The organism is Paenibacillus silviterrae, assembly GCF_030167925.1.
GTDB classification, from domain to species: domain Bacteria; phylum Bacillota; class Bacilli; order Paenibacillales; family NBRC-103111; genus Paenibacillus_G; species Paenibacillus_G silviterrae.
Genome location: NZ_JASKUT010000001.1, coordinates 3,171,934 through 3,287,276, shown reverse-complemented (window position 1 = coordinate 3,287,276; position 115,343 = coordinate 3,171,934). Strand labels below are relative to the sequence as shown.

Below are 115,343 nucleotides of genomic sequence, written 5' to 3'. Positions count from 1 at the left end.
GGCGCCGAGACCACATTATCCACGATAGCCAGCTTCGCCTCCGGGTTTTGCTTGGCCACGGTGCCGACGGCGTCGCCCAGCATCAGGCCGATGCCCCAGGTGAGATTGAAGTTGGCTTTCACCAGCTGTGTCAGGTTGGGAACATACTCGGAATCACTTTTACTTTGAATATATTTGACCTTCGCTCCGGTATCCTTCTCCAGCTTCTGATGGCCGGCCCAGGCGCTTTGGTTGAAGGAGTTATCGTTCACGCCGCCGACGTCCGTGACCATCCCGATATTGAAAGCGGCGCCCGGCTTTTCGCCTCCCCCGGCAGCCGTTCCCGCTCCGCCGCCTGCGCCTTGATTCGTATTACCGGTTTGCGGCGCTGCTGTTTTCCCGCAGCCGCTTAAGGTGAAGCCGAGCGCCAGGACAGCGGTCAGACTTAAGGTCATCCATTTGTTCATATCAGCTTATCCCTCCGTTGGTGTTGTTTTCTGGCGTATGTACCATTCATTTGATTCCCATGCGGCAGCCTTCCACTTCATGACACCCGGATCGATGAGCGGTGCAGTTTCCTTCCACAGAAGCGCACGCTCGATCTCGGTGAGAGGCTGGTAGCTCCGGGCCGCCTCCAGATTCCGCTCCAGCTGCTTCATCGTCTCCATGCCTATGATGGCGGTGGAAATCGGAAGCGACCATGTATAGCGTAGCGCCTTCTCGTACCAGGTAGCGAGCTTGCCGAGCCCAAGCACCTTCATGCCGATGACGGCCGTACCGTGCTCGGCCGCTGCCGGCAGAAACTCATGCTCGAAGCTGTAGAGGAACGCATCCACAACCGAAAGCGCAACAAGCGCACTGTCGAAGGGATACCGCTTCAGCGCCGTGATCTGCACATCCGGGTTCGTATGGCCGCTGATGCTCGCCAGCTTCACGAGCCCCTGTTCCTTTGCTTCCCGCATAGCCTGCATGGCCCCGTCCTTGGCGAAGCAGCGATCAAGCTCCTCCATCGACGCCACGTTGTGAAGCCGCCACTCGTCGACGTGGTCCGTCTGCAGCCGCTTCAGGCTCTCTTCGAGCAGCCGCCAGGAGCCGTCGCGCGTCCGGTCGTGGGTCTTCGTGGCAAGATGGATGCGATTGCGGCGGCCGTCCTGCGAGAGCGCCTTGCCGAGCCGCTCCTCCGATTGGCCCTTCGAGTAGCTCGGTGCCGTGTCGAAATAGGTGATGCCCTCATCGATCGCGCGATGCACGATCCGGATCGCCTCCTCCTCGCTGCAGCCGTGAGCATCGACGATCCGCTGGGCGCCGAAGCTCAGGATCGGGAACCGGAGGCCCGTTGTACCGAATTGTCTTGTTTGCAAAAGAGGGCTTCCCCCTGTCGTATGAAAGTCATGGTTTCAGCATGGGTAGTATTCTTCAAGCTTTGGTTTCTTATGTAATGTGTGGAAAACGAGAAAAAGCTATCCGCCGGCTGGGGAGAACCGGAGGATAGCTTATGGGAGGCGGTGCAGGGAAACTACGCACACGGAAGGCTAAGGGTAAAGGTGGTACCCAAGCCAACCTTGCTGCGGACGCGGAGGGTGCCCTGGTGGTCCTGAATGATCTTCTGGCAGATGGATAAGCCGAGGCCGGTTCCCGATTCCTTGGTGCTGAAGAAAGGATGGAAAATTTGCTCCAGCTGATCCTCCGGGATCCCGGTGCCGGTGTCGGTGATTTCCACCACGGCGAACCGTTCCGGGCTCTCATACATCGTAACGCGCAAGGTACCGGACTCCGGCATCGCCTCCAGTCCGTTCTGCATCAGGTTCAGCAGTACCTGCACCAGCTTGTTCGGATCCGCCTGCACGGTGATCGCTGCCGAAGCGCCCTCCCACTGCAATTGATGCCCGAGACGCAGTGCCTGGGATTCCGCTAGCTGCAAAGCTCTGTTGACGCATTCCAGCAAAGCGATGCTCATGACATCGGCGGCATTCGGTCTGGAGAATTGCAGGAACTCTTTGGTCAGCTCATTCATTCGGCCCACCTCCTCCAGGATGATGTCGTAATATTTGCCTACATCGCCCTGCTGCTTCCCGATCTGGAGGAAGCCTTTCACGGAGGTGAGCGGATTGCGAATTTCGTGGGCTAGTCCTGCTGCCAGTTCACCCACGGTTTTGAGCTTCTCATTGTGCAAGAGCCGCTCCTCTTCTTTCTTCCATCGCTCCTTCTTGCTCATGAGCATCTGATCCTCCATGACGGCGACAATCTCTTGCTCGGAAATCCCGGCTCTTAGCTCCAAGGACAAGGTTTCGAACTGCAGACCGCAATACCTCGGCAATTCATGAAGAAGAAAATGACGGGTTCTTTGCTGCTGAAGGCCGTCGATGAGAATGACAAACTTGTCCCCGTTATATCGGGCAATCGAATAAGCCCCGGGCAAATACTCCTGAAGCACCTCTGCCGTAAGGACTAACAGCCGGTTAACTTCCTTGTATCCGAGCTTGACGTTCAAAAGCCGGGTCTCTTTGCCGTCCAGCAGGAAAAGGTGAGGGGAAATCTTCGATGAGGAGGTTCGCTTAAGCAGAGCTTGCAGCTGCGATTGAAGTCCCCGAAAATTGCTTAAGCCGGTCAAGGCATCGGTTCGGCTGCTGCGCTGCAGCTTCTCCCGAGCCTTTTCCGCGTTTTCTAAATAGACGCAAAAATAATAAGCCATGCTTCCGACGGAGGTATTGAAGATGATGAACTCGATGATGATGGTCGTTAAAAGCTCACGGGACGTAAGGAGGAACGTAAAGCCGATAATGGAAGCGGCAAGATAAAAAAACATCAGCAGAACCCAATGACTTAGACGAAGGGACCGGTAGAAATACGCTAAGATAGCGGTTGCGACTCCACCGACGACGGTAAGCAGGGAACTTGTGACCGCGGCCTCGGATAGGGGGAACAGCAGAATCCGGCCCGCGGCGACAATGAGGGAGCTGATCAGAGCGCCTGGAAAGCCGCCTAGTTTCCCCGCGAGCATAATAGAAAGGAAACGAAGGTCAAGAATGCCCCCGTCCTGTAAATGGATCGAGTAATACATGAGAAGATTGCCAACGATGCCGTAAAGGATCCCGTAAACCATCGAACTGTACCGTACATCCTGTCTGTACCTTTGCAATGTATGATTGAGGCGATGAATCAAAAACATGTGGGAAAGCAGCAAAGCTGCATTAAGATACAGGACAGAGAGCATAAGAAATAGTCACCCTTGGTGTAAGTATTCGCTACGTAATCTAGTTTAGCTATGAACGTATCATTAGTAAATATATTTTACTTCTGTTTACCGATCACATGAAAAAAGGTCAGCAAAAAAACGGGCAAAGCCTTGCTGTGCAAGGCCTTGCCCGTTCATTCGGTCTGCAGCTTAGTCTACAAAGGACTGCAGCATCCAGACATGCTTCTCCAGCTTGGATCGAATGTCCACCAGCAGATCGATCGTTCCTTCGTCATGCGCATCCTCCGCCGCTGCCATCGTTTCCGTCAATTCTCCGAGCAATTGGCGGAAATCGTCCGTAAGCTGTATTACCATCCGTTCCGCCGACAGGTCATGGCTATCCTCCCGGATCGAGGCAGCCTCCATAAATTCTCTCATCGTCGAGAACGGGATGCCGCCGAGCGCCAGCACCCGCTCCGCCAGCTCGTCCAGAAAGCGGTCCGCCTCCTGGTACAGCTCCTCGAACTTCGTATGCAGCTGAAAGAAGTAGGCTCCTTTGACAAACCAATGGTATTGGTGAATCTTTATGTAGAGTACAGCCCAATTCGCCACCTGTCGGTTCAGCAATCGATTCAGTTCTACTTGGTTTGCCGCCAATGTTTGATTTGTCATCTTCAGAGTCCTCCTTATCCATTCGAAAAGATGGGCGGACAGCCCGGATCGGCGCAGCAGCACCCGGACCGTCCGTATCACAGCGAACACTTGGTCTCGTGTCCGCTTGTCCATAATTTAACCTCAGAACAGAGGAGCGAAACAGGGGCAAGCCGATGTTTCAATAGGCGGAAATCCGGTTAAGAATAGGAGAATGAGTACATGTGGAGGTGGAGGCAACCAATGACTCCAGACCGTGACTTTCAATTACAAACGGAACGAACGGAGCTTGCGAATATCGTTTCCCTGCAGGGGGAGCTGGACTTGTCCAAGGTGGGCGATTTGCGGCAGGCGCTTGACCCCTTCGTTGCGGATACCGATCGCAGGCTGGTTTTGAACCTGAAGCAGCTCCAATACATTGACAGCACCGGGATCGGTGTGATTGTATCGGTGTTGAAGGCAAGGGATGTGCTGAAGGCCGAATTTCGGGTGGAGGAGATTCCTCCCAAAATTAAACGCCTGTTCGACTTGACCGGCATCACGCCGTTCTTGCATATAAGCGAGACCAACGCCAGCTGAGGCACGGCCCAATTAACGGTTATAGAAAGGATCGAAGCGAGAGTATGAAACCGGAAAAAGTACATTTGACCGTACCCGCACAGGCGGAATATATTGATCTGGTCCGGCTTACGCTGTACGGCATCGCTTCCAAGCTCGGATTCTCCTATGAGGAAATCGAGGACATGAAGGTGGCTGTCGCCGAGGCATGCAATAATGTGGTTGTTCATGCCTATGACCCGGGGATGCCCGGCAGCATGGAAGTATGCTTCGAGCGCGTGGGCTCTGCACTGAGCATTTCCGTGAAGGATCAAGGACCGAGCTTCGATTACGCCGAGAAAGCGAGCAAGGCCGGCTCGCTGCACGACAAGAGCTTGAACGAAATCAATGTAGGCGGGCTCGGTATTTATCTGATGCAGGCTCTGATGGATCACGTCGAAGTAAAAACCGGCAACGGCACCGAGGTGATTCTGACGAAGACGGTCAGCCAAAGTGAGGAAATGGTATGAATATGCACTCGGAGCGATTCGAAGGCCAGCGCGCTGAGGAGTTGATACTCCACTATCAGAAGACGGGCTGCAACGAAACCGCGACCGTCTTGCTGCAGCATTACGAACCAATGGTGAAAATGGCAGCCGGCAAAATGTCGCGCAATCGCCCCGATCTCTTCGAGGACCTCTACCAAGTGGGGCAGATGTCTGTGCTTCGCCTTTTGAAGCAATTTGATTTTTCCTTGGGCGTACAGTTCGAGGCATATATGATGAAGAGTGTCATCGGCCATATGAAAAATTATCTCCGCGATAAATCCTGGTATGTGCAGGTGCCTCGGCGGATCAAGGAAAAAGGAAATCAGATTCAGCAAATTATCGACACGCTGACGGTGCGCCTGGAACGGTCGCCGAATGTCGACGAAATCGCTGCGGAGATGGGGCTGTCGGTGGAGGAGACGATCGAAATTTTGGCCGGCCGCGAATATTATCATTATGTTTCGCTGGACACGCCGCTGTCGTCGGAGGATAACGGATCGACCATCGGCGATGTGATCGGCTCCTTAAGCGACGCTTACCAGCTGGTCGAAACGCGATTGGATCTACAGGAGGCGCTGGTTCATCTTAAGCCGGAGGAGCAGAAGGTACTCCAGCTTGCCTATGTCGAGGGGCAGTCTCAGCGGACGATTGCGGCGCAGCTGAACGTATCGCAGATGAGCGTGTCCCGGATCCAGAAGCGGGCCCTGGATAAGCTGAAGGCGTTCTTCCAGGAGTCTGCCGGAAGGAAGGAATCGTAGAACACGTCCTTACTAGGGGGCGTGTTTTCTTTGTGCCGTTTCGTAACAAAAAAGCGGTTCTCCCCCGGTCTCCAAGAGGAATAACCGCTTATCCATCATCAGGCTCTCCGGTTCGCGGAGCCTCGGGAAATCAGACCGAGCAGAAGGGTAAACAGCGCCGCGCCGAGCACGGAGGGAATAACCGCAAAGCCGGCAATGACCGGTCCCCACGACCCAAGCAGCCAATAGCCGATCCAAGCGCCGACGAAGCCGGCCAGCATAGCGCCGAGAATACCGCCGGGCATGGTGCCCGGTGCAACGGCTGAACCTACGGTTCCGATCACCATCGCCATCAGCAGAGTAATCAGCAAGCTCATCATGGCAAGCAGCTCCTTTCATCACGTAAGATGATTTCGCTTGTCCTGATATTACCCGCTTTGGCCGGCGATGAACCAAATCAGGGAGCCGTTAATAATCAGACCCATCCTGCTCTTTTCTATACATGCCCGAATGAAGCAGGTCGATGTTCCAATGGATCGACTTCAGGCTATAGTCCGCAAGAGGCTTTTTCCCGTAATCGGTAAGCCTGGCCCACGCCTTGAAATCCTGCTTATAAAGGACGTGCTCAAGTCTCAGCACATCCGATTGCTTTTCCTTACCCGCTTGGAAGGCGGAGGTAATCTCCTCTGCGATTTCCTTCTGGGCCTGCTGTTTAAGAAGCTCGTCCGACTCATCCCCGGTCAACTCGTTGATGCGGCAGCCGACATGGCCCTCGATGCGAAAGCTCACCTTATCGCCCGCCAGCTCGGACTTGATGACATGCACCGGTTTTTTGCACACCAACGACGAAGTCGGCAACCCGGCACCGGAGAGGCTCAGGGTCACCCGGTCGGTTCCCCCTTCTACCCACCGCGTACCGATCCCTTGCTCCAGAGGGAAATAGACGGCAGGCTGTTCCTTGTACAGGGCATAGACACCGTCCTTATACAGCAGCGGCTCGTTCTTCTCATCCATCTTCCAGCTTTTGCGGGTGATACCCAAGGAAGGGAGAAGCACGGTGTTACCCGGCTCGCGCAGCTCCGCTATGAACCGCTGATATCGCATAGGAGTGATCGTCGAGCTTTGGCGGTGATTCATCTCGGGCTGATGCAATATGGTGGAGAGGGAGGACAGGTTAAAGAACGATTTGGTGCTGAAAATATCCACGATCGACGATTTCGTCCCATAGACCCATTGGGAGAAGCGGATTTCCCTGAAGCGAATCATACTGTCAAAGTCCTCTGAGCGAAGTCCCTTCCTGAGCAGCTTATCACCGATGACCAAGGCCGATACGTGGCCCCAGAACATCTCCTGCTGTGCAGCTCGATTGATATCGTGAAACGCCTCCGCTAAGCTCTTTCCTTTCCCTATCCCTACGAAGACCGGAGCCTCTTGACCAGGCTTGCCGCCCCCCTGCTGCTTGGCTACATTCGTGAAATCCAGCAGCTGTACGTAAACCACGTACTTCCCGTCTAAATAATCGATCCCGACCGCCGTACTGTAGTTGATATCCTGCATCGTCTTCACGTCCCAACAGCCGGACAGCAGCAGAAGGCAACCGATGAGCGCCGCCGTTCTCCAGTATATGCTGCGCATGAACATCAGCTCCTCCTTACCGGTTGGGTTTCTTGGACCGCAGAAAGGCGGGTATTTTGGGCTGCAGCCGCAAGGGAAGCTGCAGCAAAGCCTGGGGCCATTCCTTCCAGAAGGGAGGAGAGATCGGGGCAAGATAAGAAACGCCGAACGACCGCTGCACGGACAGGTATAAGACCGTGGCGAAGATTCCCAGGAAAAACCCGTACATACCCAGCGCGGAAGCACAGGCCAAAATGAAGAACCGCAGCACCGTAACGGTTCCGTTCAAGGATTGGTTAACCAGGGTAAATGAAGAGACCGCCGTTAGGGCGGAGACGACCAGCGTCGTCGGGGAGGTGACTCCCGCTTGTATGGCTGCATCCCCGACAATTAAGCCTCCTACGACGGCCACCGTTTGCCCTACGGCACGGGGAAGCCTTAGCCCTGCTTCCCGAAATAGCTCGAACAGGCCGAGCATGAAGTACAGATCCAGCGAACCGGACATCGGAAGACCCAGCTTGGAGGAGGTAATGGTAGCCAGCAGCGGGAATGGTAGCTGATCCATATGGAACGACGTAAGAGCAACCCAGAAGCCGGGCAGCAAAATCGCGATCAGCAGGCCGATTAACCGCAGCAGCCTTTCAAGAGATACGAAATAGAAGGGGAGGTACATATCCTCCGGCGATTTCAGAATGGCGGTTAAATTCGTCGGACCGATGAGCACCATCGGGGAGCCGTCAACCAGAATCACAAGGCGCCCCCGCAGCAGGCTTTGAGCCACGAAGTCAGGCCTTCCGATATAATCGAACAGCGGGAACAGCGGATATTTCGTATCCGCAAGCATCTCTTCCAGCTGGGAGCTGCCGAGCAAGGCATCCACATCTACCCGCCGGAGTCTGCTGCGGGCTTCTTCCACAATGGCTGCGTCGGACACATCGGCTATGTACATCAAGGAGACTCGGGTATTGCTCCTTCGGCCGATCTGGAAGGACTCGTTGCACAAGCTGTTGCTTCGAATCCGCTTGCGGATTAGCGCCGTATTGATTGCGAGCTCCTCCGTGAAGGCATCCCTCGGGCCCTTCACCGAAACTTCCGTGCTGGATTCCTCGGGCGTTCGTTGAGGAAGCTTCGCAATGTCGAGCGAGTAGAGCAGCTGCTCCTTCTCGAACAGCAGCAGCAGATGCCCGGAATAGATGCGGATCACCGCATCCTGGAAAGGCGAGAAGGGAAGTGCGGCCAGCTGCAGCTGGTTCTGGGATAAAGTCTCCGCCAATAGTCCAGGCTCCTGCTCGGAGAGCATGATATTCAGGGAAGGAAGAACATGCTCGTTCAGCTGCTCCGTATCCGCCATCCCTTCGCAATACAGCAGTACCACGCTATGCAGTCTGCCGGACTCTCCCAGCTGATGATGATGTATCTGGACATCCGACGATTGGGCAAAAAAGTTCCGCAGCCTTTGTTCGTCCCAACGCTCCATGAGCTTCCCTCCTACTGATGTAATTCCGATTGTGGGTTACGACGTTACTTCCTTTTTCGCTGCCGGAAGAAATGCAAATAGGGCGATAAGCGCCGTGAGCAGTATCCATATAGCGAATAGGGACGGATAATACACCTGCTTCAACAGCTGCATAAACTCCATATCGCTAAGCTCAAGCAGGCTGACGCCCATAATCAGTGCGGCAGCGGCGATAAGGATGCCGTTCCGGTAACGCCTCTGCTTCAAAGGAATGATGTCCGACAATATAAACAGCATAAGCGAGATTCGGATAAAAGCGCCTGAGAGCCATTGGTAGATGGAGAGGAAGTCCAGATGGGAGATGAATTTGCCGATCATCACCATTCTCCATTGCTCGAAGGCCGGGTATCTGAGATGCGCGGATTCGAACGGTCCGAATAAAGAAATGGAGCCCATTAACGGTCCGATCGTAAGGCCCGACAAAATGAGCACCACGGACAGCAGCGGCAGCAGCCGAATCGGGCCTTTGACATGGTGCTGAATAAACAATAAAAGCATCAGCTCGCCGGTCGCCTCTCCGAGATAAGGAAGTGCTTGCATCGTAGGGCCAATGCCATGAGTGAATAGCGGTGTGAGCAGCGAATAGTCCTTGAACTGAAAATTCGTCAACATGACGAAATACCCGAGCAGAACGACACCCGGAAGGAAGATGCCGGAAATAATCGCTATGGATTCGATTCCCGCCATCGCGGCAAGCACACAAAGCAGGAGGAAGGTGGCGCCGATGACGGACAATGGAGTCAGGGGCAGATAAGATACATGCGTCCACATGGCGGTATCTCTCAGGGAAACAAATATTGAAGCGAGCAGCAGAAGAAGAACCGGAAGGGCTACAATCATCGCAGCGAAGGTTCCGTAACGCATCCGAATCCAATGGAGGATCGGCAGCCGGTCGGAACGCTTGATCATGCCGTACCACAGCAGGGCCCATAAGAGGGCGGGGATGATCATAATGACGACAGCCATCCAGGAATCCCGCTTCGCGGTTTCGAGCAGGAAGGGCAGAAGGATCACATGATTGTTCACCCCGATGACAAGAATCAGCATCATGTAGGCCTGCAATGGAGTAATGGTACGCTTGGTCATGGTCGTCCCCCCTGGGTAATATCGCATCAGGGGTAGTATGCGGAACCTTTTGCCATGATTATGCATTCCTTGGCGGCTTGGATGAACTTTTTGCCATGGAAAGGGAACCTTTTCCTTCCTGTACCGTCCAATGTGTTGAGAGGTGAACACCGGTGGCCTTTGAATATTTGAAGTCGCTCTCCTCAGGGATGGATAAGAGCGCCATTCTGCAGGAGTTAATGGCGGCCTATGGCGAGGATGTGTGGAACTATGCCTTCTTCCTCACACGCAAGCCCGAGCTGGCCGACGATATAACGCAAGATGTGTTTGTGAAGGTGTTTGAGCGGATTTACACATTCCGCGGAGAAGCCTCCGTCAAGACGTGGTTGCTCGCGATTACGCGCAATTTGGTACGGGATCACTGGCGTTCGGCCTGGTTTCGCAGAGTCATTCCCTTCGGCGTGCTGCAGCGCGAAGAAACGATGGCTTCGGCGGAAAGCCAGGCGATCGGCAGTCTTGTCACCGAGCAGGTATGGCAGGTGGTGCTGGGCCTGCCTGCCAAGCTGCGGGAGGTGCTGCTGCTGCATGCCCATCATGGCCTGAGCTACGCTGAGATCGCCCGGCTACTGTCCGTCTCGGAGGGAACGGTCAAGTCGAGGCTTTATCGGGCGCGGGCCAAGGTTTCGGAGCAGTTACATCAGGCGGAAGGAGGTGACGGACGATGAAGCGGATGGAGCCGGAGGCATGGGAGAAGCAGCTGACTAGACTGCCGCTGAAGGAAGGGGGCTTCTCCAAGGAGCTAATTCGGAAGGTGAAGGAGCGAACCGAGGTGGAGAAAATCGGAGGTCGTAAACGCAGCAGCTGGCTAAGGCTGAGCCCGGTGCTGGCGGCAGCAGTACTGATGGCCGCGGGGTTGACGCAGCAGGAGGAGATCGGCGCGCTTCTGACCAAGCTTTCCAAGCCGCAAGAACGAATGGCATTGGAAGCCATGGATAAGGAAAAGGAGCAGAAGCTGAAGGTGTATTATTTTCACGAGGACACCTTCATGGCCAATTATGGCAAGGCATTTATCATTCGCTATCCGAATACGGATCTGGAGATCGTCTCTCACCCGAACGGACCGGCAAGCAGCAGCGGACCGAGCCCGGAGCAGCTGATAGAGCAGCGGCAGCCGGATGTCTTGGCCCTAACGCTGGAGCAATACGAACGCATGGCTTCCGAGGGCAAGCTGTATGCGCTGGATGCCGTTATGAAGCAGGACCGCTATGATCTGCAGGGCCTTTACAGCGGCTTGACTGAGGTGCTGCGGGACAAGGGGGGCGGCAGTCTATACGGACTTGCGCCGCAATATAATCAGCGGGCGCTCTTTTATAATAAAGAGCTGTTCGACAAATACGGTATTCCTTATCCTAAGGACCAAATGAGCTGGGAGGAGCTGCTGCAGCTGGCCCAAAGGTTCCCGGCCGCAGCGGAAGGCGATAAGCTGTACGGGCTTACGATAGGCACGGCCTACGATCCCATGCAGCTGGTGCAGGAGGCGGGGAGAGCCAAGGGGCTGCAAATCATCGATGACGCGGGGCAGCAGGTAACGGTGAATACCCCGGAATGGAAACAGCTGTACATGCAAACGATGGAAGCGTACCGCAAAGGGAGCTTACATCTGCCCGAAGTGATCATGGGAAGCATCACGATGGAAGAGCTGTATAAGAAAAATCCCTTTATCATGGGTAAGGCAGCTATGTCGCTTCAGACGTACAGCTATGTGCGAAGCATGGAGGAAGCGCAGAAACATTACAAGCTGTCCGCCTTCCCCTGGGATCTTGCGACCGAGCCCGTGGATCCCTCAAGGCCGAAGGAGACGACATCGTTCACCGTACCGACGGTATACGCGGTGAACGCCAAATCGCCCAATAAGCGGACCGCTTGGGAGCTGGTCAAATTTATTGCCAGCGACGAGATGGCGCGCAAGATGGATTCCGGTTCCGGCTCGTGGGGAGTACCGGCCCGTACGGGTGTATTGAAAACAAACGAGCATCGGCTTGAGGTGTTTACGATGCTGAAGCCGGCTGTTCCATCTTCACCTAAGAATGTGCCGTCTTCCTTCTATCAGTCGTTCAATGAGCTTGCGATGCAGCAATCCCAGGCGGTGCTGGCGGGAAGGAAAGCCGTGGACACAGCGCTGAAGGAGCTGCAGGAGGCCGGTCAGCAGGCACTTGTCAGAGCCAAGGCGGAAGCCAAGTGAGCAAAGGGGATCTCGATGGCATGAAACGGATGACCTATACGAAGTTTTTCCTGATGGGTGCATTCCTGATCAATGTGCTCGGCTGCAGTCAGGAGCAGCCGGCCGTCGCGGAGGCGACTCAGGGCAAGCTGAAGGTTGCGTACTACGACAAGCAGGCATTCGACCTTCAGTACGGCGACTATTATGCAGTCATGTTCCCTAACCTGGAAATAGAAGTAATCGAGACGAAGCCGGCGAGCAGCGCGGGCGGGGATCGGCTTCGGGAGCTGGAGCGACTGCTTGACAGGGAACAGCCGGACCTGCTGCTGCTGGACAAAAACAGCTACGGGAGGCTGGCAGGGTTAGGAAAGCTGATATCCCTGGACCCGATGATCCAGAAGGACCGCTTCGATATTGAAAGTATGCTTCCCGCTTCAGTACAACTTTTACGCAGCAAGGGAAAGGGGCAGCTGTACGGCTTGGCTCCGCAATTCAGCAATTCCGTTCTTTATTACAATAAGGAGCTGTTCGACCGTTACGGCATCCCTTATCCGAACGAGAAGACGACGTGGGAAGATTTTTACCGGGTGGCAGCGAGATTCGGAGGGAAGCAGGAGGAGCCGAAGGTGTACGGATATCACTTTCCCTTCATGTCCAGCGTGTACAATATGGTCTTCCAAGCCGGGAGAATGCAAGGGCTCAGCTTCTGGACGGAGGACGGCAGCAGAGCTACGGTGAACACACCCTCCTGGCGCCGGGTGGTTCAATCGGTGAAGGAAGCCGTACGCAGCGGCAGCACGCCGGCGCCTGCAGATGCGATGAAGCAAAGATGGGAAAAGGAGGATCTGGATAAGACCGACCTATTCGGTCAGGGACGGGCGGCCATGACGATCAATACGACCTGGCAGATCGATCAGCTGAAGCGGAGCGGAAGCAAGGTGTCATGGGACATTGCTCCGCTGCCTGCGGCCGAAGGCGGGAAGCGGTACAGTCCCGATTTTTCCTTGAGCCCGATCTACAGCATTTATGCCGGAGCAGGAAATGTGGAAGCCGCATGGCAGGTCATCCGATATTTTCACAGTACGGAGGCCGCCAAGGTCGAGAGAAAGACGTCGCAGGCTCTGCTGACCCGCCAAGGGTTTGTAGGTCAGGAGGAAGGACGGAGCCTCCGGATCTTCTATGACGTTGCTTATGACGAAGCAGCAGACCAGGCGCTCCATGCGCCTCTGCCCTTCAGCTTCTATGAAGGCTTCGACCGGTTGGCTGAAGAGGAGCTGGACGCTATTATGCAAGGCCATGCGACTGTGGAGCAGGGGCTGCAAAGGCTGGAGCAAAGAGTACAGCGTCTGCTGGAGGAGAGCAAGGCGGCACCTCAATCGAATGAATAACGTATCGACTCCCATTCATGCAAATAGTATGATGGGAGTATTTACTATGTCTACATGCAGTCCAAGGGGGACGGAAGCACATGGCGGAGAGAAGTCAGCCCATCGACCTGCAGCAGGAACATCTGCTTCGCAGCTACTTGGAAAATACGCAAATGAACCTGCACATCGCAACCTATACGAAGGTGTCGCATACCTGGGGATCGCCTCCTCATACACCCGACGTGAATCGCTTGTATTACATTCGTGAGGGAGAAGGCTGGATCAAAATCAAGGGACGCCATTATGAGCCCCGGCCGGGCCAGCTGATTCTTCTCCCGGCAGGAGTGCGGCTGTCCTTCGGTACGCAGGCGTGGGGCAACACGTACGGCAAGTATTGGTGTCATTTTACCTCGACGGTGGGGGATATCAGTTTGTTTCAGATGCTGGATATTCCATATGTACTGGATTTTCCCGATGAGGGATGGCTCGAGCAAAGGTTCCAGGAGCTGATCAAGCACCATAGCCAGCCTACCTTGACCTCGCCCCTGCGCATCAAATCGGTGCTGCACGAAATCGTATCGGCCTACATGGAGACGGCGGCTGAGCAGGAGCGTGGGGTCCGAATGGTGCATTTAAGCGAAACGGGCAAAATCAACAGCGTTCTCGCCTACATCGATGAACGTCTGCACGAGCCGATTACTGTAGAGGAGCTGGCGCAGCTGGTGCATTTTCACCCGAATTACTTCATGCCGTATTTCAAATCGATGCTGGGCGTCTCGCCCATTGCGTATATCAATCGCAAACGGATGGAGAAGGCGCGCGAGCTGCTGGTCACAACGGAGCTTACGGTGACGGACGTCGCGGAGCAGGTAGGCTTCGAGTTGTATTACTTCTCCCGGTTATTCAAGCGAATGAACGGGATGTCCCCGAGCGAATTTCGCAAGCTGATGCAGAGACTGTCTACTGATTAAATGGCTCTGCAGCCGGACTAGGCCTGCGGCGAGCGCTTGAATTGATGAGGGGTCAGACCGACGTGCTTCTTGAACATTTGGCAAAAATACGAGAAGTTGCTCAGCCCCACCAGCTGCCCGATTTCCTGAACGGGGGCGTCGGTCGTCTTGAGCAGCCAGCACGCTTGCCGGATGCGCCGGGCGGTCAAATATTCGGTGATGCTGCTGCCGACCGTCATCTTAAACACGGCGGAAACATGATTGGGCGAGAGATGAATGGCATGCGCCAGCTTCTTGAGCTCGAAGGGCTCCATGTAATGCAGCTCGATCCACTCCATAATCCTCTCCGCGGTATAAGAGGGCTTGGAAGGGGCGGCAGGCAGGTCGGTGAGCGGACCGGCCGTTGCTTTGAGCTGATGAAGGAGAGCGGTTAAGAACAGAAGCTGCTCCTCCAAACGTTCTTCCTGGGAAGCGTTTGCAAGGATGGGCCTATGGACCTGGAACAGCTGCAGCATCGCCTCCTGGGAGAGGTTGGTGAAGCATTGCTCGGTCAGCGCGCCCTTCCACAGCTTGGCGAAGAAGGCCCGCAGGGACGGGAAAGAGGCGAGACTGGCGTCAAGCACTGCCGGTTCGAAGACGAAGAGGGACCGGATGTAGGTTTTGTTCGGCAGGTCATGGACCCGGATGCGATGCAGCTGGAATGGCTTGAAGAAGAACAGTATGCCGGGCCTGAGCTCTATAATTTGTTGCTCCACAATGACGGTTCCATGCCCTTCGTGAACGTACAGCAGCTCCATGCCCTGATGGGCGTGGAAGACCTCCGCAAATTCGCGCGTGCGGTCCAGCTGAAAGGAAAACTGAGCCGGGTGCCGGTTAAGGTTCATATAGTTCATCAGCTTCAAATCGATCACAGCCCTTCGGTCATCGCCTGGCGGCGACCGTAATATAGCAACATTTTATCATAAGAGGACAAAACTTTGGAGTGCCGAATCGTGCTAAGCTGAAAGCAACGAACATAGAGGAGTGTTTATCTTGCAGAAGCAGCGATTGGTTGAGCAGTGGGAGCATTATTGCGGGAGTTTGGGCGGTCCTTGGGAAGTGTGGCGCGGGGATAAGCTGAAAAATCATTATAACGTGCCGTGGCAGCCGGTTTCTCTGCCGCACAGCTACAACGGGCTCGACGTGATGGACCCGGACGGCAAGTACTATCAAGGACAGGGCTGGTACCGGGCCAAGCTGGAAGTGAACAATCCGTATCCGGGGGGCCGGACGCTTTTGCATTTCGAAGGGGCTGGGCAGCGCTCGGAGGTATACGTTTATACATGGAAGATCGGAGAGCACATCGGCGGCTATGACGAGTTTACGATAGATATGACGGAGGCTGCGGAGCAGGCGGCGGCTATCGAACGTTATCGGGGTCTCGTGCCTGTAGCGGTGATGTGCGATAACAGCAGAGATCTGGAGACGATCCCGTCGGATGCGAGCGATTTTCACCTGTATGGGGGTATCTACCGGTATTTGAATCTGGTGTATGTGCCTAAGGTTAGCTTACAGCAGGTGCATGTGGAAGCAAGTGAGGTAAGTGTGGCGGGCGACGGTACGGGATCGTGCCGGGTGAAGGTGCGCGCTTCGTTATATAACCCGGAGAAGTGCTCGGAGGCTGTGAAGCTGGCGATTCGACTGCATGCTCCGAACGGGGACTTGGTGGCGGAATCGACGCTGGAATGCCTGCCGTGGCAAGGGGAGAAGGAGCTTGCGGTGTACGCGCTGAACGGCGCCTCCTTATGGTCGCCGGGGTCGCCCGAATTGTATGCCTGTACGGTGAGTCTGGAGAGTGTGCACGGTAAAACGTCCGTTCAGGAGCGGTTCGGGGTACGGTCGTTTGAGTTCGTGAAGCGGGGACCTTTTATGCTCAATGGCGAGAGGCTGCTGCTTCGGGGGACGCACCGCCATGAGGATCACGCAGGTGTCGGTCCGGCGATGACGGAGGAGCAGATCCGCGAAGAGATGAAGCTGATCAAGGAGATGGGCGCGAATTTTATCCGGCTCGGTCATTATCAGCAATCCCGCATTGTATTGGAGCTATGCGACGAGCTGGGGATCCTGGTGTGGGAGGAAATCCCCTGGTGCCGCGGAGGTCTCGGAGGCGAGGCGTACCGGCAGCAATGCCGCGATATGCTGACGGCGATGATCACGCAGCATTACAATCATCCTTCGGTCATTCTATGGGGATTGGGCAATGAGAATGATTGGGAGTGCGACTTTGATTATTTCGATCAGGAAGAGATCCGCCGGTTTATGAAGGAGCTGCACGAGCTGTCGCATCGTTTGGACGACGGGCGTTTGACGGCGATTCGCCGCTGTGAGTTCTGCAAAGATATTGTGGATGTGTACTCACCGTCCATCTGGGCCGGATGGTACCGGGGCATCTATACTGATTATGAGGAGAGCTGCCGTACGGCGTTCGAGAATGTCGATTCGTTCTTCCATATGGAGTGGGGCGCGGATAATTTGGCCACCCGGCATGTGGAGAAGCCGTTCACGGGCTTCGAGTTCATTCCTAAGGGGGAAGGCGGCTCAACGGATGAGCGCGACGGCGATTATCTGCTGACCGGCGGCGAGCCTAGAGTGTCCCGGGACGGAGATTGGTCGGAGACGTACTTCTGCGACATGATCGACTGGTACTTGAAGTGTCAGGAGACGATGGAGTGGCTGACGGGAGCGGCGCAGTGGTCGTTCAAGGATTTCGCCACGCCGGTGCGGCCGGATTCGCCGATTCCGTTCCTGAACATGAAGGGCATTGTGGAGCGCGACCTGACGAAAAAGGAAGCCTATTACGTGTTCCAATCGTACTGGGCGGCGAAGCCGATGGTGCGTCTGTACGGGCATACGATGCCGGTACGCTGGGGCCAAGAGGGAGAGCGCAAGCTGGTGAAGGTGTACTCCAACTGCGGGGAGGCGGAGCTGTTCCTGAACGGAGTCAGCCTTGGCGTGAAGCGGCGGGATTCGCAGAGCTTCCCGGCTGCCGGCCTGCGCTGGGAGACGGTGTTCGTCCCGGGCGTGAATCGTTTGCGCGTCGTAGCGACGCAGGATGGGGTCACGGTGGAGGATGAGCTGACGTTCGAGTACCAGACGGAGGCATGGGGAGCCCCGGCGCAGCTGCAGCTGACGGCCGAGACGTGCGAGGACGGCCGGGTGTACGTCGAGGCGCGGGCGTATGACGCCGATGGCGTGTTCTGCCCAGACGCGGCGCAGTTCGTGCGCTTCGGGCTCAGCGGCGACGGCCGACTGCTCGACGGGCTCGGCACGATCCGCGGCTCGCGGCTCGTGCAGCTGGCGAGCGGCCGTGCCGGCATCTACGTCGACCCGGTCGGCGGCCTTCCGGCAGCCATCGGGGAGTCGGGCTTCGTCTCGGCCGGCGGCCCGGCGTCGGCGCTGGCCGGAGCAGGAGGCGCGCGGACCGCGCCGGTGTCGGTGGTCAGCGTGCGATGCGAGGGCCTGCCGACGGCGCTGATCACGCTGGGGTAGGTTGGCCGTTCGGGTGCGCTCGGGTGCGTGGAGTGTTGTTGGCTGGTGCGCTCAGTAAGCTGCTATGGCTGGGTAGGTTATAAGGTGCAGTGAGGGAAGTCCCGGCGGTAAAGTGGCTAGGGTGCGTGGAGTAACTGAAAACACTAAGAGTGCCATCGGTCGGCAAGCTCAGGCGATATGGTCGGATAGTTTGCAGGGTGCAGTGAGGAGAGTCCCGGCGGTAACATTGCTAGGGTGCGTGGAGTAACTTTTCTTGTGCCGCCGAGCTTCATCTCACATTAGAGCTGAGCCATAGCGGACTTTCAGGGACTTATTTGTGCGAAATGGATGGTTAGAAGCAGATTAGCGGATTTTCAGGGACTTATTTGGCGGAAATGAGCTTCTACGAGCAGATCGGAGCCCATTATCGCCTAAATAGGTCCCTCAAAAGGACTTATTCCTTCCGGGAAGCCTGTTTTCCTAAGAATAAGTCCCTGAAAGTCCTTTATTACCAAATACAGGGGAGATGGACACGAATGAGCACAATCGATTCAAGCAAATGGCAGAACGCCGTTACGATGCAGGAGGCTCTTCCGGACGTATGGGAGGCGCTACAAACCAAGGTCGACCGCATGATCGGACAGCTTGGGGGCAAATCGCCGCATGTCGCCAAAGCGGACGGGATCTATGACGATATGCGGCACGACTGGTGGACCTCCGGGTTCTGGCCGGGGATCCTGTGGATCCTGCACGAGCAAACGGGCAAGGAGCATTACAAGGAAGCCGCGTGGGGCTGGGATGAGCGCTTCGAGCGCAAAATGATTGAGGACAACAACTTCCACCACGATGTTGGATTCCAATTCTCGCCTACGGCCGTAATCAAATATATGCTGACCGGCGACAAGGACGCCAGAAGACGCGGACTTCAAGCGGCTAATTTCCTGGCAGGCCGCTTCAACCTGGCGGGTCAGTTCCTGCGGGCGTGGAACCAGGAGAAGATCGGCTGGGCCATCGTCGATTCCTCGATGAACCTGTCGATCCTGTTCTGGGCGGCGGCGGAGATCGGCGATCCGCGCTTCGAGCAGATCGCAAGGGCCCACGCCGACACGGTCATCACCAAGTTCATCCGAGAGGACGGCTCGGTGAACCACATTCTCAGCTTCGACCCGAAGACGGGCGAGCTGGTCGAACCGCTCGGCGGACAGGGCGCCGGGCCGAACTCCTCGTGGAGCCGCGGGCAAGCCTGGGCGCTCCACGGCATGGCCAACACGTACCGGTATACCGGTGACGTGAAATACTTGCACGCGGCTCAGCGCGTCGCGCATTATTTCCTCGCGTGCCTGCCGGACGACTACGTCGCGCACTGGGACTTCCGCGCGGCGGACGACCTCACCGGCCTGCCGCGCGACACCTCGGCGGCTTCCTGCGCCGCCTCGGGCCTGCTCGAGCTGGCCGCTGCGCTGCCGGGCGTCGAGGGCTCGCTGTACCGCCGCGCCGCCGACCGCATCCTGCTCTCGCTCACGAAGCATTACGCCACGTGGGATCAGCCGGAGCACGAGGCGATTCTTGTGGCCGGCACGGGCAACCTGCCTGCAGGCCAGAACATCGACGTCTCCCTGATCTATGGGGACTACTACTACGTCGAAGCGCTCGCCAAACTGCTGGGCTGGAAGCATCGGATTTTCTAAACATACGAACAAGCCGCAGGCCTCATCTGGAGAACCTGCGGCTTTCTTTATTCCGGCGCCTTCGCCTCGCCGCGCATGCGCTGCTTGAATTCCTTCGGCGAGCATCGATTGAACCGCTTGAACATTTTATAAAACTGGGCCATATTCGGAATGCCCGCCTCGCAGCCGACCTCCATAATGCTGAGATCCCGCGTCAGCAGCAGCCGCTCCGCCTTCTTGATCCGTTTGTAGTTGACGTAGTCGACGAACGAGAGGCCCATGACCTTTTTGAAATACTTGATAAAATAATGATAGCTCAAATTCAGCACACTGCAGACGTCCTCGACGGCAATCTTCTCCGCCAAATGTTGATCCACATAATCGAGCGCCGGCCGGATGCGCATAAGCTCCTCACTCTCGGTTCCCTGCAGAAGGCCGCGAGAGTCGTATCTCAAGAGAAGCAGAAGCAGCCGTTTGATCGAAGCGCTGATCGCCATCTCGTAGCCGCGCCGTCCTGATTGCGATTCCTCGAAAATGTCCATAATATGCAAGTAAGCTTCCTTGCGGGCCTCGGGATGCTCCTGGAAAATATAGTTCATCACCCCAAGCGGCCGCGTCAGCTCAGAGAAGCAGTGCAGGTACGGCATCGTGCTCTGGTCAAAATGCTGCGCCAAATCCACCTGGAACACCACATAGCGGAGCTCGCCCGGATGCTGCTTATGCGTGCGGTGCAGCTGAGAGGAGCCGAGCAGGTAAACATCGCCGGGTCCCAGCACATGGTACTCATGCTTGGTTTGGATCCCGAGCTCCCCCTCGACGATCACAAGGAATTCCACCTGTTTATGATAATGCCAGCGCCAGAAGCCACCCGGCTTACCGTGGTGCGGTCTGGACTCGTGGATTTGCCATATTTTGAGAAAAAGCAGCGGATTCTGATAAATTACCTCTTCGTTGACGATATCGGGACCGGTCTCGACTACAGCAGGCACGGCGGCAGCACCTCGGATTGTAAAAGGTTGGATACAACAGGATTGCATAACGTTATGAAAGATTAACACCACTAAGTATACCATGATTGCCAGGGGGAAGACAGTTTTGGATATAGATCAAACAAGATCGAGAATATCTTTTTGCCTGTCCGAAGACTATACTCAAGGTACATAAGAAACCACTATGGGAGGTTGACTGCGCAATGAGCCAGAAGCTGCGAGTTGTTGTGTGGAACGAATTCCGCCATGAAAAAGAAAACGAAAAGGTCCGTTCGGTATACCCTGACGGGATTCATACCGCGATCGGAGAAGGATTAGGCACCGAGGTGGAAGTAAGCTACGCTACACTGGACGATCCGGAGCATGGGCTGAGCCAGGAGCGTTTGGACAATACGGATGTGCTCGTATGGTGGGGGCACAAGGCGCATGGCGAGGTGCAGGATGAGATCGTGAACCGTGTGCACCAGCGCGTGCTGAAGGGCATGGGACTTGTCGTGCTCCACTCGGGTCATTTCTCGAAGGTGTTCAAGAAGCTGATGGGCACAACGTGTGACCTCAAATGGCGCGAAGCCGACGAAAAGGAACGTCTCTGGGTTGTAGCTCCGGGACATCCGATTGCGGAAGGCATCGGCGAGTACATCGAGCTTCCTCAGGAAGAAATGTACGGCGAGCATTTCGATATTCCGGCGCCGGATGAGCTGATCTTCGTGAGCTGGTTTGAAGGCGGCGAAGTGTTCCGCAGCGGCTGCACATTCCATCGCGGATCGGGCAAAATCTTCTACTTCCGTCCGGGCCACGAGACGTACCCGACATATTACAATGAGCAGATCCGTACGGTCATCCGCAACGGCGTCCATTGGGCCGCTCCGACGACGCGCGAATATCCGAAGTACGGCAATCATAAGCCGCTGGAAGAAATCAAAGCGAAGTAAATTATGGTTAAAAAAGAAGGCTATTCCCCCGCTGATCCATAAGTGGTGCGGGCGGAATAGCCTTCTTTTTCTGTTACCAGCCGCGCTGGTACTGCTTGGGCGCGGTTAGCTGCACGCCAAGAGCTTGTGCAGCGGTTCGCGGCCAGTACGGGTCGCGCAGCAGCTCGCGGCCGAGCAGCACGAGATCGGCGCGGCCGTTCTGCAGGATCTCCTCCGCCTGCTGCGGCGAGGTGATCAGGCCGACCGCCCCGGTGGCGATCTCCGCACCGCGGCGGATGGCTTCCGAGAAGGGCACCTGGTAGCCGGGATACGCTGCAGGTGCCGCAGGTACGACCGCGCCGGAGCTGACGTCGATAAGGTCGACGCCCTGCTCCTTCATGCGCGCGGCGTAGTACACGTAATCCTCCGGCGTGTTCCCGGCCGGATCGTACTCGTGGGCCGATACGCGGACGAAGAGCGGGCCGTCCCAGACGGTTCGCACACCGTTGATGACGTCCTGCAGGAAGCGGTACCGCCGGTCGCGGTCACCGCCATAGGCATCGTCGCGCTTGTTGGCGAGCGGCGACAGGAATTCGTTGATCAGGTAGCCGTGCGCTCCGTGGATCTCGATGACGTCGAAGCCGGCTTCCTTGGCGCGCCGCGCTCCCTGCACGAAGGCGTCGATCGTTTCGCGGATCTGCTGCTCGCTCATGGACTCCGGCGTTTTCGACTGTTCGTTGAACGCGATCGCGGATGGCGCAATGATCGGGCCGTCGATCATCGCCTTACGCCCGGCATGGGCGAGCTGGATGCCGATGTGCGCGCCTTGCTCGTGGACGAGCTCCGTGAGCTCCTTCAGCCCGGCGATGTGCTCATCGCTCCAGATGCCGAGGTCCTGCGGCGAGATGCGTCCCTGCGGGGTTACCGCCGTCGCCTCCACGATAAGGAGGCCGACGCCTCCGACCGCGCGGGTAGGGTAATGCACCTTGTGCCAGTGGTTCACCTTGCCCGATTCGTCGTGGCAGGAGTACATGCACATCGGGGACATCACGATGCGGTTTTTGAAGGTTACTTGCTTGATCGTATAAGGGGTAAACAGCATAGTATGTAAACACTCCTTTGCAGTGGATGGTTTGTTGAGAGTCGGGGTGTAATTTTATTATACATAAGCTGCTAACAAAAAAGAAGCACGGGTACCTGCTCCCATGCTCCTTCCCTTATTTCTTTCCACAATCTGCCCTCTTCATCCGGCTTAGCATCCTAGCGCATATAGCATGCGATAGCCCTTATAAAGCTTACCGTCTGCGCCGGCGTCCCCGCACCGGACCGGTTCCGCGGCGCTTCCGTCTGCGGCGCCGCCGGCCGGTCGGCGCCAGACCGTCCAAGTCGTAGTCGGTAGACTCCGATTTCACGCTGCCCCCCTTGGCGATCGAGCCGAAGAGCAGCTTCGCCATCGGCGCCATCTGCTGGAACATCGAGATCATCTTCTGCGCCTGCTGCATGCGGGTCATGATGCCCTCAATGCCGCCCATTTTATCGACAAATTGCTTAATCTGGTTTATATTGAGGCCGCTGCCGCCCCCGGACCCGCCGCCGAGCAAATTGCCCAGCGCCCCGCCGAGTCCTCCGCCCCCGCCGGCTCCTCCTTCCATGCCTCCTGAATAAGGAGCGGGAAACTGCGCTCCTCCAAGCCCCGGATAATCCCCATACGGATTCCCGGAGGCAAAACTGCGTGTATGCACATCCTTGCCTTGGTTACCGATGATCGGTTTTTGATAACTCATAGCTTCACAGTCCTTTTATACATAGATTTGTTGCAAGGCTGTCTGCCCTGCGGGCTTTTGACTATAGACGAATTCCTAGTATACTGTATGAGATAGGCGAATGGTTGGATTGGACTCCTGTCACGGTTTTCCGGAAATTCGGAGATTTTACCCCATTACCGCATAAAAATAGTAACGTTTCGCTAATCTAAAGGGAGGAATTCATCCCCAGATGTCGAATACACTCTTAACAGAGTCTTACCATAGAAAAGCGACGGCGGATCAGGCGGAAACGGTAATCCCTACCCTATCGCAGAAGTAATGATGACCATCAAGGGGTTGAACGAAACCATGCAATTAAAGAAGCTTAACGATAAAGCGATTGACCAGCTGTTCGAGGCGATCCTCACACTTAAGGATATTGAAGAATGTTATGTGTTTTTTGACGATCTGTGCACGGTGAACGAGATTCAGTCGCTGTCGCAGCGGCTTGAGGTGGCGAGGATGCTTCGCAAGGGCAATACGTACAACCAGATCGAGGCGGAAACCGGCGCCAGCACGGCGACGATCTCCCGCGTGAAGCGGTGTCTGAACTACGGCAACGACGGGTACAAAATGACCCTCGAGCGCCTCGGACGCTAACGAATAGACAGTCCGCCCAAATCCTTCTCGCCTAGGGGTGAGCGGGATTTTTCGTGTTCCGGTTCCATAAGCTGGGCTTGCAGGAGGGATAACACATGGCAAAACACGGTATATTAGTCATAAGTCACGGCTCGCGCAGCGAAGCGTGGGTCAGGCTCGTGGATGAGGCGGTTGCGGGAGCAAGGCTGCCTGCTGACGTGCCGGTGTTTTCCTCGTACCTGGAGCTGGTGGAAGGGCGATTGATCCAGGACGGAATTACCTATCTGGAGGAACTTGGGGTCACGGACATCATCGTGGTGCCCTTATTCGTGTCTTCGGGAAGCACGCACATCGATGAGATCAGCTACGCACTCGGCGTGAAGCCGGAGCCGCTGCTGCCGACGGATATGTCGCCGTTCCGGATTCGGGCGCGCATTCATATGAGATCGCCGATCGATGACGATCCGGTTATTGCCGGGATTTTGCATGAAAAAATCAAGCCGTTATCCGTTGAACCTTCTAAGGAGCTCCTGCTCTTAGTGGCTCACGGCAGTGTGGAGCGGGGCTTTCACGCCCTCTGGCGGCAAGGAATGGAGCAATTGGCTAAGCGCTTGCAGGCGCTGGGCGGGTACGCGGATGCGCAGACGGCAATGCTGCTGCCCGATCAAATCCAGGTTCGCATGAAGCTGTGGCGGAAGCGGTACGATCCGAAGGACTATTCGGTGATTGTGGCTCCGCTTTTTCTAAGCGAAGGATATTTTACAAAGCAAGTCATACCGGAGCGGTTAGCCGGATATGATTATCGATATAACGGACGGGCTTTGCTGCCGCATGAGGGCATTTCGCGGTGGATCGAGCAGCAGGCGGCGCCGATACTAGTGAACGGGTGAGGACGAAGATGGCGGTAAGAGTGAAGCGGGCAAGACTGATTTATAACCCCTCCTCCGGCAGAGAGGAGATTAAGAAGCGGCTGCCGGATATTCTCCAGCGGCTGGAGCGGGGCGGCATTGAGACGAGCACGCATGCGACCATAGGGGAAGGTGATGCGACGCTGGCGGCGGCCGAGGCGGTGGAACGCGGCTTTGACTTGATCATTGCGGCCGGCGGGGACGGGACGCTGTATGAAGTGATCAACGGCATGGCCGAGAAGGAGAACCGTCCGCCGCTCGGCATTCTGCCGCTCGGGACGACGAACGATTTCGCCCGGGCGCTGGGCATTCCGCGAAGCTGGGAATTCGCGATCGACGTGATCCTGCAGCAGCATACGCGGGTTATCGATGTGGGGAAGATGAATCAGCGCTATTTTATCAACATTGCCGGCGGGGGCTCGCTTACGGAATTGACCTACGAGGTGCCGAGCAAGCTGAAGACGATGATCGGCCAGATGGCCTATTATATGAAGGGGCTCGAGAAGCTGCCGCGGCTGCGCCCGATCGAGCTGCTCCTGCGAACGCCGGAGCGGGAGTTCCATGAGGAGGTCATGCTGTTCCTGATCTCCAACAGCAACTCCGTGGGCGGGTTTGAGCGTTTGGCGCCGGATGCGTCGCTCAGTGACGGGCTGTTCGACGTGCTGATCCTGAAAAAGTGCAACTTGGCGGAATTCATCCGCGTCGTCTCCCTGGCGCTGCGCGGCGAGCATTTGGATGATCCGAACATCATCTATTTGCAGACCAACTATATTGAGGTAACGTCGCCGGATTACGTGCAGATCAACCTGGACGGGGAGTTCGGGGGCACCCTGCCGTGCGTGTTTACGAATTTGCCGCAGCACTTGCGTATTTTTGTCGATGAATCGGGGCAATCCACCTATAAGCAGCAAAGCATGAACCTGGCGTTGAAATTTCCTTGGAAAACGAAATCCGGAGTGGACGAAGATGAAACAGAAGAATAAAGAGATGATCGGGGTACCCGTCGAGAAAAATGGAGAGTACATCGCCGATATCATCGGAATCGGGCATGAAGGGGAAGGGGTAGGCCGGGTGAACGGCTTTACCCTTTTTATTGTGGGAGCGCTGCCGGGTGAGCGGGTGCGGGTCAAGGTGCTCAAGGTCAAGAAGCAGTATGGCTACGCCAAGCTGCTTGAGATCCTTGAGGCCAGCCCGGACCGCATCGGGGCGCCGTGCCCGATCTATAAGCAGTGCGGCGGCTGCCAGCTGCAGCACATGAGCTATGAGGCGCAGCTTCGGTGGAAGTGGCAGCTGGTGGTGGACAACCTCGAGCGGATCGGGAAGCTGAAGGTAGCCGGTGGCGGCGGTGCGAGTGAGGGGGCTGGCATCGTAGTGCATCCGACGCTGGGTATGAGCGAGCCTTGGCGTTACCGCAACAAGGCTCAGGTGCCGATCGGCTTTGGCGAGGAGGGCGGCCTTGTTGCCGGCTTCTACGCGCAGGGCAGCCATCGCATCATCGACATGGAGGCTTGCCTCATCCAGCATGAGAACAACGACGCCGTTGTCGCGGCGGTGAAACGCATTGCGCGGGAGCTCGGCATCCGGCCGTACAACGAAGAGACGCAGCAGGGACTGCTTCGCCATGTGGTGGCCCGGTACGGGTTTAACACCAGCGAGATCATGGTCGTGCTGGTGACGAACGGTGAGGACATTCCGCGCAAGGCGGAGCTTGTCGGTTTGATTCGCGAGGACATCCCAGGTGTCCGAAGCATTGTGCAGAACGTGAATCCACGTGCCACGAATGTGATCTTCGGCGAGCGGACCAAGGTGCTGTGGGGCTCGGAGGTCATCTATGATACGATCGGCGAAGTAAGGTTCGCCATCTCGGCGCGGTCGTTCTACCAGGTGAATCCGGTGCAAACGGAAGTGCTTTATCGTAAGGCGCTGGAGTACGCCGAGCTGCGCGGGGAAGAGACCGTCATCGATGCGTATTGCGGCATCGGGACGATCTCGCTGTTCCTCGCCCAGAAGGCGGGCGAGGTGTACGGCGTCGAGATCGTGCCGGAGGCCATCGAGGACGCCCGCCGCAACGCGCTGCTGAACGACATCCGCAACGTGCGGTTCGAGGTCGGCCCGGCGGAGGTCGTCATCCCCGCGTTGCGCGAGAAGGGCATCGCCCCCGACGTCATCGTCGTCGACCCGCCGCGCAAGGGCTGCGACAACGCGCTGCTGGAGACGATCCTCGCGATGTGCCCGGAGCGCGTCGTGTACGTCTCGTGCAATCCGTCGACGCTTGCCCGCGATCTGCGCGTGTTGGAGGACGGCGGCTACCGCACGGTGCAGGTGCAGCCGGTGGATATGTTCCCGCATACGGTGCATGTGGAGACGGTAGTTTCACTACAACGTCAAGATACTTAGAAATCCTTGTATTTAGGCACTTTGTGAAGCATATGGTGTTTAATAATGACGGTGAAAAAAGCCGAAATAAGCTACTCAAAAACTTCATCACTGTTAAAGTTGTAATTGATATGGAGTGTGGGAACACAAGAAAATAGAGTCGGTCATATTGATGGTTCATAAACGTGATGTGGCAAGTTCGCTTAACTTATCGATGTGTGTTTGATAATGAGTAAATCTGAAGAGGGGTGCAAGGTGCACTACCTCTTTTTTTCGACATCAAATCCCATATATTCTCATTTTTCATAACAAAATATCCAAATCTAGCTCTCATTGTAGTACAATAGTCGTATTATAGAGAGGTTATGTCTTAATTTAATTACTCCCAATATATTTGGTCAGAAACGAGTTTCTTAGATACGGGGGAATTAGAATATGAGATTAATAGATTTGTTTGCTGGGCTTGATGGCTTTTAATTTAGCCTTAAGTAGCCTAGGACATACATGCGTTTTTGCACTCTCGAAACATTGATATCGAGCAACATGGGGATATAAGAAAAATAAATGTGGGGGGTTCTTGTCAACCGTTTTCAAAGGATGGTGAACAAAACGGTTGACAAGATGAAAAGTCAGGAAACTTGGTTTACCGCATATTAAAAGTTTTGAGATATCATAAACCAAACTCCCTAATTGTGGATAATGTCCCCAACTTTACAAAACATGAGGGGATAGCGATAGAGCATAACACTATTATTCCTTATTCGAAAATTTTGTTGCCGCGGTGAAGAATTCAGGAAAAATCTTAATTACGGAGGATTAAGCAAATGAACCACGAAGCCCAAACAGAAAAGAGTTTCATTGAAATCTTAACTCAACGGGAAAACCAATGGACATATCGTGATGATATAAAGACCGAAGCTGCTCTGTGGGATAATTTGCGTAGGCATATCAATCGTATTAACTTGGCGCGACTGGACGGTGTGCCGCTTACAGACAAAGAGTTCGAACAGCTAAAAGTCGAATTTATGAGACTGACAGCTACACCTTTTAACGCTTCTCAATGGCTACGAGGCGAAAATGGTGTTGCCGCCATTCATGTTGAGCGGGAAGATGTGAAGCGTGGCAGGGTGTCGGTTGTTCTATTCAGTAATAAGGATATAGCTGGGGGCATTTCAAGCTATGAAGTTGTAAACCAAATTAAGCCAGATACAAATACTGATATGCGTGGCGATGTAACCCTATTGATAAATGGCTTGCCGATTATTCATGTTGAATTAAAAGCTGAATCTGCCAAAGATGGTTATATGCAAGCTTTCGAGCAGATACAACGGTATGCAGAAGCAGGATTTTTTGATGGCATTCTTGCGACCACCCAAATTTTCGTAGTTAGTAACAAAGTATCTACAAAATACTTTGCACGTCCTGGAGCGAACACTTCTAAAGCCTTTGAAGCGGCAAAGAAATTCCTGTTCAACTGGAGAACGTCGGATAATGAGCCTGTTGAAAATCTTTACGATTTCACAAGGCAGGTTTTGAGTATCCCTTCTGCCCACGAATTGATTAGCAAATTCACTATTTTAGTGGACGATCAGAAAAACCAAAAGTTTTTAATGGTTCTAAGACCGTACCAAGTCCACGCTATTCAAAAGATTATCGGTAAAGCGGCGAAGCATGAGGGAGGTTTTGTTTGGCACGCCACCGGCTCAGGGAAAACAATAACAAGTTTTGTGGCAACCAAACTTTTAGCACAGATATCCATTGGCGTAGACCGCACCGTTATGGTTGTTGATAGAACAGATTTAGACAGCCAAACCAAAGATGAGTTTAGTAAATTTGCATCTGAGTTCCACACAGGGTTGGCAACGGGCAATGTTAAAGATAATGCGCTTATTGTCGGCGTTGATAATCAACGTCAACTTAGCAATAGCCTATTGAGCAATAAAAATAACAACACCATTATCGTCACAACCATTCAAAAATTGAGTGCCGCTGTCAGAGGTGCTAAAGAAACGGAAAACAATAAATTCGAGAAGCTGAAAAGCGAACATATTGTTTTTGTGGTGGATGAGTGCCATCGTGCAGTCAGCGATGAGCAGATGAAAGAAATTAAAAAGCTCCTGCCTAACTCAACATGGTTCGGCTTAACTGGCACGCCAATTTTTGAGGAAAACCAAAAACAAGAAAACGGAACATTCGCAAGAACAACACAACAACAGTATGGAAACTTACTCCATGCCTACACAACGAAAAATGCTATGGACGATAACTCCGTTTTGAACTTCCAAGTGGAGTACCATTGCCTATTAGATGAGGATAGCAAAGCAGAATTTTTGTATAGAACGGTAAAAGGAAAATACCCGAAGCTTGATCCTATCAAAAAACTTGCCGACATGACAGAAAATGATAAAGAGGAACTGCAAGACAAAGAGTTATTTGAGCGTGATGAATATATCGAAGCGATGCTTAAAAAAATATTCAAGCGCCAATCCGTGATAGAGCGTTTCAAGGTGATAAACGGATACCCGACTATGAGTGCTGTTTTAACAACACACTCTATCGCTCAAGCTAAGCGTATTTATCACAAGTTACAAGAAATGAGAAGTAGTGGAATTTTGTTAAACGGGCGAGAGTTAGATGAACGCCACACGCTTCGTGACCCTGATTTTCCGAGAGTGACAATCACTTATTCCACTAGCGAAACTCAAGGTGAGATGAACGAAGCGCAAGCAGAAGTCAATGCCATTATGCAGGAATACAACACTGTTTTTGGTACGAATTACACAGATACCGATCAGTTTAACAAAAATATTAATAGCCGTTTAGCACGAAAAGACGCTCAATATCAAAAGGACGGAAAATGGCTTGATATGGTTATTGTAGTTGACCGTCTGCTGACAGGATTTGACGCGCCTACGATACAGACTTTGTATGTTGACCGAGAACTGAAATATCAAAAGCTGCTACAGGCTTTTTCACGCACAAATCGTATTGCACCTGGCAAAGAGCATGGCATCGTGGTATCGTTCCGAAAACCTGCTACTATGCGAAAAAATGTAGAGGATGCCATTCGACTTTTTACGAACCAACAGCAGAATTGGGAAGCCTTAGTGCCACAAGAATATGCTGAGGTGAAAGCCGCATTTTTAACGGCACATGAGCAACTTCAACAAGCAAAAGAGGATCTGCAAGACGACCCAAATAATATAAAAAACAAGATTGCACAAGTAAGAGCCTATCAAAAACTTGAAAAAATCCAAAGAGCCATGAAAAGCTATGAGAATTATCAAGAAGATTTTGAGGAATTTGAACATATTGTGAAGGTACTTCCCGAAGAAAAGGGACATTGTGAAAATCTGAAAGCTGAAATTCGAGCCGAGTTAGAGGATCAAACTGGGGATGAGATGGAAAACTTGCTCCAAGACATCGAATTTACGAGCGAACAAAGGGCTGTGCATGAGGAACGCATTGATAGCTTCTACATAAATCAGCTTCTGAACAGATATCAGAAGTCTTCGGACAAAAGAGATAAATATGATTTGCGTGAAAAAATTATGAAAGAGATTAATACAAAGCCCGCATCCGTTCAGGCAATATATAATGCCATCTTAGACGTCATTGACAACAATCGACCGACAAAGGATTGGACGGCTTATTTTGCTGATGAGATTGATTATATACTACAGAATACTGCTGAGTTATTGAAAGTGCCTGTCGCTAACCTGCAAACCAGCTTTAACGAATATCGCCCGAATAGCGGGGTTGTGCCTTTCATCAATGTAATAAGCGAAGCATCAGGGTTAAGCAAAGAAGATTTTGAAGCTATGTTTAACGAAAAATACCGAAAGCGTCTTCTCGTTATAGAACAGTATTGGAAAACTGTTTTAGATGAAAAATTAATACCGCTAAAAGATGAGTGTTAGGGTGGCGATGATATGGATTTGAGTAAATTATTGAGAAAACCGCCAGCGGAGGATTACCAACAAGTTGACACGTTCTGGGTTCCAGAAGAAAGGGAAGACTATGAATATAGTGATGAAAATGAGGATGATACCTCTCTGCTAATTGGGCAACATATAATATTAGAGGCTGGACAAGTATCTTTGAACTACTACTGCACAGAATGTGAGGACTTACGCACTTTTAACTCTAATAAAGAGCAAGGGCTTCGAGGAATTATTGTGAATAAACAAGTAATTAGCATAGATTGCATTTTGCGATGCAATTGTGGTTCAGTTGTCCATACTTGGTATTTAGTCGAAGCCGAAGAGGATATTCGGTATCAGTCACCTAAAGTACGCATATTGCATTTTAGAGAAAAATTAACCGAACGTGTAAAATTACAATCTGAGAAATACGGTGAGTTTAGCGAATGGCTCGAAAAAGCAAACCGAGCACACAGAGATGGACTTGGTTCAGGCGCTGTTATTTATCTAAGAAAGGTATATGAATCTATAACCTACAGCATTGCAAATGCCAATAACATTCCTCTTATTAGGGGGAATGGAAACAGACGCCCTTTTTCTGAAATACTGAAAGAGGTGGATGAGCAGCACTCAATTATCCCAGTGTCTTTCTCGGCAAATAGATATAAACTCTTTAGCCAACTCAGTGAAATAATACATGGCGATGGAAGTGAGGAAGATGCACTTGAATATTTCGGGGCACTGTATACATTAGTCACAAGCGTGTTAGATAATGTAACCCAGAAAGAAGAGTTAAAAAGTGCCGCACAGAAATTCAACTGGTCTACGAATAATGTAAGTACAATTTAGTGTCTTTCAAATAATCTGTCTATTGGAAGGAAGTAAATATATGAGTCGTTTAGAGCAACAACTATGGGCAAGCGCCGATATTCTTAGAGGGAAAATGGATGCAAGCGAATATAAAAACTATTTGCTCGGTCTTGTCTTCTATAAGTATCTTTCCGATTTAGAGTTGCGCGCTGTGTACGAAGAAGCAAACGGAAAGCCCGATGAATACCCATCTCGTGATATCCAATTTGCCGAACTTACTGATTGGTATAATGATGATGCCGAAGAACTAAAGAACACCATGCGCCGCAAAATCGGATATTTTATAGAGCCGCGATATCTGTTTTACATGCTCCGCAATAATGCATCACAATATGAATTTCAAATTGATGACTTGCAGACTGCCTTTATCGAGCTTTCTCGTCAAGGAGAAAGTTTTATCAGCTTGTTCGATGATGTTGACTTAAACTCAACTAAGCTCGGATCACACGCACAGCAAAAAAGTACAACCATTATGGAAGTTATAAAAACTTTAGATGAGATAGATTTGTTTGGGCATGATGGTGACGTTATTGGCGATGCTTATGAATACCTCATCGCCCAATTTGCCGCAGGCGCAGGCAAGAAAGCCGGAGAGTTTTATACCCCGCAAGCTGTTTCAAAAATCATTTCTGAGATTGTTAGTATCGGGCAAGAGGAACTAGCACCATTCCATATTTACGACCCCGCTATGGGTTCGGGTTCGCTGATGTTGAATATCCGTCAGTTTCTAAGCAATCCCGATAAGGTGTATTTTCACGGACAGGAGCTAAACACCACCACTTACAACCTTGCTCGAATGAACCTGATTCTACACAACGTTGACCGTGAACAAATGAGGCTCAATAATGGCGATACTTTAGATGCAGACTGGCCGACAGACGAGCCTTTCCTTTTCAACGCTGTTGTTATAAATCCTCCATACTCTGCGAATTGGAGTGCTTCCGATAAGTTTTTGAGTGACCCACGTTTTGAACGCTATGGAAAACTCGCACCAAAATCTAAGGCCGACTTTGCTTTCTTGTTACATGGCTATTACCACCTAAAAGACAGTGGTACGATGGGAATTGTACTGCCGCATGGTGTTCTGTTCCGTGGTGCTGCCGAGGGTGTCATTCGCAAGGTGCTTCTTGAAATGGGAGCAATAGAAGCTGTAATTGGCTTGCCCTCTAACATTTTCTATGGAACAAGCATACCAACGGTTGTGCTTATCTTGAAGAAAAACCGTGTAGGTCGTGATGTGCTTTTCATTGATGCTTCTAACGATTATGAAAAACAGAAGAATCAAAACACCTTACGTCAGCAAGATATTCTGAAAATTGTTGATACCTATAAAAAGCGTGAAAACATTGTGAAATACGCACATTTAGCAAATTATGATGAGATCGTGGCGAATGACTACAATCTCAACATTCCTCGCTATATAGATACCTTCGAGGAGCAAGAACAAATCGACATTGTAGCAATTGGGCGCGAAATATCTGACTTAAATTTGCAAATAAAGAAAAAAGAAACGGATTTCTTAGACTTGCTTGATGAGCTTGCTGTGACTGACGAAACGAAAGAGCTAATCGAAGCTACAAAGCGGATTTTTGTGTGAGGTGGTGGCGATCATGACGAAAAACAATCAGCATTTAGTACCCGAAATCCGATTTAAAGGCTTCACTAACGCTTGGGAACAGCGTGAGTTAAAAGATGTGGCAAATTATATAAGGGGGTCATTCCCTCAACCTTATACAAATCCAGACTTTTATGATGAAGAAAATGGAAAACCATTTGTTCAAGTTGCAGATATTGGATTTGATTTGAGATTAAATCATGATACAAAAGCACATATCAGTAAATTAGCCGAACCTAAAAGTCGATTTGTTGAAGCTGGAAAGGTAGTAGTTGCTTTACAAGGAAGTATTGAGAAAAGTATCGGCAGAACGGCTATTACACAATATGACGCTTATTTTGATCGCACAATATTGATTTTTGAAGAGTACAAATTCCCCATGGATAAACAGTATTTTGCACAATCAATTAAAAAAATATTTGAAAAAGAAAAGGAAAGAGCGTGGGGTGCAACTATTAGCACAATTACAAAAGAACATGTAAATGATTTTATAATTGATATACCAAAAATTGAAGAGCAACAGAAAATCGGTTCTTTTTTCACCCAACTCGACCACCTCATCACCCTTCATCAGCGTAAGCTGGATGGGCTCGTAACGCTGAAGGACGGCTTTCTACAGCAAATGTTCCCGGCAGCCAATGAAGTCGTGCCAAGAGTAAGATTCGCAGGATTTACAGGTAATTGGGAAGAGCGGCGACTGGACGAAATGCTTACTGAAAGAAATGAGCAATTTGAGGAATCGGAAGATTACCCATTGATGTCGTTCGTTGGGAATGTTGGTGTTGTACCCAAGGGGGAACAGTATGACAGAAGTTTTTTGGTAAAAGATGATGGGAAAAAATATAAAAAAACCGAACTGAATGACTTTATATACAGTTCAAACAACTTAGAAACTGGGTCTATTGGTTTAAATAGAACAGGCAAGGCAGTAATATCGCCCGTATATAGCATTTTTTATTCAAGCAACGATTCAGAGAGTCTATTTGTTGGATTACTATCCAAACGGAAAGACTTCATTAATAAAATGATTCATTATCGACAAGGTGTAATGTACGGACAGTGGCGCATACACGAAAGGGATTTTTTAAAGATAATCGTTTTAGCACCCACAATTTCTGAACAAAACAGAATCATTGACTTTTTCAAGAACTTTGACGAGCAAATCGCCGCCCAAACTGCTAAACTTGAGCAGCTACGACAGTTAAAGGCAGCGTATTTACAAAGGATGTTTATATGAGCTCGGATAAATGCCGTACGATTTTATCGTTATCTTGATTCTCTAACTCTTGAATGATGAGAATAAGAGTAGTTAGAAATTGGTTCGCGCTATGACTCGTAAGCTGATCGATGATGATACGTTTCAGATGAGCAATACCGCTTTAAAGGATGAACAACATGCTATGAAGACAAGAGCGGCCATCTAGGAGGCGATTCTGAGTTAGTGTGAAGCCAATGAACGTATTGTGCAAGGATGATGGAATCGTTATCCACAATAATTTTGGTAACCCGTTGTCCGCGGCGGTGTAATTCGCCCCCTGTAATTACGTCAATATTAAGCACTTCATACATGTGGAGTGCTGTTTGTCGCTTATAAGGATTTAGCATTAAAACGCTTCGCGGTAGGGAGGTTAATTATCAGCAGATCGTTTTCCAAAAAATCCTTGCCTTTGTAGATAAGTTTAAAGGTGTAGGTGGAAGGATTTAATAAATCTAAAATTGCGGTTAAACACCAGAATATTTTAGTCTTATTCTAAAGGAACAAAATTGCATTGGTGGTGTTGTAGAATTATTTCATTCTACATCATCACCTTTTTATTTACCGCTAAAATTGTATTTGTTAATTACCTCAAGCTCTATCGACTGCACTCTTTTTAATTCTGTAATGTACGACAGGGAAGATTCCACCAACAGTTTAAACGTATATTCATCTAATGTCCATGGCTCACCTTTCATTTCTTTAGCTATCAAAGTCCCAAATTTCTTATAATCAGAAATAATTATATTGCGAGCCCTTAATCCCAAGGAATCTTCGTTCGGAACATATTTCAGAAGAAGCCTAGTTAAAAGTGAAACAAAATTATCTAATTTCTTATCTAGTTTCTTCAAGGAATCCCCTTCTTGCATTATGAAATCTACAAACAAAATATGAAAATGTTTTCCGCACTTATAGTAAAGAAATTCAATTGCATTTTTTTGTATGGATTCATACTTCTCGGAAACATCATCCTCTTTAAGATTATAAAAATGAGAAGAAATACTTAATTGGCTATTGGGGAAATTAGGCATTTCTATCTCTCCAATCACAAACATTTGCCAATAGGAGTGATATTCAGCATATGGAACATAGTCAAATAGGACATTATTATAAGTTTCTTTTATTTTGTCATCATCCCCATATAAAACATCAATAAGAAGTTTCTCAAATAAGACTTTCGATAGGTCGCTATTTTCAAAGCCACCCCATAGTAATTCAAGTTTATTTTTAAATCCCAACTTCTCTGTTAAATGAACCAGTAGCGATTCAGATATTAAATTCGGATTTTTCCTAGGATAGGCTTTCCCGCCTGCAATATTTTTGATAATTGAAAGGTCGTATTTCGCGGATCTTTGTTTTTTTTCTGTATTATATCCATCATAGTCATCCTTATTTTCATACCCTGCTAATTGGTAATACGACAAATTCAACTCATCTTTTTTTACATGTACTCTTTTCCCAATCTCAGAGAAAATGTACTTTTTGGTTTCTGTATAAATCATATTAGCTCCCAAGGGTGGTGGAATATATGATTGATTATACGAATTTTTTTACATATATGCAACCATCCTTAACTGCAATAAAATGATGTCAAAGGAATCGCGAGTCCTGAGATAAATAAATCTATGCAATATGTACTAGTCATATTTGCGAAAAGGAGAAAATCATGAAAACGAAAAATTCTCAAAACGCATACAACGAAGATACGGCACGTCATTATATTTCTGACAACAAACCTATTATTAATGTCTCGTCAGCTCTCGAAACACAATACAATTGGATTGATGGAAAACGCACTGACGAAGTAACAGGCTACAAACTTTTCTTCTCTCAAGAGGGCGTAAATCCTTTTGCTGTAAAATTTGAAAAGAAGCCGATACTGCCACCCTTCCTTGCTGAGGTTACGCTCGCTAAGCTAGAAGCCATTGAAATCCGATCAAATGTGTATTTCCGATCAGAAGGGATACGGGTTGTTAATGAAAAAATCAGAACTTGAAGGCTACTTGCTCCAGGCTCTGAACATGGCTCTGCAGATTAACGGAGAGACCTCTTACACAAATTCGTTTGATGTTCGAGTGGCGGATGAAGGCATTTTCTTCATCCCCCGCCTCCCTGCAAGCTATGTCGTCGATAACGACCTTTATCAAAAAATCTATCTTATTAGTAACGCAGCTCTATACCCCGATTTTACGTTAATAAAACAAGCGGGAGCTTATTTTGTCCCATTGAAAACGGATGATATCCATATGAAACGTGCTCTTTTCTTCCCGTGGATAAATGGTATTTCTAAGCGATTGGTTATTCGGGACATTGACGAATATGTTGCGAAATTACCAGCGAACAAAGTGCCTGTCATGGAAAATTTCGAGTTCAACCTAAATAAGGTTACAAGTATTGCTATCGCAGGAAATTCAGGGTCAGGTAAATCTTATTTCCTCACCTACCTTCTATGCGTATTGAAGAAGAGCTCGAAGCTAGTAATTGTAGACCCTAAATTTGATATGCCAAGTAGATGGGGCAGGGAGAACAACGTTAAGGTTATTGCCCCAAGCGATAATCGTAACAAAAGCGATTATGTTTCAAGTGTGAATGCCGAACTTAGCAAGAGCTTGGAGCTAATTCACCAGCGGCAACAGGTGCTTTACAATAACCCTCAAGCCGACTTTGAACACTACACGCTGGTCATTGACGAGGTTCTGGCTCTATCAGATGGGACTGCCAAGCCGATTAAAGAGGCGTTCTTTAGTCTACTATCACAAATTGCATTGTTAGGCAGGGCTACAAAAGTTCATTTGCTACTGGTATCGCAGAGATTTGATAGTAATGCCATTCCTATTTCTTGCAGAGAACAACTTAATGTACTAATCCAAGTGGGCAATATAAATAGCAAAACGACACAGTTTTTGTTCCCAGATTTGTCACTTGAAGGAATAGTTATACCGCAAGGAATCGGGACGGGATTGATACAGGTTATTGACTCAGAGCATCCGTTTCAAATTGTTCCATTACTAACGCCAACATTTAATGATTTGAAAGGAATAATGTAGATGGGGAAACTAGGTAAATCATACTTCATACGCACGTTTCACATTAACGAATTTCTGTTAATGAGCTCGATACTACTACTTTTAGTTCTAGTCATATTCAAGATAAAAGGCGCTTTTCTGCAAGCCGAAAGACCACTGTTTGAATATACAAAATTCTTGTACAAAGTTGTGGATGTAGTTTCCAAACTCTTAGAAGGCATGACTGCGGTATCTTTCCTGCTGCTTATTATGTTGGTGATTCCTGAAATTATAACAAGGGTATCTAAAGATTCACTAGGGAATTGGTTCAAGTCAATCTGGGTGAGCCACCGTTTAAGAAGGTTTCTAGTCAGGCAAACCGACCATGAAGGAGAAGGTGTTCTCAAGATTCAACAGCATAATAAATCAATTCGAAAATCCGTCATTGATATTAGGAATAAGAAAATCACCTATCTCGTTAAATTGCCAAATGACATGCAAGCCCAAAAACTAATCTTAGACGCAAAAGAAGTTCTTCGAGAAGAAATATCAAGTCGTTTTCCAGATTACACTTTCTCGAATTTTGAAAGGTACAAGCACTGGCTGACAGTTGAGGGAACAAAAATGAGGTGACGAATAGCGGAGCTTTTGCCTGCCTTGGGCAGAAGCAAAGGAGCTCCGCTATTCTTAATAGATGGCAGAAAAAGATATTCCACGGGGTTACTACGACCCCCGTGGGATCAATAATCAATAATCGAGGGGAATGGACTATGGAAAAGAAAAAAGAGCAGCGAAGCAACAAATGGGCGTTCATTTTCTATCAAGAGAGTGCTCCAGAGAACTATTTGGATATTTTAGAAGAAATGCAGATACCCTTTGTGTTGAGCCCTTGGCACGATAAGGATGTGAATAAAGAGACAGGGGAAATTAAAAAGGCACACAAACACGGTGCACTGTACTTTGATTCTTTGAAAAGTTATTCCCAAGTTTCTGAAATAATTAGCAAAAAACTGAATGCCCCGAGTCATGTTGAAGTCGTGATGTCTCCAAAGGGAATGTACGAGTATTTCACTCATGCGGAAAATCCAGATAAGACACATTACCGAACAGAAGATATTGAAGGGGGTTGTGGATTTGAGTTAGAAAAATTTCTTATAGAGAATAGTACAGGGGATTTTTTGAATAGTGTTATTGATGTGATTGAGGAAAATAATTTCAAGGAATTCGATGATTTGGTGATGTTTGCGAGAAAGAATGACTATTTGTTGCTTGAATTAATCGTAGCAAAAACTTATTTTTTCTCAAAGCTATTAGATTCAAGGCGTCATAATCCTACTAATCACATCAGACCAACCAACTTTTTATGATGGGGAAGAAAGAAAAGGTGATAAACGATCATTTGATTGATTTAGAATACGATTTAAAATCTGGTGGTTACTTCCAAAAGAATTCCCCAAAAAATGTATATTTACGAGATACCATAATAAATACAATCAGTCTTGATGATGTGTTAGACAATCTTGGCACTAGATAATAAGTAAAATAGGAGGGGAATTAATTGTCAAATTTAGTGAGCTACAGTATGCAGTTGGCGATGTTAAGTAAACTATTAAAAAAAGGGATAATATCAGAACAGGAATATACTCTCTTTAAATTAACATTAATGAAGGATTACAAAATTTATTCTGATTCTATTACACTAACATAATTGTATTCCTTGTTTAGTTGTTATACACTATGAAAGGAATACAAAAATGAAAAGGTGATTTGATGAAGCAGGTTGAAGTTATAAAGGCAAAAAGTAGCCTGAAAAATAGGTCATTTAACCAAATGGTAGAGCGTTTAAGAGTTGCAGCATATTGCCGTGTTAGTACTGATAATGAAGATCAGCTAAATAGTTATAAATCTCAGGTTCAACATTATACGGATTACATAAATGGGAAACAAGATTGGGCATTAGTAGATATCTATGCAGATGAGGCTGTCACTGGGACACAGACAAAAAAGCGTGAAGACTTTCAAAGGCTGATAAATGACTGCTTGAATTGTAATATTGATATGGTTATTACAAAATCCATATCGAGATTTGCTCGTAACACATTAGATACTTTGAAATATGTAAGAATGCTTAAAGAAAAGAACGTTGCAGTTTTTTTTGAAGAAGAAAATATTAATACTCTCACTATGGATGGTGAGCTACTGCTTGTCATTTTAAGTTCAGTTGCTCAACAGGAAGTTGAAAATATTTCGGCTAATGTGAAAAAGGGCTTAAAGATGAAAATGCAGCGTGGTGAACTCGTTGGTTTTCAAGGTTGCTTAGGGTATGATTATCACTCTGAAAATAAAAGTATCTCAATTAACAATGAAGAAGCAGAAATAGTTAAATATATTTTTAATCGTTATGTTGAAGGTGCAGGATGTCTTCTGATAGGACAAGAATTGGAACGTCTTGGATATAAAACAAAGCGTGGTAATAATAAATGGGCAGAAACAACTGTAATGGGTATTATAAAAAATGAAAAATATAAGGGGGATATAAGACAAGGGAAGACGTTTACTCTTGACCCCATTTCAAAACGTCGGTTAGATAATTTCGGAGAAGAAGACCAATTTTATATAAAAAATCACCATGAACCGATAATTTCAGAGGATGTCTTTGAAATGGCTCAACAGATATTGCTTCGCAGAAGTAAAAACAAAAAATCTATTGACGGTAAAAGAGAAAAATACAGCCGAAAATATCCTTTTAGTTCGATGTTAGAATGTGGTTTTTGCGAGAGTAATTTATCAAGGAGAAGTTGGCACAGCGGAAGTGAGTACCAAAAAATTATATGGCAGTGTATAACAAACACAAAAAAAGGCAAAAAATTCTGCCCAGATGCCAAAGGAATAGCCGAAGATACTATTGAACAAGCTTTTCTTGAAAGTTATCGACTTTTGTGTATTAACAATAAAGATGTGATGGACGATTTGCTTAAACGTATAGAAGATACATTATGTGCAAATAGTGCTACAAGAGATTTAACTCGTATAGAAAAAGAAATTCTGTCACTTGAACAAAAACGTAAAAAACTTGTTGATATGCGGTTAGAAGATATAATTGACAAGGAAACTTATGAGGTTAAATACTACGAATTAGCATCTAAACTAGCACTGCTAAACAATGAAAAGGTGAAATTCAAGGATACAACTAGTCGTGAGCAGAATATAAAAAAACGAATTGTTGACTTTCGTAAAGTATTAGAGCAAAACGATGTCCTTACCGAATTTGACCGTTATGTTTTCGAAAGTATTGTAGATAAAGTTATTGTTGGTGGTTATGATGATGACGGTAATAAAGACCCATCTATGCTCACGTTCATATATAAGACTGGCTTTACAAATAACATTGATGGCAATATCCATAAGCCTGAGCGAAAGAATAGCAAGCAAAAAAAAGTAACTGATGAATTGTGTTCCTATACTGGAAACGAGGATAATGATTTGTGTTCCAATACTAGTAACGACACATGTGGAGTCGGTAGCAGTGCTTGTACGGAATGAAATAGGTGCTGAAAAGTCTTATTAATACTTATTAATACTGGGTTTTTCTGATGAAACAACGGGTTGAAATTAGTGATACAGCGGTGATTTTCACTGATTTTTTAGCCATTGGTGCAAAGTTGGTGTAAAAGTGCAACACAAATGAACCAAAATGAGCGGAAATCATCAGAAAACAGTGTAAAACAGGGCGCATTCTGAATGAACTGTTCTAGTCCTTACGAAAAGAACCCGAACGATTGGTACAGAAATCGTTCGGGTTCTATGCTTCTTTGCGCTTTTTAAATGGATTGATCTGATCGAATGTCCTTCTTTTTTTATGTTATAATTAAAACAAGACGCTGATACTTAGCATATAGGACGGTGAAAAAAAATGAATCAAATCAAAGATCTCCAAAAGCTTATCAAACTAACGGGTGATCGCGCTAAGTTGGATGCTAAGGCTAACGAGACATATATTGTTTATAAAACCGCAGAAGGCCAGATCGTAAAGGAATACAATGACGGTCATATTATTCCAGTTACCGAGCAGGATGCCTCTCATGCATGAATTGTTACCGGTCATGTACATTTTTGCTGGAAACAATGGGAGCGGGAAAAGCACAATACGAAACCTTATTGTCGATCGACTCGGAACAAGTGTTAATATTGATCCCGACGCTTTAGCCCGGGCAATCGATTCGATTCATCCTGAAGGCCGTAAAATATCGGCAGGGAAAGAAGCCATTAAACTAGCCAAAGATTGTATCCTTAACAGGCGCGATTTTTCGGTAGAAACTACATTGGCCGGAGGTAATGTCATCAGGCTTATGCGTGATGCTAAGGCCAATGGGTTCGAAGTTACAATGTTCTATGTCGGTCTAGGCGATTATCATTTGAATCTTGAGAGGGTAGCAGTACGGGTTAAAAATGGTGGACATCATATTCCCTCTGAAGATATCATAAGGCGGCATCAAACATCGATTCAAAATTTACTTTCTCATCTTGATTTAATTGATCATTTAATTGTGATTGACAACAGTTTATCTGAGGGAAGAATTATTCTGGGCGCAGATGATGGTTCAATAACCTATCGATCGGAGGCCGTTCCTTCTTGGATTGAATGCATTGTGCAGAAGCTAGAACCATAGCAAGAACAGCCAAGTAATTAATTAGGGCTGTTCTTTTCTTCTTTTTAAATAGTGAATTTTTCGCTAATTACTAGATTCCGTTACCGTAGGCTCTGCTTCTTGAGGCAGATGCCTTTTCTATTTCAATTGGTCTGATGTTCGGTTTATGAAATCTAATCTTGAATAGGTAAGGACTTCCATTTATCTTTATGATATTATTAGGCATATTGACCTAATCGGAGTTTAAATTTGTTGTAATTATTAGGAGTCGGACATGAGCAGACAATCGCAGAATATTACAAAGTACTTTAGAAGTGCCGTATCGGCTCAGGCGAATACGGGCCTAGATTTTAAGAACGAGCCATTCTTCATTATTGAGGCTTCTCAGTTGTTAGAGGGAAGCATTCATAGTGAGACATGCGATAAGGTATTTACTGAAGCTAATAAAGGTTCAAACAATGAGGATAATAAATTTAAGAAAACGACTATAAACGTCATCGTAAGTGCGAAAACAGTAAAGACGATGTATGAAGCGAATGCTAAAATTCAAGAAGATGTTGATGAATTATCAGGTCTATTTTTTGTACCCGCAAAAATGGATAATAACGGTAAACTGTATTTTGATTCTGAAAATAAAAAGCTGCCCTGGTTCCCTCGAGAATACTTACAACCCATGGTTGAGCCTAAGTTGGCTATTGGTAGTGCAAGTAATGTTGATTCTTTTATTAGTGATCATGTCGATCGAGTAGAGTTAATAGGTACATGGGCACAATATGTGTCATTCTTTAAAGAGTTTTATGAAAACGTAACGAATAGCAAATTTGAAGATAGCCATATTTTTAGTCAAGAAGAAGAATCTACTTCGTCGTTTGCCTTGGAAAGAAATATGTATCTTTTTATAGATAATACAGTAAACTCAACATTTCATATTTTGAAATTGTATAATTACTTACTTCAAGATCTTCAGCTTAAACCGCTATATGATAATTTTACTTCAATACCAAAAGTAATATCAGAGTCACTAATATCCAATTCGACCTCCAATATGCAGCTGCATGCTGGGCAAATGGGAGGAGAGCATCCATTATCTCCTTCTCAGAGGGAGGCTATTAATCATTATAATCATATGAATGTTGGTGAAGTTCTAGCTGTCAATGGACCACCGGGAACGGGGAAAACCACGCTATTGCAATCCATTGTTGCTGATACATACGTGAAAAGGGCGATATTAGAAGAAAAGGCGCCGCTCATTGTTGCGACATCGACCAATAATCAAGCCGTTACGAACATTATTGCTTCATTTGGTAATATTAAAAAAATGAGTGACTCGAACCTTGAAGATCGTTGGATAGAAGGTGTACATAGTTTTGCTACTTATTTTCCTTCTGGATCGAAAGTAAAGGAAGCAACAAATCAAGGCTATCAATGCACTAATAATAAGGGCGAATACTTTTTATCCGATATCGAGACGGAAGCTAATCTAAATAAGTCGAGAACGAGAATAATCGAAAATTGTAGCGAATTTTTTAAATCGAAGTTTAATAATCTGGAAGAATGCCGTATTGCTCTTCATAAAGAGTTATTGTTCTTCGAAGAAAGCAAACGGAGTCTACTCGCACTATGTGACGAGTCCAATCAATTTCAGCACCTTGATATTCCTATCGACGTACAATTAAAATTGCTCGAAGAACAAATGGATCATATTCAAGTAAGAATTCAAAATATTAAAGATAGAGTGTCTGAATGGGAAATCGTTTACAGTAAAATACCTTTCATCATCAGGTTTATCTCGAGGATAACAAAGAAAAACCTTAAAAGAATCCAAACGGATTTCAGGTTGTTTATTTCCACTGAAGAGTTTGCAGTTCTTGATGAATCTATGAGTATCGAGCGAATTAAAGAAATATATAGTCTACAGGTTGCGGAGTTGAGTAGGTCGTTTGTAAAACTAAAAGATGATGCTGAGTTAATTAGGGACTGGATAAAAAGGTATAACAATGAATTAAAGACCTTAGGAGAGCACGGGGTCATTCTCCATAACAGTGAATCGACTAGATATAATATTTCGATAGATACGGTTAACGAACTAATAGATAAAACGATACGTTATCGAGAGTTTTGGATAGCCGTTCATTATTTTGAATGTAGATGGGCAAATGGTGAAGATGAACTTACCGAAAAGCAAAAAGGAAAAACCTTCACTAATGTTCTAACAAAGTTTTATAGCAGGCTTTCAATGATTACTCCTTGCTTAGTAATGACGTTCTACATGCTTCCAAAACAGTTTTTGGCATTTAACGAGCAGAAGAATACGTTTCTATTTAACTTTATTGATTTATTAATCGTAGATGAAGCGGGACAAGTGTCACCTGAAATTGCGGCTGGCGCATTCGCACTCGCTAAAAAAGCTGTTGTCGTCGGAGACATTCATCAGATTGAGCCTGTATGGAGTGTCAACAAATCATTAGACAAGGCATTGGCTCTCGCCAATGGTATGATCAAATCCATTGATCAGTTCAAAAAGTTAGAAGAGGCTGGATTAACAAGCTTCGGTTCAAGTGTAATGATGGTTGCTTCAAAGAGCTGTAAGTATGAAAAACACAATCAAAAAGGTTTGTTTCTTTCGGAGCATCGGCGCTGCTATAACGAAATTATCGATTACTCTAACAAACTGGTGTATAGAGGAAATCTCAATCCCATGCGTGGAAAGGGGAGCGATCGTAAGAACCGCCCTCTAGAACATTGGCCGCAAATGGGGTATAACCACATCGCTACGGAAGGTTCAAAAAAACAAGGAGGCAGCAGGTATAACGAGGTGGAAGCATCTTATATCGCTGAATGGTTGTATCAACATTTCGAGATGATTCGCAGTGCATATCCAGAAGATTCGGAAAACAATCTAATTGGAGTAATTACCCCATTTAAAACACAAGTGTGGTATATCAAAGCGGCATTAAAGAAAAAGATGCCTCATTTATGCAATAAAATAAGCGTGGGCACGGTTCATACATTTCAGGGTGCGGAACGTAACATTATCATACTTTCAACTGTGTATGGCAAGAACGATGGAAGTTACTTTATCGATGCAAATAAGAGTCTCATGAATGTAGCTGTGTCGCGGGCAAAAGACCATTTCTTTGTATTTGGTGATATTCGATGTTTGAAAGATAATCAAAATAGCGCCAGCGGATTAATTAAATCATTAATCCAAAGCAATCCACTATCAAGTGTCGCTTCTATTCACTAACTTTCTTTTCAGTGATTTAAAGATTCACCAATTATGTTAGGTGGAAAAACTGATTATTACCAATGGAATAGGGGTTAACGAGTAATGGCCATTTATGTTTGGCGTGAACCGGATGATCCAGAAGCAGAGAATCAAAATATATTCGTCAATGAATACATTTTATAAACATTTTGGACCCACTAAAGTAGATTGGGAAAATGGTGTATTGGCTGCTTTGTGTGCTTATTGGAAAGAGCAAGGGTATGAATCAGACCCGGAGAAAGATGCCTTCATTTTACCAGTTGATGTGATGTTTCAGAAACAGTATGAATGTTCACAGTGTAAGTCACAGTATTCTAGTGTACATGACGGTGACATTTATTATGATCAAGATACAAATGTACCACAGTTTGTCTGCCATGATTGTCTGATCATGGCTGCACGTCATCGTAGGTGGTTGTTGAAAGAGCATATGAAGCTAAAGATGCAATCATTGGCAAAAAAGGTGCAAGTAACTAACGAAGGATCTTAGAAGTTCTCCCAACATGAAGCATCGCGGCTTTATAGCACCATTTTCCTTTTCAAACATATGCGGTATTTAAGCGCGCTTGCTACGATGAAGAGATTCTTTGGTGTTGATGTGAAATTGATGTAAAGCATCAACAGAAGTCCTCGGATTGAAGCCTTCTAGAGCAAAAATAAATTGACAAAAAGCCCGTAAAACCAAGGTTTCAGCGATTGCTACAGATCACAACCCAAGTTAATATGTTCCCGCATACGGTGCATGTGGAATGCTGTTCACTATTAGTTCTGGAATGACATAACGAGAAGTAACAGTTTGAAATGCAGGCCCTTCTAAGAAAGGGCTTTTTCTTTTGATGCGTATGTAAATGCTCCGACATTGGCGGCTTGATGTAATAAGGGCCGTAAGCCCTTATGCATTATGCTTCCCCGTAAGGGGAAGCCACGATTGACCACGTCTCAATAGATTTGCGGCCTTTCAATAACTTCTGAGAGTTCTATTTTTATGCAATAATGTCAATTTAATGTTATAAAACATAACACTAACAGTGTATTTCTTCACAAACACTCTGTTTTTTTGAATTATAACCTCTAATATGTCATTAAACATTACATAAACGTGTAGACAAATGCGTTTTTTGTAAGTATAATAAGGAAAATTCCACAATTAGAGACATGTATATGTTAGGTTTGAATTGTAATGTCAATTTGAGGGAATTGAATCCGGGAAGACTAATTAAATAATTGTATACAATTATACAATTATACTTTTGGAGACAGGGACGATCAAAATCTTGACTAGGAGATGTATATGAAAACTTCAATCATGCAGACACGCAGGTTATCAAAGGACAATACTTACTTTGCATTGAAACAAAAAATTATAGATAACGAATTAAAGCCGGATGAAATTGTACATGAAGAAAGCTTGGCAGCCATGCTGGGCGTCAGCCGCACTCCTTTAAGGGAAGCGATTCAACGGTTGGAGAATGAGGAATTTCTAGTCCGGCAACCGAATGGAAGGTTGAAAGTGGCGCCAGTAACATTGAAAGAGGTTGAGGAAATCTTTCTAATCCGCAGCATGCTGGAAGGCTACATAGCTAAGAATGCGACCAGAAATGCGTCAGATAAAGATATTCAGCATTTAACGGCTATGATTGACAAAATGAAGCAATCTTTTCAACTGGGCTATAATGATGAATTTGTTTCCTACGGCTTTGAATTTCATGATTATTTATCTGAAATCAGCCGGCTTAAAACATTTGCCAAAATCTTGAATCAGTTAAGGGATCATGCGCTTCGCTACTGCCGGTTTGTATCCCTGCAAGGCGATTGGAACAAGCAGGCAGATGAAGAACATAGCCTGATCTTGCAGAAGATTACCGAAAAGGATGAGGAAGGCGCGGAAAAAGCAATGCAGGATCATATCATGAATAGTCTAGCTACTGCATTAGAGAGAATTAAAGGAATTCAGACAAACGAGGAGGAGTGAGTTGGACATGAAAACAGAATGGAATATGGATACGAAGATTATTCATGAAAAACAGTTTCCCGACCCTCACACCGGCGCCATCTCTCAAAGTATTGTTCCCGCAGTCGCCTATGCCTTCCCTGATACGGAAACAGCAGCGGCTGTTGTGGCCGGAGAGTCGGAAGGCGTCTATTACGGCAGATACGGAAATCCCACCTCCCGCACCCTGGAAAAAAAGATAGCTGCATTAGAGGGTGGAGAAGACGCTTTGGGCGTTTCCAGTGGAATGGCTGCGATCTCCATCGCCTTGCTCGGCTTTTTGAAGAACGGGGATCATGTCCTTGTAACGAAGGATGTTTATGGAGGAACCTATAGCTTCCTGACTTCATTGGCTCCCCGCTTCGGTATCCAATTTGATTTTGTCGATTGCACGGATATCCCGGCAATGATTCAGGCGATAAAACCCAATACGAGAGCGGTATATATCGAAACGCCGTCCAATCCGAGATTGACCATTCTGGATATCGGAAACATCTCGGAAGCCTGCAAAACCTACCGGCTGCCCGTCATTGTCGACAATACCTTTATGAGCCCTTGCTTGCAGAAGCCTTTAGAGCTTGGCGCCGATGTGGTGGTTCACAGCGCTACTAAATATATTAATGGACACGGGGATGTCCTGGCAGGATTCATTGTAGGGAAAAAAGATATGATCCAGTTTATGAGAAAGAAACTAATGGGTGATTTGGGACAACATTTAAACGCGTGGGACGCATTCTTAATTTTAAGAGGAATGAAAACAATGGCCCTGAGGGTAGAGAAACATTGCGGCAACGCCCAGAAAGTTGCCGAGTACCTCGAGTCCCATCCTATGATCGATAAAGTCTATTATCCGGGTTTAGCGTCTCATCCTCAACATATGCTGGCCAAAAAGCAAATGAAGGGAATGGGAGGAATCGTTTCTTTTGAAGTAAAGGGAGGCTTGACTGAGGGGCAAAAATTAATAAACTCGCTAAAATTAGCGATGATTTCATTCAGCTTGGGAGATCCGGAAACTTTGGTGCAGCATCCGGCATCCATGACCCATGCTTCTATACCAAAGGAAGAGAGAATGATATTTGGAATTACCGATGGATTAATTCGCATTTCGGTCGGATTAGAGGATGCGGATGATATTATCCAAGATTTCGATCAAGCGTTAACAGGCCTGCTTTCCGGTTCTGAAATGAAAAGCATAACGAAATAATACGTTTGATCCATAACTGGAAGGGAGGATGTATAAGTTTATGTCTATTAAACAGCTCGATGAGATGGAACAAGCTTTAGGCAGTCAATTAATTGAAGTTCGTAGAAACCTTCATCGGGAGCCTGAATTATCTTACGAAGAGTTTAAAACAACAGGAAAATTGCGGAAATGGCTGACAGACGCCAATATTTCCATATTGGATCTCCCTCTAACAACAGGGCTTATCGCAGAAATCGGACAAGGTAAAGGGCCCATCGTAGCCATTCGCTGCGATATTGACGCACTCCCGATTGAAGAGCAAACCGGATTGCCATTTGCGTCAGAAGTTCCGGGGAAAATGCATGCATGCGGTCATGATTTTCACACGGCCGTAATTTTAGGTGCCGCATACTTGCTGAAAGCCCGTGAAGATGAACTGCCCGGAAGGGTTAGAGTATTATTTCAGCCGGCGGAAGAAACCGGTCACGGGGCTGAAAGCGTGCTGGCATCGGGAGGGCTTGAAGGGGTAGAGGCCATATTCGGACTTCATAACTCGCCCGATTTGCCTGCTGGAGCGTTTGGAACGAGAATCGGAGCTTTAACAGCCGGGGTTGACCGGTTTGAAATTAAGGTAAAAGGGATCGGCGCTCATGCCGCTTATCCGCAAAACGGTGTGGATTCCATTGTAACAGCGGCTCAAATCATTACATCGCTTCAAACGATCGTAAGCCGCCAAAACAGTGCTCTGGAGCCGGTTGTGCTAAGTGTAACCCGAATAAATGGGGGATTCACTTGGAATGTACTGCCGGAGATTGTTGAATTGGAAGGCACGGTTCGGACACATAATGAAGAAATTCGACGCATGATTCCAGAAAAAATGACTCAAATCATAGAAGGAATTGCCGCAGCATCCGGGGCGGAGGCAAAGTTGCATTGGTTTCCAGGTCCGCCTGCAACGATAAATGATGGGTACTGGACTGATTTCACCAAAGAGATCGCCAAACAGACAGGATATGAGGTATATGATATCGCGCCGCAAATGGGAGGTGAAGATTTCTCCTTGTATTTACAGAACATACCGGGTGCTTTTGTCAATATCGGAACAGGCGCTGCCCATGCCCTGGATCATCCGAAATTCGATGTCGATGAGGGGACGTTATTACCGGCTTCCCAATACTTTGCTTTTTTGGCGGAGCAAGCACTGTTGAAACTGAAAGTGAAAGCTTATCACCAAAACTCAAAATGAAATGCGAGGAATGTTTATGATTGAATTAAAAGACATTCATAAAACCTATACCCGGAAAGGGATCTCCAACGATGCTCTAAAAGGGATCAACTTAAAGGTAGAGAAAGGAGATATATTTGGGGTTATCGGGTACAGCGGTGCGGGAAAGAGTACGTTGATCCGTCTGGTCAACTATTTGGAAAGACCGACGAAAGGGCAGGTTTTTGTAGATGGACATGACTTAGGCGCATATAGCGTGAAGGAGCTGCGTGCAGCCAAAAAAAATATTGGCATGATATTCCAACACTTTAACCTGCTGGAATCGAAAAAAGTATTCGATAATGTGGCGATCCCCATGGTGTTATTAAAAAGAAATAAAAATGAAATTCGCGAGCGCGTGATGGAACTGCTGGAGTTTGTCGGGTTAGGCGACAAGGCGGGCAGCTATCCGAGCGAATTATCGGGCGGGCAGAAGCAGCGCGTAGGGATTGCAAGAGCGCTGGCCTCCAATCCTTCCATTCTCCTGTGCGATGAAGCAACATCGGCGTTAGATCCGCAGACGACGCACTCGATTTTACAGCTTTTGAAGAAAATTAATGCGGAATATCATATTACGATTATGATCATCACCCACGAAATGTCGGTGATTCAGGAGATTTGCAACAAGGTCGCGGTGATGGAGAGTGGACGGATCATCGAGCAAGGCAGCGTTTTGGAAGTGTTCGGACATCCGAAGCATCCGACGACGCAAAATTTTGTGAAGACCGTGATTCGGAACAGCATCACCAACAGCGTACAAAAAACGGTGAAACAAGAACCTGGAAGCGGGCTTTACAAGCTGGAATTCATCGGTGAGTGCGCCTCCGAGCCGATTATGTATGAAATGATCAGGTCATATAACGTGAAGGTTAATATTTTATTCGCCAATATGACGGAGATTCAAGATACGACCTTAGGGAACATGATTGTTCAGTTAAAAGGAGAACCGGACGAGGTGAATAACGCCCTGTCCTTCTTTAAAAACAACGGCGTCGGCGTGGAGGAGGTGGAAAAGCATGATGTCAACTACTGTTACAACTGATCAATTTCTGGAGGCAATCATCGATACCTTACATATGGTGGGGATGTCCCTGTTATTGGGGTCTTTGATCGGCATTCCGCTGGGAATTTTATTGGTGGTTACCCGTCCGGGCGGCGTGTTGGAAAGCAAAGTGCTTTATAGCATTTTAAATCCCGTGATTAACATTGTCCGCTCCTTGCCCTTTATTATTTTACTCGTTGCCATCATCCCGTTTACACGCTTAATTGTTCATACTTCGATTGGGACAAGCGCAGCGATCGTACCGCTTATTATCTATATCGCACCTTATATCGGACGCTTGGTAGAGAACTCCCTGCTCGAAGTAAATCCGGGAATACTTGAAGCAGCCGAGTCGATGGGGGCAACACCGCTTCAAGTCATTTGGTACTTTCTGTTGCCGGAGGCCATCGGATCGTTAATCCTTTCCTTGACGACTGCGACAATCGGGTTAATTGGCGCAACGGCGATGGCCGGAACGGTTGGCGGCGGAGGCGTCGGAGATATGGCTATTGTCTATGGATACCAAAGATTTGATCCCGTAGTCGTTCTTGCTACTGTCATTATTCTTATTATTTTCGTACAAGGCATTCAATCTTTAGGAAACACGGTAGCGAGGAAGATTCGCCACTATTAGTGATTAACTTAAGCAGGGAGGACAACAAATGAGTGAATGGAGCAAACAAGACCGATTTAATGCCATATTATCCGGGGAACGGGCGGATCGCCCGATTGTCAGCGGCTGGCGCCATTTCATCGATAAGGAACAAAATGCAGCCGATTTAACGGAAGCGACGATTTCTTTTACAAAGAAATATGATTGGGATTGGGTCAAAATCAATCCCAGAGCAACCTATTTGGCTGAAGCCTGGGGGAATGAGTATGACTTTCAGGACTATCAAACCGTATTTCCCCGCCAGCAAACGACCGTCGTTCCGACAGCCGCTAATCTTTGGGATCTGGATATAAAAAAGGCAATGCATACAGCACCCTTATTGGAGCAGCTAGTTGCGGTAAGAAAGATTCGCCAAGGGTTGCCTGACACCCCTTTAATTCAAACTGTCTTTTCGCCTTTAACTGTTCTTTTGTTTATTGTAGGCCGGTCCGCTTATGTAACCAAAACGGTTTTTGGCATTGAAAATCCTGTCACCTTGGAATCTTTATTTAAAGAACATCGAGCAGCCGCACATCATGCACTGCATGCAATTTCATTAACCATGGCCGATTATGTACAAGAGCTTAAGCAAGCGGGTTCAGATGGTCTGTTTTACGCGGTGACCGGTACGGCTCATCCGGGCTTGTTTAACGAATCGATGTTTAATGAATTTTCCAGACCCTATGATTCCATTGTGCTGGAGGCTGCGAGCTACGGAAAAAATGTCCTTCATACTTGTGGAGCGAATTCACAGCCCGAGAGATTTAACGACTACCCGATCGATGGAATCAGCTGGGATACAAAGGCTGAAGGAAATCCGGGATTGGATGCCGCTTTAAACGCTACAAAGATCGGCGGCGTCGATCATGTATTGTTTGCTTCCAATGACATTCCTCAAATTCAAAAGCAGGCGGAGGAAGCATTGAACTTAATGAAAGAACAACCGTTTATTCTTGCGCCAAATTGCGCAATCCCGCTTAACGTAACGGATGAGGCTCTGGAGCAGTTTAAAAAATCTGTTTTTGCAAAGGAGACAAAAGTATGAAAAAGGCATTATTCGTCATTTTAGTTGGGATTGTCATGCTGTTATCGGCGTGCGGCGGAAGTGAAGCCAAGAGCTCAGTTTCAGGCGCAGGACAGGAAGAGAAGAAAAAAATTACCGTTGGATTTGGCGTCGGAACCTATGAAGAGCAATTCCGCCAATCGATTATGCCGCTTTTAGAGAAGAAAGGCTACAAAGTTGATTTGAAAACCTTCTCTCAAAACATGCAGGTAAACCCTGCCATGAAGGAGGGCTCCATTGACGCAAGTGTATTCCAAAGTACAGCGTATATGGAGGCGATTAACAAAGAAATTAAAGCCGATATGGTTGGAATTGCTTATGTGCCGAGTGCGCCGCAAGGTCTTTATTCTGTCAAGCACACCACGCTCAATGATGTAAAAGACGGCACTACCGTTGCTATTCCCAATGATCCGGTTAACCAGGAGCGCGCTCTTCGAATTCTGGAAGAACTCGGTTGGATCAAAATTAAAAAAGGGGCAGGTGTGGCGGATTTTAACATTAACAGCATGGAGCCGGACAAGTATAAAATTGATTTTAAAATTCTGGACCCTGCTCAAATCCTTGTATCGCTGCAAGATGTCGATTATGGCGTTGTAAACGGAAATTACATTGCAAATGCCGACAAAAAGATTACAGACGCATTGAAAATAGAAAATACGCCTATGCAGCACAGAATCATTATATCGATTAATAAGAAAGATGAAAATACACAATGGGCCAAAGATTTAAAAGCTGCATATGAGTCCAAAGAGTTTGAAGAATATATTAAGGGAATTAAGAAATATGACGGCTTCATTCTGCCTGAAGCGTGGAAAACCAACTAAGTAAGGATGTGGCGGGATGACAAAGAAACGGATTCATTTTATCGGCGGCGGACAAATGGCTGAGGCCATCATTCGCGCTGTTATATCCAATCAAACGGTATCTGCAGATCAAATCAGCGTCACTGACATCAATGAGGCACGTCTTCAATTTCTGAGCAAATCTTACGGAATAAATACGGACCGTTCTCGAGAGAGGGTTCTCCCTGAAGCCGACATGATTGTGCTTGCCGTACGGCCACAGGATCATTTGACTGCACTAGGACAAGCTGTTCATCAATTCGCTGCACCATCCGCCGCAATCGTTTCGATTGTGGCGGGTGTAACGATTGAGAAGCTGGCTGGCTTTTTTGGAGCCGATCGTCCCATATTTCGGGTCATTCCAAATACTTTGACGGATACGGGATACGGCTATAGCGGGGTTGCCTTAAATGCCTACGCAACGCAAGATCAAGTACACGATTTTCTGCTCGGATTCGGAAAAGTACAATATTTGGACGAAGCATTCATAGATATTTTCACCGGATTTGGTGTGGCAGGACCGAATTATATTTATTATTTTATTGAATCTCTTGCGGATGCCGGTGTACTCGCCGGTTTGCCACGGGAGCTAGCGTGGAAGGTTGTGCTGGAAAATCTAACCGGAGCTGTTGCCATGCTTCAACGGTCCGGCTTGCATCCGAGGCAGTTGCTTGACATTAATAACTCGCCCGGCGGTGTAGGCATTCACGGATTATACGAACTGAACAACAGTGATTTCGCTGCCGGCCTACAAAGAAGTGTCTTAGCAGCCGTAAAGCGGACAACGGAGTTAGGAGCGGGGTAGACAATGGCAACAAAACATTGGGATCATCTTGTTCATTATGTCAAAGAACTGGACAAACCGGTTGAAATCTTTGGAGAGCACGGTTTAGTTGCCTTTAAGGGAGGTTCCCATAAGGAATGGGGAACCCTTAATACATTAAGTTACTTTGGTATAACCTATATCGAGTTTCTAGGTATTGAGAATCTTGAATTAGCGAAGGCAACGGAACATAACCGTGTGGTGAAAGATGCGGTTGACGCATTACCGGAGCATGAAATCTTGAGCAGAGTCGTGATTCGGACCGATGATATTGAAGAAATGGCTGCTTCCTTAGGAGCAACTGGCTTAATATTGTCCCCTATTATGGACGGCAAACGTCTGGATAAGAACGGCAGATTAATAGAATGGCGTATGATGACCATTGATGGTGACTTTCAAGGGTTAGTCTATCCGTTTATTATTCAATGGAAAGGGACGGATGCAGAAAGATTGGAGCAATTAACGTCATCCGGCATCATTAAGCCGCATCCTGCGGGTCATGCCGAAATCAAAAGAGCGGTATTCCATGTCTCAGATCCAGCGGCAACCGCTTCGCATTGGGGGGATTTATTTGGATTGTCTGTCGCAGAGTCAGAAGACAAATCCGTCACCCTAAAGATTGGCGAAAAGTATTTTGAGTTCGTAAAAGGGGACGAGAACCAATTCAAACAGGTGATTTTTGAAACGGATTCAACAATGCTAAAAGGGAAAACCCTCCGGATTGGTGAAGGAGAATATGTTTTTAATTAAACAGCGATGTTTTCTCCACACGACAGAGGGACAACCAATTGACCACATTTTGACCACGTACCCAGCGAAAATTGTGAATGGAACACTTGTTGAAACAGGTGTTCTATTTTTTGTGCTATCCGTTAAACCTAGCCCAGCTTGCTGGAATAGGGCCCTAAGATGATTAGGAGCCTGAAGATAACATTTATTAAAAAAAATTTGGTTAGAATTTCCGGCTTCGTAATACTTTCACCCTGTTCGTTTGCATATAAGTAAGCAAAAATACGATCAGTGACCAAGATCATCGAGGCGCATGGATGGGTTACTTCGCCTGGTAAGCGACATGTCGTTGGTTCGAATCCAACTTCCGCTGAAAAGCGGAATAGCTCAGCGGTAGAGCAGTCTGTACCTATCCGACCTATTTCCTCGATGATCTTTCCACATTAAGCGTAATAACAGGTTACCAATTAAGGTATCTCGCAAGGTTCCCAAAAGGTTCCCAATTTGTAATTTAGGAGTAGATTGAGATGGCAATCGTCCAAGTCAGATCCACCAATCCGCAGTTTTCATTTTTGATCAAGAAAAATCCGAATTCCGGCATGATGCTTCGCTCGGTCCGCAAAGGTATGGCGTACGGCTGGTACACCGATCAGCAGACTTTTAATGTGTATTTTAAAGATGCGGATAATGAGATTTCCTATAAGCAGCACGAAAATGAGAACTTCGAGTATCTTAACGTATCGAGATACAACACGCCCTTATTTCCGCTGAATGCGATTAACGAATTCTTCTCTACGCCGCTTAAGGTACAAGATGAGAGGGACGTTGAAGGCTACGAGCATACTTTTTTTATCAATATGATACATATCGAACTGGTTCGGTACATTGAGTTTTTCGAGAAGCATTTAAAGGATTTCTCTTTCGAAATCGCCCATCAAGCTCATAAGAGCTATTCTCTTACCATTACGACACAAAAGAGCCTGTATCAGCTGCTCCATGCCGTAAGTGTGCTGTGCTTGTTCCTCTCGATGTTCGGAAACGAATATATCGATATCTCAGACAGCATCCTGGATAAATACATCAAGAGCATGAATGTGATTGATGCGCCGTTTTATATTCGCAGCCTCTTTGTGCGGAATTTCTTGTCTACTAGAGACCGTTTTCAAAAATACAAAGCGGAACTCGAGAAAACGGATCGCTATGATATTCAATTCGCCTACGGCGGTACGGCACTCCAGCGGAGAAATTATATCGGTAGCGCACTGACCTTCGATAAGTCGATTTTGGATGTAGGTTGCGGAGAAGGGTTTTATGCACTCCCTTTTGCCGGAAAAATCGAGGGAAACTACTATGCGGTCGACATCAATGAAGATCTGTTGGATAAAGTACAGCGTAAAGCGGAGGCAAGAGAGATCGACAACATCGTCACATTTAGTTCGATCGATCAGTTCCTGGAAGGCTACAATGGGGAGCAGGTTGATGTGATTTTGACAGAGGTCATTGAACATATGAGTCAGGACGAGGCCAGGCAGCTGATTCATCAAATCTGTGCACATGTCGATTTTGACAACTTCATCATTACAACGCCCAACGCTGACTTTAACCGGTACTACGAGTTGAGCGATTTCCGGCATGACGACCACAAGTGGGAGATGGGCGAAGAATCTTTTAAACAATGGATGCGCGATGTGATTAAGGAAACGAATCTGCATGCCGAATTTGTCGCTGTCGGAGACGGCGTGAACAATATCCAAACTACGCAGGGCGTTATTCTCAAGAAAAGGGGGGCCTGACATATGGAGATTCAAACGAGGGTTCACACGATTTTCATGCTGGTCGGGTCTACGGAATGCGGCAAAACGACGTTTGCCAAGGAAGTACTGATTCCGGGGCTGCGTTTTGAGGATACCAGCCGTAATGTCAGGGCCAATGTCCAATATTTGTCCTCCGACCAGATCCGCCAAGAGGTACTTGGATATGAATACGACAAGTATGATCAGGTGATGCTCGAATCCAGCGAGCAAGCTTTTCACCTGCTGTTTGAAAGACTGAAGATGGTGACATCTTTCCCGGTCAATGCGGAGTTTGTTGTCGTAGATACAACCGGGTTGTCTGAGGATTTTCGGGCAAAAGTGAAGGAGATTGCATTTCAAAACAACTACAACCTCGAGGTCATCGTCTTTGATTACCGGAAGAGGGAAGATTACTACGCGTCGGAGCGTTCGAAGAAGCTGATCACGAACCACATTAACCGGCTGAAAAAAGAGGTTCTCGGTTCGCTGCCCCGTGAGGGATACGGTAAGATTCATAAAGTGCGTGCTAAAGACTTTTATGTGGCCGAAGAGGGAAGGGCGAATTCGGAGTACCAAATCATCGTTGGGGATTTGGATGCTTACTTGGCAACCATTCTTCCTCAAGATCAGCAGTACATCATCATTGGCGACGTTCATGAATGTGTGGACGATTTGAAGGGGCTGCTGCTCGATCACGGATATAAGATTGAAGCGGGCAAGCTGGTTGTGACCGATAAGCTGAAGCAAACCAAGATCATTTTGGTCGGAGACTGGATAGACAAGGGTAAGCAAACTAACGATATCGTTCAGTTTTTGTATGATAACCGGGAGCATTTTTACTTCGTACTTGGAAATCACGAAAATTTCGTCGACAAGTATATGAAGGGCGAAATTAACGGCGTTGATCAGGAGCTGCTCCATACGTATTTTGACTCGACACAGGTATTATTGAACGATCCGGAACTGCTGGAGAAATTTCAGCACCTGGTCTCGATTTCGAAGCCATTTTTTTGGTATGTGGGGACTAAGGGGCCGTCCTTCTATGTCACTCACGCCCCGTGCCGGAATAAATACATCGGCAAACTGGATACGAATTCGGTCAGGCATCAAAGGAATTTTCGAATCGATCGGGAAGCGCCGCTGGAGGGGCAGCTTGCTTTTCTGCAGGAGGAATCGGTCAAAAATCATCCGTACCACGTGTTCGGGCACGTCGCGGCCAAGCAGTCTTTCCGGATCGGTAATAAGATTCATATCGACACGGGCAGCGTACAAGGCAACCTGTTGACCTCCGTCAGTATTTCGTATAAACCGTTTATGAAGTCCCGGAAGTCCAGCCAAGCGGTGATTACCGAGGAACTGCAAACTTTATTCAAGGTGGAACGAAAGGTTTCCGTTCAAGACCTCGGTGAGGATGACATCCGCAGACTCCACTATTGCTCGCGGAATAGAATCAATTTCATCTCAGGTACGATGTCACCGGCGGACAAGAATGAAGAGACGAATGAACTGGAATCGTTGAAACGCGGTCTCGATTATTTCAGGGAACGCGGCGTTCAGCAAGTCGCCCTGCAGCCCAAATATATGGGCTCGAGATGCAACGTTTATTTGAATAAAGATCTGGAGCAGTGCTTTGCGGTCAGCCGCAACGGCTACAAGATTAATCATGTGGTTTTAACGGAGATTTACGGCAAGCTGCTGCAGAAATTCGGCGGTTTTATGGAAGAGCGGAAAATTGCCATGATGATTCTGGATGGAGAGCTTCTGCCGTGGAAGGCGCTGGGCGAAGGACTGATCGAAAGGCAGTTCAAGCCCATTGAAAAAGCGTTGGAGACAGAGCTTACGTTCCTGCAGCAAAACGGTTTTGAGGAAGCCTTTAGCAATCTCATTGCCGAATATGAGGCGAGCGGTTTTGAAAAAGACCAGCATCATATCGCGAAGTCCGCTTTAAGCGAAAAGTATGGCCCTAGTGTGTACCAAAACTACAAGTACGTCCATGAAATCAGGGATACTTATGTCCCGCTAACTGAGCACGTAGATGCTTATCAGACGTATAGAAGGCAGCTGGAGTTGTATGCGGAAGACGAAGCCATGGAGTATAAGCCGTTTGCCGTTCTGAAGATTGTTTATGAAGACGGTAAGGAAGAAATTCCGGAATGGAAGACCTCCGAGATGTACGGTTTTCTGTCGAAGGACGAGGCGCTCATGTTGGATTTGGCCGAGCCGGACTGCCTGGAGAATGCGGAGCGTTTCTTCTCCAAGCTTACGATGGAGAACCATATGGAGGGTATTGTGATCAAGCCCGAGATATGGAACGGAAAAACGGTACCTTATATGAAGGTGCGGAATCCCGAGTATTTGTCCATCATTTACGGGTATGATTACAGGTTCCCGCATAAATACCGCAAGCTGCTCAAGCAGAAGAATGTGAATCAAAAGCTTCGCACCTCACTTAATGAGTACCAGCTTGGGATGCGAATGCTGGCGGTGCCATTTGAAGGAATTACGCCTGAGCATGAGGCTTATAAAGAGGTAGCGGTTAATCTGCTATTTGAGGTGGCGCAGGAGCGGGAGATCGATCCGCGTTTATAATCATGATAGGGTGTCTGAATCTTTCTGTGGATTCGGGCACTTTTTTCATAGCGTAAATGGTTTACCGAGCAAATTCGTATGGCGCTTGAACTAAACATGCCACTGTTTTTGCATGAGCGGGAGGCATTTTCAGATTTTATTGCGATTCTTAAGGAACATGGGGTCAAAAAGGCGGTTGTCCATTGTTTTACAGGGACTCGGTCTGAGCTTCGGGCATACCTTGAAATGGACTTTTATATCGGGATCACCGGATGGATTTGCGATGAACGAAGAGGTAAACATCTGTGGGACCTTGTCCGAATGATTCCGCCCAACCGGCTTATGATCGAGACGGATGCGCCGTTTTTGACTCCGCGGGACTTAAAGGAAAAGCCCGCGGATGGACGGAACGAGCCTGCTTTCCTACCGCATATCTTGCAAACTGTAGCACGGTGTGTCGGTAGACCTTTTCTCCACTTCTGTTCCCGCGGCGGAATCCTGATTGGATCTTTTGTATTACTCCTGTTCAGCGGCAAACTTTAAGTTGTTTAAAGGGTGAAAGGGTATAGGGGAGTGGGCTGTGGAGCCTTGTGGGGCGTGGGATTTGGGCGTTGTGGGGACGCGGGAGGGGCAAACTTATTTTGTTGGGGACAACAGTGAGGGATTTTTACTGTTTTGCTCTCCGTTCGGGGGCGCTTTCAGCGGATTGGAGTGTAGAAATAAAGAAATGGTGTAAATTGCGTGGAGGCTCTATCCAGTCATGGCGGCAGCGGCTATAATAAAATTCACCAAATGAACGGGAGATCAGCGCATATGAGGCAAAGGCTACCCAATTACTTTTTCAATATGATCGTTAAGATCACGTTCTTCACGACGTTCATTGTTCTCATCTTATCGGTCCTTCTGTACACAAGCTTCAGGAGCTACAATATTAAGGTCGTTAATCAGCTTAATGAATCGTTGATGCAGCAGGTGATTCATAACGCTGAGCAAATTCATAAATACATCCGCAGCTATTCCGTCTCACTGACCGGCAACACCGATGTCAAAAATTTGATGTACGGGGAGGAATTATCCGTATATGAAACGCTGGGCAGCATTCGCGCCTTGGATCTGGCGCTCGAAGCGAACCCTTATATGGAGTCCATGTATGTGTACAACGCGAGAAGCGATACGTATTATGTGATGGGGCCCAATCCGGTCATCCGGAAGGGTGGCTTGTTCGATCCGCAGATCGACGACATATTGAAAGCGGGTTCACCGATTCCGCGCCTGACTCCTATCCCCAGATTCATTGCGCATACGGAAGAGCAGCCGAACAAGGATGCGCAGGTTTTTACTTATGTGCTTCCGGAGTTCTTCCGGGATGGCAGTACCTTGAAGAGCGCTCTTATTATTAATGTCAAAGTGGAGAGCTTCCTTCATAATGTGGCAGCAGACGATTCAGGCATCATGGATATGAAAAGCCTGTGGTTTCTTGGCGGCGAAGGTGAGGTATTTGCCCATACGAATCAGGAGCTATTTTTGCAGCATATCGGCGATACGGATTATGTCAACCAAATCCTTCAATCGCCGCAGTCATCGGGTTATTTCACCGCTCAGCTGGAAGGGGATACCTCTGTGGTGACCTATGTACACAGTGAGCTGCTGGGTTGGAAGCTGGTAGGGGTCACGCCTTTCGACACCGTCGCCCAAACAGCGGAGCGTGTGAAGAGCTTGGCCATCGGTATTGGCGTCATGATGCTGACGCTTTGCCTAATAGCCGCCGTGGTTTTGACGCGTAACCTGTACGCACCTATACGCATGCTGCGCAACAAGTTCAGCCCGCATATTCCGGCTGGGGATAGTGCGGCCGTCCACAACGAGTTCGAGATGATCTCGGAGGTGTTCTCTACGACGCGCCATAAGCTGCTTGATCTTCAGCAGTTCAGAAACAGCAACTGGCTCGCTCTCAAGCAGAAGGCGCTGGAGGACTTCATGCGAACAGGATTACCGCCGGGCAGGAATGAGGACGAATGGCTGCAGGCGTACGGGGTTCGGATGAATCCGAATGGCCACTGGGTCGTTGCCGTTCTGCGCATAGACCGCTATGCAGATTTCTGTGAAAAGTATAATGAATCCGACCGTGCGCTGCTGCGCTATGCACTAACAAATATTATGGGTGAAATTATCCACGCAAGCTTCGCGTGTGAAACGGTGGATATGGGAGAAGACCGGATTGCGGTGATGATGATTGTAGATGAGGATGAGTGGCCTGCTCCGAAGTGGAAAGAAGCGCTGGCGGAGCTGCTGCGGCAAGCCCGGATGAGTTTTGAACATTATTGCGGATCGGCTTTCTCCGCTTTTGTCAGCGAGTCCGCCATAACAATGCGCGAAATACCGTATTTGTACCGGGATGCGGTTGAATTGTCTCATAACAGAATCAAGGCCGGGCACAGATGCCTGTTATTCTGCGAGGAGAGCGGAGCCGCGGAGCCGTTTTTTTTCAACATGAATCATCCGCTGCTCGATCAGCTGCTGGAGGGGATTCAAGAGGGCAAGCCGGACAAGGCGGAGGTAGCCTACAACTCGCTAAGGGAGCTGCTGTATCGGTGTGACCCTGACAACATGATGTTCGCTGTCTCCTACTTATCCTCCTCCGTGTTCAACCTTCTGCATACGATGGAGAGCAAACGTACCGTTTCCTTCGGGCTTAGCTTCACTGAGTTTGACAGGAAGCTGAAGAGGATGGAAACCTTTGCGGAGATGGACGACGAGTTTCGCCGATTATTCGAGGCTATCGCCGCACGTATGAACCGGATCCCCAATGAAAAAACAAACCTGATCGTGTCGGAGGCGCTCCGCTATATTGAGGAGCATTATGCCGATATTGCGCTTTCGCCGCATCAAATCGCCGACCTGTTCAATCTGACGCCCGCTTATCTGAACAAGCTGTGCCGCGAACGAACTTCGCATTCGTTGGGCGATTACATTACACATGTCAGGGTGGAGAAGGCGAAGCAGCTTCTTGGAGAAACGAATTTGACGATCGACCAGATCATCGGACGGATTGGCTGGGAGAACAAGAAATACTTCTTTCGCATCTTCAAGAAGCTGACGGGTGCCACACCGACGGAGTACCGATTGAAGCTCAGTATCGATCAGCTCAATAAATCCTGAGCAGGCTCTTTCTCTCCTCTGAACCCTCCGTTCAGAGGTTTTTTTTCGCAAATTGCTGCTATTTCATACCATTTTTCACCGTGTACACCGCACTTTCACACCAATTCCCCGATTTTGCCCCTTACATCCGAGCGCTTCAATGACATATGATAAGCTCACGACAGGCACAACAATTTCGAGCAAAGGAGGTGTACACGTATGAGCAAGGTCCAGCCTGCCATGAAGCCTCAGACCCGAGCTCAGCAGATAAAGGCAGGCACTCCCGGATGGTGGAAGCAATTCCGCAAAAACCGCTTTTTATTGATGCTGACGCTACCCATGGTTCTCTTCATATTCGTATTTAAATATGTTCCGATGTTCGGTGCCATCGTTGCTTTTAAACGCTTTCAGTTTAATAAGGGCATATGGGGCAGCGAATGGATTGGCTTCAGTAATTTTAAATTTTTGCTGGATTCACCGGATCTATGGCGTATCGTACGGAATACGCTGGCGTACAACTCGGCGTTTATCACCTTGAACCTGGCGGGGGCCCTGCTGATTGCCCTGCTGCTTTATGAGATGTCGAGCAGGAAGCTGCTGAAGGCGTACCAGACGGTGATGTTCTTTCCCCATTTCCTCTCATGGGTCGTTGTGGCGTATATGGCCTACGCGTTCTTGAATCCCCGATCCGGGATGATGAACCAACTGCTGGAATGGATGGGTTATGCGCCGTTGGATTATTACAATCTGGCAGGGCCGTGGGTCTACATTCTTCCGATCGCCCAGTTATGGAAGGAGATTGGGATGGGGGCTATTATTTATTACGCCGCTCTGATGGGCATAGACCCTACCTACTATGAGGCGGCCAAAATAGACGGTGCCAGTAAGTTTCAAATGATGTTCCACGTTTCGCTGCCGTTCGTATACCCGATCATAACGATACTGACGATTCTTGCCGTTGGGCAAATTCTGGAGGCAGACTTCGGCTTGTTCTATCAGCTGCCGATGAACTCAACGACGGTCTATGCGACAACGGACGTTATTGATACTTATATCTTCCGCGCTTTGACCGTGAACGGCGATATCGGCATGTCGGCCGCAACCGGCCTGATCAAGTCCTGCGTGGGCTTCGTGCTCGTCATCGGAACGAATGCCTTAGTGAGAAAAATCAACTCAGACAACGCGCTGTTCTAGGAAAGGAGGCCTCTCATGCGGGCAACGATCGCGGAGCGCTGGTTTACCGGCTGTTCGCACATATTCATGATTTTGCTAAGCGTCGCTTTCATCATTCCGATTATTTCGATTGTCTCCATCTCTTTGTCTAATGACGAGGACATCGCGCAATTCGGTTACCGGCTGCTGCCGGTGAAGCTCGATTTGGAGGCTTACCGATTTATCTTTTCTACCCCTATGACGCTTATAAATGCTTACAAGGTGACCTTCATCATGTCAGCGGCAGGCACCATCATATCTCTGGTTATGATATCGACGTGTGCTTATGCCTTGTCACGCCAAGATTTCGCTTACCGCCGGATCATTACGTTCTATCTGTTTTTTACGATGCTGTTCAGCGGCGGGCTTGTCCCATTCTATATCCTGATGACCAATTATCTGCACCTGCAGAACACGTATGCGGCTCTGATCATTCCGGTACTCGGCAATGTCTGGTACGTGTTCCTGATGCGGACGTTTTTCCAGCAGCTGCCTGAGGCGCTGGCGGAATCGGCCACCATTGATGGAGCGGGCGAGCTGCGCATCTACATGAGTATCATCCTGCCACTATCCAAGCCCGTGCTGGCGACGATCGGACTGATGCAGCTGCTGACGTACTGGAACTCCTGGTACCCGGCCTTACTGTTTATTTCGCAGAAGGATATGTATCCGCTGCAATATTTACTGCAGGTGATGCTGCAGAACATTAACGAGATTACCAAAAATATGCAGGACAATGTGATGGTCGATTTATCCGCGTCGGCGAATTTGCCGACAGAGAATATGCGCATGGCGATGTGTATACTGGCTATCGGTCCGATGCTGTTCGTATTCCCGTTTTTTCAGAAATACTTCGCTAAGGGGCTTACCGTAGGCTCGGTGAAAGGATGAATCCGAATTAAAGCCGGTCCGCCGGTTTTAAGATATACTTATTAAAAATTCCAGTGAATCACAAGCGGAGGGGAACCTTTGAATCTGGAAACGCATAGCGGTCGCCTCTTGAAGACAGATTCCAACCTCGTCATACATTCCAAGGGATATCATGACGGGGGGCACCGCAAAGTAATCGGAATCAACTACAGAGCTTATCGTCACTTTGCGGGGTGGAGCAGCGATTGGAAGATCGAAGGTTCACCCTAACGACCACCACCGATTCACTGGACTTTTAGATCAGGGAGGGTTTATATGCAGAAGATGAAGAAGAGATGGGGGCTATCGCTGGCTGGCTTGATGGTGACAGGGTCCCTGCTGGCGGGGTGCGGAAGTGCAGATACACCGCAGCAATCCCCGGCAGCGACTGCTGCAGAAGCAACAAAGGGACCACCGGAGAAGCTGATCTGGTACGTTCGCTACAGCGAGCCGGCGAATGCCAAGGCTGTGGTAGCCAAGGCTAATGAGCTGATCCAGAGCAAAATCAACGCTACGCTTGATCTGCGCTTTATTAATCCCGGTGATTACGATAACAAGATGCAGCTGATTATGTCCTCGGGAGAGGAGTATGACCTGGCATTTACATCAGCGTGGGCCAATAATTACTTGAACAATGTAGATCGTGGGGCCTATATCCCGCTGGACGACATGCTGGTGAAATATCCGGATCTTCAAACCATCCTGCGCAAGGAAGTCTGGAACGCCGTGAAGGTGAAGGGACATACGTACGGGATTCCAAACAATCAGATCATGGTCAGCCAGGACGGCATTTGGTTCAAGAAGGATATTGCCGAAAAGTACGGGCTAGATGTCCAAAATGTTAAGAGCCTCGAAGATCTTGGTAAATTGTACGCCGCCGTGAAGGAAAAAGAGCCGGCCATTATACCGCTGCGTGCGGGCACCGTTTCTTTTGGTTTCAATAGTTATGTGCCGAATGTGGAGAATCTGTTCTCTATCGATACCGCCACCTGGAAAGTTTATGACAAAACGCAAAATTACGTCGATGAATACAAAGCCTTCCGTGAATGGTATCAGAAGGGGTACTTCCCACAGGACGTCGCAACCTTGAAGGATGAAACGAGTCTGATCAAGGCGGGTAAAATATTCAGCCGCTACGGTCGCCAAAAGCCTGGCGGTGACGCCGAGTTAAGGGCAGCCTATGGCTTTGATGTCGTTCAGACGGCAACCGGCAAGCCCATTATCGGGCGCAGCGCCGCCTTATCGACACTGACAGCAATCAGCGCGACCTCCAAGAAGCCGGAGCTAGCTATGCAGCTTATTCATCTGGTCAACACCGATAAGGATCTGATCAATCTGCTGTCTTTTGGCATCGAAGGGGCAGACTATACCAAAATTGGGGATAAACGCATCGAGAAGAAACCGGGAAGCTATGAGCTGCCGAGCTGGATCGTGGGGAACGTATTTAATTCCTATCTGCTTCCGGGACAGCCGGATGATGTATGGGAGCAAACGAAGAAGGTCAACGAGACGGCACAGATTGATCCGCTGATTTCCTTCAATTTTGACCGTACGAGTGTAGAGAACGAGATGGCTCGCCTGACCGCCATCGAAAAAGAGTTCCAGCCGATCCTCGACAACGGGTTGGACGATACTGACAAGATACTGAAGCTGCGTGAAGAAAAAATGAAAGCGGCGGGCTTCGACAAGGTGCTTGCCGAGGTTCAGCGTCAGTTGGACGAATGGAGAAAAACGCAAAAATAAATACCGGTTAGCCAAGCATGGAAGGTCTGTATCCAATAGGGGAACGGCAGACCTTCCGGCCACTATCCTAAACAAATGAAAGGTGGATGAATGATGATCATGAGCAAAGAGGCGGTTCGTAAGCTGGCAGGTCTGCTAGCTATCATGCTAGTGCTGCAGGGGTGGATGTTTCACGTTCAAATTGTAAGCGCTTCCCCTACGATCTATTACGTATCGGTTAACGGGGATGACAGCTCGGGAGACGGCAGCGAAGCGAATCCATGGAGGACTTTGCAAAAAGCAGCTGACAGCATGATAGCCGGAGATACTTGCATAGTCCGTGAAGGTGTATACCGGGAGACCGTAACACCGGCCCGTTCCGGTACGGCGGAAGCCCCTATTACGTTCAGGAGCTTTCCGGGGGAGACGGTCACTATTAGCGGAGCCGAGCCGCTGACCGGGTGGACGGAGGACCCGGAGGCTTCCGGCACCATCTACAAGGCGCCAATGGCCTGGAGTCTTGGTTCGGGGAATCAGCTTTTTGTGAATGGAGGAATGGCCGAAGAAGCGAGATGGCCCAATAACACCGGAACTCGATTAGAGCCTACGCTTGCTGTAATGAGTGCGGGCAACAACACCAGCTTGACCGATCTTCTGATCCCAGCGGATGTGGATTGGGTTGGAGGAACCGTCTGGTTCGCCGGAGGAGCGGCATGGGTCGGCCAGGATAGCCTCATTACCGGATTCAACCCGGCTGACGGCATCATGACGTATACATCAGTGCGGGCGAGCAACTCCAACTATGACGCGCGCGTCGGTAATTCCTATTACCTGTCCGGTGTGAAGGGCGCTCTGGATGCGGATAATGAATGGTGGTATGACAGCACGAACCAAGAGCTATACCTGCAGCCTTCTAACGGGATGGCAATAATGGGACTACTGGTGGAGGCGAAGAAGCGGCTGTATGGACTTGACTTATCGGGCAAGTCTTACATCCGGATGGAGGGCATCGATTTGTTCGCAGCCAGTATTAAGACCGATGATGAAACCAAATATCTGCTTGTCGACGGAATGAAGGCTTCCTATATTTCCCATAACATACGCAATCCGCAAAGCAACCCGAACGAAAACAATAACGGCATTACGCTGAGAGGCGAACACAACGAAATCCGCAACAGTGAACTGGCTTACAGCTCCGGTAGCCTGCTAAATGTGAAGGGGAAGCATCACAAAATCGTCAACAACTATATTCATGACGGCAACTATGCGGGGACGTGGAATGGACTGATCTCCGCAGCGGGCCAGGAGCACTACATTGGCTACAACACACTGACCCGTTCGGGAAGAGATGTGATGAAGCTGGATAGTCCGAATCAGATGATCGTGGAATACAATGACTTCTCCTATGGAGGGCTGGTGACCTACGACAGTGGTCTGATCTACACAGCCGGGGATGATGCGATGCGCTCCGAGATTCGTTACAACACGCTTCACGATATGTACACGCACTTGGGGATGGGCATCTATACTGACAACCAAAGCAGTAACTTCATCATCCGCCACAATGTCATCTGGAATGTGCCGAATGCGGACCCGATCCGCTTGAATTCCCCGAGCAACTACAATCTGGTGTTCAACAATACGGCTGGCACGAACACCAAGGGGATGGCCACCTGGGCAATCGTATTCCGCGGCGATATGTTCGGTGACCGGGTGTTCAACAATATATTTGCCGGAGGCGATATCAGCTTCGAAGATTCCGCGGGGGTTGTAACGGGGAATAATGTTGTTACCGGCCTCGACCCGCGGTTCGTTGATCCGCTGCAGCATGATTACCGTCTCCAGGCAGGATCACCCGCTATTGATGCGGGACGTGTCATTCCGGCTATTAACGACGGCTATGCAGGCACGGCACCAGATATCGGGGCCTATGAGTATGGACAGCCGTTATTCAGAACGGGACACGACTTCGATACGCCCCCGGTCATCGGCAGCGTGGTCAGGAGCATACCACCTTATGTCAATTTGGTCCGCAACAGCGGATTCGAGACGGGGACCCTGCACGAATGGACGGTTACTTCCGGCATTGCAAAGGCCATCTATGCCTCTGGCGGAGCATGGTCGTCGGAGACCGCGGCGATGCGGACGCAGAGCGGCGGCGTACAGTTGAAGGGCTCTGGCTCGGAAGTGGTGCAAACGGTTGCGGGCTTGGAGCCGGATACACGGTATACGTTCTCGCTATGGACAAAGACGAGCTCACCTTCAGCCCAGGCGGCCTTCGGTGTCAGGGATTACGGCGGTGTGACTGTCGAGCAGCAGGTTTATGGGGCGGATTGGGTACAGCGTACATTCGATTTCACAACAGGACCATCGAGTACGTCAGCGACTGTGTTCCTGGGACAGACAGGGGCCGGCGGCACCGGCAATGAATTAGTCGAGCTGGATACGCTGACGATGCCATCTACAGCTTCGGCTGTACTGGAATACAATGCGACTTCTTATATTCAAGCACAAGTAAGCGGTGACGGGACAGCTAGCCTAAATATGAAAGGAGCTGGCAGCAGAACGACCTTTGCGCTAAGACGAAGCGGAGACAAGCAGCCGAAGCTGATCGTTACGCTGGCGGGATCTTCGACACCCATCGAAATTGCTGCGACGGACAGCGCAGGTGTACGAAACCGCATGGGAACAACAGATGCGGACAGCAGCTTTACGAATCCGACTTCCTTCAACGCGGCCAATTGGAACAGCGGTTATCAGGAAGAGTTTTATTTGAAATTCCCGCTGAGTCAGTTGGAGGGAAGCCAGATTACACATGCCAAGCTGAGATTGTACGCTGCAGGAGCTGCGGCCGCCGGGGCGAAGAGTACCTTGTTCGGCCTCGATGAGGACAATTGGTCGGAATCGACGCTGACTTGGAACAATAAGCCACAGGCTCTTGAGATGACGGTGAGCTATGATGATATTGGCGTTATTTTGCCCCTAGACCACCAGTCGGAGGCAGACGCGCTCAGAGATGTCATTCTCGCCTCGCAAATTATATATGCGAGGGCTTTGGCTGACGAAGAGTTTTCCTCTGACGTGCTGGATGATTTGGCTCTCGCGATCGAACAAGCGAAGCTAGTGGCGAGCAATCCTGCGGCAACACAGACAGAACTGACAGCAGCTCGTGAGGAGCTGAAGGTGAAGCAAGAGACGCTGCAAACACGCAAAGATTTGCTGCTTGCGCTGCAGAAGGCCAACCAACTGCTGGAGTTGTCTACGGAAGGGGCGCTCCCGGGCCAATTCGCGGGAAGCGCAAGGACAGCTTTGCAGGATGAGATCCTGCTTGCGCAAGAGGCCTTTGAGGATGCGGAGCAGGACCGGTCGCAGCTCACGGCCGTGAAGCTGGCTCTGGAGGCGGCGGGGAACGCGTATGAGCTGCGTGTGGTGACAACTCCGGTGTCTCTTTTGCCCAAGATTCAGCTGGATGAACTGCTGGCCCATCCGCAGGGCTGGTCCGAGACTTATACGTCGCTGGGTAACGGCTGGCAGCGCTTCTTCAAGGATTTCACCAGATATACGGCTGAATCATTCGGCAGCGGCGTATTTGCTTGGAACTTGAAGTACAATTTCTTGAATATCGCCTCGGAGTGGCCCGGTATTCTCCTAAGATCCCAGAAGCCGAGCGGCCCGTTGAATCAGGATACGACCTATTTGTTCATCTTCAAAGCCGGGGTATGGGAACTGCAGAAGTGGGTGAACGGCAAGCAGACTGTTTTCAAGAAATTCCCGAATACCCAGTTCGACGGAACGGCATCTCCCGTCTATATGGGCGCGGTCAATGTAGAAGGAGGAGTGCGGCTGCTCTGCTATGTCGAAGGCCAGCCTGTGTTCGATTTGATTGACCGGGTGGACCCGATCTACGAGGATGGCTACTTCGGCTTTGTCTCCTCCGGCCAGTCCGGGGATATTGAAGCCCAGCCACTGAATCTTCCGGAAGCAGCGTTGCAGGGAGATCCCGAGGTTGCCGCCGGAGATGAGCTTGTGTTGAAGCTTCATGTCAGCGGATTAAGCGGGAGTATTCAGCAGTCCGTATACGGGGCTGTGTATGGGGGTTCTTTTATGGTGCAATTTGATGCTGAAGGCTTCGATTACTTAGGCGCTGAAGCGCTGATAGAACAAACCGGGCTGCAAGTGACACAAAGCGGCGGTACGTTGAATGTCGGGTGGTCTAGTGAGTCCGCGGTCCGGCTAGAAGAGGGGGAGACTGTCCTGGAGCTGATCTTTCGAGCCAAGCCCATCCCCGGGTTCAAGTCCTTCAGGCTAAGGGAGACCATGTTGGTGAACGAGGAGCAAACGAACATTTCAGTCATTCCTCTTTCCCATCGGGTTGAGGTGCTGCCGTAATGGGCTTCCGGGCAGCAAATTAGATCAGATTAAGAGGATCGTTATCTAGGTTACACTCCATGCATTTAGCTGGTCATGTTCTCTCTCGTGATAAATACAGATCTAAGCCAACATATGGGCTTGGATCTGTATTTGTGTATAGCGTTACATAGCTGGGATGTAAACAGCTTGATTCCTGAATAGCCAAAGGGTTATCAGAAATTCTCGCAGGAATTAAAGCGATGTAAATAAATAATCAAGGCCTATAAGGAAATCGCGGCTAATCTGCTGCTTGATGTTGCTCAGGGGCGGGAAACTGATCCATACTTATCTGCAAGCTTTAGCTCGGTGTATCGGGAAACGGGAGGAAGGGGTCACCAAGGATTCAAATATGATCAAGAGCATGTTTACAAAATTTAAACTTTGGATAAATATGATCAGTGACCAAGATCATCGAGGCGCATGGACGGGTTACTTCGCCTGATAAGCGACAGGTCGTTGGTTCGAATCCAACTGTTCTGCAGCCCAAATATATGGGTTCGAGATGCAACGTTTATTTGAATAAGGATATAGAGCAGTGCTTTGCAGTCAGCCGCAACGGCTACAAGATCAAGCATGTGGATTTGACGGAGATTTACGGCATGCTGTTGCTCAAATTCGGCGGTTATATGGAAGAACAGAAGATTGCCGTACTGATTATGGATGGTGAGCTTCTCCCATGGAAGGCGCTGGGCGAAGGGCTGATCGAAAGGCAGTTCGAGCCCATTGAAAAAGCGTTGGATACAGAGCTAACGTTTCTAAAGCAAAACGGTTTTGAAGAAACCTATAATAAACTCATTGCCGAATATGAAGCGAGCGGGTTTGAAAAAGACCAGCATCGTACAGCGAAATCCGCTTTAAGCGACAAATACGGATCGAGTGTGTATCAAAACTATAAGTATGTCCATGAGATTCGGGATAGTTATATCCCATTATCCGAGCACGTGGAGGCTTATCAAACGTACAGAAGGCAGTTGGAGTTGTATGCGGAAGACGAGGCTATGGAATATAAGCCGTTTGCCGTTCTGAAGATTGTGTATGAAGACGGGAAGGAACAAGTTCCGGAATGGAAGACATCCGAGATGTACGGTTTTCTGTCGGAGGATGAGGCGCTTGCGCTGGATCTATCCGAACCGGACTGCCTGGAGAAAGCGGAGCGTTACTTTTCCAAGCTTACGATGGAGAACCATATGGAGGGTATCGTAATTAAGCCCGAGCTGTGGAACGGAAAGACAGTACCTTATATGAAGGTGCGAAATCCCGACTATTTGTCCATCATTTACGGATATGATTATAAGTTCCCGAACGGATTAGGATTGACAAGCATTACGGAAGATTCTACTCCTCTTGTATCGGGAACGGATTATACGGTAAATGGGAACACAGTGACGATTAACAGCTCGTACTTGAACCTGCTGCCGATTGGAACAAAGACGCTGACGTTCCATTTTGGCGCCAGTGCGCCTCGGACGCTGACTCTATCGATTACCGACAGTTCCGGTCCGCAAAACAGCAGGATCACACCGGAATCCGGCACATTCGGCAAAAACATTACGCTGCAGTCACCATTGAACGTAACGATGGCTACATATGGAAATACGCTGGACAACATCGCCGACGCTTCGACCGCTCTTGTGCAAGGGGCGCAGTACAGCGTCAATGGCAACACGGTCACGCTGAGCAGCGCGTACTTGGCGTGCTTGCCGGCCGGCCCGAAGACGCTGACGTTCAACTTCAGCGCAGGTGCGCCGCAGACCTATACGATCACGGTGATCGATACGACGCCTGGCCCGCAAAACAGCAGGATCACACCGGAATCCGGCACATTCGACAAAAACATTACGCTGCAGTCACCATTGAACGTAACGATAGATACATATGGAAATACGCTGGACAACATCGCCGACGGTTCGGCCACTCTTCTGCAGGGGTCGCAGTACAGTGTCAATGGCAATACGGTTACACTGAACAGCACGTACTTGGCAAGCTTGCCGATCGGCCCGAAGACGCTGACGTTCAACTTCAGCGCCGGTGCGCCGCAGTCGTACACGATCACGGTGATCGATACGACGGTTAACCCAGTTCCGAATCCTCCGGTGCTGCAGTCGGTAGTACCGGCCAGCGGGCAGACAGTCACCACGGTGGTCGTCGACCCGGCGAGGCTGGAAGAGCGGCTGAATACAGCCGGACAAAATGCAGTCATTACGATCCCGATCACGACGGCATCGGATGTAGTGGTCGGTGAGTTGAACGGGCAAATGGTCAGCAATTTAGAGAAAAAGCAGGCGATCCTCGAGATCCAAACCGATGCCGCATCGTATGCGATTCCGGCGGAGCAGATCGACATCGATGCCATATCAACAAGACGTTAAGCTGACGGATATCAAGATCGAGATCGAGATCGAGATCGCCAAACCTTCGACGTTGGAAGAATCGATCGTACCTAATGCAGCGAAAGCGGAAGGATTCAGCATCGTGCTGTCGCCGCTAAAGTTTACGGTTCGGGGCATCTACAACGGCAACCCGTTTGAGATTAATAAGTTCGACGCGTATGTGGAGCGCACGATCGCGATTCCGGACAACGTAGACGCATCGAAAATTACGACGGTGATTGTCGTTGACCCACAAGGTGTGACGCGCCATGTGCCAACGCAGATCTTGAAGATCGATGGACACTATTACGCCAAAGTAAACAGCCTGACGAACATTCTTTATACGCTGATCCATCATCCGATTACGTTTAAAGATGTAGAGACGCACTGGGCGAAGGAAGCTGCAAACGATCTGGGTTCGCGTATGATTGTGAACGGAGTGGGCAACGGCTTGTTTAACCCGGATCAAAGCATGACTCGTGCGGAGTTCACAGCGGTCCTGGCGCGGGCGCTTGGATTGAAGCCGGAAAACAGCGTAACATCGCCGTTCAAAGATGTGAAGAGCAGCGACTGGTTTAGCGGAGCTGTGCAGGTGGCGTATTCGTACGGCTTGATCAGCGGCTTGGAGGACGGTACGTTCCGCCCGCAAGAGAGCATTACGCGCGAACAGGCGATGGTCGTGATTGCCAAGGCGATGAAGATTACGAAGCTGAAGCCGGCAGTTGCTTGGACGCCATCGGTGAGCGAATTCACAGACCGCGCCATGCTGGCTGGCGCCGAAAGATGAAGTGTCACGCGCGGAAATATCAACGCTTATGCAGCGTCTTCTGCAAAGGGCCGGCTTGATTAACTGAATGAGAGGAAGCGGCAGTAGTCTGGGTTGTCCATTTATCGTCATCTGGCGATAGGTGGGCAGCCCTTTTTGGCTCAATCTATAGCGAATGTGTTTACGGGCTAATCATGAAGACAGCTCCTCATCACCCGCAACAACCCCATACCGTTCCAAAGCCTTCGTCGACGATTCGAGCATCCGCTTTTTCAAATAATCGCCCTCGGCCACCCGGACCCGTTTCCCCAGAAAACGGATCTTGGATAGTAAATACTCCATCTCATCCCCAAGCAAAGAGACCCTAACTCGATAGGTATCGTTCTCCGCATCGTACTCCACATTTTTTTCGAAGCTGGAGAAGGCGTAGAGGATACGCGACAACTCAGTGTTATAAACCCGGACAATTTCAACGACTACTTCGGTTTTACGCGATTCAAGTGTATTTTCGAGCTTTTTTAAAATGCTTTCCGCTGTTGACAGTGCAATAGATTCTTCCGTGACAGAATGGATATTCTGCAGCCTGGTGCACATGAAGGCGTGATGTCGGGTGTGATACCAGAGCAAATACCATTCGCGTTTGACCATGGAATATTCCAATTTGTATGGAAGGCCAGAATGATCTGTGTTCACGCGGCCATTTCTAAGTCCGTAGGTTAAACGGATTCCCGTCTTGTTCATAATGTGCCGACGCAGAGTCCGTAGGAGCGGGTGATAGACCTGTTTCTCTATGATGCGGGCTTTCTCAATCAAGTGGTGGGAGGTATCCATCATCGGGTCCGGCTCAAGGATGGTACGAAGCTTGTATAATGTTTCCGGAGTAAAAGCATCGGCTGCCGCGGGATGCTCCAGCATCGTCTTCAGCCAGGCCCGTTCGTGGGAGGTGACCATGAAGGTACCGGAATCCTCCAATCGGGAGATGAGCTGGTGGTTAAATATTTTCTCAAACAGATTCATAGTAGGACTGAATCTCCTTCCATTCGGCGATCATTTCCCGGCGTAACGAAGCGGGCTCGAGGATCTCACAGCTGGAACCGAAGCTCCGCAGCCACGGCTTGATTTCGGTAGTCCCGTTTACAGTGATTTCATAGATAAAAGAACTTTCATCTTCAAACAAAATCTGTCCCCACTGCCCCTGAAGAAGCACCCGCTCCTTAACGAAATTCGGTTCCGAAGCATCCGGATTATAAAATCTTACCCGCACCGTCACGGCCCGGCCAGTATCGATCAGCCAGCTGTAACGGATTTTATCAGCAAGCTCCATTTTCTTATCTTCATACCAAGCCTCGTCTACGGATTCATCCTCTTCGATTTGCGTGATCCCTTCCATCCGGTATTTACGAATCCCCTCACGGCCGTGGGACAGCAGATACCATCTTCCATATTGATGATCATAGACAATTTTAAGCGGAAGCGTCTTTTCGACCTTGCCCTCCGTATCCCGTTCAAACAGGGGGTTGGTATTCTTGGAGGCGTAGCTTTTCTCGGATTTTGGTGAGAAATAAAGAAAACGGACCTTACGGCGGTGACGAATGGCATGAAGGAGCGTGAACAGATGCGCCTCATCCAAGATCCTCGAGTAATAGTGATACTTATATAAAAATGGCTCTAAGGCATCCTGCTCGAATTGATTGCGTAGAAAATGTTTCTTGAGTCCGTCACGCAACAGATAGCCTTGCACGGAAGGGATTTGCGAGTTCGCCATCACGTCTACAAAATCATACAAATCAATAAGCTCATCATCCGTTAAGCTTTGGACTAGATCATTCTGAATGCGATACCGGTAGGGGCGGGGTCCGGGTTCCCTCTTGATCACTCCGACCTCCTCCAAGTATTTGAGATCCGACCGAATGGTCTTCTCGTCAGGCGAAGGAAGATCGGAAGGTAGGCTGCTACAGCACGTATCCAAGAGCTCCATCACAGTCAAAGCCTGTTCATTCATCGCGGCCAAAAGCAGCGAGATTCTCTGGCTTTCGGATTCCTTGACGGATTTGGCGCGAAACAGAAACAAGAGCAGCGGGTCTGTGGAGTCATAATAGCTGAAGCGAATGGTCTCGGACAATTCCTTGCTCTGTTCCTGCGGCAAGTGCTGGTGCATGGAGCTTACAACTTCTTTCAGCCGCCGGATGGTTTTATCGAAGGTGTGGACGGATATGCCGAGACGATCAGCAAACTGCTGCCTGCTGAATGCGCCGCTTGTCAGCACCAGCATACGCAGGAATTGAATTTCTTTATCAAAGCTTTCCTTAGCCAAAGGAACCCCCCGTTCGAAAGTAACATCTGCTTCCATTGTAACAGGGGAGGGATTTGGATGAAATGGAAAAGTTTATGCCCAGTCGTAATACTTTCGCCATGTTCGTTCCGATGGAAATGAGCGATGATAGTACCTGTAAGACGCACTGGTTCTTAGCCGGACGGTCGTAACGAGGCGGGGATATCCATTTATCCCGCAGTGCCGTGTCTGTTAGGTTACGGTATCCTGTACGGTCGGGTCGGTAAGAATCCACTATTTGGGGTTCGATTCCCCAATCGCCTGTGACGCGATTCTGGTAGAATACTCGATTTCCAATCGAGAGAGCGAAAACTTGTACAAAGACCAATGGATAGAATCCCTAGCGGCTAGTACAAGCGCACTGCAGGGAAGGCTTTGTAATCCGTGGATACCGATGGTGCGAAATTCCGGACGGCTTTCTAGGGTGGCAGAGGAAGAAGGTGGCTGCAGCAGGGCCCACCTCTTGATTCGAAAATCCTTGAAATCCCGGCAGCTCGCTTATCTCAAACGAGATTCCGCCTGTACCCGCAGTGGGGTTCTACATCCCATGGTCGAACAATGAAAGGGGTAATCCATATGTTTAAAAATGTAACCATCCAAGCGGACCAGCGTGGTTTGCTATTTCATAAAGGAAGCTATGTGAAAAAGCTCATTCCGGGGACCTATCGCTATTTATCATGGTCACAAACCAACGTTGTCGTGTTGAATATCGCGAAGTCGTTCGTTGTAGAGGGCAAAGATTTGCAGTTGTTCCTTCATGACGAAGACCTCGTTCGAGAGCTCGATATCGTACGAGTGCAAGACCACGAATATGTCCTGCACTACGAGGACGGCCAATTCGTACAGCTGCTTAAGCCTGGTATCTACGCCTACTGGAACATACTCAAGAAACATACCTTTATGCAAATGGATATCAGAAAGCCTGAACTGCCCGCCGAGGTTGACCGTTCGATTATACCGAAGCTTGCGGCCGCTCTGCATTCTTATGAAATCGCAAGCTATGAAACCGGGTTTTTATTTTATGATCATGTTTTACAACGAGAGCTTACTCCTGGCAAGTACTACTTCTGGAAAAGTCCTGTTTCGGTTATGGTCAAGTCGATTGACTTAAGACAGCAGCAAATGGATCTCATCGGCCAAGAAATCATGACGGAAGATAAGGTTACATTGCGGTTGAACTTCGTCTGCCAATACAAGATCGTAAAACCATTACGTGCCTTGGAAATGAAATCGTTCGACGAGCAAATTCATATCCAGCTTCAGCTCATGCTGCGGGAATATGTCGGAACGCTGAAATTAGACGATCTCTTGAAACGGAAAGAGGACGTTGCTTCGTTCATCCTGTCCCGTCTAGGTGAGAAGGGTGAAGAGTTCGGAGTACAGTTCCTGGGTGCGGGAGTTAAGGATGTCATTTTACCGGGAGAAATGAAAGATATCTTGAATACCGTTCTGCTTGCGGAGAAGAAGGCCCAGGCGAATCTAATTACTCGTCGGGAAGAAACGGCCTCGACCCGAAGCTTACTTAATACCGCGAAGCTGATGGATGAGAACCAGACACTGTTCCGTCTGAAAGAGCTGGAATTCCTCGAGAAAATATGCGAGAAAATAGGGTCCATCTCTGTTACGGGCGGCGGAGATCTGTTGGAGCGGCTGAGCTCTCTCATTGGTGAGAAGAAGGCTGCAAGTAAATAACGAACACGGAGGATTTCACATGAGCAGTTATCATCAACAAATCGTGACGGAACTTGAGCGCATCGAGCGGGCGGAAAACGTCCGGATCCTGTACGCATGCGAATCGGGCAGCCGGGCATGGGGGTTCCCGTCTAAGGATAGCGACTATGACGTCAGATTTCTCTATGTTAGACCGGTAGATTGGTACTTATCGATTTTTGAGAAGCGGGATGTCATCGAGCGGCCGATCAGCGACATGCTGGACATTAATGGGTGGGATTTGCGAAAAGCCTTGAATTTGTTCCGTAAGTCGAATCCGCCGCTGCTCGAGTGGCTTCAGTCCCCGATTGTGTATCGGGAGAACCATGCAATAGCGGAGCAAATCCGCAGCATTTCTCCACTCACGTTTTCCCCAAGATCCTGTATGTATCACTATTTGCATATGGCGAAGGGAAACTACCGGGAGTACCTGCAGGGGGAGCAAGTGAAGATCAAGAAATACTTTTATGTCCTCCGCCCGATATTGGCATGTGAGTGGATCGAGAAGCACAATACCATGCCACCAATTGAATTTGATCGGTTGGTCGATGCGGTTATGCCAAGCGTGAGCGAGCTTAAGGCGGTGATCGACTGTCTGCTTGTCCGCAAAAAGGCTGGCGATGAGATGGATTACGAACCGAGGATCAATCCGATCAATGATTTTTTGGAGGAAAGAATCGAGTATTATGAGCGGATCGCTGCGGGTATGCAAACGTCCGGTGGGGAGCAGGATCAGCGGCTCGATGAGTTGTTCCGGTCCGTGCAGAAAGAAGTATGGGAAAATGATGAAAGTTGGAGTTGATTATATCTTATGGCATATCAGAATATAGACGGCGTGCGTGTCTGGGGCAATCCTGACGAAGGGGCGCTTGCTCAAGCGAAAACATGTGCGGAAACCGGCAATGTGGTGCAAACCCTGCTTATGGCGGATCATCACAAGGGCTACAGTCAGCCGATCGGTGGAGTTGTTGTCTATGACGGGCAAATCTCTCCTTCCGGCGTTGGCTATGATATTGAATGCGGGAATAAAGCGGTGCGAACCAGCTTGATTGCTAAGGACATAAGGCCTAGGCTGCCAAAGATTATGGATGAGATCGCCTGCAAAATTTCCTTCGGAGTAGGTCGTGTCAATAATGAGAAGGTCGACCATGACCTCTTCGATGATCCGGATTGGGCCGTTTACAGGGCGGTAGGCAAGCAGGAGCACGACAAGCTGAAAGCATTGGCACAGAGTCAGCTCGGCACTGTCGGCAGCGGCAATCATTTCGTAGATTTGTTTGAAGAAGCGGGAACTGGCCGCTTGTGGATCGCCAATCACTTTGGAAGCCGAGGCTTCGGGCACAAAACGGCAAGCGGCTTTATAAACATGGCTGCTGGCCGAGAGTTTCTCGCGAATGCCCCCGGTGAGAAGATGGATCAGCCGCCTGTACTTCTTGACCTTAGCAGTGAGCTTGGCGATATGTATTACAGAGCGATGAAGCTGGCCGGACGTTATGCCTATGCAGGAAGGGATTATGTGATCCGGCAAGTATTAGCCATTCTAGGAACGGAAACGGACCTTGAAGTGCATAACCATCATAACTATGCTTGGAAAGAGACGCACAACGGAAAAGAAGTTGTTGTCGTCCGTAAAGGTGCGACCCCATCTGCACCCGGTCAGGTTGGTTTTATCGGCGGCAGTATGGGCGATATATCCGTTATCGTAAAAGGGAAGGATAGCATAGAAAATAGTGATGCTTACTACAGCACCGTTCACGGGGCGGGGCGGATCATGAGCCGAACCCAAGCGGCAGGCAAAATGAATTGGAAAACCCGCACCCGCAGCGGCGGTCAAATCACCACAGAGCAAATGATGACGGCTGTTCGGGACTTCGGTGTGGAGCTGCGCGGCGCAGGTACGGATGAGAGTCCATTTGTTTACCGGAAGCTCCATGAAGTGCTGGATGCGCATGCCGAAACGATCGAGGTCATGCACGTGCTGAAACCAATTGGTGTTTGCATGGCTGGAGCGGATGAGTTTGATCCTTATAAGGATTGATGAATGTATGACAATAAATCGGGTTGAGGTGATTCATTGTGTTCATTCGAGTTATTAGTCTCATCACGCCCGGCCTGTAAGGGATGAGTTAAATCCCCTTGGCTCTTTTGCAGGCTGGGCCTTATCCCAAGGGGCGTGATGAAATGAAAAACAAATCTAGTAATCGTACTCGAGCGTATTACCGTCATCATCGAAATAGGGTGATGGAGCGCAAGAGCAAGCTTGCCAACAGCTCGGATGGTATGAACAATGCGTAGGGAAGTTTGCTAAGGGCAAGATTTCCTAGGTCTGAGCTCGTAAGATTATGACGAGTGAACAATAGTTGAAAAAATAGAAGATTGCTTTTATATTCGGGAATGGCTGTAGACTCACTATCTACAGCCATTTATTTTTACGGAAAGTTGTCATATCGAATTTGTTGCTACTCTTTTTAAAACAAAATGGCATTTCATCTGGATAAATGTAGGAATTCATCCACCTGTGTCGAATAAATGTTACAAAACCCTAAAATGGAGAGTGACTTATGGCACGGACGTATTATGCTGAAGGGAGACAATTGGCCTATTTTATTCGAGCTACATTTTTGTTCATAGGCCTGGGTGTGTACTTTTATACCGGGCTCAAACAGTATTGGTGGTCGTTCTTTGTCATTTTGTTTGGAAGTATCATCATTGGTGAAATTGTAGGTGCAATGTGGACAAGGAAGAGAAGGCAAGGGAAGAAGGGTTCAACGCAAAGACCCAAAATATCGTCTTCCCAGAAGCCTACAAATACAAAAGCCAGTCAATCAAGTAAAACGAAAACCAAATTATCCGATATTGATCTCCTGAAAGCTAATGTTCATACCTTATCAGGTACTGATTTTGAAAGGTTAATGGAGCTTTACTATAAAGACCAAGGCTACCAGGTACAGCGGGTAGGTGGTTCTGGAGACCACGAAGTAGATCTAATTCTGAAGGGAAAAGAAGGATATAAGATAGCCGTTCAATGCAAACGATGGAAGCAGGATGTCGGGAATGACATTGTACTCCGGTTAAAAGCTGGAAAGCAGGTACATGGATGTTACGATGCTTGGATTGTCACGACAAGTAATTTCACCAAGGCAGCTAAAGAGGCGGCAGACAAGTTAAATATCCAATTAATTAATGGTTTGATATTGGACGACAAGCTCAAGAAATGGAAAACTAAAAAAGGCGTATCTTAATACTATTGGGAGGATGGGCACATGGCTAGAAGAAAGAAACAGTCGATCTCTACATTTTTGGTAAGTGCTTTAGGGTTTTTGTTCATGTGCAAAGTATTTATTTGGGTATTGGAAACTCAAATCATGCATGTGCCGATCCATATACCAGAACTGAATTATGCATTTGCCGGGGTAGCGATAGCTTTATTACTGCGAATAGGCTTTGTTTGGTGGATGGCTCGGCGAAAGAAGGCGAGCTTCGAGAAAGAAGTGGCAGCTCCTGCCCCTGTATATAATCTTACTTCGAATTCTCACAATACGTGTGCAGCATGCGGAAAAACCGTGAGCGAGAAGGTAAAACAGTTTTGTTTAAGTAGACCGGGGCGGTTTCAGGGGAAGATTTTCTGTTATGATCACCAATCTTAAGTTTGACCATTACAACAAGTAGGTAGGTATCCGATGATCAAAACAAACCGTAGTTGGTGGAAAGATGACACCATTCCTAACCTTATAGGACGTAAGCAAATTGATTGGTCTATATTTGATTACGGGACGCACATTCCAATGGACTTTCACGGGGATTTTTTTACCGCAAATCAAAATATCGAGGTACCGCTTGGGCAAAGTCAAAGAGTCGTTCTTATTGCCGAGGGAAATCAGTTCGAGTGTAATTTAAGCCGGATCAATCAGAAAAAGCAAAATAGAGAAGCATTGCAAATTCGATATGACACTAACTCAGAGCTTAAGGATTACATGATAGCCAGGTTTAACTCTACATATAATTACTTGCTCCAGAAGCGTAGCCAGGCGGCAAGTACCAGAAATCCGATCACGGTACCCGAGCAATTTGCGGAGTACTTGGAGTTTTACGCAACAGACAAGCCATTTGTGTATGAGCTGAAATTTATCACTACCGACGTCCCAATCCCCGAAGATCAACCTTCTATTTGGTGGGTTTGTCAAGGGACCTCGTATAACGCTCAGAAAAAAGAGGGGGTTCTATGGGCTCCACTTAAGAGCGTTGGCGGTAAGGCGCAGCACCATTGGGAAACGATGAAGGATGTGAGAGTTAACGATATTATCCTTCATTATTCCACTGGCGCTTTACGCGCTGTCAGTCAGGTCCAAGAAGCCGCGGTCGAGCAACCGAAGCCAGCTAGCTTGTCCGATCAGCAGTGGGAAGAGAAGGGACGTCTCGTTGTCACCGAATACCATGAATTGAATCCACCTATACCATTGGAAGCCATCTCTCAAGATTTACTCCAGCTTCATATCTCGAAAGGGCCAATTAATAAAAAGGGTGGGGTAAATCAAGGCTATCTCTTCCCTTTTACACTGCAAGGGTTAAGTATTGTCCAGAACAAATCGAAGGACACCCCTTGGCCAGAATTCACCTTGCTTTCCGAGGCTGAAGAAGTAGATCAAGATGTGGAGCTAGTAACTCTCAGTGATGAGGAGACGAACGCTCATCTACAAATGGTGAAAGCCTACATTCAGCAGCAAGGCTTTACATACCCTGAGAAATTGATTGAGAACTTCTACTTATCCTTGAAGACAAAGCCTTTCGTTATCCTAGCTGGGATATCCGGTACAGGAAAAACAAAGCTCATCCAGAAGTTCGCAGAAGCACTTGGGGCAACAGAGGCGAACGGACAGTTTACGCTTATTCCGGTTAGACCGGATTGGAATGACCCATCTGATTTAATTGGTTACAAGGATCTCGGAGGAACATTCCGCAGAGGCAAACTAACTTATGTGCTTGAGGTAGCATCCGCATTAGAGAATCAACAGAAGCCATATTTTATTTGTTTGGATGAAATGAATCTGGCGAGGGTGGAGCATTACTTCAGTGATTTACTTAGTATCCTAGAAACGCAGCGTTGGCAAGAAGGTTGCATTGTGACAGATACGGTTGTGGCTGAAGATCAAGTAGGCCGTAATATTGGCATTCCTGAAAATGTATTTTTCATTGGCACGGTAAATATGGACGAAACCACGCATCCTTTTAGTAAAAAGGTACTGGATCGAGCCAATACTATCGAATTCAATCATATCCAACTGGACAATTTCAAAGACTTAGAGGAAGCTGCTGCTTCTTCTGAAGAGGAGTTGGAGTCTGTATACCCAACAGCGCGCTTCTTAACAAGTAACTACCTGCAACTAAAGGACGCATACGCAGAGTATAAAGATATCATCCAAAGCACGGTTAGTCAGTTGGTAAAGATCAATGCGATCTTAGAAAATATCCATGCTCATGTTGGTTTTCGTGTCAGGGATTCGATCTGTTTTTACTTGATATACAACGAACGTTTTTCTTTAATGACGGCCGATGAGGCTATGGATATGCAGATTATGCAGAAGATCCTCCCCCGAATACAGGGGAATAATTCCGTAGTTAAAAAGGTGATCATTGAGCTTCTGTTGTTAGCACTTAACGGATCTACCTCTAACAGCAAAGAATACATGGATGGAGAAAGAGATATTGAGCAAGTATGGGCAAAGCACGTAAACGACAATAACGTGAAATACCCCCAAACGGCAAGGAAGCTCATCTACATGCTACGGAGGCTCGATGATGACGGATTCACTTCATTCTGGGTCTCTTAAGAAGAGTGTGATTCTTCTACACATTGAAACGAATTTGTTCGATCTCTATTTGGAAGGAAAACCGTACCACCCAACGGTTGATATGTTGCAGCTGCATCGAACAGAGGAGATGGAATGGGAGCAGGCGGATCTTCACGTATCTTCTAACTACGAAGCGTTGCAAGTTCAATCTATTGCTGTTTTTAATCCTATAAATGGAGGGTTAGAGCCTTGGCAGCACAACCAGGCTAGTTTTCCTACTTTCTATGAGACGCAAACCTATGGTTTATTAGTAGAGAAGAAAGCGGATATAGATTTAACATTTTTTCATGAGAATCTCGCTTTGCGCGAAGCGATTATGCCTAAGGGAAAGCATATCTTATCGGGGAATTTAAATTTTCAGAATGAGATCGGATTTACGGAGCTTGAGCTCCGTTCGTACGGTTCGTCTCTATTGAAGCTTAGGCTGGAGGTTTTCCCTGTAAAGATGGATTACAAGCGGGATTATCATTCCATTCTTCAGGATATTAATCAACAGATACATAACCTAACGTTTGACTTCCTGCGTAAAACGTACCAATTCACCGGGCTTAAAGAGACGAACCAGCAGAGTCTGACGGAATATTTCACGATATTACGCTATCTTTTTGACCAATTAATTCACGCTGTTCAAAGGATCGAAGGTTCTCCGCACACCAAAATGCATCAAGACCAACGCATCGTCCCAGCCGAGAGGGCAAAGAAAATTAATAACAAAACCTTACAATACTTAAGCAAGCATCCACAACTGTTGGTCAAAGACCAGGCGAATGGAATGATTCAGGTTAGAGGAGAACGATTTGCTCCTACGCATGTATTGGATACTCGAAGAACCATTAATTATGACACGCAGGAAAACCGATTTGTTCGTTGGGTATTTCTCCGTATTGAGCGGAAGCTGAAAGATTTGTGGAAATTGCTGAAGGACCAGAAGCGTCTAGAGGATCCCGTGTTGGCACAGACGATAACCCGCATGCAGAAAGAAGTTCGAAGGGTGCTTCAGTTCGACTTTCTACAAGTGGGATTCATGAAGCAGATTTCGGTTTCCCTAATCATGCAGATGGCTCCGGGGTATCGTGAAGTGTATAAGTCATACCTTATGTTGCTTAAAGGTCTTGCCATTCAGGATGACTTGTTCCAGCTGTCATTAAAGGATTTAGCCACCTTGTATGAGTATTGGTGTTTTCTTAAAATACATCAGTTGTTAAGTAAGAAGTATGAGTTGGTAAGACAGGACATTATCAAGTTAGATTATAGTGGTATCTTCGTTAAATTAAAGAAATCCGCCGCGTCAACAGTAACCTACCGAAACCCTAATAACGGGGAAATTTTTAAATTGTATTACAACCAGACACTTCGAGGACCGACACTTACACAAAAACCAGATAATGTCCTTACACTTAGAAAAGTAGAAACTTCTACTGAGTATAAGTATGTGTTCGACGCAAAGTATCGCTTGAACCCTGCGGAGCCGGGGACTGCTTATTATACGACCTATGACGGACTTCCAGGACCGGAGGAGGGCGACATCAATACAATGCATCGTTACCGAGATGCCATCGTTCATGCGGAAAAGGACTCGGAGCAGTTTGAGCGGACGATGTTTGGGGCCTATGTGTTGTTCCCTTACCCGGATGAGGAGAAGTATAAGGAGCATCGTTTTTACAAAAGCATTAAGTCCGTTAATGTAGGGGCGTTTCCATTTCTGCCGGGGTCTACAAAATTGTTGGAAGAGTTCCTGGATGAGATCATTCTGGATAGTCCGGAGAATGCATATGAGCGAGCTGTCCGGCCAAGAGGGTCGAAGGAATATTACGATAACAAGTATAGCGGCAAGAATGTATTAGTGGGCTGCATGAGTCGCGAGGAACAATTGGAGATTGCGCTTCGGAATAAATTTTACCATACACCGCTTGAAAATATCACAAATCACAGGCTGCTAACACAACTGGAGTATGTTGCGCTCTATCAATCGAAGAAGTTTTTCGGTAAATCTAACGAAATTGTCGGCGTGAAGTACTATGGAAAAATAAAGGACTGGAAGATTGTGAAACGCGGTGAAATCACGGTAATTCCCTCAAAGCACAATCCTCCTGATAAGCTTTATGTGGTGTTCGAGATTGAGGAGTGGGAAACAAGGAAAGAAATCATTCTCCCCGGTGGTCATGGAGTTCGGAGCATTGCTTTTACGTCAAAGTATATATTCGACCGCGCACAGGAAATAGCGGAATTAAAGCTGGAGAATGAGGAAGAGCTGCTTCAATGGCGTGAGGTGCGCCGAAGAGGTCGCGTGGAAGTGAAGTTAGATCATGAGCATCTTGACTATGCGAAGAAGGTAATGAGCGTGAGCTTAAAGGGGCAGTGATAGGGAAGTAGACACCAAGTGTTTATGTTGACGACTTCAACCCATTAATTTCTTGCCGAAATCAAATAACTACTGCTATTCTCGATTCTCTATCTTTATACCAATCCGAGTGTTACTCAGGCTTAATTTCCTGGTCGCTCGGTTTTTTATCCCCTTAAAGGAAAGCAACTGATTTGCCGCGGCGCCGAAACCTCGATATCCCAACGTTTTATCCAGGCTTACCCTCATCCCAAAACCTTTCCAATTCACTCCCCCTCTCTATGTTAGTCCTTTTCGGATCACTTTTCGAAAAAAGTATTACATTCTCCGATGAAAAGGATCGAAATATAAAGAATTTTAGATTCTTCCACTTTGCATAAAAGCCACAATCTGTTATTATATGATGTAATACCGATAGATTTAGTGAGGATTAAAGGGGAGGACCTTTCCATGGAGAAATTAACGCTTGATTCCATAGATGAAATGACACATCTGGATCAACTTGAGGCTGAAGCGATCTATATTATACGAGAAGTAGCGGCGGAATGTGAAAAGCCCGTGATGTTGTATTCGATCGGTAAGGATAGCTCCGTGATGCTGCATTTGGCGTTGAAGGCTTTTTATCCTGAGAAACCGCCATTTCCTTTCATGCATATTGATACAACGTGGAAATTTAAAGAAATGATCGAATTCCGCGATCGCAAAGCGAAAGAATTTGGGATCGAAATGATTGTTCACTCGAATGAGGAAGGCGTTCAACAAGGGATCAACCCGTTTGACCATGGTGCCGCTTATACCGATATTATGAAAACCCAAGCGTTAAAGCAGGGATTGGACAAATACGGATTTACGGCTGCGTTTGGCGGCGGAAGACGGGACGAGGAGAAGTCGCGTGCGAAAGAGCGGATTTTTTCGTTCCGGAATAAGAATCACGCTTGGGATCCGAAAAACCAACGGCCGGAAATGTGGAAGCTTTTCAACACAAGAATCAATAAAGGCGAAAGCATCCGCGTCTTCCCAATATCCAATTGGACGGAAAAAGATATATGGCAATACATTCGAAGAGAAAACATTGATATTGTGCCTCTCTATTTTGCGAAGGAAAGACCCGTTCTCGAACGCGATGGACATCTCATCATGGTGGATGATGACCGGCTGAAGCTCGAACCCCATGAAAAAATCGAAATGAAGAAGATGCGTTTCCGCACGCTAGGCTGCTATCCGCTTACCGGCGGCGCCGAGTCGGAGGCAGATACGCTGGATGCCATTATCGAAGAAACGCTTGGTGCAGTTTCATCCGAACGGACAACTCGGGTAATTGACCAGGAAGCGGCCGGAAGTATGGAAAGACGGAAACGGGAGGGCTATTTCTAAGATGAAGAGTCTGCTTAAATTTATTACATGCGGAAGTGTAGACGACGGGAAATCCACCTTAATCGGACATATGCTTTATGATGCAAAGCTGTTGTTCGCTGATCAGGAAAAAGCATTAGAGCTGGACAGCAGACTTGGCAGCCGCGGCGGAAAAATTGACTACTCGTTGCTTCTTGACGGCTTGCTAGCCGAGCGTGAACAAGGGATCACGATTGATGTGGCGTATCGGTATTTTACGACGGATCACCGCTCTTTTATCGTAGCCGACACGCCGGGACATGAAGAATATACACGTAACATGGCGGTGGGCGCATCCTTTGCAGACCTTGCGGTCATTCTTGTGGACGCTAAGAAGGGTGTCATTACCCAAACCAAGCGACATACCCGGATTTGCGCACTTATGGGAATTAAACATCTTGTTTTAGCTGTGAACAAAATGGATTTAGTGGGCTTCGATCAAAAAATATTTGATGAGATCAAGGAAGCTTTTTCCCGTACGACCGCTGAATTTAACTTTCAAAGCATACAGGTGATTCCCGTTTCTGCTACAGAAGGGGATAATATTACGAAAAAATCAGACAATACTCCTTGGTATAAGGGCCTTCCGTTGTTGTCGTATTTAGAAAATGTGGATGTTCATCAAACCGACAATACGAAACAATTCATGATGCCCATTCAGCGTGTATGCCGGCCTGACCATACGTTCCGCGGCTTCCAAGGCCAGATTGAGGCTGGAAGTATTGCGGTCGGCGATGAGCTGACGACGCTGCCTAGCCATGAAAAAGCAAAAGTCAAACGTATTTTAGTGACGGATCAAGATCGGGATATCGCTTATGCCGGACAACCTGTAACGATACAATTGGACCGTGAAGTCGACGTTTCTCGGGGCTGCGTATTTACGAAAGACGAACAAATTCAAGAGGCGGACAGCTTCAGCGCAACGATTCTTTGGATGGATGATTCCGTACTGACTCCAGGTAAAAATTATTTGGTCAAAGTAGGAACGAAGATCCTGCCGGGTACTGTGACGGCCATTACTCATAAAATCGATATCAATACCGGAAATACGGTTTCAGCAGATCATGTTGTTAAAAATGAGTTGGCGAAATGTGAATTTTCTTTATCGGATGACATTGTTTTCGATTCCTTTGAACAAAATAAAAGCATTGGCGGATTTATTCTGATTGATCGCGTAACCAATATGACATCCGCTTGCGGGGTAATTGACCAGGCACTCCAAAGCTCCGACAAATTGGTACGGCTAGATGCGGAAGTCACCAGAGATGTACGTGCCCAGCTAAAAGGACAGAATCCATTCACCCTCTGGTTCACCGGTTCGTCTTCGGATAAATCCAGCATTGCCAAAGAGGTCGAAAAGCGTTTGGTATCGTCAGGCTACCATACCATGCTGCTCACGAATGGCCAAGGAGAATCTCCGCGGCGATTGGTGGAACTGGCCAAATTGATGAACGATGCAGGACTTATTGCATTGGTAGCGAATGATTACCCGTACGATAATGACCGGGACATCGCGCAAGACATCATTGGGAAAGAATACATTGAGGTTTATGTAAACGGGCCTGCAGGCAGCGGACCTGGGAACTCGGAAATCGAAATCGATACAAGCAAGTTTACAATCGAAGAAGCTGCAGATTATGTAGTGAAGCGAATTATCAAATATTTAATCAATGAGAGTAGTCATGGACAATTCCTTAATTTCTAATGCGAACATAACCCGTGTTTGGTAGCGCAGTCGAGCAAGAAGTGATAGTCTCCCGGACACATGCTTAAACAAACCGACGCAACGAAATAGTCTTTGAAAAATAGTATCCCTACATCATCGTGAAAAGTGATGTAGGGATATTTTTCTTGTTTTCGCGACATGGGCTCCGCCAAAAAATAAGAGGCATACGTCCGGAATCATTACAATGAAATAGGAATCGATATAGTGTAAAATTGTTTATTAATAAAATGGTATTCCTATCATAAGAAAGGCGGACACTTTATTGAAATCTCAACAAGGCATAGATATGTTGGAACGGGTAAGAACCATCTGCGGCTCATGGCCGGAGGTAGAAGAGCTGGTCGATGGCTTCGGTCATAATGTCTTCAAAGTAAAGGGAAAATCCTTCGTCATAATGGGAGAAAATGAAGGCCCTCCGGGACTATCCTTCAAGTCGGATAAAGAACATCAATATTTGCTTCTCCAAAAGGGCGGCTATGTCAAAACGCCGTATATCGGACATCACGGATGGGTTTCGCTTGATACAGCGACAGCTGCCGATTGGGACGAGATGGCTAGTCTGATCAAGGAAGCGTATCTGCGGGCCGCGCCGAAAAGGCTTGTGAAGCAGATACTTGAAAGTGGAAGTAAGAACACAGAGTAGCGTTGGTACGGAACGTTCATGACCGAAGCTAGGGCTCCCATTATGAAGGGGGTTCTTCTTACTGGGTCTGTTTGCCTTATCCGTCATGGTAGTATAGAACATCGCTTGTAAGATAACAAGAAACAGGACCAGGACCTCGAGGCTGTACTCGAATGTGTAATGTAGGATGGACATGAAAGTAGACTGCTCCTTGTGCAGGGCAGTCTTTTGGTATGTCATACAACTTGGCGCAAATAAGCCGCACATGGCATATTGGACCAGCCTGCCCGGACGCTGAATTCATCCCCTTGGGGTGGCGGTCTAGGCTATCACCAATACATAATCAACCAGCAAGTGGACTTGATGTACAACTGCGACGACCCTATCGCGGAGATGGAGTCGTTCTTAGAAGCGCAGCGATTGGAGACGCGGGAGACGGCCTGCCTGATGACGGCTGCCCATGTTGTGGAGGCAGCGGTGGAGAGTGCGGCCTACGGCGAGGCGCAGGTGACCGGCATCGTGACGGTCGGCCTCAGCAACAAGGCGCGGGCGGGGCTGGCGCTGCCGAGGCCGCAGCTGTACCCGGGCACGATCAACACGATCGTGCTGGTGCGCGGCAGCATGACGGATGCAGCTATGGTGAATGCGGTGATGACGGCGACTGAGGCGAAGGCGGCAGCGCTGCAGGCATTGGATGAGCGGATCGAGGGAGACCTGCACGCAACAGGGACGACGTCGGATGCCGTGCTGATCGCAGCCCTCGGCGGGGAGCCGCTGCACCGCTATGCCGGAACGGTTACGGAGGTCGGCTACCTCATCGGCAGAACGGTCTACGAGTCGACTATGGCCGCAGGGCGCCGATACCAAGCCTATCGGAAAGCAAAGCAGGGATAAAGGAACTCCCCCGTTCCTCTATCCCTGCTTTTTGTGCGCTACGTTCCGGATGTACTTGGCAATTTCCGAAGAAGCAGTGGCAACCCCCACGAGCTTACCGTTGTCGTCAAACAGAGGGTGGGCGAACACCTGATAAGAAATAGGGCCGTCCGATAGAGGGAAGGTGATTACGCGGCTCATCGGAATTTTCGCTTCGAGCACATCTTGTTTTAATTGCTGCAAGGCCTGTGTGCCGGGATTGTCGTTGATTTCTCTATCGGTTTTGCCGATGACTCCATAAGGCTGAAAATCGCTATGGGGGTTAAAAATCCAAGTATATCGCAAATCGACATCGCATTGACCCAGAATGATAGGCGCGTGGTTCAAGGCATAGTAAAAGGGATTACTCCCCTGCTCAAAAATAGAATAGTGAAAGCCAAGAACTCTGGCAATTTCTTTTAGAAACCTCGGAGCTGGGATTTCTCTCCCCGGTTTCAATCTGGGCGTAATACGAGCGGTCGATGAAAGCCCGTTCGGCCACTTGCTTCTGCATCAACTGCTTGTTTTCTCTTATTTCTATCAACCAAATCCGTCTAAGCATGATTCTGCGTTATGCTCCTCTGCTGAGTCGTTATTCTTTTACTATATAGAAATTACCAAAAAAAGAAAAAACAATATCCCCCTAGTGGCTCGTTTGCCACAAGCGGCCTTCTGAAGCTAGGACAGGCGAACCTGCACCAATGCGTGATTTGCGTTATAGCAAATTTGATTCGTTTCCAATGTGAGAAAGACCCGAATGAGCTTCACAATATGGTACTATGGATTGTCTCTACTTAAAGGATTTTGAGTTCGTTTCGTATAATAATGATGTAGCGCTTTAAGCCGGCATTAGCATCACTGCGTAGAGCATTTGCGCTCGAAGGAGCGACCTTCCAAACCAGTTGTCATGGTTGGTTCGATGCTGCAGGTGACGAGAAATTCATTGATTCTGCTCTTCGATTGCTTATACTTCAATTGTAGTGTGCCTCATGTGCTGAGTTGTTCGTTGGGCGGATTCCAGTGCACAGAAGGTGCACTTTTCTTTCAAACCTCAAATTTTCTTTACAGGATGGCTCCTTTTTCTTGATCGGGCTGGCTGAGGATGCGACTGATATTTCTTATTACCCGTTTCAATGGAATAGAATCTCCTTGGAACGATCCTCTCATGCTCTTATATTAAAAGAGCTTATCGTATAATTTGGTCATTGTTCTTCGATGTGTTTACTCGTGTTAATGTGTTTTTTAGGAGCGATCCGCACAACAAACTGACGGAGAGCTGTAGGTTGTATGGATTGTCTGAGTGGTTGAGATACTGTTGGCGATTAAGATCAAGTAGAGGGAGGGGAGTCGGAAGTTTTAAGTGAAGCAACAAGGCAATGACGAAATACTACAAATTGTAGTTTAGTAAGGGATTATGGATCACATTTAATCCATCCTGTCTGAAAAAGGACCCGTATGCTCGACAAACATTAGCTGGACTTCAATGCTCACCAATAAGCTATGCAACAATGTCTTTACCTTGTAAATTTGATATAATTAACACAATTGTAAAGTCAATATCAAGGATATTTAAGGAGGTCTAGATTCATGCAGGGTAAGCTTGAGGATATTATTAAAAAGGGTTATTTTCCGGCAGAACTGCCTCCTCCCTTTTCAACAGAGATGCTGGTCCACTTCCTTCCGTCTATAAGAAAACTGCTCGATAAACTTGAAGAAAGACAGAGTTGCTCCGTAAGGTATTCGATTCCGAAACGAGGAGAAGACCGTAGAGATGTGTACATTCCTAACCCTAGGCAACAAATTCAACTATCCCGTGCAGTAGCTGTAATGCTACCTTATTACAATTTGAATAATAAGAAAGAGAGTAATTTCATGTCTTTAAGCACTGTAATGGAAGCTCGAACGAGGGCATTAAAGACTAAATCGAGTTTTTCGGAACTCCAGATTCAGAGAGTATTACTGTCAACCGAAAGCCAGTTTTTACTCCAACTAGACATAGAAAAATTTTATGAAAGTATTACTATTGGAAAGATTTCCGAAATGCTGACTAAATATCCTCATAAAGAGTTGAAGAATAAAAAGCTGAAACTTGACCAATTACCTAATCTCTTAATGAATACCAATAGTAGACGTGAACAAGGTTTAACGGTTGGTCCAGACACATCACTATTAATTGCTGAAATGCTTGCAGAGGAAATAGACGAAAAAATAATCTGCGAGATACCCAATGTAAAAGGAATCCGCTATATTGATGATTTTTATTTTTATTTGAAGGATCGTGAAGCAGCGGAGACGTTGGTGCAAAAGGTCAAAGAGATACTAGATTCATTCCATCTCTCAATAAATCCTTTCAAAACGAAAATCATTCCTCTACCTGAAAGGATTCTTTCGAGTTGGAGCTCAAAATTCAAAAAATTTGATGAGGCGAAGTCAAATGTTTATGAGCAAAAGTTTGAATTATTGCGTTATTTCAGTGACCTGGCAGACCTTTTCCATCAGCATCCTGAGGAAAGTGTGACAAAGTTTGGTGTGTCGAAAATTAGCAAAGTGTACATTCATAGGGAAAATTGGGATCTGTATGAGGCATTTTTGTTAAGGTGTGCCCTTGCTGATCCTCGAGCCTTACCTATAATATGTCGAATCCTTTTTACATACGCTGACAAATTTGACTACAACCTCGATATTAGCAAAATAAGCGACACCATGTCCCAAATTGTTATAAAATATAGTCTGGAAGGAGCCGGATTTGAAGTTGCCTGGGCTTTATGGACTTGTCTTTCTCTTAGTATTGAGGTGAATAATATAGCCTCAGAGCCGCTTGCCCAAATGGATGACCCTATAGTGGCACTACTTGCGTTAGATCTAGTTGAACAAGGACTATTGCCAGACTGCGCATCCCTAAAAAGACGCTGGGAAAACAAAATGACGGAAGATGCATTGTATGGGCCGTATTGGATTTTAGTCTATGAAGCTGCAGTTAAGGGTTGGTTAACTACATCATTTGATCAAGTCCAAAAGGATCCTTTTTTCGGTATGCTTCTAAAATGGGAGATATCTTTCTATGATAGGGAACCAACAGAGTACTATCTTGGCATTGAAGCCGTAGAGTTGGATGAGGATCAGGCAGGGCTCGATGATTTAATGTTTTTTGAATATTGAACTTTACAGGAGAAATTAGAATGTTATTAACGAATGTTCATATAAAAAGATTTAGGGGATTAGTTAATCTTGACTTCCCCCTAAATCATAACACAATTATCATTGGTGAAAATAATAGTGGAAAAACTTCATTGTTAGATGCTATTCGGTTGGGTTTGCTAAAAACTTCTGAACGAGAAGCTCCTTTCCATGAGTTTGATTTTTATATGGGAAACGAAAATGATCATCCCCAAGAGTCCGAAGGTATTGAAATCGATTACGAATTTACTGAAACAAAGGAAGATGAATGGAGTAAAATCAGTGAACGACTTCCACGTTTTGGAGAAATCATTGTTCAAACCCCATCCGAAAGTGATCCAGAAAAAGCGATAAACAAAATATTTGCTCGAGTGTCATCAAAGTATGAGGATTCTAAAAAAGATTATACGGTAAACCTTCACTTTTTAAATATCATGAAAGAGCCCATGGGAGAGAGATCTACAGAATCTCACCGGATGGAATTTCATCAAGTAGTTAGTGTGTTTTATCTTTCCGCCTTACGTAACATAGGTGCATATTTTAGTGCTACAAGCCCATATTGGATTAAATTCTTGAGAGCTAGAGGTTTAACTAAATCCGAAGTGGAAGCGACACAAGGAATGCTACATCAATTGAATGAAACGTTAATTGGCTCCAGAGATTCTAATTCGATTTTGAAGCTACTAGATGTAAGGTTAAAAGATATTCAATCTATTGTCACCGCAAATCAGGGTGTAGAAATAGCTCTGCGTGCATTACCCCTACACACGTGGGAGGTTATGGAGAGTGGGAATTTATATCTCAAAGGAAGCAAAGACTCTGTGTATCTTCCCATTGATCGACATGGGCAAGGCACACAAAGCTTATCGGTGGTATTGCTGTTTGAAGCTTTTTCCACATTCTTGTTAGAAACGATAGGTGTTCATGCTGAGCCTATCCTAGCCGTTGAAGAACCAGAAGCACACTTACATCCTCATGCGATTCGTTCATTAGCAGAGCAGTTAGGGAAAATAAAAAATCAAAAGATAGTCACTACCCATTCCCCTTTTATTTTGCAAAATGCTGACTTGGCTGATTTAAGATTGTTGCGTAGAAAAGGTAACCTCACTAGTGTGCATTATTTACAATTCAAGGAATTGAGTATACATCTTCCACAGACGGAAGGATTGGCTCAGTACATGAAACAAAAGAGCAATGGCAAGGATCCAGAATTTATATACAATTCCGAAGAAGAGATATTAACAGTATGCAGAGGACTATCAAATTTTGAAAAAGAAGGTTTATCCGGATGTTATAAAGGCAATACAGAAATACAAACGAATATTGATCAATTCTATCAAGAGACTCAAAGATTAATTGGAAGTCGTGAAAAAAAACAATTAATTAATTTTCTTCAAAAAACCCGAGGTGATATTTTATTTGCTAGAGCTTGGCTTCTATTGGAAGGACCATCGGACTTTTTCCTGATTCAATTTTTAACTAAGAAGCTTAAAGGAGCATCATTGGATGCTTATGGAATTAGTGTGATTGATTATCAACAAGGAGGAGCGGCTCCAGAATCTTTTATTCGTCTGGCGGAACAGTTGTCGATCCCCTGGATGATGCTTTGTGATGGAGATAAAGGTGGTCATGAGCAGGCTAACAATGCATCTAAGGCCGGAGGTGTAGGTTTTTCCTATTTGGATGAAATAGATGATACGGTTATTAAATTGATGCCTAAACACCAATCGTTTGAAGTTTATCTAATCATGAACGGGTTTAAAAGTGAGTATGAAACTATTTTAGGTGAGGATATCCCTTCACGTAGTCAAAATGAAGAAGATGAAGTCTATTTTAAAAATCTAGAAAAGTTAATGGAGGCTCGGAAATTCGGTGGAAAAATAGGGGCTGCTTTGGATTTGAGTATGATACTGGAATCAGATGATCATTTGTTGCAAAGGATCCCCAAGGAAATACAAGATTTTATTGAGAGGTGTGTCGAACTAGCCCAATGAACCAGCGCGATGAGAAGACTTTTTCTCCAACAGTTATTCAGCAAGAAGCAATCCAATGGGATGACGGAATGGTATTAATCCAAGGAGTTGCAGGTTCTGGAAAAACTACAGTTATTGCAAAGAGGATAGAAAGAATTCTTGCTCAATCAGTGAATGAGTCCTTCCGTATTCTTGCCTTGACTTATACAAACAAGGGCAAAGATGTTATAAGGCGTCTAGCTTGTCCTCAAGGGAGGAAGTATGAAAACAGATTAGTTTCGCATACATATCACTCGTTCTGCGCCGACGTACTTAGACAGAATGGATCGCATGTAAATGTTCGTCCAGATTTTGTAATTTATTCGAGTGAAGAAGACCTACAAGGTATCATTCAGGATATACATATGGAACTTGATAAAGAAGGTATTAAGATTTCAATTCCCATAACTGCGTGGTTGCCGACTATTCGCAATATGCAGCGAAACCTAATCGAACGGAAGGAATCGGATGTTAATAGTTATGCCAGTACCCAAAAGAATATGGATGCGAAAGAATTATTACAAATTTTTGGGGCATACATCAATCAATTGGAGCAGATTAATGCTTTAGATTATGACACCATACTATACAAAACATTTCTTCTCTTTCGTGATTATCCTTTTGTTACAAATCTCTATAGATCAGCATATCGCTATATTTGCATAGACGAGTTGGATGGTGCGCCTTTTGCTTGGATGCAAATTTTGAAGGAGATGACACGAGGCAAATATGAGAATATCTTTGCCGCGGCAAATGAAGATCAGTTAATTTATTCCTTTACATATGATCGGCAACTAAGACCTACTCATTTTTTTAAAGAACACTTCAAACCCAACGTACTTCAATTTATCGATAACTTTCGATGTCCTCCAGGAATCCAGTTAGTGGCTAATAAACTTCTTGGGAAAGAGTCGGTCAGCTTCCAGTCAAAACCCACCGATAATATTGAAGTCATTAATTTACATTCGGAAAAGGATGAATTGTTATATGTAGCCAACGAAATTAAAAAAAAATATTCGGAATCGCCAAAGGAAACTTTTGTTGTATTAACTAGAACCAATAAGATGGCTAGGAAAGTGATGGAAGTCATGAGCCCAATTATTAAGATCAGATTGGATCGAACCCAATCAGATCTTGATTGCGTGCCATTGGATTGGCTACAATCAATTTTGAATCTATGTTCACATAGTTCTAGCACTAGATATCTAAGCAGAGTTTTGGAGCTTGCTCAAAGAATGTTTCCAAAGCTCCCCTTTAATACAGAGAAAATTATTATGGATAGTATTGCTGTAGAGGGAGATCTATACAAGTCTTTCTCAGAGGAAGCAGCTGACCTAGCATTTCAGGAAGGTGACCAATGGGATAAAGATCTACTTGGCCTACTGAAATCTTTTACAGATGGAAAAATTGATCTAAAAACATATCTTGTAGAAATATTGGAAATATTCAATAAATATTCCAATCAGGATATTAATGGATTATTCCAAAACTACGAATCGGAGATAGGCATCTTTAGAGCGATAGTGCAGAATAATGAACCATTAACATTGAGCACCCTCCTTCAAGAACTTGCACTTCGGACTCACGAAGAAGCGAGCGATTGGGAAGGACCAGTGGCAAAAACAATACATCGTGCACAGGGAGAAGAGTATGACCACGTATACATAGTAGGAATGAAAGAAGGGGGGCTTCCAACAAGGTATAGCAGTTACAGCGAGAGCAGTCTCCTTGAGGATAGAAGGATATGTTATGTTGCCATTACAAGAACTAAGAAGCGCTTAACAATGACTTTTAGTGAATCGTCACCATCTCGATTCATTAAAGATATGGGACTTGAGGTTAAGAAGCATTAATAAAGCGTTAAAAATAAGGTTTTGGGATTAAGAAAAGGAGCTGTACCAAAAAGTCATCAAATACATGACTTTTTGGTACAGCTCCTTTTTCACATTCGTGAAATACCGAACAATTTCCTCAGATATTGTAATGTTTTCCTCCCAATCCCTCCTGATAATAGAAACAAGAGAGGAGGATCCATGACATGAAAGCAACGATTCCTGCGGTAGTAGACGTGACGCAATACGGCGCGAGGCCGGACTCAGGGGAGGATGCGACGTTGGCTGTCTTCCGTGCGCTGCAGCAGTGCAGGGGGATGGAGGCGGCGGTGCTCCGGTTTGCTCCGGGCCGGTATGATTTTTGGCCAGAGCTGGCTTATGAGAAGGAGGTGGTGATCTCGAATCATGACAATGACGGGAGGAGGAAAATAGCTTTTCCCCTGATCGGCATGAAGCAGCTCTCCATTGAGGCGCCTCAGGCGGAGTTCGTGTTCCACGGCCTCATCATTCCCTTCCTGCTGGAGAACTCCAGCAATATTCGACTGAGCGGCTTCTCTATCGACTGGGAGGTGCCGATGATGGCACAGGGCTCCATTACCAAAGTGTTCGAAGAAGGGTTCGAGATTCGTGTAGACGTGGGGTACGCGTACGAGCTCGCAGACGGAAAGCTGTCGTTCCAAGGCGAAGGCTGGAGCCGGGAGGTATGGGGGCTGATCGAATACGACCCGGCTACACAGGCGACGGCTTATGGCAGCGCGGACCAATGGAGCTGGGGGCATTACAAGGAGCTCCAAGTGACGGAGCCTGAGCCCGGAGTTTTGCGGTTCAGCGGCAATCGCACTAGGAGAAAGCCGATCCTGGGCAACAAGCTGATCTTCCGATTCGGGCGGAGGGATCATCCGGCTATTGTCGTCTCCGGCTGTACGGATACCGTCATTGAGGAGGTTACGGTCCGTCATGCTCTAGGGATGGGAGTCATTGCGCAGAACAGCAGGGATACCCGTCTGAATCGGTTCCACGTAACCGGAAGGGAAGACACGGAGCGGGTCTTTACGACGATGGCGGATGCGACGCATTTTGTTTATTGCACGGGCCTCATCGAGCTGAAGGATTGCCTGCTGGAGCATCAGATGGACGATCCCTGCAACGTGCACGGGATTTATGGCCGAATCGCCCGCCGTGTGGCTCCCGATACGCTGCTCGTACAGCTGATGAACCGTCAGCAAAAAGGAGTGAATATCGCATCACCTGGGGAGAGGATGAGCTTCGTGAGCGGTCAATCGCTGCTGACGTACGGGGCTGCCGAGCTTACGTCCGTTCATCCAATCAACATGGATTATATGCTCTTGACGTTCAAGGATGAGCTTCCTGAAACGCTGCAGCCTGGCGATGCGGTGGAGAATATAAGCCGAACGGCTAGCGTAGTGATTCAAGGGTGCACGGTTCGCCGGAACCGGGCACGGGGCTTTCTAATTACGGCCGCCGGGGAGGTGCTGTTAGAAGGCAACACGATCAGCAGCCCGGGCGCAGGGGTGAAAATTTCGGGAGACGCGAACTTCTGGTTCGAATCCGGAGGAACGCAGAGCATCGTAATCCGGGGCAACACCTTCCTCGATTGCAACTATGCTTACCCGAGCTGGGGAAAGGCCGTCATCGACATCGACCCTGAAATTCAGGATCCGGAGTCCGCAGTCGGCTATTATCACGGGCGGATTCGTATCGAGGACAATGTCTTCCGAACCTATGACAAACCTTTGGTGAAGGGCCATTCGGTAGCGCAGCTTGCTTTTACCGGTAATCGGATCGAGCGGTCCGGCACTTATCCTCCTCATGGCGGGGCGGAATATGTGCTTGAGCTGAAGGCATGCGGAACGGTGGAGCTTGAAGGAAATGTCGCCATAGAAGATAAAGCCGCATCGCTTCTTATCGCAGGTCGGCCGATCTCATGGAAGGTAGAGGAACGACTCGTTGTTGAAGCAAACCATAACTAGGAAAGGTTGGGGTGTGATGTACAGCTTGATGGTTCGAATACGAAGACAAACGGCGTTATGGCTGACGATGCTGCTGGTCGTCGGGATGCTGCCGCTGCAAGGTCTGTGGCTTCCCGAAGCGACGGTTCAAGCAGCGGAGGCGGGGGAAACGATCATCCTCGACAATGGGGATGCGGGCTACTCGGAGTCTCCGGCTTGGGGAGCCAGCAGCGTGAAGGGCTACAATGGCACGACCACAAGAGTGACCGGGGGCGTCGGGCATACGGCGTCCTGGAAGCCGGCGCTGCAGAAGGGAACGTACCGCGTATCCTTCTACAAGGTCGTGCGTCCTACACCTAGCACCGGGGATCCTCAGATGAAGGTGGAGGTATTGCACGGCAGTGCAGTGCACACGGCCTCGATCAACGCAACAGAGGGCACATCCGGCTGGGTGGAGCTCGGGACGTTCGCTTTTGAGGGCAGCGGCAATGAGCTGGTGAGGCTGACCCGTACCACAACGCTAAGCGGAACGTTTACGCATGCGGATGCGGTCCGATTCGAGCGGGTGCAGGATGCTCCGACAGCCGCTTTGTCAGGGTTAACAGTGCAGGGAGCTGCACTCAGTCCGGCTTTTGATCCGGCGGTATTCCAATATGAGGCGCAAGTATCGGCTTCTGTGCAAGCGGTAACATTGACGGCTGCGGCGTCGGAACCGTCGGCAGTCATTCACGTGAACGGGCAGACGGCGGCGAGCGGCGTTCCCTTCGGTCCCGTGCCGCTGACCGGAGCGGAAACGAACATAACCATCGCCGTAACCGGCAGTAATGGCATTTCGCAATCCTACGTCGTCAAAGTCCTTCGTCAGGCGACGACGGCCTTTGTGATTGATTTTGGCGACTATGGCTACACGGAGAGCGGCAGCTGGACCGGATCGACGACGGTGAAGGGCTACAATCAGTCCTCCACCCGGTACACGACGACGCAGAACTCCTCGGTCCTGTATCGCCCGAATATTGAAGCGGGTACGGCGGCCATCTCTCTCTACAAGCCGGATTGGCCGGATAAGGCGGATCCGAATATTCGGGTGGACATCGTGCATAACGGCCGTACGGATACGGTATATATGGATTTCACCAAGCCCGGTGCCGGTTGGCTGGAGCTGGGCACGTATGATTTTGCCGGAGATCCGATTCATGAGTATGTTCAAGTGACACGGACGGCGGCGAGCGGGTCGACCATTTATACCCGTGTGGATGCCGTCAAGTTCGAGGGCGATATCGTTCGCAAGGATCCTCCGCCGGGTGCCTTGAGAAGCCGCCAGCTCAGCAACCTGACCTACACGGAGAAGGCGGCCATCGAGAATGCCGATTACCGGGTCGTTTTCTATGAAGCGGCTTGGGACGGGGGCAAAACGATCGTGAAGGATCTGTTCCTCCGGAAGAACGGAGCGTGGGTTCCGGTTCACGGGCAGGCGGAGCGTCTGGAGGAGCAATGGGTTGTGCTCAGCGGAGCTTCGGGCAGCCGCTTGAACTATTACGAAACGATGAACACCGCGTGGGTGCTCCCCGGGCAAATCCGGCAAGTGGATGCCCAAACGGTGGAGCTGACCGATACAGAGCATGCGGATCAGTTTGACTTTAAAGTGAATTGGTCACTGGCGTCCCAAACGCCGCAAATTTCCTTGGAGTTCGTGCCGAAGACCACCGGCGATTATGTTGTGGGCTACCAGTCGTTCACGGAAGAGAAGCTCGAGACGGTTACCGAGGTGCTGAGCGGTGGGCGCAACCGGGCCAAGGCGGTAGGCACTGTCGAATCGACCGGTCTCTGGGAGCTGACGGCTCCGATGGGCTTAGTGGAGAAGCCGGGCACGGATGGACCACTCACGTACGGCGTGTACATTCCTGCTTCCGAGCTGCCGCTCCGCTTCGAGCCGGCAGGTACAGGGGCCAATCAGCCGGTCGGGATCAGTCTGGTAAACAACGAGAATACGGTGCAGCCGATTCTGTATGCCCCGCAGCTCGGCAATTATTCGAAGCTGACGGCCGGTCAGCCATACAGGTTCAAGCTCGGCCTTTATGCGGGCGAAGGCTCGATCTATGAAGCTTACACCAGCCTTCTTCGGGAGGAATACGGCTACAGCGCCTACCGCCAGAACGTCAAAGGCCAATCGTTGACGGATGCGATGTTCAATATGATCGACCTGCTCAAAATCGATCCGGCCGGAGACGATACGGTCAATTATGTTCCGAGCGCCAGCGGCTGGTGGAGCCGGGCCAAGGGCTTCATCGACATCGAGAACGATCAGGCGATCCGAACCGCGGCCAGCAGTACGCTGATGGGTGCTTATTATGTGACGAATGACGGAGAGCTTTATGATAAAAGGGCGCTGCCGATGCTGGAGCACGGGGTCTCCCGCAATGAGCGCGGCTGGTCTCCGAAGCAGAAGCCGGTTTACGGAGATCCTTCCCTGTGGAAAATGACGTCCGTCGCCTTCGACGTGACGACGCTCTCGACCTTTTATCAGATGACGAAAGGGTACAACGCCGGACTGTACCGTATGGGGCAGGACGATTTCAAGGTGCGCAATGAGGGGCAATATGCCCGGGGACCGGTCATTCAGCCGCTGATGATGTACCGGATGACAAAGGATGCGTCCTATCTGGAGCAGGCGAAGGCGGCTGCGGATAAATACATCGCGGAGGAGATCGACACTCCGACGACGAGGAACGGCGACCGGAACAGCTTTTTTTATCAGTACGGGAAGCTGTGGGTGGAGATTCTGGAGCTGTATGAGGAGACGAGGGATCCGATATACCTTGCCGCTGCCCATAAGGAAGCGCAGAGATATGTCAGTATTTTTACCGTAAGGCCGGTGCCGGAAGGAACGATCTCGATCCCCGATCCGTCTCCGTTCCGTTATTATTTGGCGAACAACTGGGAGGATCAAGGGAAGTATCAATATCCGCGGGCGATGCTGCCGGAGGATGTGCCGGGGGCTTCAATGCAGGCGGAAGCCTGGATGGTGTCGCCGAACGGATTGACGTATGAGGCAGGCAATACGAATTCGGCCTACCGCATGAATGCGCAGGAAGCGCCGTTCCTGCTGAGGCTGGCGGAGTATACGGGGGATACGCTGATGGCCGATATTGCGCACAATGCCGTCGTCGGCCGCTATTCGAACTATCCCGGCTATTATTACAGAGGCTTCATCACAAGCCAGCTTGATCCGGATTTCCCGATCCTGGGTCCGACGGAGGGAACGTCGATCTATTACCATCACGCCCCGGCACAGCTCGGGCAGACGATCGACTATCTCATCACGGAGCAGATGGCTCGCTCGAACGGGCAAATTTCGTTCCCGTCGGTTTTTGAAACGGACTTCCTGTGGTTTAAGTATCATGTGTTCGGGGCGAAGCCAGGCACCTTCTACGGCCATCCGAATGCATGGCTCTGGATGCCGAAAGGCATTCTGAAGTCCAGCAATCCGCAAATCAACTGGATTACAGCGGAAAGCGGCGATAAGCTGTTTATCTCCTTAGCTAACGAAGCCAAGTCGGAGGAGCAGGTCAAGCTGACGCTGGACGCGGCGTTGATCGGGTTCGATCCGACGAAGTCGTATCCGGTCACAATCATCCGGGACGGCGGTGCTCCGGAAACGACAGTACTAACGGGCGGGGAGCTGAACGTTACAGTAACGGCGAGAGGTCTCACGGCCGTCATCGTCGGCGGGATGAACATTCAGGTGCCTTTGCATCAAGCGGCGCCGGAGCAGGACACGTCGGACGCGAGCTACTTCTTCGATATGCACAGCCCAATTGACGCCGTGAAGGGAATGCTGCTCGTGAAGCCGGATAAGTCCTCTTACCAGGCTTATGTTCAAGCCAAGACGACGGACCCGGCGACGCTGCATTATTCGCTGGACGGCGGACGAACGTATCAGTCCAGCCCGGATGCCGTCTATCCGATGGAATGGTCCATACAGGTGGATGAACTAAGCACGGCCTTTACGTATTATGTGGAATCCAACGGCAAGCGCACCAGAGCTCGCACGTTATATTTGCCTTATGCGGTTTCGAGTGTGCCGGAGCAGCCTGCGCATGAGGAGCAGCCGGGCGTAGTCCGCGTGGATAATGTCGAGGCGGAGCTCAGTGGCACATGGATGCGAAATACGGCCGCAAACGGCTATTATTATGATAATTATTTGGTGGCGAACACCGTACCGGGGGCACCGGCCGCTAAGGTGGCATGGGTACCGAAGCTGCAACTGGCAGGCAAGTACCGCGTGTATGTCAATGTACCGGTCGGGCGGACGGAGTGGTCTCCTGACGCAAAGTATACGGTGTATGACGCGGCCGGGACCAAGACGTACACGGTGGATCAATCGGCCTCCAACGGGCGCTGGCAGCTGCTTGGGACGCACGAGTTCACAGCAGGCACGAGCGGACGCGTGGAGCTGACCAATACCGGCAGCAAGCCTCAGGTGGCCGCCGATGCGATCATGCTGATTCACGAATCGGTAGCCGATGAGTGGAACAGCATCACCATCGAGGCCGATAAGCAAGCGTTAGGCAGGTTCGAGTCGACCCAGCTGAAGGTGAGAGGTACCTTAACAACGGGCGTGGACGGTGATTTGTCGCAGGCGACGGTGACATATCATACGTATCATCCGGAGCTGGTTCGCATCGATGGAGCCGGAAGGCTGACGCTGGAGACGTATAACCCGGACGTGCCGGAGCTGGATGTATGGGCTGAGGTCGTTACGGCGGACGGTCAGAAGCATGTGACGGAGCCGATTCGTATTGCGCTGAAAGAGCTGGAGATTATTGTGGATTCCTCGCAGCCAGGCTATCTGGAGACCGGCAGGTGGTCCGCCAGCGGTTTGACCGGCTACAATAAAGCCGTCAAAAGCCGCTACACCGAAGAACAAGGTGCTACTGCCACATGGACGCCGGTGCTGCATGCCGGAGAATACGAGGTCTCCTTCTACAAAATCGTCCACACCTCGGGGAACGATGCTTCCGTTCAGGTAGAGGTACGGTATGGGGATCGGACGGAAACCCGCACGATCAATGCTACCGAAGCCCCTTCCGGCTGGGTCAGCCTGGGGCAGTTCAAGTTCACCGGCAGCGGAACGGAATACGTGAAGCTGACGCGCACGGCACCGACTTTGCCGCCGGAAGTGCTCGACCGGATCTATACGCGGGCGGATGCCGTGAAGTTCCGCTGGGTTCCGGTGGAAGCGAAGCTGGTGCAGCCGAGCGACCCTGCGAGCGCATCCGTCACCGAGCCGCTGGTGCTGCAGTTTACAGCGCCGATGGCTCCCGAAACCTTCACCGCCACCGCGGTGAGGGTAACGGAGGCGGTGTATGGCACCGTGGTACCGACGACGCTGCATTGGGACGACGCCACTCGCCGCTTGACGCTTACGCCGGCGGCACCGCTGGCCTACGCTACGAAGTATGCGGTTCTTTTATCGGACGAAGTCCGATCGAAGCTCGGAACGATACTGGATACGCACAGCCGTTCTTTTGAGCTTCACACCGTGAAGGATGAGGCTCCGCCGGTTATTACGTTGACCGCTCCCGAGCGGATCTCACCGGCGCAGGCCTTTACGGCGAACATTACGTTCGCCGATACGGTCAGCGGTGTGGTCTACAGCAGCGTTCAGCTGGACGGCAGGCCGCTCCCGGCGCCTTACCGAGCTGAGGCGTTCTCCCTTGCTTCCGGCAGCCATGAGCTGCTTGTTCGGGCGGTCGACGGGGCGGGCAATGAAGCCATGCAGCGTCATGAGTTTGCTGTGCAGCTGCAGGCCCAGGGCATCGGGGAAGCGCTGAACTACGCTTACGCCCAGGGCTGGATTGAAGGCCAGGGCTTGCAGCGAAGCCTCTTGGCGAAGCAGGACCGGATACAGCCGCTGATGAACGAGCTCCGCGCCCAACGGGGCAAAGGAATCCAAGCGGCGTTCGCGGATCGGATGCTGCTTGACTTGGGCTTGATAGGGGCAGCGGAATGATCCATAGGGTGCGCTACGGGCTACCATATACAGAGGAGCGGGTCCGAACGACGGGACGCCTCCAGGTACTGTACCTGGGGGGCTCCGTCACAGTAGGCGCCAGCGCCTCCGATCATGAACGGTGCAGCTGGCGGGCACTTACGTCCGCCTGGCTGTCGACTCGCTATCCGGAAGAGGAGTGCGTCTTCACTAACGGCGGAATTAGCGGGACCAACTCGACCTATGGTGTATACCGCTTGGAGCCGCTGCTACTGCCGATGCCGCCGGATCTGGTTTTCATCGAATTCGCCGTGAACGATGCAGGTAATCGCGATGAGACCGTAAGAGCTGTCGAGGGAATGGTACGTAAGCTGAGGCTGTTCGAGCCGGAGACGGGCATTGTCCTGGTGTATGGCACTACAAGGCAGGGAACGGAGCTGTACCGGCAGGGAGAGGTGCCGCCCAACATACGGCATATGGAGGAAGTAGCGGACCACTATGGTCTGCCTTCCGTTAATCTGTGCCTGGATATCGCCCGGTGTATAGATGGCGGCACGCTGGCGTGGGACGATTTTGCCGAGGATACGGTTCATCCGTACGATGGAGGCCACCTGATCTATGCGAATCGTGTGATGGAGCTGCTGGAAGCATCCTTGCGGCAAGGGGTGCGCCGGACCGTTGTCGAGCCCTATGACTCCTTTCATTACGGAGGAGCCGCGTACGCGGGCATAGGGGAGGCTGATCCACTAGGCAGCTGCCGACATACCGTTGAAGAGGCTACAGGGGTCAACCGGAATTACAAGGAACCTGTAGAGGTTCTGCATATGCAGGGGCTTGATGCGGGACTTCGGCTTCCGTTCCAAGGAACAGCCGTCGGGTTGTTATACTTGGCGAATCAGCATACGGGAGCGGTGCGCTACTCAATTGACGGCAGTCCGTGGAAGCTGCAGGAGCTTCACGACGGGTACCGAGACGGGTTTTCGCGCATCAGGGCTCGCATGCTGGAGGATGAGCTGGAGCCGGGGGACCATGTTCTGGAGCTGCAGCTCACGGCAGGGGAGGGAGCGGAGTCGGAGTCCCCACCGGAATTAAGAATCGTGCAATTTTTAGTCAATCGCTGATCAGCATAGCAAGGGCCTGAGGAGCTTCACGCATCTCCTCGGGCTTTTTTTTACCTGCAATTCCTGCATCTAATGCAAGATGACCGTGGCGATCCCAGCCTTTAGCTGCAAACATGCAGGTAAAACAGCCTATATCCCTCATAAACCCACAAGTAGGCGGATATACATGCAGGAAATGCAGCTAATCCCTCCTCTCAGCCCGATCTCCCTGGAAATAGCTGCAGGAAATGCAGGTAACCGCCCTCCGGGAGAGGGGCTTGTGCGTACGATAGCCACCCGTGAGCGAGCCTGCCTGATCGCACGCCGCTATAGGCGTCCGCCAACGGACCCGCACCTTCCCTACCACCCCACGCAGTGTCTGCGACCATCGGCCCGAACCGGCCCGGCAACTCCACGATATAGTGAAACATTTCGCCAGATTCTGAACTTTTTTCACCCGGTGGCCGTGGTTTAATAAAGGTACGACAAGAGACCTACCCCAGCAGCAGATAAGAAAGGATGTGACAACGATGGAAATAACGGCCTCCTCCAAGGCTGCAAAGCAGGCTGCAGCCGTTCCCAAGCGCAAATCATTGTTCACCTACATGAGGCAGAATAAATGGCTGTATTTGTTTTTGATCCCGGGATTCACGTATCTCCTGGTCTTCAAATATATCCCCATGTTCGGCATTGTCATTGCCTTCAAGGATTTCAGCCTCGTGCGGGGCATCTGGGGCAGCGAGTGGATCGGCTTCGAGAACTTCGAGTATTTGTTCCAATCGGCTGAGTTTTACAAGGTGCTGCGCAACTCGCTTGTGCTCAGTATGTATCAAATTTTATTCGGCTTTCCGGCACCCATCCTGTTGGCGGTGATGCTCAATGAGGTCCGGCACATGCTGTTCAAGCGAGTGTCCCAGACGATTCTGTACCTGCCGCATTTTATTTCATGGGTTGTACTCGCGGGTATGATTATGAACTTCCTGTCCCCCTCCACCGGAGGGGTGAACCACGTGATCAAGGAATTCGGGGGCGAGCCGATCAACTTCCTGCTCAAGCCGGAGTTTTTCCGAAGCATTATCGTTACCGCAGAGGTGTGGAAGGGCGTCGGCTGGGGTACGATCATCTACCTGGCGGCCATGACCAGCATTGATCCTACGCTATACGAATCGGCCAAAATGGACGGCGCCAACCGCTTCCAGCAAATTCGGCACATTACCCTTCCCGGCATCACGGGTACGATTATCGTGCTGTTCATTCTCCAGCTGGGCAATATTCTCGACAACGGCTTCGAGCAAATCTTCCTCCTCTACAGTCCGATGACGTACGATGTGGCGGATGTGTTCGAAACGTATACGTACCGAATCGGCTTAATTGACGGCCGGATGTCGTTCGCTGCTGCGGTAGGGCTGTTCAAAGCGGCTGTCGGCTTCGTGCTGATCGTAGGGGCGAACCGCCTCTCCCGTCTGTTCGGCAAACAAATCTGGTAGGTGAAGCTCATGAGATGGAAACGGATCGAACTGTTCGACTTGATTAACTACGTGCTGATTGTACTCGCCTGTATTTGCATGCTGTATCCGTTCATTAACGTTGCAGCGGTTTCGCTCAGCTCCTATACGGCGTTTGTTGCGAATCCGATGCTGATCTGGCCGCAGGATTTCACCCTGGGGGCCTACGAGGAAATTTTAAGTCACCCGATTCTCTGGAAAAGCTATCTGAACACGATCATCGTCACCGTATCTGGGGTCATCATCGGCGTCTTTCTGTATCTGATCACGGCCTACCCGTTATCCAAAACCCATCTGCGCGGCCGCAGACTGTTCATGCTGCTGATCGTGTTCACGATGCTGTTCAACGGAGGGCTCATTCCGAACTTCTATCTGATGCGCTCTTTGGGGCTGCTGGATACGCTGGCGTCGCTGATTCTTCCGGCATTATTGTCCGGCTTCAGCCTGATTCTGATGAAAAATTTCATGGAGAGCCTGCCCGAGGAACTTGAGGAAGCGGCTCGCATCGACGGAGCTTCGGAGCCGTACATTTTGTTCCGCGTCGTGTTCCCGCTGTCCATGCCGATCATAGCGACCTTAGGCTTGTTCGCCGCGGTAGGGTACTGGAACAATTTCTTCAACGGCATCGTGTATATCCGAAGCGTGGAGAAGTGGCCGCTGATGCTCTTCCTCCGGGAGATTATCGAGGGCTCCAAGATGATGGAAATTTCCACCGGAGGCAACGCCGCCGAGCTCGGGGCCGGCACCGTACCGACGGAGACGCTGAAGTATGCGACGCTGATGATCGTCATGCTGCCGATCCTGTGTGTGTACCCGTTCCTGCAAAAATACTTCGTCAAGGGCTTGATGCTCGGCTCCGTGAAAGGGTAACCTGTAAGGGGGCCGATGCTTTATCCATATCATCCTAACATCATTGGAGGAATGAAAATGAAAAACAAGTTCAGAGGGGTCTGGACCGTATCGGTCGCTGCGGCTTTGCTATTCACTTCCGCATGCGGAGGAGGAACGGAGCCGGCCAAAACACCGGCAGCGGATGGCAATGCGTCCGCAAGCAAGGAGCCGGTCAAGCTGAAGATGATGGCGAACCACGAGCAGGCCAACCTGTCCGAAACGGACAAGAAATTCGTGGAGATGCTGGAGAAGAAAACAAACACCAAGCTGGAATTCGAAATCCCGCCGACGACAGGATACAAGGAGCGTCTGCAGCTGATGCTGGCCTCCGGCGATTATCCGGACATCGTATTTTTCCCGGCTACAAGCGAGCAGGCTTTCATCAATGCGGTGAAGGACGGCATCGTAATCCCGGTCAACGACTACCTGAGCTCGGCCAAGAACCTGACCAAATATTCGTATCAAGCCTCCTGGGATGCGCTCAAGGTCAACCAGGACGGCAAGATTTATGGGATTCCGCGTACCTCGGTGACGCGTAACGACGCCTTCTGGGTGCGCAAGGACTGGCTCGCAAACGTGGGCATCACCATTCCTGCCGACAGCCAGGTGACCATCGATCAATTTACGGACATCCTGCGCAAATTCACCCTGAATGACCCGGACAAAAACGGCAAGAACGATACCTACGGCTACGCGGGCTTCGTAGACGGCAACAAGGTGCTGCAGCCGATCCTGACCAGCCAGTTCGGGCTCTTCCAATGGCAGAAGGCACCGGCCGGCAGCAAATATGAGTATATGGATGCAACGTACGATCCTTCCGGCGCGGCATTTAAGAAGGCGCTTACTTACACGGCCAACCTGCAGAAGGAAAAGCTCCTTGACCCGGATTCGGCGACGAATGACGGCGTCAAGGCAAGAGAACGCTTCTGGCGCGGCATCGCGGGCGTATACCCTGGCTTCGCAGGCCACTACACCTGGCATACGGAAGAAATGCGGAAGCTGAACCCGAACGTGGACCTGACGTATGTGTTCGTGAAGAATGAGGACGGCAAGGTAAGCGGTATCGGTTACGGAACCGGGCTGTGGGGCTTCTGGGGCATTACCAAGGCGAGCAAAAATCCGCAAAAGGCGGTCGAGCTGCTGGATGCGTGGCTAGCGGATGATATTTGGAAAACGGTTGTCGAAGGCTTCGAGGGCATGGACTATAACAAGGTTAACGGAGAAATCACGCCGATCATGGACGCCCCGAAGAGCCCGATTCGCCGCAACTCGATGCGCCGCAATAATGACCCCGAGTTCTTCATTACTGCCGGAACGAAAAAAGAAATTCGCGATCTGATTAAACCATGGATGGATTTGTCCTTCACCTCGGTAGTCAATTCCAAGCATCTGGATTATGTCCCTGAAGCGGCCAAGAAGCCGAACTACATGGATTATCAGAAGGTGTGGAGCCAGACGGTCATGAAGATCATCATGAACGAGCAGCCGGTATCCAAATTCGATGAGCTGCTGGCGGGCTGGTACAAGGCCGGAGGCGAGGATTTCGTTAAGCAAATGAACGATTATATTAAGAAAATGGAAACCAGCAAGTAAATAAGCCGTGGGTGAAGAGCTGACCTTCTTCACCCACTTTTCATAGGAGATGAATGTCAAATGATCAATCCATCGATTCCATTATCTCGTTATCAGCTGCAAAGCCCGGAGGGAGCCGTAAGCGGAGACCTTCTCATCAACGCACAGGGGCAGCTTCAATATGAGGTGAAGTTCAGGGGAACCTCCGTCGTGGGCTTATCAGACCTCGGGGTCCTCGTCGACGGACACCACCTCGGCGACGGAGTAGAGGCGGAAGCACCTGTTTATTTGGAGGTAGACGAGACGTATCCGGCCCGGGGAGTGCACACGGTGGCCGTTAATCGCTGCCGCGAGATGCGGATAGCCGTTACCCATAAAGGCTCGGGCATCAAGTATATGGTCGAAGCGCGCGCGTACGAGGACGGCTTTGCGATCCGTTACGTCCTCCCGGACCGGGGTACGGTTACGATTCAGGGGGAAGCCTCCTCTTGGAAGCTTCCTGCTCAGGCAGGCGTGTGGTTCTTCGAACGAAATAACGGCTGGAAGCTCAAAAGCTATGCCGGAGAATGGATTCGTACCGGGGCGGAGGTGCTGCATACGGTATCCTCCCAAGGACCCGTTCAGGGGACCCCGTTGGTGGTCGAGCTTCCGGAGGGGCGGGGCTACGCTGTTGTCTGCGAAGCGGCGCTGTACAATTACAGCGGCATGCGTCTTGAGGCAGTAGGCGACGGCATCGTGAAGGCCCATTTCACCGAGGGGGCGGACGGCTTTCAGCTAACAGGGGAGGTGGTGACGCCCTGGAGAGTCACCATGCTGAGCCCCGACCTGAACGGGCTGGTGAACAGTGACCTGCTCACGAACCTCAATCCGCAGCCGGACCCTGCGCTGTTCCCGGATCAGGACTACATTCGTCCCGGACGCTCCGTCTGGCGCTGGTGGAGCCGGGGGACGGGCAGCTTCGAGGAAGAGAAGGCGATGATCGATCATGCCGAAGCGTTAGGCTATGAATTTACTACGGTGGATGAAGGCTGGGAGCTGTGGGAGGACAAGTGGGCCGCACTGAAGGCGTTGACCGATTACGCGTCCGCGAAGGGGGTCGGCGTGTTCGTCTGGAAGCGGTCGAAGGAGATGAACGATCCCGCGGATCAGTACCGGGCTATGCGCGAATTCATGGATCATGTGAAGGCAGCCGGCGCGGTAGGGCTCAAGATTGATTTTATTGACTGCGAGGATCTGGTCTCCATTGCCTTCGAAACGGCGGCCCTCCGGATTGCCGCGGAGCGCAGGCTGATGGTCAACTTTCACGGCATTTCGAAGCCGACGGGAGAATCCCGCACGTATCCAAACGAGATCAGCCGGGAAGGCATCCGTGGGCTGGAGCTGAACAAGATGAAGGAAGGCCCGATCCCTGCCTGGCACAATGCCGCGCTGCCGTTCACCCGGTTCCTGACGGGGCATGGGGATTATACGCCGATCGGTTTCTCCAATCCGGGGGATACGACCTTCGCTCATCAGCTGGCGACGGGGATTCTATTCACTTCTCCGCTGCAGGTCATCGCCGAGCATCCCGAGTATTTGCTCCAGGAGCCGTCTTGCCGTCCGGCGCTGGATATGATTAAGGAGCTGCCTTCGGTTTGGGAGGAGACGGTCGTGCTGAAAGAGAGCCGGATCGGCGAGCTGGCCGCCATGGCAAGAAGAAAAGGCGACGTCTGGTATGTGGCGGTGCTGAACGGTATCGCTGAAGCGGTCACGCTTGAAGTGGAGGAGTTCTCGTTCCTGCCGGCGGATAAGAACTACCGGGCTGTCATGTTATCGGATGCAGGCCCTGCCGCCTTTGCGCGTGAGGAATCGGCTCTGGAGAATGGGGCGCGCCGCCTCAAAATCCAAATGCCGCCTAACGGGGGCTATGTCGCGGTGCTGCGGCCTGCGGATGAGGTCAGCCCATGAATGTGAAGGCCAAAGGAATCGTTTCCGTCGATGTCGTGGAATCCCCGGAAGAGATCGTACTCACCGCGCCTGACTATGCGGTCCGGATTCGCCGGAAGGGTTTTGGGTTTTCGTTCCGCCACAAGGACGGTCGGCTGGCGGCGGGAGCACATCCCGTGTCCGGCATTCGGCTGTCGGAAGCGGGAGGAGGCGACACGGCGGATGCGGAGGAAACCCGGTATGTGGGGCTCACCGGCCCGAACACCGCCGAATTTCGCATTACGACGAGCCGGGGGACGAGCGCTGCAGTTGCGCTTCGACTGGACCCCCACGCGGTGTGCATGAATGTAATTCCTGAAGCGGCAGGCAGCTACACGGTGGAGGTGCGAACGGCGTCGCAGAGGCCGGTGTTCGGCATGGGGGATTTCGGCTCCCATGTCGATCGGGTGCCGACCGAGGATGCCCCGGAGCGCGGGAAGCTGGATGTGCCGGCAAGGGATACGGCGGATGTGTTCGGGCTCGTTCGTAACGATGTGGTGAACCAGGGCACGAACATGCGCTTTATCAGCACCTTCTGCGTCTTCCCTGCGCACGGCTTCGCCCAGGTGCTGTTCGAGGAGGGCTCGAAGCGGGTCGCCTTAACGGAAGAGCACAATTTGCTCGGTACCGCGGGGGTTCGTTCCGTGACGGGGCTGTATTATTTTATCGGGGATATGAAGACCATCTATTCCGATTACCGTGATGCCCGGGAGGCGGAAGGATATCCCGACCGGAAGCCCAAGTACGAGATGTTCCGCGTAGGCTGGGAGGCTTACGGCTCGTTGGGCTGGAACTCGTACCAGAGTGCAGTGGAGCAAGCGTTGAGCGAATATGCGGAGCGCGGCTACGAGCTGGCGTGGGGCGTCATCGGCTCGGGCTTTTGGAAGGGGGACCGAAAGCTGCCGGAGCAAGGTTCGACGGTCAGCTTCGGCATCTGGGACGACGAGCGGGAGGAGCATCGCACGGACGAGCTGCCGAACCCGCGTTATCCGGACCCGGAGGGGATCAAGCGTTTTTTTGCCGAGCGGGGGATGAAGCTGCTGATCGGCATTCGCAACCATTTCAAGGCTCCGGCAGAGGACGGCGGCTATCATCATGAGATTAACAACGGCCCTTATGTTCATGAAGCGATGGAAAAAGGATATTTGCTGAAGGATGCCGAAGGCCGGCTGGTCCGTATTACCAATGCGGAATTTCCAAGGGGCACGCTGTACATGCTGGATGCTCGGAATCCCGAGGCGCTGTCGTGGTTTCTGGAGGGCTGCGAGAAGTGGGAAGCGGACGGCTATAAGGAAGACGCGATGGTGTACACGAAGCATTATCGCGACGGGAATTGGAATCCGCTGAACGAGGCCTTCATGGACCGGGGCTGTCCGACGATTGTGCGGAGCACTGCGTATTCGGCCCCCGGAGATGTGCTGCGGATCAATGACACATACTACGGCAAAGGAGAAGGCTTCCACTTCGATCAGGACCGGGTGCCGATCAATCTGCTGAACTATGCGGCCAGCGGGGTGTCGAACTTGTATCCCGACATTACCGGGGGGACGCCAAAGACGGATCCGACGCTTCCCTCGTATCAGGATTACTTTGTGCGCAATGCGACGTTCAACGCGTTATGCCCGGCGATGTCGATGGGGAGGAAGCCTTGGGAGATGCAGCGTCCGGAGTACGAGGCCCATGTCAAAAAGGCGGCGGACTGGCACAACCGCTATGCGCCTTATATTTATAGCGCCGTGATTACGGCCTATGAGACGGGCTTCCCGGCGGCCATGACGCCGCTGCCGCTTGCCTACCCGGACGATCCGGCCACTTACGGGCTGGCCAACCGAACGACGCGGCAGTATGAGTGGCTGCTGGGTCCTTCGCTGCTGGCGGCGCCGCTGTTCGGCAACGATTTCGATACCGCCGAATCGAGGGATGTGTACCTTCCGGAAGGCAGCTGGATCGAATACGAAACCGGCAAGCGGTACGAGGGACCGACCTTCCTGCGGAATCACCCGATTCCGAAGGGAGCGATCCCTGTGTTTGTCGGAGGCGCAGGAGTAACCGTATGCCTGGAGGACGGTGCTGCGGTGATGGAGGTGTATCCGGTAGCTCCCGCGGGGACGGAATACCGGCATGTGTGGAACGACGGGGTACAGGTGTCCGTGCTGCAGCTGCGGCATAAGGAGTGGGAACCCGCTCGATTTGTAGTGGAATGCGCAGCGGACTTGGCCGCCGACGGAGAGAAGGAATGGCTTCCGCTGGCGAGGGCTCCCCGCGTATCGGACATAACCGG

Annotated in this window: 87 protein-coding genes, 2 tRNA genes and 2 pseudogenes (2 of these 91 only partly in view); 73 read left to right on the top strand and 18 right to left on the bottom strand. The window is 49.0% G+C overall.

Going from position 1 to position 115,343, the window contains the following annotated elements; translation table 11 throughout:
- From QMO62_RS14940 to QMO62_RS14925, 4 genes are all read right to left on the bottom strand, one after another.
- Positions 1–446 carry the 5' portion of a BMP family lipoprotein gene (locus QMO62_RS14940; RefSeq protein WP_284642109.1) on the bottom strand. It extends 622 nt beyond the left edge of the window, so 446 of the gene's 1,068 nt are visible here — the first part of the coding sequence; its start codon is at positions 444–446; its stop codon lies beyond the left edge, outside the window.
- A gap of 6 nt (positions 447–452) precedes the next feature.
- Positions 453–1,340 carry an aldo/keto reductase gene (locus QMO62_RS14935; RefSeq protein ID WP_284642107.1) on the bottom strand — a complete coding sequence of 296 codons (888 nt, stop codon included), beginning with the start codon at positions 1,338–1,340 and terminating at the stop codon, positions 453–455.
- A gap of 155 nt (positions 1,341–1,495) precedes the next feature.
- Positions 1,496–3,148 carry a sensor histidine kinase gene (locus tag QMO62_RS14930; protein WP_284642105.1) on the bottom strand — a complete coding sequence of 551 codons (1,653 nt, stop codon included), beginning with the start codon at positions 3,146–3,148 and terminating at the stop codon, positions 1,496–1,498.
- A gap of 216 nt (positions 3,149–3,364) precedes the next feature.
- Positions 3,365–3,826, bottom strand: coding sequence for a Dps family protein (locus tag QMO62_RS14925; protein ID WP_284642103.1), 462 nt, complete (start codon positions 3,824–3,826; stop codon positions 3,365–3,367).
- A gap of 222 nt (positions 3,827–4,048) precedes the next feature.
- Here QMO62_RS14925 and QMO62_RS14920 point away from each other — a divergent pair, with 222 nt between their 5' ends.
- Genes QMO62_RS14920 through QMO62_RS14910 form a run of 3 tightly spaced genes read left to right on the top strand, consistent with a single transcriptional unit; the run spans position 4,049 to position 5,648 of the window.
- The gene (locus QMO62_RS14920; RefSeq protein WP_284642101.1) at positions 4,049–4,384 is read left to right on the top strand and encodes an STAS domain-containing protein; all 336 of its coding nucleotides are present in this window, start codon (positions 4,049–4,051) and stop codon (positions 4,382–4,384) included.
- 44 nt (positions 4,385–4,428) lie between these two features.
- Positions 4,429–4,872, top strand: coding sequence for an anti-sigma B factor RsbW (rsbW, locus tag QMO62_RS14915; protein ID WP_284642099.1), 444 nt, complete (start codon positions 4,429–4,431; stop codon positions 4,870–4,872).
- On the top strand, positions 4,869–5,648 hold the full coding sequence (locus tag QMO62_RS14910; protein ID WP_284642098.1) for a sigma-70 family RNA polymerase sigma factor: 780 nt from the start codon (positions 4,869–4,871) through the stop codon (positions 5,646–5,648). Before rsbW ends, QMO62_RS14910 begins: the two co-directional genes overlap by 4 nt.
- A 98-nt stretch (positions 5,649–5,746) precedes the next feature.
- Here QMO62_RS14910 and QMO62_RS14905 read toward each other — a convergent pair whose 3' ends face one another.
- From QMO62_RS14905 to QMO62_RS14890, 4 genes are all read right to left on the bottom strand, one after another.
- Positions 5,747–6,007 carry a GlsB/YeaQ/YmgE family stress response membrane protein gene (locus QMO62_RS14905; RefSeq protein WP_284642096.1) on the bottom strand — a complete coding sequence of 87 codons (261 nt, stop codon included), beginning with the start codon at positions 6,005–6,007 and terminating at the stop codon, positions 5,747–5,749.
- A gap of 88 nt (positions 6,008–6,095) precedes the next feature.
- Positions 6,096–7,262, bottom strand: a complete 1,167-nt coding sequence (locus QMO62_RS14900; RefSeq protein ID WP_284642094.1) for a Ger(x)C family spore germination protein — start codon at positions 7,260–7,262, stop codon at positions 6,096–6,098.
- A 16-nt stretch (positions 7,263–7,278) separates the two neighbouring features.
- Positions 7,279–8,718, bottom strand: a complete 1,440-nt coding sequence (locus QMO62_RS14895) for a spore germination protein (protein WP_284642092.1) — start codon at positions 8,716–8,718, stop codon at positions 7,279–7,281.
- Positions 8,719–8,754: 36 nt separating this feature from the next.
- Complete coding sequence (locus QMO62_RS14890) at positions 8,755–9,843, bottom strand: GerAB/ArcD/ProY family transporter (RefSeq protein ID WP_284642091.1); 1,089 nt, start codon at positions 9,841–9,843, stop codon at positions 8,755–8,757.
- Between the two features lie 152 nt (positions 9,844–9,995).
- Here QMO62_RS14890 and QMO62_RS14885 point away from each other — a divergent pair, with 152 nt between their 5' ends.
- From QMO62_RS14885 to QMO62_RS14870, 4 genes are all read left to right on the top strand, one after another.
- A complete protein-coding gene (locus QMO62_RS14885; RefSeq protein ID WP_284642088.1) occupies positions 9,996–10,547 on the top strand; it encodes an RNA polymerase sigma factor in 552 nt (183 codons plus the stop codon).
- Positions 10,544–12,064 (top strand): ABC transporter substrate-binding protein, encoded by a 1,521-nt coding sequence (locus QMO62_RS14880; RefSeq protein WP_284642086.1) that lies wholly within the window; start codon positions 10,544–10,546, stop codon positions 12,062–12,064. The genes QMO62_RS14885 and QMO62_RS14880 overlap by 4 nt, the downstream gene beginning before the upstream one ends.
- Positions 12,061–13,431 carry an extracellular solute-binding protein gene (locus QMO62_RS14875; RefSeq protein ID WP_284642085.1) on the top strand — a complete coding sequence of 457 codons (1,371 nt, stop codon included), beginning with the start codon at positions 12,061–12,063 and terminating at the stop codon, positions 13,429–13,431. The genes QMO62_RS14880 and QMO62_RS14875 overlap by 4 nt, the downstream gene beginning before the upstream one ends.
- Before the next feature lie 80 nt (positions 13,432–13,511).
- The gene (locus QMO62_RS14870) at positions 13,512–14,381 is read left to right on the top strand and encodes a helix-turn-helix transcriptional regulator (RefSeq protein ID WP_284642083.1); all 870 of its coding nucleotides are present in this window, start codon (positions 13,512–13,514) and stop codon (positions 14,379–14,381) included.
- Between the two features lie 17 nt (positions 14,382–14,398).
- Here the strand turns inward: QMO62_RS14870 and QMO62_RS14865 are convergent, their stop codons facing one another.
- Positions 14,399–15,253 (bottom strand): helix-turn-helix transcriptional regulator, encoded by an 855-nt coding sequence (locus tag QMO62_RS14865; RefSeq protein WP_284642081.1) that lies wholly within the window; start codon positions 15,251–15,253, stop codon positions 14,399–14,401.
- Between the two features lie 139 nt (positions 15,254–15,392).
- Between QMO62_RS14865 and QMO62_RS14860 the strand changes: the two genes are divergently transcribed.
- Both QMO62_RS14860 and QMO62_RS14855 read left to right on the top strand, forming a co-directional pair.
- On the top strand, positions 15,393–17,888 hold the full coding sequence (locus tag QMO62_RS14860) for a glycoside hydrolase family 2 protein (RefSeq protein ID WP_284642079.1): 2,496 nt from the start codon (positions 15,393–15,395) through the stop codon (positions 17,886–17,888).
- A gap of 515 nt (positions 17,889–18,403) precedes the next feature.
- Positions 18,404–19,555 carry a glycoside hydrolase family 88 protein gene (locus QMO62_RS14855; protein WP_284642077.1) on the top strand — a complete coding sequence of 384 codons (1,152 nt, stop codon included), beginning with the start codon at positions 18,404–18,406 and terminating at the stop codon, positions 19,553–19,555.
- 47 nt (positions 19,556–19,602) lie between these two features.
- On the opposite strand, the gene QMO62_RS14850 is transcribed toward QMO62_RS14855, so the two are convergent.
- Positions 19,603–20,523: an AraC family transcriptional regulator gene (locus QMO62_RS14850; protein WP_284642076.1), complete on the bottom strand. Its 921-nt coding sequence runs from the start codon at positions 20,521–20,523 to the stop codon at positions 19,603–19,605.
- 203 nt (positions 20,524–20,726) lie between these two features.
- Between QMO62_RS14850 and QMO62_RS14845 the strand changes: the two genes are divergently transcribed.
- A complete protein-coding gene (locus QMO62_RS14845; RefSeq protein WP_284642074.1) occupies positions 20,727–21,455 on the top strand; it encodes a ThuA domain-containing protein in 729 nt (242 codons plus the stop codon).
- Between the two features lie 73 nt (positions 21,456–21,528).
- On the opposite strand, the gene namA is transcribed toward QMO62_RS14845, so the two are convergent.
- Positions 21,529–22,536: an NADPH dehydrogenase NamA gene (namA, locus tag QMO62_RS14840; RefSeq protein WP_284642073.1), complete on the bottom strand. Its 1,008-nt coding sequence runs from the start codon at positions 22,534–22,536 to the stop codon at positions 21,529–21,531.
- Positions 22,537–22,729: 193 nt separating this feature from the next.
- Positions 22,730–23,218 (bottom strand): hypothetical protein, encoded by a 489-nt coding sequence (locus tag QMO62_RS14835; RefSeq protein ID WP_284642071.1) that lies wholly within the window; start codon positions 23,216–23,218, stop codon positions 22,730–22,732.
- A 330-nt stretch (positions 23,219–23,548) separates the two neighbouring features.
- Between QMO62_RS14835 and QMO62_RS14830 the strand changes: the two genes are divergently transcribed.
- The 8 genes from QMO62_RS14830 to QMO62_RS14795 all read left to right on the top strand — a co-directional run bounded on the left by QMO62_RS14830 (position 23,549) and on the right by QMO62_RS14795 (position 34,747).
- Positions 23,549–23,839 carry a YerC/YecD family TrpR-related protein gene (locus QMO62_RS14830; RefSeq protein ID WP_010494821.1) on the top strand — a complete coding sequence of 97 codons (291 nt, stop codon included), beginning with the start codon at positions 23,549–23,551 and terminating at the stop codon, positions 23,837–23,839.
- Positions 23,840–23,934: 95 nt separating this feature from the next.
- Positions 23,935–24,708, top strand: a complete 774-nt coding sequence (locus tag QMO62_RS14825) for a sirohydrochlorin chelatase (protein ID WP_284642070.1) — start codon at positions 23,935–23,937, stop codon at positions 24,706–24,708.
- Positions 24,709–24,716: 8 nt separating this feature from the next.
- Positions 24,717–25,709 carry a diacylglycerol kinase gene (locus QMO62_RS14820; protein WP_284644951.1) on the top strand — a complete coding sequence of 331 codons (993 nt, stop codon included), beginning with the start codon at positions 24,717–24,719 and terminating at the stop codon, positions 25,707–25,709.
- Positions 25,693–27,123, top strand: coding sequence for a 23S rRNA (uracil(1939)-C(5))-methyltransferase RlmD (rlmD, locus tag QMO62_RS14815; RefSeq protein WP_284642068.1), 1,431 nt, complete (start codon positions 25,693–25,695; stop codon positions 27,121–27,123). The genes QMO62_RS14820 and rlmD overlap by 17 nt, the downstream gene beginning before the upstream one ends.
- A gap of 803 nt (positions 27,124–27,926) precedes the next feature.
- On the top strand, positions 27,927–31,022 hold the full coding sequence (locus QMO62_RS14810; RefSeq protein WP_284642066.1) for a type I restriction endonuclease subunit R: 3,096 nt from the start codon (positions 27,927–27,929) through the stop codon (positions 31,020–31,022).
- Positions 31,023–31,034: 12 nt separating this feature from the next.
- Positions 31,035–31,874 (top strand): hypothetical protein, encoded by an 840-nt coding sequence (locus tag QMO62_RS14805; RefSeq protein WP_284642064.1) that lies wholly within the window; start codon positions 31,035–31,037, stop codon positions 31,872–31,874.
- A 40-nt stretch (positions 31,875–31,914) separates the two neighbouring features.
- Positions 31,915–33,492, top strand: coding sequence for a type I restriction-modification system subunit M (locus QMO62_RS14800; RefSeq protein WP_284642062.1), 1,578 nt, complete (start codon positions 31,915–31,917; stop codon positions 33,490–33,492).
- Between the two features lie 13 nt (positions 33,493–33,505).
- On the top strand, positions 33,506–34,747 hold the full coding sequence (locus tag QMO62_RS14795) for a restriction endonuclease subunit S (RefSeq protein WP_284642060.1): 1,242 nt from the start codon (positions 33,506–33,508) through the stop codon (positions 34,745–34,747).
- A 575-nt stretch (positions 34,748–35,322) separates the two neighbouring features.
- On the opposite strand, the gene QMO62_RS14790 is transcribed toward QMO62_RS14795, so the two are convergent.
- Complete coding sequence (locus tag QMO62_RS14790) at positions 35,323–36,279, bottom strand: hypothetical protein (RefSeq protein ID WP_284642059.1); 957 nt, start codon at positions 36,277–36,279, stop codon at positions 35,323–35,325.
- Positions 36,280–36,431: 152 nt separating this feature from the next.
- Here QMO62_RS14790 and QMO62_RS14785 point away from each other — a divergent pair, with 152 nt between their 5' ends.
- The 33 genes and pseudogenes from QMO62_RS14785 to QMO62_RS14625 all read left to right on the top strand — a co-directional run bounded on the left by QMO62_RS14785 (position 36,432) and on the right by QMO62_RS14625 (position 74,183).
- A complete protein-coding gene (locus QMO62_RS14785) occupies positions 36,432–36,761 on the top strand; it encodes a hypothetical protein (RefSeq protein ID WP_284642057.1) in 330 nt (109 codons plus the stop codon).
- Positions 36,742–37,812: a helicase HerA domain-containing protein gene (locus tag QMO62_RS14780; RefSeq protein WP_284642055.1), complete on the top strand. Its 1,071-nt coding sequence runs from the start codon at positions 36,742–36,744 to the stop codon at positions 37,810–37,812. The genes QMO62_RS14785 and QMO62_RS14780 overlap by 20 nt, the downstream gene beginning before the upstream one ends.
- Entirely contained in the window at positions 37,813–38,403 is a 591-nt protein-coding gene (locus tag QMO62_RS14775; protein WP_284642054.1) for a hypothetical protein, read from the top strand. It begins immediately after the preceding gene.
- A 137-nt stretch (positions 38,404–38,540) separates the two neighbouring features.
- Positions 38,541–39,137, top strand: a complete 597-nt coding sequence (locus QMO62_RS14770; protein WP_284642052.1) for a replication protein — start codon at positions 38,541–38,543, stop codon at positions 39,135–39,137.
- Positions 39,138–39,340: 203 nt separating this feature from the next.
- Entirely contained in the window at positions 39,341–39,478 is a 138-nt protein-coding gene (locus QMO62_RS33250) for an SHOCT domain-containing protein (protein WP_348651720.1), read from the top strand.
- Positions 39,479–39,540: 62 nt separating this feature from the next.
- Entirely contained in the window at positions 39,541–41,313 is a 1,773-nt protein-coding gene (locus tag QMO62_RS14765) for a recombinase family protein (protein WP_284642051.1), read from the top strand.
- A gap of 370 nt (positions 41,314–41,683) precedes the next feature.
- Positions 41,684–41,860: a hypothetical protein gene (locus tag QMO62_RS14760; RefSeq protein ID WP_284642049.1), complete on the top strand. Its 177-nt coding sequence runs from the start codon at positions 41,684–41,686 to the stop codon at positions 41,858–41,860.
- Positions 41,853–42,440, top strand: a complete 588-nt coding sequence (locus tag QMO62_RS14755; RefSeq protein ID WP_284642048.1) for an ATPase — start codon at positions 41,853–41,855, stop codon at positions 42,438–42,440. The genes QMO62_RS14760 and QMO62_RS14755 overlap by 8 nt, the downstream gene beginning before the upstream one ends.
- Positions 42,441–42,693: 253 nt before the next feature.
- On the top strand, positions 42,694–45,666 hold the full coding sequence (locus QMO62_RS14750; RefSeq protein ID WP_284642046.1) for a DEAD/DEAH box helicase: 2,973 nt from the start codon (positions 42,694–42,696) through the stop codon (positions 45,664–45,666).
- 148 nt (positions 45,667–45,814) lie between these two features.
- Positions 45,815–46,177: a hypothetical protein gene (locus tag QMO62_RS14745; RefSeq protein ID WP_284642044.1), complete on the top strand. Its 363-nt coding sequence runs from the start codon at positions 45,815–45,817 to the stop codon at positions 46,175–46,177.
- Between the two features lie 801 nt (positions 46,178–46,978).
- Positions 46,979–47,659 (top strand): GntR family transcriptional regulator, encoded by a 681-nt coding sequence (locus tag QMO62_RS14740; RefSeq protein ID WP_284642042.1) that lies wholly within the window; start codon positions 46,979–46,981, stop codon positions 47,657–47,659.
- Positions 47,660–47,666: 7 nt separating this feature from the next.
- Complete coding sequence (locus QMO62_RS14735) at positions 47,667–48,881, top strand: trans-sulfuration enzyme family protein (RefSeq protein ID WP_284642040.1); 1,215 nt, start codon at positions 47,667–47,669, stop codon at positions 48,879–48,881.
- Positions 48,882–48,921: 40 nt separating this feature from the next.
- Positions 48,922–50,106 (top strand): amidohydrolase, encoded by a 1,185-nt coding sequence (locus QMO62_RS14730; RefSeq protein WP_284642039.1) that lies wholly within the window; start codon positions 48,922–48,924, stop codon positions 50,104–50,106.
- A 16-nt stretch (positions 50,107–50,122) separates the two neighbouring features.
- Complete coding sequence (locus QMO62_RS14725; protein WP_284642037.1) at positions 50,123–51,166, top strand: methionine ABC transporter ATP-binding protein; 1,044 nt, start codon at positions 50,123–50,125, stop codon at positions 51,164–51,166.
- Positions 51,141–51,800, top strand: coding sequence for a methionine ABC transporter permease (locus QMO62_RS14720; protein WP_284642035.1), 660 nt, complete (start codon positions 51,141–51,143; stop codon positions 51,798–51,800). Before QMO62_RS14725 ends, QMO62_RS14720 begins: the two co-directional genes overlap by 26 nt.
- Positions 51,801–51,828: 28 nt before the next feature.
- Positions 51,829–52,863: a uroporphyrinogen decarboxylase family protein gene (locus QMO62_RS14715; RefSeq protein WP_284642032.1), complete on the top strand. Its 1,035-nt coding sequence runs from the start codon at positions 51,829–51,831 to the stop codon at positions 52,861–52,863.
- Positions 52,860–53,705 carry a MetQ/NlpA family ABC transporter substrate-binding protein gene (locus QMO62_RS14710; protein WP_284642031.1) on the top strand — a complete coding sequence of 282 codons (846 nt, stop codon included), beginning with the start codon at positions 52,860–52,862 and terminating at the stop codon, positions 53,703–53,705. The genes QMO62_RS14715 and QMO62_RS14710 overlap by 4 nt, the downstream gene beginning before the upstream one ends.
- A gap of 16 nt (positions 53,706–53,721) precedes the next feature.
- Positions 53,722–54,528 (top strand): pyrroline-5-carboxylate reductase, encoded by an 807-nt coding sequence (proC, locus tag QMO62_RS14705; protein WP_284642029.1) that lies wholly within the window; start codon positions 53,722–53,724, stop codon positions 54,526–54,528.
- A 3-nt stretch (positions 54,529–54,531) separates the two neighbouring features.
- Positions 54,532–55,296, top strand: coding sequence for a VOC family protein (locus QMO62_RS14700; protein WP_284642027.1), 765 nt, complete (start codon positions 54,532–54,534; stop codon positions 55,294–55,296).
- Positions 55,297–55,583: 287 nt separating this feature from the next.
- Positions 55,584–55,648 (top strand) — tRNA-OTHER (locus QMO62_RS14695).
- A gap of 154 nt (positions 55,649–55,802) precedes the next feature.
- Entirely contained in the window at positions 55,803–57,068 is a 1,266-nt protein-coding gene (locus QMO62_RS14690) for a class I SAM-dependent methyltransferase (protein WP_284642025.1), read from the top strand.
- Positions 57,069–57,071: 3 nt separating this feature from the next.
- Positions 57,072–59,657, top strand: a complete 2,586-nt coding sequence (locus QMO62_RS14685; protein ID WP_284642023.1) for a metallophosphoesterase — start codon at positions 57,072–57,074, stop codon at positions 59,655–59,657.
- A gap of 51 nt (positions 59,658–59,708) precedes the next feature.
- A pseudogene (locus QMO62_RS14680) lies at positions 59,709–60,179 on the top strand (TatD family hydrolase); the annotation flags it as partial.
- 270 nt (positions 60,180–60,449) lie between these two features.
- A complete protein-coding gene (locus tag QMO62_RS14675) occupies positions 60,450–62,795 on the top strand; it encodes an AraC family transcriptional regulator (RefSeq protein ID WP_284642022.1) in 2,346 nt (781 codons plus the stop codon).
- A gap of 198 nt (positions 62,796–62,993) precedes the next feature.
- On the top strand, positions 62,994–63,968 hold the full coding sequence (locus QMO62_RS14670) for an ABC transporter permease (RefSeq protein ID WP_284642020.1): 975 nt from the start codon (positions 62,994–62,996) through the stop codon (positions 63,966–63,968).
- Between the two features lie 15 nt (positions 63,969–63,983).
- Positions 63,984–64,877, top strand: a complete 894-nt coding sequence (locus tag QMO62_RS14665) for a carbohydrate ABC transporter permease (protein ID WP_284642018.1) — start codon at positions 63,984–63,986, stop codon at positions 64,875–64,877.
- Between the two features lie 78 nt (positions 64,878–64,955).
- On the top strand, positions 64,956–65,126 hold the full coding sequence (locus QMO62_RS14660; protein WP_284642016.1) for a hypothetical protein: 171 nt from the start codon (positions 64,956–64,958) through the stop codon (positions 65,124–65,126).
- 45 nt (positions 65,127–65,171) lie between these two features.
- A complete protein-coding gene (locus tag QMO62_RS14655) occupies positions 65,172–66,638 on the top strand; it encodes an ABC transporter substrate-binding protein (RefSeq protein WP_284642014.1) in 1,467 nt (488 codons plus the stop codon).
- Positions 66,639–66,731: 93 nt separating this feature from the next.
- Positions 66,732–71,006 carry a CBM96 family carbohydrate-binding protein gene (locus QMO62_RS14650; RefSeq protein ID WP_284642013.1) on the top strand — a complete coding sequence of 1,425 codons (4,275 nt, stop codon included), beginning with the start codon at positions 66,732–66,734 and terminating at the stop codon, positions 71,004–71,006.
- Between the two features lie 437 nt (positions 71,007–71,443).
- A tRNA-Ser gene (locus tag QMO62_RS14645) sits at positions 71,444–71,508 on the top strand.
- Positions 71,486–72,490: pseudogene (locus tag QMO62_RS14640) on the top strand (X2-like carbohydrate binding domain-containing protein); the annotation flags it as partial. The gene QMO62_RS14645 and the pseudogene QMO62_RS14640, both read left to right, overlap by 23 nt.
- A 6-nt stretch (positions 72,491–72,496) precedes the next feature.
- Entirely contained in the window at positions 72,497–73,396 is a 900-nt protein-coding gene (locus QMO62_RS14630) for a X2-like carbohydrate binding domain-containing protein (protein WP_372516720.1), read from the top strand.
- Positions 73,374–74,183 carry an S-layer homology domain-containing protein gene (locus QMO62_RS14625; protein ID WP_284642011.1) on the top strand — a complete coding sequence of 270 codons (810 nt, stop codon included), beginning with the start codon at positions 73,374–73,376 and terminating at the stop codon, positions 74,181–74,183. The genes QMO62_RS14630 and QMO62_RS14625 overlap by 23 nt, the downstream gene beginning before the upstream one ends.
- Before the next feature lie 171 nt (positions 74,184–74,354).
- Here the strand turns inward: QMO62_RS14625 and QMO62_RS14620 are convergent, their stop codons facing one another.
- Both QMO62_RS14620 and QMO62_RS14615 read right to left on the bottom strand, forming a co-directional pair.
- Positions 74,355–75,179 carry a WYL domain-containing protein gene (locus tag QMO62_RS14620; protein ID WP_284642009.1) on the bottom strand — a complete coding sequence of 275 codons (825 nt, stop codon included), beginning with the start codon at positions 75,177–75,179 and terminating at the stop codon, positions 74,355–74,357.
- A complete protein-coding gene (locus QMO62_RS14615) occupies positions 75,166–76,476 on the bottom strand; it encodes a helix-turn-helix transcriptional regulator (protein WP_284642007.1) in 1,311 nt (436 codons plus the stop codon). The genes QMO62_RS14620 and QMO62_RS14615 overlap by 14 nt, the downstream gene beginning before the upstream one ends.
- A 594-nt stretch (positions 76,477–77,070) precedes the next feature.
- On the opposite strand from QMO62_RS14615, the gene QMO62_RS14610 reads away from it, so the two are divergent.
- The 11 genes from QMO62_RS14610 to QMO62_RS14560 all read left to right on the top strand — a co-directional run bounded on the left by QMO62_RS14610 (position 77,071) and on the right by QMO62_RS14560 (position 91,028).
- Positions 77,071–78,186: a slipin family protein gene (locus QMO62_RS14610; RefSeq protein WP_284642006.1), complete on the top strand. Its 1,116-nt coding sequence runs from the start codon at positions 77,071–77,073 to the stop codon at positions 78,184–78,186.
- A 19-nt stretch (positions 78,187–78,205) separates the two neighbouring features.
- Entirely contained in the window at positions 78,206–79,006 is an 801-nt protein-coding gene (locus QMO62_RS14605) for a nucleotidyltransferase domain-containing protein (RefSeq protein ID WP_284642004.1), read from the top strand.
- A gap of 9 nt (positions 79,007–79,015) precedes the next feature.
- Positions 79,016–80,242, top strand: a complete 1,227-nt coding sequence (locus QMO62_RS14600; protein ID WP_284642002.1) for an RtcB family protein — start codon at positions 79,016–79,018, stop codon at positions 80,240–80,242.
- Positions 80,243–80,765: 523 nt separating this feature from the next.
- A complete protein-coding gene (locus QMO62_RS14595; protein WP_284642000.1) occupies positions 80,766–81,446 on the top strand; it encodes a restriction endonuclease in 681 nt (226 codons plus the stop codon).
- Positions 81,447–81,467: 21 nt separating this feature from the next.
- Complete coding sequence (locus tag QMO62_RS14590; RefSeq protein ID WP_284641998.1) at positions 81,468–81,851, top strand: hypothetical protein; 384 nt, start codon at positions 81,468–81,470, stop codon at positions 81,849–81,851.
- Between the two features lie 33 nt (positions 81,852–81,884).
- On the top strand, positions 81,885–84,032 hold the full coding sequence (locus tag QMO62_RS14585; RefSeq protein ID WP_284641996.1) for an McrB family protein: 2,148 nt from the start codon (positions 81,885–81,887) through the stop codon (positions 84,030–84,032).
- A complete protein-coding gene (locus QMO62_RS14580; RefSeq protein WP_284641994.1) occupies positions 84,001–86,415 on the top strand; it encodes a DUF2357 domain-containing protein in 2,415 nt (804 codons plus the stop codon). Before QMO62_RS14585 ends, QMO62_RS14580 begins: the two co-directional genes overlap by 32 nt.
- Positions 86,416–86,844: 429 nt before the next feature.
- Positions 86,845–87,768: a sulfate adenylyltransferase subunit CysD gene (cysD, locus tag QMO62_RS14575; RefSeq protein ID WP_284641992.1), complete on the top strand. Its 924-nt coding sequence runs from the start codon at positions 86,845–86,847 to the stop codon at positions 87,766–87,768.
- 1 nt (position 87,769) lies between these two features.
- Positions 87,770–89,491 carry a GTP-binding protein gene (locus tag QMO62_RS14570; RefSeq protein ID WP_284641990.1) on the top strand — a complete coding sequence of 574 codons (1,722 nt, stop codon included), beginning with the start codon at positions 87,770–87,772 and terminating at the stop codon, positions 89,489–89,491.
- A gap of 283 nt (positions 89,492–89,774) precedes the next feature.
- Positions 89,775–90,155, top strand: coding sequence for an MmcQ/YjbR family DNA-binding protein (locus QMO62_RS14565; RefSeq protein ID WP_284641987.1), 381 nt, complete (start codon positions 89,775–89,777; stop codon positions 90,153–90,155).
- A 252-nt stretch (positions 90,156–90,407) separates the two neighbouring features.
- Positions 90,408–91,028, top strand: a complete 621-nt coding sequence (locus QMO62_RS14560; RefSeq protein WP_284641985.1) for an adenosylcobinamide amidohydrolase — start codon at positions 90,408–90,410, stop codon at positions 91,026–91,028.
- An 18-nt stretch (positions 91,029–91,046) separates the two neighbouring features.
- On the opposite strand, the gene QMO62_RS14555 is transcribed toward QMO62_RS14560, so the two are convergent.
- Positions 91,047–91,505: a PAS domain-containing protein gene (locus tag QMO62_RS14555; RefSeq protein ID WP_284641983.1), complete on the bottom strand. Its 459-nt coding sequence runs from the start codon at positions 91,503–91,505 to the stop codon at positions 91,047–91,049.
- The gene (locus tag QMO62_RS33245; protein ID WP_348651705.1) at positions 91,423–91,608 is read right to left on the bottom strand and encodes a helix-turn-helix domain-containing protein; all 186 of its coding nucleotides are present in this window, start codon (positions 91,606–91,608) and stop codon (positions 91,423–91,425) included. Before QMO62_RS33245 ends, QMO62_RS14555 begins: the two co-directional genes overlap by 83 nt.
- Before the next feature lie 1,025 nt (positions 91,609–92,633).
- On the opposite strand from QMO62_RS33245, the gene QMO62_RS14550 reads away from it, so the two are divergent.
- From QMO62_RS14550 to QMO62_RS14525, 6 genes are all read left to right on the top strand, one after another.
- Positions 92,634–94,205 carry an RNA-directed DNA polymerase gene (locus tag QMO62_RS14550; RefSeq protein ID WP_284641981.1) on the top strand — a complete coding sequence of 524 codons (1,572 nt, stop codon included), beginning with the start codon at positions 92,634–92,636 and terminating at the stop codon, positions 94,203–94,205.
- Between the two features lie 20 nt (positions 94,206–94,225).
- Positions 94,226–96,217: an ATP-dependent nuclease gene (locus QMO62_RS14545; RefSeq protein WP_284641979.1), complete on the top strand. Its 1,992-nt coding sequence runs from the start codon at positions 94,226–94,228 to the stop codon at positions 96,215–96,217.
- Entirely contained in the window at positions 96,214–98,088 is a 1,875-nt protein-coding gene (locus QMO62_RS14540) for a UvrD-helicase domain-containing protein (RefSeq protein ID WP_284641977.1), read from the top strand. The genes QMO62_RS14545 and QMO62_RS14540 overlap by 4 nt, the downstream gene beginning before the upstream one ends.
- Positions 98,089–98,273: 185 nt before the next feature.
- The gene (locus tag QMO62_RS14535; RefSeq protein WP_284641975.1) at positions 98,274–100,058 is read left to right on the top strand and encodes a right-handed parallel beta-helix repeat-containing protein; all 1,785 of its coding nucleotides are present in this window, start codon (positions 98,274–98,276) and stop codon (positions 100,056–100,058) included.
- A gap of 16 nt (positions 100,059–100,074) precedes the next feature.
- Positions 100,075–106,050, top strand: a complete 5,976-nt coding sequence (locus QMO62_RS14530; protein ID WP_284641972.1) for a golvesin C-terminal-like domain-containing protein — start codon at positions 100,075–100,077, stop codon at positions 106,048–106,050.
- Complete coding sequence (locus QMO62_RS14525) at positions 106,047–107,150, top strand: SGNH/GDSL hydrolase family protein (protein ID WP_284641970.1); 1,104 nt, start codon at positions 106,047–106,049, stop codon at positions 107,148–107,150. The genes QMO62_RS14530 and QMO62_RS14525 overlap by 4 nt, the downstream gene beginning before the upstream one ends.
- Here QMO62_RS14525 and QMO62_RS14520 read toward each other — a convergent pair.
- Positions 107,140–107,265, bottom strand: a complete 126-nt coding sequence (locus tag QMO62_RS14520) for a hypothetical protein (RefSeq protein WP_284641968.1) — start codon at positions 107,263–107,265, stop codon at positions 107,140–107,142. The two genes, QMO62_RS14525 and QMO62_RS14520, sit on opposite strands and share 11 nt — an antisense overlap.
- A 394-nt stretch (positions 107,266–107,659) precedes the next feature.
- On the opposite strand from QMO62_RS14520, the gene QMO62_RS14515 reads away from it, so the two are divergent.
- The 5 genes in view from QMO62_RS14515 to QMO62_RS14495 are tightly spaced (at most 60 nt apart) and all read left to right on the top strand, a layout consistent with a single transcriptional unit that may run on beyond the window.
- The gene (locus QMO62_RS14515) at positions 107,660–108,616 is read left to right on the top strand and encodes an ABC transporter permease (RefSeq protein ID WP_284641966.1); all 957 of its coding nucleotides are present in this window, start codon (positions 107,660–107,662) and stop codon (positions 108,614–108,616) included.
- A 9-nt stretch (positions 108,617–108,625) separates the two neighbouring features.
- Positions 108,626–109,504 carry a carbohydrate ABC transporter permease gene (locus tag QMO62_RS14510; RefSeq protein WP_284641964.1) on the top strand — a complete coding sequence of 293 codons (879 nt, stop codon included), beginning with the start codon at positions 108,626–108,628 and terminating at the stop codon, positions 109,502–109,504.
- Positions 109,505–109,561: 57 nt separating this feature from the next.
- Positions 109,562–111,118: an extracellular solute-binding protein gene (locus tag QMO62_RS14505; protein WP_284641962.1), complete on the top strand. Its 1,557-nt coding sequence runs from the start codon at positions 109,562–109,564 to the stop codon at positions 111,116–111,118.
- A gap of 60 nt (positions 111,119–111,178) precedes the next feature.
- Positions 111,179–113,044 (top strand): glycoside hydrolase family 97 protein, encoded by a 1,866-nt coding sequence (locus QMO62_RS14500; protein WP_284641960.1) that lies wholly within the window; start codon positions 111,179–111,181, stop codon positions 113,042–113,044.
- A protein-coding gene (locus tag QMO62_RS14495) for a glycoside hydrolase family 31 family protein (RefSeq protein ID WP_284641958.1) crosses the window boundary here: on the top strand, positions 113,041–115,343 show its 5' portion. The gene runs 55 nt beyond the window's last position; 2,303 of the gene's 2,358 nt are visible here — the first part of the coding sequence; it begins with the start codon at positions 113,041–113,043; the stop codon falls past the right edge of the window. Before QMO62_RS14500 ends, QMO62_RS14495 begins: the two co-directional genes overlap by 4 nt.

Excerpts from the sequence above, each read along its gene's own strand:
- QMO62_RS14655 (WP_284642014.1), top strand. The coding sequence starts at position 65,172 with ATGCAGAAGATGAAGAAGAGATGGGGGCTATCGCTGGCTGGCTTGATG.
- QMO62_RS14765 (WP_284642051.1), top strand. The coding sequence starts at position 39,541 with ATGAAGCAGGTTGAAGTTATAAAGGCAAAAAGTAGCCTGAAAAATAGG.
- QMO62_RS14570 (WP_284641990.1), top strand. The coding sequence starts at position 87,770 with ATGAAGAGTCTGCTTAAATTTATTACATGCGGAAGTGTAGACGACGGG.
- QMO62_RS33245 (WP_348651705.1), bottom strand. The coding sequence starts at position 91,608 with ATGCTTAGACGGATTTGGTTGATAGAAATAAGAGAAAACAAGCAGTTG.
- QMO62_RS14905 (WP_284642096.1), bottom strand. The coding sequence starts at position 6,007 with ATGATGAGCTTGCTGATTACTCTGCTGATGGCGATGGTGATCGGAACC.
- QMO62_RS14625 (WP_284642011.1), top strand. The coding sequence starts at position 73,374 with ATGCCATATCAACAAGACGTTAAGCTGACGGATATCAAGATCGAGATC.
- QMO62_RS14510 (WP_284641964.1), top strand. The coding sequence starts at position 108,626 with ATGAGATGGAAACGGATCGAACTGTTCGACTTGATTAACTACGTGCTG.
- QMO62_RS14795 (WP_284642060.1), top strand. The coding sequence starts at position 33,506 with ATGACGAAAAACAATCAGCATTTAGTACCCGAAATCCGATTTAAAGGC.
- QMO62_RS14505 (WP_284641962.1), top strand. The coding sequence starts at position 109,562 with ATGAAAAACAAGTTCAGAGGGGTCTGGACCGTATCGGTCGCTGCGGCT.
- QMO62_RS14750 (WP_284642046.1), top strand. The coding sequence starts at position 42,694 with ATGAGCAGACAATCGCAGAATATTACAAAGTACTTTAGAAGTGCCGTA.
- QMO62_RS14845 (WP_284642074.1), top strand. The coding sequence starts at position 20,727 with ATGAGCCAGAAGCTGCGAGTTGTTGTGTGGAACGAATTCCGCCATGAA.
- QMO62_RS14715 (WP_284642032.1), top strand. The coding sequence starts at position 51,829 with ATGAGTGAATGGAGCAAACAAGACCGATTTAATGCCATATTATCCGGG.
- rlmD (WP_284642068.1), top strand. The coding sequence starts at position 25,693 with ATGAAACAGAAGAATAAAGAGATGATCGGGGTACCCGTCGAGAAAAAT.
- QMO62_RS14600 (WP_284642002.1), top strand. The coding sequence starts at position 79,016 with ATGGCATATCAGAATATAGACGGCGTGCGTGTCTGGGGCAATCCTGAC.
- QMO62_RS14890 (WP_284642091.1), bottom strand. The coding sequence starts at position 9,843 with ATGACCAAGCGTACCATTACTCCATTGCAGGCCTACATGATGCTGATT.
- QMO62_RS14745 (WP_284642044.1), top strand. The coding sequence starts at position 45,815 with ATGAATACATTTTATAAACATTTTGGACCCACTAAAGTAGATTGGGAA.
- QMO62_RS14605 (WP_284642004.1), top strand. The coding sequence starts at position 78,206 with ATGAGCAGTTATCATCAACAAATCGTGACGGAACTTGAGCGCATCGAG.
- QMO62_RS14870 (WP_284642083.1), top strand. The coding sequence starts at position 13,512 with ATGGCGGAGAGAAGTCAGCCCATCGACCTGCAGCAGGAACATCTGCTT.
- QMO62_RS14580 (WP_284641994.1), top strand. The coding sequence starts at position 84,001 with ATGACGGATTCACTTCATTCTGGGTCTCTTAAGAAGAGTGTGATTCTT.
- QMO62_RS14865 (WP_284642081.1), bottom strand. The coding sequence starts at position 15,253 with ATGAACTATATGAACCTTAACCGGCACCCGGCTCAGTTTTCCTTTCAG.
- QMO62_RS14535 (WP_284641975.1), top strand. The coding sequence starts at position 98,274 with ATGAAAGCAACGATTCCTGCGGTAGTAGACGTGACGCAATACGGCGCG.
- namA (WP_284642073.1), bottom strand. The coding sequence starts at position 22,536 with ATGCTGTTTACCCCTTATACGATCAAGCAAGTAACCTTCAAAAACCGC.
- QMO62_RS14515 (WP_284641966.1), top strand. The coding sequence starts at position 107,660 with ATGGAAATAACGGCCTCCTCCAAGGCTGCAAAGCAGGCTGCAGCCGTT.
- QMO62_RS14785 (WP_284642057.1), top strand. The coding sequence starts at position 36,432 with ATGAAAACGAAAAATTCTCAAAACGCATACAACGAAGATACGGCACGT.
- QMO62_RS14730 (WP_284642039.1), top strand. The coding sequence starts at position 48,922 with ATGTCTATTAAACAGCTCGATGAGATGGAACAAGCTTTAGGCAGTCAA.
- QMO62_RS14665 (WP_284642018.1), top strand. The coding sequence starts at position 63,984 with ATGCGGGCAACGATCGCGGAGCGCTGGTTTACCGGCTGTTCGCACATA.
- QMO62_RS14700 (WP_284642027.1), top strand. The coding sequence starts at position 54,532 with ATGGCAACAAAACATTGGGATCATCTTGTTCATTATGTCAAAGAACTG.
- QMO62_RS14620 (WP_284642009.1), bottom strand. The coding sequence starts at position 75,179 with ATGAATCTGTTTGAGAAAATATTTAACCACCAGCTCATCTCCCGATTG.
- QMO62_RS14670 (WP_284642020.1), top strand. The coding sequence starts at position 62,994 with ATGAGCAAGGTCCAGCCTGCCATGAAGCCTCAGACCCGAGCTCAGCAG.
- QMO62_RS14880 (WP_284642086.1), top strand. The coding sequence starts at position 10,544 with ATGAAGCGGATGGAGCCGGAGGCATGGGAGAAGCAGCTGACTAGACTG.
- QMO62_RS14710 (WP_284642031.1), top strand. The coding sequence starts at position 52,860 with ATGAAAAAGGCATTATTCGTCATTTTAGTTGGGATTGTCATGCTGTTA.
- QMO62_RS14820 (WP_284644951.1), top strand. The coding sequence starts at position 24,717 with ATGGCGGTAAGAGTGAAGCGGGCAAGACTGATTTATAACCCCTCCTCC.
- QMO62_RS14675 (WP_284642022.1), top strand. The coding sequence starts at position 60,450 with ATGAGGCAAAGGCTACCCAATTACTTTTTCAATATGATCGTTAAGATC.
- QMO62_RS14550 (WP_284641981.1), top strand. The coding sequence starts at position 92,634 with ATGCAGGGTAAGCTTGAGGATATTATTAAAAAGGGTTATTTTCCGGCA.
- QMO62_RS14780 (WP_284642055.1), top strand. The coding sequence starts at position 36,742 with ATGAAAAAATCAGAACTTGAAGGCTACTTGCTCCAGGCTCTGAACATG.
- QMO62_RS14835 (WP_284642071.1), bottom strand. The coding sequence starts at position 23,218 with ATGAGTTATCAAAAACCGATCATCGGTAACCAAGGCAAGGATGTGCAT.
- QMO62_RS14900 (WP_284642094.1), bottom strand. The coding sequence starts at position 7,262 with ATGCGCAGCATATACTGGAGAACGGCGGCGCTCATCGGTTGCCTTCTG.
- QMO62_RS14830 (WP_010494821.1), top strand. The coding sequence starts at position 23,549 with ATGCAATTAAAGAAGCTTAACGATAAAGCGATTGACCAGCTGTTCGAG.
- QMO62_RS14590 (WP_284641998.1), top strand. The coding sequence starts at position 81,468 with ATGGCTAGAAGAAAGAAACAGTCGATCTCTACATTTTTGGTAAGTGCT.
- QMO62_RS14520 (WP_284641968.1), bottom strand. The coding sequence starts at position 107,265 with ATGTTTGCAGCTAAAGGCTGGGATCGCCACGGTCATCTTGCATTAGAT.
- QMO62_RS14855 (WP_284642077.1), top strand. The coding sequence starts at position 18,404 with ATGAGCACAATCGATTCAAGCAAATGGCAGAACGCCGTTACGATGCAG.
- QMO62_RS14920 (WP_284642101.1), top strand. The coding sequence starts at position 4,049 with ATGACTCCAGACCGTGACTTTCAATTACAAACGGAACGAACGGAGCTT.
- cysD (WP_284641992.1), top strand. The coding sequence starts at position 86,845 with ATGGAGAAATTAACGCTTGATTCCATAGATGAAATGACACATCTGGAT.
- QMO62_RS14585 (WP_284641996.1), top strand. The coding sequence starts at position 81,885 with ATGATCAAAACAAACCGTAGTTGGTGGAAAGATGACACCATTCCTAAC.
- QMO62_RS14540 (WP_284641977.1), top strand. The coding sequence starts at position 96,214 with ATGAACCAGCGCGATGAGAAGACTTTTTCTCCAACAGTTATTCAGCAA.
- QMO62_RS14910 (WP_284642098.1), top strand. The coding sequence starts at position 4,869 with ATGAATATGCACTCGGAGCGATTCGAAGGCCAGCGCGCTGAGGAGTTG.
- QMO62_RS14800 (WP_284642062.1), top strand. The coding sequence starts at position 31,915 with ATGAGTCGTTTAGAGCAACAACTATGGGCAAGCGCCGATATTCTTAGA.
- QMO62_RS14825 (WP_284642070.1), top strand. The coding sequence starts at position 23,935 with ATGGCAAAACACGGTATATTAGTCATAAGTCACGGCTCGCGCAGCGAA.
- rsbW (WP_284642099.1), top strand. The coding sequence starts at position 4,429 with ATGAAACCGGAAAAAGTACATTTGACCGTACCCGCACAGGCGGAATAT.
- QMO62_RS14650 (WP_284642013.1), top strand. The coding sequence starts at position 66,732 with ATGATCATGAGCAAAGAGGCGGTTCGTAAGCTGGCAGGTCTGCTAGCT.
- QMO62_RS14500 (WP_284641960.1), top strand. The coding sequence starts at position 111,179 with ATGATCAATCCATCGATTCCATTATCTCGTTATCAGCTGCAAAGCCCG.
- QMO62_RS14925 (WP_284642103.1), bottom strand. The coding sequence starts at position 3,826 with ATGACAAATCAAACATTGGCGGCAAACCAAGTAGAACTGAATCGATTG.
- QMO62_RS14610 (WP_284642006.1), top strand. The coding sequence starts at position 77,071 with ATGTTTAAAAATGTAACCATCCAAGCGGACCAGCGTGGTTTGCTATTT.
- QMO62_RS14930 (WP_284642105.1), bottom strand. The coding sequence starts at position 3,148 with ATGTTTTTGATTCATCGCCTCAATCATACATTGCAAAGGTACAGACAG.
- QMO62_RS14545 (WP_284641979.1), top strand. The coding sequence starts at position 94,226 with ATGTTATTAACGAATGTTCATATAAAAAGATTTAGGGGATTAGTTAAT.
- QMO62_RS14760 (WP_284642049.1), top strand. The coding sequence starts at position 41,684 with ATGAATCAAATCAAAGATCTCCAAAAGCTTATCAAACTAACGGGTGAT.
- QMO62_RS14530 (WP_284641972.1), top strand. The coding sequence starts at position 100,075 with ATGTACAGCTTGATGGTTCGAATACGAAGACAAACGGCGTTATGGCTG.
- proC (WP_284642029.1), top strand. The coding sequence starts at position 53,722 with ATGACAAAGAAACGGATTCATTTTATCGGCGGCGGACAAATGGCTGAG.
- QMO62_RS14595 (WP_284642000.1), top strand. The coding sequence starts at position 80,766 with ATGGCACGGACGTATTATGCTGAAGGGAGACAATTGGCCTATTTTATT.
- QMO62_RS14525 (WP_284641970.1), top strand. The coding sequence starts at position 106,047 with ATGATCCATAGGGTGCGCTACGGGCTACCATATACAGAGGAGCGGGTC.
- QMO62_RS14775 (WP_284642054.1), top strand. The coding sequence starts at position 37,813 with ATGGGGAAACTAGGTAAATCATACTTCATACGCACGTTTCACATTAAC.
- QMO62_RS14720 (WP_284642035.1), top strand. The coding sequence starts at position 51,141 with ATGATGTCAACTACTGTTACAACTGATCAATTTCTGGAGGCAATCATC.
- QMO62_RS14805 (WP_284642064.1), top strand. The coding sequence starts at position 31,035 with ATGGATTTGAGTAAATTATTGAGAAAACCGCCAGCGGAGGATTACCAA.
- QMO62_RS14735 (WP_284642040.1), top strand. The coding sequence starts at position 47,667 with ATGAAAACAGAATGGAATATGGATACGAAGATTATTCATGAAAAACAG.
- QMO62_RS14810 (WP_284642066.1), top strand. The coding sequence starts at position 27,927 with ATGAACCACGAAGCCCAAACAGAAAAGAGTTTCATTGAAATCTTAACT.
- QMO62_RS14685 (WP_284642023.1), top strand. The coding sequence starts at position 57,072 with ATGGAGATTCAAACGAGGGTTCACACGATTTTCATGCTGGTCGGGTCT.
- QMO62_RS14895 (WP_284642092.1), bottom strand. The coding sequence starts at position 8,718 with ATGGAGCGTTGGGACGAACAAAGGCTGCGGAACTTTTTTGCCCAATCG.
- QMO62_RS14770 (WP_284642052.1), top strand. The coding sequence starts at position 38,541 with ATGGAAAAGAAAAAAGAGCAGCGAAGCAACAAATGGGCGTTCATTTTC.
- QMO62_RS14740 (WP_284642042.1), top strand. The coding sequence starts at position 46,979 with ATGAAAACTTCAATCATGCAGACACGCAGGTTATCAAAGGACAATACT.
- QMO62_RS14690 (WP_284642025.1), top strand. The coding sequence starts at position 55,803 with ATGGCAATCGTCCAAGTCAGATCCACCAATCCGCAGTTTTCATTTTTG.
- QMO62_RS14755 (WP_284642048.1), top strand. The coding sequence starts at position 41,853 with ATGCATGAATTGTTACCGGTCATGTACATTTTTGCTGGAAACAATGGG.
- QMO62_RS14725 (WP_284642037.1), top strand. The coding sequence starts at position 50,123 with ATGATTGAATTAAAAGACATTCATAAAACCTATACCCGGAAAGGGATC.